This window comes from Shimia abyssi, assembly GCF_003014475.1.
Classification (GTDB): Bacteria; Pseudomonadota; Alphaproteobacteria; order Rhodobacterales; family Rhodobacteraceae; genus Shimia; species Shimia abyssi.
Window position 1 is genome coordinate 1 of record NZ_PYGJ01000007.1, and the last position, 115,343, is coordinate 115,343.

98 protein-coding genes and 1 pseudogene (1 of these 99 running past the window's edge) are annotated in these 115,343 nt (G+C 57.1%); 43 read left to right on the plus strand and 56 right to left on the minus strand.

The genetic code is table 11. The annotated features are described in order from the left end of the window. Nucleotides 1-190 precede the first annotated feature (190 nt). A pseudogene (locus CLV88_RS12155) lies at nucleotides 191-451 on the plus strand (integrase core domain-containing protein); the annotation flags it as partial. 466 nt (nucleotides 452-917) lie between these two features. Here CLV88_RS12155 and CLV88_RS12160 read toward each other — a convergent pair. Next, complete coding sequence (locus CLV88_RS12160) at nucleotides 918-2,957, minus strand: DEAD/DEAH box helicase (RefSeq protein ID WP_106608683.1); 2,040 nt, start codon at nucleotides 2,955-2,957, stop codon at nucleotides 918-920. A gap of 243 nt (nucleotides 2,958-3,200) precedes the next feature. On the opposite strand from CLV88_RS12160, the gene CLV88_RS12165 reads away from it, so the two are divergent. The 6 genes from CLV88_RS12165 (at nucleotide 3,201) to CLV88_RS12190 (ending at nucleotide 7,891) form a co-directional block, all read left to right on the plus strand. After that, nucleotides 3,201-4,349 carry an Acg family FMN-binding oxidoreductase gene (locus CLV88_RS12165; protein WP_106608684.1) on the plus strand — a complete coding sequence of 383 codons (1,149 nt, stop codon included), beginning with the start codon at nucleotides 3,201-3,203 and terminating at the stop codon, nucleotides 4,347-4,349. Beyond that, nucleotides 4,288-4,788: a MarR family winged helix-turn-helix transcriptional regulator gene (locus CLV88_RS23580; protein WP_106608685.1), complete on the plus strand. Its 501-nt coding sequence runs from the start codon at nucleotides 4,288-4,290 to the stop codon at nucleotides 4,786-4,788. Before CLV88_RS12165 ends, CLV88_RS23580 begins: the two co-directional genes overlap by 62 nt. 120 nt (nucleotides 4,789-4,908) lie before the next feature. After that, the gene (gene yghU / locus CLV88_RS12175; protein WP_106608686.1) at nucleotides 4,909-5,778 is read left to right on the plus strand and encodes a glutathione-dependent disulfide-bond oxidoreductase; all 870 of its coding nucleotides are present in this window, start codon (nucleotides 4,909-4,911) and stop codon (nucleotides 5,776-5,778) included. Between the two features lie 276 nt (nucleotides 5,779-6,054). Next, nucleotides 6,055-6,567, plus strand: a complete 513-nt coding sequence (locus tag CLV88_RS12180; RefSeq protein WP_106608687.1) for a YHS domain-containing (seleno)protein — start codon at nucleotides 6,055-6,057, stop codon at nucleotides 6,565-6,567. 15 nt (nucleotides 6,568-6,582) lie between these two features. Beyond that, nucleotides 6,583-7,038 carry a rhodanese-like domain-containing protein gene (locus CLV88_RS12185; RefSeq protein WP_106608688.1) on the plus strand — a complete coding sequence of 152 codons (456 nt, stop codon included), beginning with the start codon at nucleotides 6,583-6,585 and terminating at the stop codon, nucleotides 7,036-7,038. Nucleotides 7,039-7,048: 10 nt separating this feature from the next. After that, a complete protein-coding gene (locus CLV88_RS12190) occupies nucleotides 7,049-7,891 on the plus strand; it encodes a CE1 family esterase (protein WP_165798884.1) in 843 nt (280 codons plus the stop codon). A 134-nt stretch (nucleotides 7,892-8,025) separates the two neighbouring features. Here the strand turns inward: CLV88_RS12190 and mdoH are convergent, their stop codons facing one another. From mdoH to CLV88_RS12225, 7 genes are all read right to left on the minus strand, one after another. Next, complete coding sequence (gene mdoH / locus CLV88_RS12195) at nucleotides 8,026-9,918, minus strand: glucans biosynthesis glucosyltransferase MdoH (protein WP_106608690.1); 1,893 nt, start codon at nucleotides 9,916-9,918, stop codon at nucleotides 8,026-8,028. Then, a complete protein-coding gene (locus CLV88_RS12200) occupies nucleotides 9,915-11,456 on the minus strand; it encodes an OpgD/OpgG family glucan biosynthesis protein (RefSeq protein ID WP_106608691.1) in 1,542 nt (513 codons plus the stop codon). The genes mdoH and CLV88_RS12200 overlap by 4 nt, the downstream gene beginning before the upstream one ends. A gap of 4 nt (nucleotides 11,457-11,460) precedes the next feature. Next, nucleotides 11,461-12,663, minus strand: a complete 1,203-nt coding sequence (locus CLV88_RS12205) for an OpgC family protein (RefSeq protein ID WP_106608692.1) — start codon at nucleotides 12,661-12,663, stop codon at nucleotides 11,461-11,463. Nucleotides 12,664-12,680: 17 nt separating this feature from the next. Continuing rightward, complete coding sequence (locus CLV88_RS12210; protein ID WP_106608693.1) at nucleotides 12,681-14,042, minus strand: tetratricopeptide repeat protein; 1,362 nt, start codon at nucleotides 14,040-14,042, stop codon at nucleotides 12,681-12,683. Between the two features lie 128 nt (nucleotides 14,043-14,170). Continuing rightward, entirely contained in the window at nucleotides 14,171-15,385 is a 1,215-nt protein-coding gene (locus tag CLV88_RS12215; protein WP_106608812.1) for a CaiB/BaiF CoA transferase family protein, read from the minus strand. Beyond that, complete coding sequence (locus tag CLV88_RS12220) at nucleotides 15,372-16,970, minus strand: thiamine pyrophosphate-binding protein (protein WP_106608694.1); 1,599 nt, start codon at nucleotides 16,968-16,970, stop codon at nucleotides 15,372-15,374. Before CLV88_RS12220 ends, CLV88_RS12215 begins: the two co-directional genes overlap by 14 nt. A gap of 99 nt (nucleotides 16,971-17,069) precedes the next feature. Next, nucleotides 17,070-17,528 (minus strand): Lrp/AsnC family transcriptional regulator, encoded by a 459-nt coding sequence (locus CLV88_RS12225; RefSeq protein ID WP_106608695.1) that lies wholly within the window; start codon nucleotides 17,526-17,528, stop codon nucleotides 17,070-17,072. A 138-nt stretch (nucleotides 17,529-17,666) separates the two neighbouring features. Here CLV88_RS12225 and ald point away from each other — a divergent pair, with 138 nt between their 5' ends. Continuing rightward, the gene (gene ald / locus CLV88_RS12230; RefSeq protein WP_106608696.1) at nucleotides 17,667-18,788 is read left to right on the plus strand and encodes an alanine dehydrogenase; all 1,122 of its coding nucleotides are present in this window, start codon (nucleotides 17,667-17,669) and stop codon (nucleotides 18,786-18,788) included. 139 nt (nucleotides 18,789-18,927) lie between these two features. Here ald and CLV88_RS12235 read toward each other — a convergent pair whose 3' ends face one another. Both CLV88_RS12235 and CLV88_RS12240 read right to left on the minus strand, forming a co-directional pair. Beyond that, complete coding sequence (locus CLV88_RS12235) at nucleotides 18,928-19,545, minus strand: sulfotransferase family protein (protein WP_106608697.1); 618 nt, start codon at nucleotides 19,543-19,545, stop codon at nucleotides 18,928-18,930. 212 nt (nucleotides 19,546-19,757) lie between these two features. Further along, entirely contained in the window at nucleotides 19,758-20,564 is an 807-nt protein-coding gene (locus CLV88_RS12240) for a mechanosensitive ion channel family protein (RefSeq protein ID WP_106608698.1), read from the minus strand. 190 nt (nucleotides 20,565-20,754) lie between these two features. Between CLV88_RS12240 and CLV88_RS12245 the strand changes: the two genes are divergently transcribed. Further along, entirely contained in the window at nucleotides 20,755-21,453 is a 699-nt protein-coding gene (locus CLV88_RS12245; protein ID WP_106608699.1) for a glutathione S-transferase family protein, read from the plus strand. 38 nt (nucleotides 21,454-21,491) lie between these two features. Here the strand turns inward: CLV88_RS12245 and CLV88_RS12250 are convergent, their stop codons facing one another. Next, nucleotides 21,492-21,941 carry a YtoQ family protein gene (locus CLV88_RS12250; protein WP_106608700.1) on the minus strand — a complete coding sequence of 150 codons (450 nt, stop codon included), beginning with the start codon at nucleotides 21,939-21,941 and terminating at the stop codon, nucleotides 21,492-21,494. Nucleotides 21,942-22,039: 98 nt separating this feature from the next. After that, complete coding sequence (locus CLV88_RS12255; RefSeq protein ID WP_106608701.1) at nucleotides 22,040-22,672, minus strand: class I SAM-dependent methyltransferase; 633 nt, start codon at nucleotides 22,670-22,672, stop codon at nucleotides 22,040-22,042. A 95-nt stretch (nucleotides 22,673-22,767) separates the two neighbouring features. Between CLV88_RS12255 and CLV88_RS12260 the strand changes: the two genes are divergently transcribed. Next, entirely contained in the window at nucleotides 22,768-23,658 is an 891-nt protein-coding gene (locus CLV88_RS12260; RefSeq protein WP_106608702.1) for a LysR family transcriptional regulator, read from the plus strand. A 10-nt stretch (nucleotides 23,659-23,668) separates the two neighbouring features. On the opposite strand, the gene CLV88_RS12265 is transcribed toward CLV88_RS12260, so the two are convergent. The 3 genes from CLV88_RS12265 to CLV88_RS12275 form a co-directional block, all read right to left on the minus strand. Then, complete coding sequence (locus CLV88_RS12265; protein WP_106608703.1) at nucleotides 23,669-24,094, minus strand: GNAT family N-acetyltransferase; 426 nt, start codon at nucleotides 24,092-24,094, stop codon at nucleotides 23,669-23,671. 3 nt (nucleotides 24,095-24,097) lie between these two features. After that, nucleotides 24,098-26,497 carry a phenylalanine--tRNA ligase subunit beta gene (gene pheT, locus CLV88_RS12270; protein WP_106608704.1) on the minus strand — a complete coding sequence of 800 codons (2,400 nt, stop codon included), beginning with the start codon at nucleotides 26,495-26,497 and terminating at the stop codon, nucleotides 24,098-24,100. 89 nt (nucleotides 26,498-26,586) lie between these two features. After that, a complete protein-coding gene (locus CLV88_RS12275) occupies nucleotides 26,587-27,399 on the minus strand; it encodes a CE1 family esterase (protein ID WP_106608705.1) in 813 nt (270 codons plus the stop codon). A gap of 325 nt (nucleotides 27,400-27,724) precedes the next feature. Between CLV88_RS12275 and CLV88_RS12280 the strand changes: the two genes are divergently transcribed. Continuing rightward, nucleotides 27,725-28,858 (plus strand): DUF2652 domain-containing protein, encoded by a 1,134-nt coding sequence (locus tag CLV88_RS12280; RefSeq protein ID WP_106608706.1) that lies wholly within the window; start codon nucleotides 27,725-27,727, stop codon nucleotides 28,856-28,858. 9 nt (nucleotides 28,859-28,867) lie between these two features. Here the strand turns inward: CLV88_RS12280 and CLV88_RS12285 are convergent, their stop codons facing one another. From CLV88_RS12285 to pyk, 7 genes are all read right to left on the minus strand, one after another. Beyond that, nucleotides 28,868-29,638 carry a type 1 glutamine amidotransferase gene (locus CLV88_RS12285; protein ID WP_165798885.1) on the minus strand — a complete coding sequence of 257 codons (771 nt, stop codon included), beginning with the start codon at nucleotides 29,636-29,638 and terminating at the stop codon, nucleotides 28,868-28,870. A gap of 115 nt (nucleotides 29,639-29,753) precedes the next feature. Beyond that, on the minus strand, nucleotides 29,754-30,824 hold the full coding sequence (pheS, locus tag CLV88_RS12290; protein ID WP_106608708.1) for a phenylalanine--tRNA ligase subunit alpha: 1,071 nt from the start codon (nucleotides 30,822-30,824) through the stop codon (nucleotides 29,754-29,756). A gap of 102 nt (nucleotides 30,825-30,926) precedes the next feature. Continuing rightward, nucleotides 30,927-31,607, minus strand: coding sequence for a gamma-glutamylcyclotransferase (locus CLV88_RS12295; RefSeq protein ID WP_133169957.1), 681 nt, complete (start codon nucleotides 31,605-31,607; stop codon nucleotides 30,927-30,929). A 171-nt stretch (nucleotides 31,608-31,778) separates the two neighbouring features. Then, nucleotides 31,779-32,144 carry a 50S ribosomal protein L20 gene (gene rplT, locus CLV88_RS12300; protein ID WP_106608710.1) on the minus strand — a complete coding sequence of 122 codons (366 nt, stop codon included), beginning with the start codon at nucleotides 32,142-32,144 and terminating at the stop codon, nucleotides 31,779-31,781. Between the two features lie 14 nt (nucleotides 32,145-32,158). Continuing rightward, complete coding sequence (gene rpmI / locus CLV88_RS12305; protein WP_106608711.1) at nucleotides 32,159-32,359, minus strand: 50S ribosomal protein L35; 201 nt, start codon at nucleotides 32,357-32,359, stop codon at nucleotides 32,159-32,161. Nucleotides 32,360-32,468: 109 nt separating this feature from the next. Next, nucleotides 32,469-32,693 carry a hypothetical protein gene (locus CLV88_RS12310; RefSeq protein ID WP_106608712.1) on the minus strand — a complete coding sequence of 75 codons (225 nt, stop codon included), beginning with the start codon at nucleotides 32,691-32,693 and terminating at the stop codon, nucleotides 32,469-32,471. Nucleotides 32,694-32,725: 32 nt separating this feature from the next. After that, a complete protein-coding gene (gene pyk, locus CLV88_RS12315) occupies nucleotides 32,726-34,171 on the minus strand; it encodes a pyruvate kinase (protein WP_106608713.1) in 1,446 nt (481 codons plus the stop codon). 156 nt (nucleotides 34,172-34,327) lie between these two features. Between pyk and CLV88_RS12320 the strand changes: the two genes are divergently transcribed. The 9 genes from CLV88_RS12320 (at nucleotide 34,328) to CLV88_RS12360 (ending at nucleotide 42,260) form a co-directional block, all read left to right on the plus strand. Beyond that, nucleotides 34,328-35,071: an N-formylglutamate amidohydrolase gene (locus CLV88_RS12320; protein ID WP_106608714.1), complete on the plus strand. Its 744-nt coding sequence runs from the start codon at nucleotides 34,328-34,330 to the stop codon at nucleotides 35,069-35,071. Nucleotides 35,072-35,141: 70 nt separating this feature from the next. Next, nucleotides 35,142-35,381, plus strand: coding sequence for a DUF6868 family protein (locus tag CLV88_RS12325; RefSeq protein WP_106608715.1), 240 nt, complete (start codon nucleotides 35,142-35,144; stop codon nucleotides 35,379-35,381). A 29-nt stretch (nucleotides 35,382-35,410) separates the two neighbouring features. After that, nucleotides 35,411-35,722 (plus strand): DUF1244 domain-containing protein, encoded by a 312-nt coding sequence (locus CLV88_RS12330; RefSeq protein WP_106608716.1) that lies wholly within the window; start codon nucleotides 35,411-35,413, stop codon nucleotides 35,720-35,722. Nucleotides 35,723-35,864: 142 nt separating this feature from the next. Continuing rightward, nucleotides 35,865-37,469 (plus strand): calcium-binding protein, encoded by a 1,605-nt coding sequence (locus CLV88_RS12335; RefSeq protein ID WP_106608717.1) that lies wholly within the window; start codon nucleotides 35,865-35,867, stop codon nucleotides 37,467-37,469. Nucleotides 37,470-37,596: 127 nt separating this feature from the next. Next, on the plus strand, nucleotides 37,597-38,394 hold the full coding sequence (locus tag CLV88_RS12340) for a DODA-type extradiol aromatic ring-opening family dioxygenase (RefSeq protein ID WP_106608718.1): 798 nt from the start codon (nucleotides 37,597-37,599) through the stop codon (nucleotides 38,392-38,394). Nucleotides 38,395-38,456: 62 nt separating this feature from the next. Beyond that, entirely contained in the window at nucleotides 38,457-39,560 is a 1,104-nt protein-coding gene (aroC, locus tag CLV88_RS12345) for a chorismate synthase (protein ID WP_106608719.1), read from the plus strand. Beyond that, nucleotides 39,553-40,215, plus strand: coding sequence for an HD domain-containing protein (locus CLV88_RS12350; protein WP_243403653.1), 663 nt, complete (start codon nucleotides 39,553-39,555; stop codon nucleotides 40,213-40,215). Before aroC ends, CLV88_RS12350 begins: the two co-directional genes overlap by 8 nt. 170 nt (nucleotides 40,216-40,385) lie before the next feature. Beyond that, nucleotides 40,386-40,874 (plus strand): CBS domain-containing protein, encoded by a 489-nt coding sequence (locus tag CLV88_RS12355; protein WP_106608720.1) that lies wholly within the window; start codon nucleotides 40,386-40,388, stop codon nucleotides 40,872-40,874. Nucleotides 40,875-40,898: 24 nt separating this feature from the next. Beyond that, a complete protein-coding gene (locus tag CLV88_RS12360; protein WP_106608721.1) occupies nucleotides 40,899-42,260 on the plus strand; it encodes an ArsB/NhaD family transporter in 1,362 nt (453 codons plus the stop codon). Nucleotides 42,261-42,334: 74 nt separating this feature from the next. Here CLV88_RS12360 and CLV88_RS12365 read toward each other — a convergent pair whose 3' ends face one another. Further along, a complete protein-coding gene (locus tag CLV88_RS12365; RefSeq protein WP_106608722.1) occupies nucleotides 42,335-44,329 on the minus strand; it encodes a hypothetical protein in 1,995 nt (664 codons plus the stop codon). A 547-nt stretch (nucleotides 44,330-44,876) separates the two neighbouring features. Between CLV88_RS12365 and CLV88_RS12375 the strand changes: the two genes are divergently transcribed. Continuing rightward, nucleotides 44,877-45,440, plus strand: coding sequence for an AEC family transporter (locus CLV88_RS12375; RefSeq protein ID WP_106608724.1), 564 nt, complete (start codon nucleotides 44,877-44,879; stop codon nucleotides 45,438-45,440). A gap of 20 nt (nucleotides 45,441-45,460) precedes the next feature. Here CLV88_RS12375 and CLV88_RS12380 read toward each other — a convergent pair whose 3' ends face one another. From CLV88_RS12380 to CLV88_RS12395, 4 genes are all read right to left on the minus strand, one after another. Continuing rightward, on the minus strand, nucleotides 45,461-46,618 hold the full coding sequence (locus CLV88_RS12380; RefSeq protein ID WP_106608725.1) for a cytochrome P450: 1,158 nt from the start codon (nucleotides 46,616-46,618) through the stop codon (nucleotides 45,461-45,463). Between the two features lie 104 nt (nucleotides 46,619-46,722). Beyond that, nucleotides 46,723-47,751: an L-threonine 3-dehydrogenase gene (gene tdh / locus CLV88_RS12385; protein ID WP_106608814.1), complete on the minus strand. Its 1,029-nt coding sequence runs from the start codon at nucleotides 47,749-47,751 to the stop codon at nucleotides 46,723-46,725. A gap of 17 nt (nucleotides 47,752-47,768) precedes the next feature. Beyond that, entirely contained in the window at nucleotides 47,769-48,953 is a 1,185-nt protein-coding gene (locus tag CLV88_RS12390; protein WP_106608726.1) for a glycine C-acetyltransferase, read from the minus strand. A 155-nt stretch (nucleotides 48,954-49,108) separates the two neighbouring features. Further along, complete coding sequence (locus tag CLV88_RS12395) at nucleotides 49,109-49,672, minus strand: helix-turn-helix domain-containing protein (protein ID WP_106608727.1); 564 nt, start codon at nucleotides 49,670-49,672, stop codon at nucleotides 49,109-49,111. 131 nt (nucleotides 49,673-49,803) lie between these two features. Between CLV88_RS12395 and CLV88_RS12400 the strand changes: the two genes are divergently transcribed. Then, complete coding sequence (locus tag CLV88_RS12400; RefSeq protein ID WP_106608815.1) at nucleotides 49,804-50,979, plus strand: acetyl-CoA C-acyltransferase family protein; 1,176 nt, start codon at nucleotides 49,804-49,806, stop codon at nucleotides 50,977-50,979. Nucleotides 50,980-51,120: 141 nt separating this feature from the next. Here CLV88_RS12400 and pbpC read toward each other — a convergent pair whose 3' ends face one another. Together pbpC and CLV88_RS12410 are read right to left on the minus strand one after the other, a co-directional pair. Further along, on the minus strand, nucleotides 51,121-53,163 hold the full coding sequence (gene pbpC, locus CLV88_RS12405; RefSeq protein ID WP_106608728.1) for a penicillin-binding protein 1C: 2,043 nt from the start codon (nucleotides 53,161-53,163) through the stop codon (nucleotides 51,121-51,123). After that, the gene (locus CLV88_RS12410; protein WP_106608729.1) at nucleotides 53,163-58,598 is read right to left on the minus strand and encodes an alpha-2-macroglobulin family protein; all 5,436 of its coding nucleotides are present in this window, start codon (nucleotides 58,596-58,598) and stop codon (nucleotides 53,163-53,165) included. Before CLV88_RS12410 ends, pbpC begins: the two co-directional genes overlap by 1 nt. 147 nt (nucleotides 58,599-58,745) lie before the next feature. Between CLV88_RS12410 and CLV88_RS23690 the strand changes: the two genes are divergently transcribed. After that, entirely contained in the window at nucleotides 58,746-59,684 is a 939-nt protein-coding gene (locus CLV88_RS23690) for a histidine kinase dimerization/phospho-acceptor domain-containing protein (RefSeq protein ID WP_341477159.1), read from the plus strand. Next, the gene (locus CLV88_RS23695) at nucleotides 59,624-60,937 is read left to right on the plus strand and encodes a response regulator (protein ID WP_341477160.1); all 1,314 of its coding nucleotides are present in this window, start codon (nucleotides 59,624-59,626) and stop codon (nucleotides 60,935-60,937) included. Before CLV88_RS23690 ends, CLV88_RS23695 begins: the two co-directional genes overlap by 61 nt. Here the strand turns inward: CLV88_RS23695 and yaaA are convergent. The 3 genes from yaaA to CLV88_RS12430 form a co-directional block, all read right to left on the minus strand. Continuing rightward, entirely contained in the window at nucleotides 60,922-61,695 is a 774-nt protein-coding gene (yaaA, locus tag CLV88_RS12420) for a peroxide stress protein YaaA (RefSeq protein ID WP_106608730.1), read from the minus strand. The two genes, CLV88_RS23695 and yaaA, sit on opposite strands and share 16 nt — an antisense overlap. A gap of 30 nt (nucleotides 61,696-61,725) precedes the next feature. Continuing rightward, nucleotides 61,726-63,765, minus strand: a complete 2,040-nt coding sequence (recQ, locus tag CLV88_RS12425) for a DNA helicase RecQ (protein ID WP_106608731.1) — start codon at nucleotides 63,763-63,765, stop codon at nucleotides 61,726-61,728. Nucleotides 63,766-63,849: 84 nt separating this feature from the next. Then, nucleotides 63,850-64,131 carry a YggT family protein gene (locus CLV88_RS12430; RefSeq protein ID WP_106608732.1) on the minus strand — a complete coding sequence of 94 codons (282 nt, stop codon included), beginning with the start codon at nucleotides 64,129-64,131 and terminating at the stop codon, nucleotides 63,850-63,852. 124 nt (nucleotides 64,132-64,255) lie between these two features. Between CLV88_RS12430 and CLV88_RS12435 the strand changes: the two genes are divergently transcribed. The 6 genes from CLV88_RS12435 (at nucleotide 64,256) to arfB (ending at nucleotide 69,551) form a co-directional block, all read left to right on the plus strand. Then, nucleotides 64,256-64,798 (plus strand): acyl-CoA thioesterase, encoded by a 543-nt coding sequence (locus CLV88_RS12435; protein ID WP_106608733.1) that lies wholly within the window; start codon nucleotides 64,256-64,258, stop codon nucleotides 64,796-64,798. A gap of 63 nt (nucleotides 64,799-64,861) precedes the next feature. Further along, entirely contained in the window at nucleotides 64,862-66,247 is a 1,386-nt protein-coding gene (locus CLV88_RS12440) for an MFS transporter (protein WP_106608734.1), read from the plus strand. Between the two features lie 89 nt (nucleotides 66,248-66,336). Next, a complete protein-coding gene (mepA, locus tag CLV88_RS12445) occupies nucleotides 66,337-67,143 on the plus strand; it encodes a penicillin-insensitive murein endopeptidase (protein ID WP_243403662.1) in 807 nt (268 codons plus the stop codon). Beyond that, the gene (locus tag CLV88_RS12450) at nucleotides 67,116-68,018 is read left to right on the plus strand and encodes an esterase-like activity of phytase family protein (RefSeq protein ID WP_106608736.1); all 903 of its coding nucleotides are present in this window, start codon (nucleotides 67,116-67,118) and stop codon (nucleotides 68,016-68,018) included. The genes mepA and CLV88_RS12450 overlap by 28 nt, the downstream gene beginning before the upstream one ends. Nucleotides 68,019-68,104: 86 nt before the next feature. Continuing rightward, a complete protein-coding gene (locus CLV88_RS12455; protein WP_106608816.1) occupies nucleotides 68,105-68,740 on the plus strand; it encodes a queuosine precursor transporter in 636 nt (211 codons plus the stop codon). Nucleotides 68,741-69,128: 388 nt separating this feature from the next. Then, a complete protein-coding gene (arfB, locus tag CLV88_RS12460; RefSeq protein WP_106608737.1) occupies nucleotides 69,129-69,551 on the plus strand; it encodes an alternative ribosome rescue aminoacyl-tRNA hydrolase ArfB in 423 nt (140 codons plus the stop codon). Here arfB and CLV88_RS12465 read toward each other — a convergent pair. Then, a complete protein-coding gene (locus tag CLV88_RS12465) occupies nucleotides 69,520-70,536 on the minus strand; it encodes an ATP-grasp fold amidoligase family protein (protein WP_106608738.1) in 1,017 nt (338 codons plus the stop codon). The two genes, arfB and CLV88_RS12465, sit on opposite strands and share 32 nt — an antisense overlap. 174 nt (nucleotides 70,537-70,710) lie before the next feature. Between CLV88_RS12465 and CLV88_RS12470 the strand changes: the two genes are divergently transcribed. After that, nucleotides 70,711-71,931, plus strand: coding sequence for an aspartate aminotransferase family protein (locus tag CLV88_RS12470; protein WP_243403654.1), 1,221 nt, complete (start codon nucleotides 70,711-70,713; stop codon nucleotides 71,929-71,931). Beyond that, nucleotides 71,928-72,875 (plus strand): phosphotransferase enzyme family protein, encoded by a 948-nt coding sequence (locus CLV88_RS12475; RefSeq protein ID WP_106608740.1) that lies wholly within the window; start codon nucleotides 71,928-71,930, stop codon nucleotides 72,873-72,875. Before CLV88_RS12470 ends, CLV88_RS12475 begins: the two co-directional genes overlap by 4 nt. A gap of 8 nt (nucleotides 72,876-72,883) precedes the next feature. Here CLV88_RS12475 and pncB read toward each other — a convergent pair whose 3' ends face one another. The 8 genes from pncB to petA form a co-directional block, all read right to left on the minus strand. Next, nucleotides 72,884-74,176, minus strand: a complete 1,293-nt coding sequence (gene pncB, locus CLV88_RS12480) for a nicotinate phosphoribosyltransferase (RefSeq protein WP_106608741.1) — start codon at nucleotides 74,174-74,176, stop codon at nucleotides 72,884-72,886. Between the two features lie 49 nt (nucleotides 74,177-74,225). Next, nucleotides 74,226-75,926 (minus strand): ATP-binding protein, encoded by a 1,701-nt coding sequence (locus tag CLV88_RS12485; RefSeq protein WP_133169959.1) that lies wholly within the window; start codon nucleotides 75,924-75,926, stop codon nucleotides 74,226-74,228. 51 nt (nucleotides 75,927-75,977) lie between these two features. Continuing rightward, nucleotides 75,978-76,490 (minus strand): hypothetical protein, encoded by a 513-nt coding sequence (locus CLV88_RS12490; protein ID WP_106608743.1) that lies wholly within the window; start codon nucleotides 76,488-76,490, stop codon nucleotides 75,978-75,980. 74 nt (nucleotides 76,491-76,564) lie between these two features. Continuing rightward, nucleotides 76,565-77,164, minus strand: coding sequence for a bifunctional nicotinamidase/pyrazinamidase (gene pncA, locus CLV88_RS12495; protein WP_106608744.1), 600 nt, complete (start codon nucleotides 77,162-77,164; stop codon nucleotides 76,565-76,567). A 345-nt stretch (nucleotides 77,165-77,509) separates the two neighbouring features. Then, nucleotides 77,510-78,520: a VOC family protein gene (locus CLV88_RS12500; RefSeq protein WP_106608745.1), complete on the minus strand. Its 1,011-nt coding sequence runs from the start codon at nucleotides 78,518-78,520 to the stop codon at nucleotides 77,510-77,512. Between the two features lie 244 nt (nucleotides 78,521-78,764). Next, on the minus strand, nucleotides 78,765-79,559 hold the full coding sequence (locus CLV88_RS12505; protein ID WP_106608746.1) for a cytochrome c1: 795 nt from the start codon (nucleotides 79,557-79,559) through the stop codon (nucleotides 78,765-78,767). A gap of 15 nt (nucleotides 79,560-79,574) precedes the next feature. After that, complete coding sequence (gene petB / locus CLV88_RS12510; RefSeq protein ID WP_106608747.1) at nucleotides 79,575-80,888, minus strand: cytochrome b; 1,314 nt, start codon at nucleotides 80,886-80,888, stop codon at nucleotides 79,575-79,577. A 12-nt stretch (nucleotides 80,889-80,900) separates the two neighbouring features. After that, the gene (gene petA, locus CLV88_RS12515) at nucleotides 80,901-81,461 is read right to left on the minus strand and encodes a ubiquinol-cytochrome c reductase iron-sulfur subunit (protein WP_106608748.1); all 561 of its coding nucleotides are present in this window, start codon (nucleotides 81,459-81,461) and stop codon (nucleotides 80,901-80,903) included. A 385-nt stretch (nucleotides 81,462-81,846) separates the two neighbouring features. Between petA and CLV88_RS12520 the strand changes: the two genes are divergently transcribed. Beyond that, nucleotides 81,847-82,728, plus strand: a complete 882-nt coding sequence (locus CLV88_RS12520; RefSeq protein WP_106608749.1) for a LysR family transcriptional regulator — start codon at nucleotides 81,847-81,849, stop codon at nucleotides 82,726-82,728. Between the two features lie 84 nt (nucleotides 82,729-82,812). Then, a complete protein-coding gene (locus tag CLV88_RS12525) occupies nucleotides 82,813-84,015 on the plus strand; it encodes an MFS transporter (protein WP_106608750.1) in 1,203 nt (400 codons plus the stop codon). A gap of 32 nt (nucleotides 84,016-84,047) precedes the next feature. Here the strand turns inward: CLV88_RS12525 and CLV88_RS12530 are convergent, their stop codons facing one another. From CLV88_RS12530 to CLV88_RS12565, 8 genes are all read right to left on the minus strand, one after another. Next, the gene (locus CLV88_RS12530; RefSeq protein WP_243403655.1) at nucleotides 84,048-84,959 is read right to left on the minus strand and encodes a LysR family transcriptional regulator; all 912 of its coding nucleotides are present in this window, start codon (nucleotides 84,957-84,959) and stop codon (nucleotides 84,048-84,050) included. 129 nt (nucleotides 84,960-85,088) lie between these two features. Beyond that, nucleotides 85,089-85,502 carry a VOC family protein gene (locus CLV88_RS12535; protein ID WP_106608751.1) on the minus strand — a complete coding sequence of 138 codons (414 nt, stop codon included), beginning with the start codon at nucleotides 85,500-85,502 and terminating at the stop codon, nucleotides 85,089-85,091. Between the two features lie 111 nt (nucleotides 85,503-85,613). After that, entirely contained in the window at nucleotides 85,614-87,638 is a 2,025-nt protein-coding gene (locus CLV88_RS12540) for an endonuclease (RefSeq protein WP_165798886.1), read from the minus strand. Between the two features lie 239 nt (nucleotides 87,639-87,877). Beyond that, complete coding sequence (locus CLV88_RS12545) at nucleotides 87,878-88,138, minus strand: hypothetical protein (protein WP_106608753.1); 261 nt, start codon at nucleotides 88,136-88,138, stop codon at nucleotides 87,878-87,880. A 4-nt stretch (nucleotides 88,139-88,142) separates the two neighbouring features. Then, nucleotides 88,143-89,633: a S8 family serine peptidase gene (locus CLV88_RS12550; RefSeq protein WP_106608754.1), complete on the minus strand. Its 1,491-nt coding sequence runs from the start codon at nucleotides 89,631-89,633 to the stop codon at nucleotides 88,143-88,145. A gap of 419 nt (nucleotides 89,634-90,052) precedes the next feature. Continuing rightward, the gene (locus tag CLV88_RS12555) at nucleotides 90,053-92,503 is read right to left on the minus strand and encodes an endonuclease/exonuclease/phosphatase family protein (protein WP_106608755.1); all 2,451 of its coding nucleotides are present in this window, start codon (nucleotides 92,501-92,503) and stop codon (nucleotides 90,053-90,055) included. An 89-nt stretch (nucleotides 92,504-92,592) separates the two neighbouring features. Continuing rightward, a complete protein-coding gene (locus CLV88_RS12560) occupies nucleotides 92,593-93,891 on the minus strand; it encodes a DegT/DnrJ/EryC1/StrS family aminotransferase (protein WP_165798887.1) in 1,299 nt (432 codons plus the stop codon). 105 nt (nucleotides 93,892-93,996) lie between these two features. After that, complete coding sequence (locus CLV88_RS12565; protein ID WP_133169960.1) at nucleotides 93,997-95,538, minus strand: AfsR/SARP family transcriptional regulator; 1,542 nt, start codon at nucleotides 95,536-95,538, stop codon at nucleotides 93,997-93,999. Nucleotides 95,539-96,312: 774 nt separating this feature from the next. Between CLV88_RS12565 and CLV88_RS12570 the strand changes: the two genes are divergently transcribed. From CLV88_RS12570 to CLV88_RS12585, 4 genes are all read left to right on the plus strand, one after another. After that, a complete protein-coding gene (locus tag CLV88_RS12570; protein WP_106608758.1) occupies nucleotides 96,313-97,527 on the plus strand; it encodes an acyl-CoA dehydrogenase in 1,215 nt (404 codons plus the stop codon). Between the two features lie 20 nt (nucleotides 97,528-97,547). Next, nucleotides 97,548-99,731, plus strand: a complete 2,184-nt coding sequence (locus CLV88_RS12575; protein ID WP_106608759.1) for a dehydrogenase E1 component subunit alpha/beta — start codon at nucleotides 97,548-97,550, stop codon at nucleotides 99,729-99,731. After that, nucleotides 99,728-100,765 carry an acyl carrier protein gene (locus CLV88_RS12580; RefSeq protein WP_106608760.1) on the plus strand — a complete coding sequence of 346 codons (1,038 nt, stop codon included), beginning with the start codon at nucleotides 99,728-99,730 and terminating at the stop codon, nucleotides 100,763-100,765. Before CLV88_RS12575 ends, CLV88_RS12580 begins: the two co-directional genes overlap by 4 nt. 167 nt (nucleotides 100,766-100,932) lie before the next feature. Beyond that, on the plus strand, nucleotides 100,933-101,970 hold the full coding sequence (locus CLV88_RS12585) for a LacI family DNA-binding transcriptional regulator (RefSeq protein ID WP_106608761.1): 1,038 nt from the start codon (nucleotides 100,933-100,935) through the stop codon (nucleotides 101,968-101,970). 122 nt (nucleotides 101,971-102,092) lie between these two features. Here CLV88_RS12585 and CLV88_RS12590 read toward each other — a convergent pair whose 3' ends face one another. From CLV88_RS12590 to CLV88_RS12615, 6 genes are all read right to left on the minus strand, one after another. After that, a complete protein-coding gene (locus CLV88_RS12590) occupies nucleotides 102,093-103,013 on the minus strand; it encodes an alpha/beta hydrolase (protein WP_165798888.1) in 921 nt (306 codons plus the stop codon). A 2-nt stretch (nucleotides 103,014-103,015) separates the two neighbouring features. Next, nucleotides 103,016-103,777: a sulfotransferase family 2 domain-containing protein gene (locus CLV88_RS12595; RefSeq protein WP_106608763.1), complete on the minus strand. Its 762-nt coding sequence runs from the start codon at nucleotides 103,775-103,777 to the stop codon at nucleotides 103,016-103,018. 1 nt (nucleotide 103,778) lies between these two features. Then, nucleotides 103,779-104,786 (minus strand): hypothetical protein, encoded by a 1,008-nt coding sequence (locus CLV88_RS12600; RefSeq protein WP_106608764.1) that lies wholly within the window; start codon nucleotides 104,784-104,786, stop codon nucleotides 103,779-103,781. A 99-nt stretch (nucleotides 104,787-104,885) separates the two neighbouring features. Continuing rightward, nucleotides 104,886-107,141 carry a glycosyltransferase family 2 protein gene (locus CLV88_RS12605; RefSeq protein WP_106608765.1) on the minus strand — a complete coding sequence of 752 codons (2,256 nt, stop codon included), beginning with the start codon at nucleotides 107,139-107,141 and terminating at the stop codon, nucleotides 104,886-104,888. A 45-nt stretch (nucleotides 107,142-107,186) separates the two neighbouring features. Next, on the minus strand, nucleotides 107,187-108,344 hold the full coding sequence (locus CLV88_RS12610; RefSeq protein WP_106608766.1) for a glycosyltransferase family 2 protein: 1,158 nt from the start codon (nucleotides 108,342-108,344) through the stop codon (nucleotides 107,187-107,189). A 54-nt stretch (nucleotides 108,345-108,398) separates the two neighbouring features. Further along, nucleotides 108,399-108,788 (minus strand): RidA family protein, encoded by a 390-nt coding sequence (locus tag CLV88_RS12615; protein WP_106608818.1) that lies wholly within the window; start codon nucleotides 108,786-108,788, stop codon nucleotides 108,399-108,401. A 167-nt stretch (nucleotides 108,789-108,955) separates the two neighbouring features. Between CLV88_RS12615 and CLV88_RS12620 the strand changes: the two genes are divergently transcribed. The 5 genes from CLV88_RS12620 to CLV88_RS12640 all read left to right on the plus strand — a co-directional run bounded on the left by CLV88_RS12620 (nucleotide 108,956) and on the right by CLV88_RS12640 (nucleotide 115,157). Further along, on the plus strand, nucleotides 108,956-109,750 hold the full coding sequence (locus CLV88_RS12620) for a creatininase family protein (protein ID WP_243403656.1): 795 nt from the start codon (nucleotides 108,956-108,958) through the stop codon (nucleotides 109,748-109,750). Nucleotides 109,751-109,758: 8 nt separating this feature from the next. Continuing rightward, on the plus strand, nucleotides 109,759-110,973 hold the full coding sequence (locus CLV88_RS12625; protein ID WP_243403657.1) for an amidohydrolase family protein: 1,215 nt from the start codon (nucleotides 109,759-109,761) through the stop codon (nucleotides 110,971-110,973). Further along, nucleotides 110,970-112,379, plus strand: coding sequence for an FAD-binding oxidoreductase (locus tag CLV88_RS12630; protein ID WP_106608768.1), 1,410 nt, complete (start codon nucleotides 110,970-110,972; stop codon nucleotides 112,377-112,379). Before CLV88_RS12625 ends, CLV88_RS12630 begins: the two co-directional genes overlap by 4 nt. A gap of 563 nt (nucleotides 112,380-112,942) precedes the next feature. Next, nucleotides 112,943-114,607: an ABC transporter substrate-binding protein gene (locus CLV88_RS12635; RefSeq protein WP_106608769.1), complete on the plus strand. Its 1,665-nt coding sequence runs from the start codon at nucleotides 112,943-112,945 to the stop codon at nucleotides 114,605-114,607. 67 nt (nucleotides 114,608-114,674) lie between these two features. Next, entirely contained in the window at nucleotides 114,675-115,157 is a 483-nt protein-coding gene (locus tag CLV88_RS12640) for a DUF2165 family protein (RefSeq protein ID WP_106608770.1), read from the plus strand. A 70-nt stretch (nucleotides 115,158-115,227) separates the two neighbouring features. Here CLV88_RS12640 and CLV88_RS12645 read toward each other — a convergent pair whose 3' ends face one another. Continuing rightward, a protein-coding gene (locus tag CLV88_RS12645; protein WP_106608771.1) for a zinc ABC transporter substrate-binding protein crosses the window boundary here: on the minus strand, nucleotides 115,228-115,343 show its 3' portion. It continues 979 nt past the right edge of the window; 116 of the gene's 1,095 nt are visible here — the last part of the coding sequence; the start codon falls outside the window, past its right edge — the gene reads right to left on this strand; the stop codon is at nucleotides 115,228-115,230.

The window sequence follows — 115,343 nt, forward strand, 5'->3', positions numbered from 1 at the left end:
TGTCGCTCGGTGGCGGTATCCAGATCATCTCTGGATCAGACCAAATCATCAGTGACCCGCGTTGCTTCAACGCCGTCATACAGCGGTCAGTTCTTTGTCCTGTACGTCGTGGCTGTGCAACTGTTCAGGCCGTTAAGCTAGCACTTTGGATTCAAACCGTGTCTCACTCACCCGGTTTGTGCAATAAAGACAAGGAAAGATCGAGCGCTGGCACCAGACCCTGAAGAACCGCATGCTGTTGGAAAACTACTTGCTGCCCGGCGATCTCGAGTCCTAGATCGAAGCCTTCGTCGACAACTACAATCATCAGCCGTATCACGAGATCATCAACAACGTCACACCTGCCGACGTCTATTACGGGCGGGACAAATCCATTCTGAAACAACGAGAAAGGATCAAACGAAAGACACTCGAAGGGCGGCGCTTATTTCACCGCCACCACACCGCATAGCCAAACCAACCAGATGAGCCACACTCGCTCTTAGGTTAAGCGGCCATTGCGGCCAAAAACCCTGACGACGGACAACACCAAAACCGCTAACGTCAGACAATCAAGATCTAGGACAGATGAAGTTCGAAATGGATCCCGTTTTTAAGATCGAGAACGCCGGAAACGAGTTAAAGTTGATCATTCCAATCGCGGCGTGAACCGTGTGGTGAATGTGCCTCAACGCGAAAAATTCAATTTAACGGAGCGGAAAACGAGAGGCTGGCAACTTTTGACATGAGACACTAAATCTCAAACCATGGGGCTTGAGGCCTAATCAAATCCGCCTGATGCACTCAAAAATTTCAAGGCCGCCAAAACCGCTTGTGTAATTCGGATCAAGCGACTTCTTGCCTAACGGTCAGCAGAAAAATTGCCCCCTGCAATCGCCCATATGGTGAACGATTGCAGAGATTGCATTTGCCTTATCCTATTTTTTTCCTGAAGACTTAACCCCAGCATTGGCAGCAGCACGTGCTCTGTTCTTCTTGCTGTTTGACTTACCTTTCGGTGGGGGCGGTCCTTTGGGCTTGCTACCGGGTTTTGCGAAAGGCTTGCTTCCCGGCTTCCCGGCCTTTCCTGGGCCTCTGTCACGTGAATCTTCAGTGCGACGGCGCGCGGGACCGTGGCCCCCATCGGCATCGTCGCGACGTGGCTTACCCTCGTAACGCGGCTTACCACCCTTGGGCGCACCCGTGGGCTTGGGCTTTTTTGTCCGCGGTGCGGGTGCGTCGTTCCAATCAACAGGTTTCGTGTCACCCGACCGGTTTTCGCGCGAATCCCGTTTCTCACGTGGCTCACGCCGTGGCCTTCCCTCAGACGACTCATAAGCGCCCTTGCCGCGATGTGGTTTGCCGGGTTTTCCGCCACGCTTGAAACCATCGCGCCCGGATGGCGCCAAATTGGGCCCTTCCGCCAGCTGCGTCAGCGTCGCGCCCTCTTCGACCTTCATGTCTGGGCCAATGGCGGCCAGGAACGCCGGCACGCTGGTTTCCAGAATTTGCACATAGGACTGGTCCTGCTGAATGCGGATCGCACCGATGTCATCTTTGGTCAGATCGCCGACTTTACACAGCATTGGCAACAGCCGACGAGGCTCTGCTCCCCCAGCACGCCCCCCAGAGATTGAAAACCAAACCGACGCGCCAAACTCTTTGCGCGGGGCGGGCTTGGCGTCTACATCCAGCAATTCTTCCGGCGCAGTGTGCGACGCGCGATAAAGACGCAAATAGGCAGCGGCAAGTTGCTCAGGCGAAAAGCTGTCAGACAAGGCCTGAATGGTCACTATATCAGCATCTTCCGGCGCGTCGGTCCAAACCGGATCGGCAAGCATGCGCTCCTGATCCCGCGCCTTTACATCATCCGCAGAAGGCGCGCTGGTCCAATCCGCCTTCACCCTTGCACCACCAAGGATACGCTGCGCCTTTTTAGAGTTCTTACGTGTCACGATCAAAGCCGAGACACCTTTGCGCCCAGCCCGTCCAGTACGGCCAGAACGGTGCAACATGGTCTCATGGTTCGATGGTAACTCGGCGTGAATAACCAGATCCAAATTCGGCAAATCGATCCCACGTGCGGCAACATCCGTCGCAACACACACGTTGGCGCGGCCATCCCGCATCGCCTGCAACGCATGTGTCCGCTCCGCTTGCGAAAGCTCGCCCGAGAGGGCGACAACCTGAAAGCCACGGTTTGACAGACGCGTGGTCAGTCGGTTGACCATGGCACGCGTATTGCCAAAGACGATCGCATTTGGCGCCTCATAAAACCTCAGAGTGTTGATCACTGCATTGTCCACATCGCGGTCGGCCACAGACATTGCGCGATACTCAATATCCGCGTGCTGACTGGTTTCCGACTTAGTAACAACGCGCACCGCGTCACGCTGATAGTTCTTGGCCAGATGCGTGATCGATTTTGGCACTGTGGCCGAGAACAACAAGGTCTGCCGATCTTCCGGCGCTTCGCCCAATATAAATTCCAGATCTTCGCGAAATCCAAGGTCAAGCATCTCGTCCGCTTCATCAAGCACGACGGCGCGCAATCCGGACAGGTCAATGGAGCCTCGCGTGATGTGATCGCGCAGACGCCCCGGTGTCGCGACAACGATATGCGCTCCACGTGCCAGCGCGCGGCGTTCGTCGCGCATGTCCATGCCCCCAACACAAGACGCCAGTTGCGCGCCTGCCTGAGCATAAAGCCATTGAAGTTCGCGTTTGACTTGCAACGCCAATTCACGTGTCGGCGCGATCACCAACCCCAAAGGCGCACCCGCCGCGTCAAAGGTATCTCCTTCGCCTAACAATGTGGGCGCAATCGACAGGCCAAAGCCAACAGTTTTACCCGAACCCGTTTGAGCAGAAACCAAAAGGTCTGCGCCAACGAGGTCAGGGTTAATTACCGCCTCTTGTACGGGGGTAAGCGAATCGTATCCGCGCGCCGAAAGCGCATCTTGAATGGTCTGTTTCACAGTGTTCTCTACTTTTGTCCGAGGGCTGCCCAATGAACACCGCCAACAGGGCCCCTCCCAAAACCGGACCTCAAGAACGCCATTTCCAGAGCATGAAGAGGCGCGTTTAGACCAATACGGCCGAGATGTATAGCGCTGAGTCGGCATCGGTCCCACGTCGGCACGGCCAACCAACTAACGCACCCTTGTATATAGTTCGAAGTCGCACTATATGGTTCGATGTCGAACAAATAGAGGTCACCCATGTCCCTTTCTCGCAGAAAAGCCATTGGACTAATCGGCGGCGGTGTTGTGCTGGCTGCAACATCGGCGACCGCGCTTGCCGTAACCCGCAAACCACGCACTGCTGCTCTGCCGTGGGCCACCGCGGGTCACGAAAACGAAATTCGCCGCCAGGCTCTGTCCTTTGCGCTTTTGGCACCCAATCCACACAACCGTCAGCCGTGGGTCGTCGACCTGTCCGAACCCGACACTGTTGTGCTCTACGCAGACCCAGACAGGCTCTTGCCCGCAACGGACCCGTTCAGCCGCCAGATCGTGATTGGGCTGGGCTGCTTCCTTGAGGTGATGCGCATGGCCGCCGCCGAACAGGGTTACAGCGTTTCGATGGACCCGTTCCCAGAAGGGGAAACCGCCGCAGCGTTAGACAATCGCCCGGTTGCGCGCGCACGCTTTGTCCCTGCCCCAAGCGCAGCGCCCGACCCGCTGTTTGCCCATGTCTTGCGCCGTCGCTCATTGAAAGAACCCTTTGACACGGCCAATGCGATTCCTGACGACACGTTGCCAGTACTTAAAAGCTCAATCCGCGCTGGCACCCGCTTTGGAGGCTCGATCGCACCAGAGGACATCGCTACATTGCGCGAACTCAGCCGCGATGCGCTGCGTATCGAGATCGAAACACCCCACACCTACAAGGAGAGCGTAGATCTGTTCCGCATCGGTCATCGCGAGGTAGACGCAAACCCTGATGGTATCGATTTCTCAGGGCCAATGTTCGAATCCCTTCGGATGGCTGGCCTGTTCACGCGCGATGCCGTCCTTGATACTTCCTCCGTCGCCTACCGGTCAGGTCTCGACGCAGTCTTTGCCAACACCGATACGGCGATGGGGCATGTGTGGCTTACGTCCAAAGGTAATTCCCGCACCGATCAACTGGCCGCAGGTGCGGATTGGGTGCGCCTTAATCTCGCAGCAACCGGGCTGGGACTAGGCATTCAACCACTGAGCCAAGCCTTGCAGGAATACCCTGAAATGAAGTCCCACTACGATGCCATCCACACCCGCCTCGCGCCGAATGGCGGAACGGTTCAAATGTTCGCGCGAATTGGGTATGGTCCCGACGTGGCGCCGAGTCCACGATGGCCGCTGGATACAAGAATTGCCGCAAGCTGATGACCGATCACACCTGTTATTTCCGTTTTTCAACGAGATAGGTATCATTTCCCAGCTGTCAGGCAGGCTTCTCGAAAGTCACCTGCCTGACGGTTTTGTCCTCGCACACTTTACCGTGCTTAATCATCTAACGCGGCTGGGCGACGGACGCACACCTATGTCCATTGCAACCGCCTTACAGGTGCCCAAAACATCGCTAACCCATACTTTGGCTGGGCTGCACAAAGCAGAATTGATCCGGTTTGAGCCTAACCCCAAGGACAACCGTTCAAAATGCGTCATGCTAACCGATGCTGGGCGACAGTTCCGCGAAACCGCAATTGCAAACATCAGTCAGGACTTTGGCGGTTTCCTGAAAGACTTCTCCATGGATGAAATCGAAGCCGCCCTTCCCCTGCTGTCTCGCATTCGCGCCCATCTGGACAAGGCCCGCGACTGAGCACACCAGCCGCCCCAGCAGACTGACCAGGCAAATTTCATCAAAACACCGTGCGCCTCTGCAATTCCAAGAAAAAGACCTTAGGTTATGCCCAATCGAATTCAGACAAGGCACTAGGAAATGACCGATACATATACCCCACCCAAGGTTTGGACATGGGAAACCAAGAGCGGTGGACAGTTTGCCAACATCAACCGCCCCATCGCAGGGGCGACACATGACAAGGAACTGTCAGTCGGCAAGCACCCGATGCAACTATACTCTCTGGCCACCCCAAATGGCGTCAAAGTCACCGTATTGCTGGAAGAGCTGCTGGCCGCGGGACATTCAGGTGCGGAATATGACGCATGGCTAATCAATATCGGCGAAGGCGATCAGTTCGGGTCTGGCTTTGTGGACGTGAACCCCAACTCGAAAATCCCGGCCCTGTCCGATCACAGCAGCGATGCGCCTGTCCGGATTTTTGAATCTGGCGCGATCCTGATGCATCTCGCAGAGAAGTTTGACGCCTTTCTCGGGCCAAAAGAACAGCGCTCTGAAATGCTCAGCTGGCTGTTCTGGCAAATGGGCAGCGCGCCTTACTTGGGCGGTGGCTTTGGCCACTTCTACGCATATGCACCGGAAAAATGGGAATACCCGATCAATCGCTTTGCTATGGAAACCAAACGCCAACTGGATGTTCTGGACCGTCGTCTCGCCAACAACACGTACCTCGTCGGCGACGACTATACGATTGCCGACATGGCTGTCTGGTCCTGGTACGGGCAATTGGTCTTGGGGCGTCTATACAGCGCGGCCGAGTTCCTTGATGTGGAAAGCTACAAAAACGTCATGCGGTGGGCCAAGGCAATCGATGCGCGCCCTGCCGTCCAACGCGGGCGCATGGTGAACCGCGCTTTTGGCGAGCTGCACACCCAATTGCGCGAACGCCACGACGCCAGCGATTTTGACACACGCACCCAAGACAAGCTTGAGCCAGCCGAAAGCTGAGCTGGCGATTATCCCAAAGTTACCCCGATGCGCCCACTTGGCGCGCCGGGGCCCACGCCACTGAAACATTTGGCACCACCCATCCTCGCATTCTCGTCACCAACCCAGGGCATATATCGGGCAAAACAGGGCGATTGTTACAATCGCGCCTAAAATTCCCTGCACAACACACACGCCTCATCACACTGGCGCGAGACCGGATGTTCAGATTTTTTTCAGCCGTTAGATTGAACCTACAAATTCAATACACCGTGCGAACTTCAAGAGGAGCACCCCATGAAACGTTTCATTCTGTCTACTGCATTTACACTTTTGGCTGGCGCCGCCATCGCGGGCCCGCAATATGTTGACGAAACCGGCTTTGCTGCCTCAGGCTACGACGTCGTTGCCTATTTTGATCTGGACCAGTCGGCGGTCGGCTCCGCCCAACCTAAAGGTGTTGCCGGAAAATCCGCGATTACCAGCGAATACAATGGCGCAACCTTCGCCTTCTCTTCCAAAGCGAACAAGAAAAAGTTCGATGCCAACCCTGCAAAATACGCCCCTCAGTTTGACGGGCACTGCGCATATGGCGTTTCCAAAGGCGGCAAAGTTCCCGGCAACCCAAACCTGTGGCGGATCGTTGACGATAAACTGTATTTGAACATCACCAAGAACGTGGTCGGTTTCTGGGAAGAAAACATCCCCGGCAACATTACACTGGCGGACAACAACTGGGTTGGCATTGAGAATAACAAAGCTTCCAAATCCACCATTCCGAACTTCTCTTCCAGCGCACCCAGCAAGTAAGCAGGGCGCTCGTATATGCTTAAAACCCGGCGATGGGTCATCGGCGGGATGGCGGGCGCAGCAGGTGTTGGCGTAGCCTACACCCTACTGGCCCGAATTCCCAAATCAGGGCCTTGGATGGAACTTTCTCCACCCGAGGCCCTTCAGGCTGTTCAGCGTGGCGAGTTGTTGATTATTGATATTCGTCGACCAGATGAATGGCAACGAACGGGATTAGCCCAAGGGGCGGTTCCAATCGACATGCGACGGGGTGACTTCATAAGCGCTCTAAACAAGGCCCGCGCTTCGATCGATCAACCCATTGCGGTGATCTGTGCACGCGGCGTTCGCTCCAACCGCATGGCCAACCAAATGCATGACGCCGGAATCGGCCCAATTTTCGACATCCCCGAAGGTATGCTTGGGTCTGGCGACGGGCCCGGCTGGATACAACGCGGACTTCCACTCACTGAATGGACGGAACAAGGATAGGCAACTCATCATGCTGCGCAGCAGTCTTTCAGCCCTGACGGCTCTCTTGATTGGCACAAGCGCGCCGGCGTCCGCCTGTTCAACAACCACGCCTTGTAATGTCGCAGAAGGTGAGTACTTCATCGCGCTCCCAGACATTTCTGTAGAAGGCAACTGGCCTGCGGTCATGTTCATTCATGGCTTTGGGGCCAGCGGGCCATCAGTCTTTCGCAACACCGGTATGGTGAACCGCTTCCTGGACAAAGGCTATGCGGTGATCGCGCCCCAAGGGTTGCCTCGTTCCAATGGGCGCGGCCGATCTTGGTCAGTTCATCCATGGTTTCCGCGCGAACGCGATGAAATTCAGTTTTTGAAATCTGTGCGGGACGATGCCGTCGATCAACATGGTATCGACGCAAACGCGATCATGCTTGCGGGTTTTTCGATTGGCGGTTCGATGACAGCCTACGTCGCCTGTTCCGCACCTGATGCATTCACGGCATATGGCCCGATCGGAGGCAACTTCTGGCGCCCACACCCCACAGAATGCGCCGGCCCGGTCAAGATGCTACACACCCATGGCTGGACCGACGGCACTGTACCTCTCGAAGGCCGGGTGTTGCGGGGCGGCGATATCACAAACCCGGACGCCTTGGCCCAAGGTGATGTTTTCCACGCCCTCGACATTTGGCGCCAAACCAACGAATGCGTCCACCTAAAGGCCGACAGCTTTGTCACGGATGGCCCATTCTGGCGTCGGAAATGGGAACGATGTCACGACGACTCGGCGCTGGAATTTGCACTATTCCCCGGCGGGCACCGCATCCCGAATGGCTGGGTTGAAATGGCGCTGGACTGGTTCGAAAACCTATAAGGCCACCAGCACCGCGTCAAACTTACTTGGCCCCTTCCGTTCGCCAAAAATATCCTGGGGTGAATGCCCGCTTGCGGGCAGAGGGGCAAAGCCCCTTTTAAAGCTCAGCTCCGCTAAGCCACCAGAAATACCCTTTACTCCGCCGCTATTGCTTTGCGCGCAACCGGCTCCGCCAACACAGCTTTCATCCACGCACGTTCCGCCCGCGCCGCGCGCACAATCTGTGGCTCGTTCAAAGTCTGCGGGCTGTCCAAACGGATCGGCCCCAAGGCCCGGTCACTCACACGCAACGCGCTCATACGCGACAGCGGCACCGCCAGAACAAGACTGACCGCAATCGGCAGCAACCAATAGGATGCGGCACCCAACGCAATCTGGCTGATCATGACCCCGCCAACAGCCGTTTCAATCCAGTGAAACCGCAGCGTCTGACGCCAGGAATATCCCGTCGCATCACGCCGTTGCGGCGTCCATTTTCCAGAACGCCCCAAGACCGCAAAAACCACGGCAATCGTTTGCTGTACCATCATGACCGGCGCATAAAGGATCGAACATACGATCTCGAAAAGGGCCGTCGACAATAACCTCCACCAACCACCGTAAGCGCGACGAGTTCGGCTGCGAAACCCAAGCGCTAACGTTCCGGTCAGCTTCGGCATAAGCAGCATTGTGTAAATAAAACCCAAGTAAATCAGGCCATTGATTTGCGTCGTAGCCGGCCACATAGGTTGCAATGGATTGGCCGGATTGAAATAGGCAACGGCTTCCTCAGGCATGGCGCTGCCCAACATCGACCAAATCACGATCAGCGCAAACCACGCCGGTGACAACAGGAACGCAACTGCCCCCTGCAACAGATGAAAACGCGACACGGGATGAAATCCCCGCGCAGCCAACAGGCGCAGGTGCTGCAAATTGCCCTGACACCAACGTCGGTCTCGCAATGCATAAGCTATCAGCGTTTGCGGCGTTTCCTCGTAACTCCCACCCGTGCGCGGCAAAAATCGTACGGCCCAACCTGCCCGACGCAACATGCCCGCTTCGACAAAGTCGTGGCTCAGGATCAGATCACGCCGCCCGCGACGACCATTCAGATACGGCAGCCGTGCGCTCTGTGCAAAGGCACGCGTACGAATAATGGCATTGTGACCCCAATAATTCCCTTCACGTTGCGCCCATGTTGTCAGCCCCTCGGCCAACAACCAGCCGTACACCGCATTGGAAAATTGCTGCATCCGCCCAAACAAAGTTTCCGAACCGATCAACGAGGGGAAGCTCTGGATCAATCCTGCCTCGGAGTCAGCCGCAAGCTCATCCGCCAAACTGCGAATAGCAGCCCCACTCATCAGGCTATCCGCATCCAGAACAACCATCGCCTCGTAATCGGCACCCCATGTCTCGATCCAGTCGGTCAGGTTACCGACCTTCTTGTCGTTGTTTTTATCGCGACGTCGATAATACGCCTCTATCCCTGCCGGACATGCCGCGCGAAGCGCCCAATAGGCGCGTTCTTCCTGCTCTGCAATTTCCGGGTCTTGGGTGTCAGACAAAATGAACAGGCTAAACCGGTCCGTCTTTGGCCCAGCCGCCAGTTCCTTGATCATTGCTGTCGCATTGCCAAACACTTCCCAGGCCGTCTCATTGTAAACCGGTACAAGCAAGGCAACATTCTGCGCGCCCCCGCGCGGATGTGCATGTCTGGTTGGGCGTGTCCCAATCGATCGTCTCACAAGCCCAAGCGTGACCGTGCTGACCGAGAGTGAAATCCAAACAAAGGTTACACCAACAAGCGCAACAACCATCGCCTCGGCCAAACTCACACCGCCCTTGGCAAACCACTGCGCAATCCCGGCGCTCAGGGCAAAGGCCACCATGATTGCAGGGGCAAACGCAGCAAGCCGCCAAAGCTGATCTGACCGCGACGCGGATTGCGAAGAAACACCTTGCGCCGGTACTTCCCCGAAATCCTGCCGCGCCATAGGCAAGGGCGCGGCCGCAGGCATATATGAGGCGGCGTAACGCGTCATGCAGTCCACCGATAAAGCCAGGTCTCACTCAACGGCTGACCATCAACGCGCAGTTCGGCGCGCAATTCAATCACCTGCGCCTCGCCTGGATGAAACTTGAACGCCAATCGCGGACCACCGGTCTCCGGATTGCGCTGAAGAACACCTTCAGACACGTCAACATTGCTGGCCCAGATCACCTTTTCGATATCGTCCAAATCCTCTGGCACGTCAGCGCCCGGGGCAAAATCAACTGCAACAATGATACCCTTGCCGCGGAATGCATCCCCAATACGGGTATTCAACACGGTCAGCCCCTGACCATAATCGCTCTCTTCAGCCCATGTCAGACGATAAGAAAACTCCGTCTCGCTCCCCTCTGGCAACCCACCTGCGGGCCGCCAATAGCAGACAATGTTGTCATAAATCTCAAGTTCGGTTGGGATCTCTACGAGGGTCACCGCACCTTCGCCCCAATCTTCATGCGGTTCGATCCATACACCGGGGCGGCGATGGTAATGCGCCTGAAGATCTGCAAAATCCCCAAACTGCCGCGCGCGCTGCATCAAACCAAACCCCTTGGGGTTAGTGTCCTGAAACGCGCTCACTTGCAGGTTTCGCGGATTGGCAAGCGGACGCCACAGAGTTTCGCCCGCACCGTTGGTAATCAACAAACCATCGGAGTCATGAACGGCAGGGCGGAAATCCGAAAACCGGTCCCGATTGGTTTCGTCAAAGAAAAACATCGACGTCAATGGAGCAAGCCCGACATGCTGACAGTCCGAACGGGCAAAAACGGTCGCCTTGATCTCCATCACCAATGGATCACCATGCGTGATGTCAAACTGATAGGCACCTGTGCAACTTGGACTATCAAGCAACGCATGCACACGATACGTTTCTGACCCCTGCACCGGTTTCTCGACCCAAAAGGCCCGGAAATCCGGGAACTCTTCCCCCGTTGGCTCTGCCGTATCAATGGCCAACCCGCGCGCGGACAAACCGTAAATCTGCCCCGTCCCAATCGCCCGAAAATAGCTCGCCCCCTGAAAGACGGCAAACTCCTGATAGATGCCTTCCTTTTCCAACTCTGCGCGCAGCCGCAGACCGGAATACCCCAGCGTGTCGTCTATCGGCAGATCCGGAAACTTGTCAGTCTTGTCGAACACGCCAAGGTCAAACATGACCTCTCGCGCCTGCCCGTCTTCAACAACGGCAATCTGGATTGGGTATTTGAAATACAAACCCGGCGCGAACATATCGAGCCGCAACGGAGTGTTCTCCTCACTGTTCCAAACCGCATGTTTTCCGTTGAACCAGATCGAGACATAATCGTCATAACTGATATCCAGCCACTGCTGCGGGACCGACGGTGGCAGCGCATATGACTTACCGGCCAGCTTACGCGCCAAGTCGACGACATTTTGCCGGGAAAACGGTGTTCCCTCACCCAGCGGTGGGCCAAAAACTTCGTCCTTTTTGTCATGCGGCGTCGACGCCATGGCAGTATTGCCACCCGCCAGCGCGATCAGTCCAGTGAGAAATTCTCGCCTCAACATTCCGTCACGCTCTCTTTTTCCATGGTTGCGATTTAAACCACGCCACGCCGTAGGCGACGGCGATAATGATGGCAAATCCCAACAGGTTGACCCACAACATCGAAAAATGCGTGCGTCCCACATTGTCCAGAACCACGCCCATCAGCCGAGCCAGATACATGGAGCTGACAAATACGGCCAATGATTGCTGACCAACCTTCATGATCACCGCCAACAGAACGGTCCACGTCTTGGTCACCCACCCGGTGCCAGTACCGGGTTGAATGCGCGCGCCCTTGGGGCCGACAAGCACCCATGCGACATAGGCCAAGGCAAGGAAATGCACATAGCGCAATATGCCGAAATCCGACTTGTTGATCAGCACCTTATACTCGCTCCGCCATGCGCGAATTTCAGGGAACTGGCCGATTATGCGGAAATAGGCAAAGGGAATGATCGCAACAACAACGGCGACCGCCAACCAAAAAAGGCGCCGATCGACCGGTGGCGCAGGTAACCACCCCGCCATGAATGCAAAGCCCGTGAAAAACACCAGTTGCCAGCCAAAGGGGTTAAAGAACCATTGCCGCTGTGACCACGGCTCAGCAGGTAAATTGGCGTCAAACAGGTTCGCAGTCAGCCAGATGGCAATCACTGCCATCGCGGCAAGGCCAACATGCACGCGCGCCAAACCAATCATGATTGGCATCATCGCCAGAATGACCAAATACATCGGCAGAATGTCAAAGTAGTTCGGTACATATGTCAGCGTCAGCAAACCAACCAAATTGGTCTGCGGATCTTTAAAGAACGGATACAGGTTTAGCTGCCCGATATAGTCTCGCCCGTCCGGAAAGCTGTTGTTCAACACAACCATGGTCGCGGCAATGGCAAAGAACAGACAGATATGCGCCCAATAAACCTGCCATACCCTCTGTGCGACACGGAACGTGCCCATCACCATCCCTCGGTCGCGAAATACACGTCCAAAAGCGATGGCCGAGGCCATACCGGAACAGAACACAAAAATCTCGGTCGCGTCGGAAAAACCAAACCGCGCCGGAATCCACAGCGTCAGCCAATTTGACGGGGTATGTGCAACAAGGATGATAAACATCGCAATGCCCCGGAAAAAATCCAGTCGTGGATCGCGTGTTGTGGCAGGCGCAGCCGCGCGCGCCGCTTGGGCCGGCGGTGTCATTGTCATATTAGGTTCGGCAAGGGCCATTGTTTCAGTCTTATCTATTATTCAGCAGCGACCGTGGCCTGACTAGCCCGCACCTTGGCAATCATATCCATGCGGGTCTGTGCAAACGCATCTGGTTCACCACTGCGCAACGTATTGCGCTGTTTCAGCAAAGTTTCGGTTTCATCCAGTTTACCGGCCCGCATACCGGATTCGATCAGCACACGTTGGAAAACGTCCCGCTGAGCGTGGCTACCCCCAATGGTATTAAACCGTGGTTGCGCGGTTAACAGCTTGGCAAATGCGCCCGAGTAATTGGCCTCACCAAATGCGGCAAGGCCCTCAGCGGCGGCAAGACCGGGGTCTTGCGACGTAATACCCGGCTCGCCAGTGTCCCATGCTGTTGCGGCCACACGCGCTGTCAATCGCTCGGCGGCGTCATGACGTTTGTCGCCCGACAATGCCAACATGTAATGCAGGTCAGCGAAAACCAGACACCCGTCATCTGTGCGGGTTTCCGCCAAATCGGCCAGTTCGGTCCACCGATGCCCCACGTCAACGCCCTCAAGCTCAAGACGCATTAACAAAGAGCTGGCATTGGAAAAATCGCGATAATCATCTGTTTTTTCGTCACGGATCTTGGTGTCATACAGCGACAGAACCTGCGCCACATCACCTTGATCCAGATGAAGCAACGCTTTGTGCCACCACACGTGAAACCGAAAGTTATTGCAATGCGACCACGCCGTGTGGTTGCCATCAATCAGCTCAATGCCCTTTTGCGTGCGATGGGTCATGTCGTAAACATGCGCCACAGCATGCAGACCCCAGGCATCATCTTTAGCATAGTTCAACGCAATCAACCCGGCGCGCTCGGCTTCGCTGTAGGCACCGGTTTCTTCCAGCGCGAACGCGTGGCACCCCATGACATATCCGTGCAACTCGTGATCACTGCCCTGCGCATCAAGAACGGCCTCAACCGACGCTCGCATCCCGACACTGTCGCCAACCATGAACCGAATTCCATGCGAAAGCTTCATGCTTATCGTATCCGCACGGTTCAGCAGCAAAGCCTGCTCAACACGCGCAACCGCCCCGGTCGGATTGCCCGCAATCCACTCATCCAGCGCCGCACACCATAGCCGCTCGCGCGTCGTTGCCCCGCCAAGCGCGAGACAGCGATGTGCCTCTTGCTGCGATTGAATGGCAACCGGCACCATCTCGCGGCGCGCCAGCATGAAACACATCAGCCCTTTGATCGCGTGCGCCATGGCCCAGTCAGGGGCCAGCTCAAGCAGTTTACCCAGATGAACCGGTGCGGCTTGACCATGCGACAATACACCCAGAATGACACCGTTCCATTCGCTCACCGCATTTGAATCGGTCAGGCTCACCTCGCAGGTGCAAATATCGTGGTACATAGGTCATCCTTCACGGGCTAAACAAAAGTCGTCTTGGTAAAGTCTTATCGAGAAATGCGTTCCACCTCTCTTCACGACCTTGGCAACACGCGAGAACGTGAACGGTACTGACGGATTTGTGAGCTTTCTCAGCCTTTTCGCCGCACCGTCAAGCGCGCAAGCAAATCGGATAAGCGGTTTTTGTCCTGATCGAATCGCGGTGGCGCACGGCGATAGGTGACCGGCGTCTTGGAAAACTTTAGCGGATTGCCCAAAAGTCGCACTTTTCCAGCGGTTGTTTCCGGATTCTCTACCGCAACCACGTTTCCTCGGGCAATCGCCTGGTCCGAAGACAACGCCTCGGCAACCGTGTGGATCGGCCCCGATGGCACATTGACCTCCGTCAGCATTGAAACAATCTTTGCCGTTTCATAGGCCTCAAATGTTTCAGTTATGGCCTTGGTAAGCGGAACTCGGTTTGCGATCCGGTCCGGGTTTGTAACAAACCGCGCATCTCCGCCCAAATCCTCGCGCCCAAACGCCTTACAAAACCGCTGAAACTGGCTGTCATTGCCTACCGCAATGATCACATGGCCATCCGACGTGGGAAAAACGTCATACGGCACAATGTTGGGGTGCGCGTTACCCCGTCGAATCGGTGCCTTGTCCGACGCCAGAAAATTGGTGCCCTCATTGATCAGCCACGCCATCTGGGAATCGACCAGCGACAGGTCGATATGCTGTCCTTCTCCGGTGGCATCACGATGGCGCAGCGCCGCCAAAATACCAATTGTCGCGTACATCCCGCACATGACATCAGCGATCCCAACACCCACTTTCATCGGTGGCCCCTCCGCCGCGCCCGTCAGCGACATGATCCCACCATAGCCCTGCGCCATCAGGTCGTACCCCAGCACAGACCGGTTCGGCCCCGTCTGGCCAAATCCCGAAATGGAACAATAAACTAGGTCCGGGCGCTCGGCGCACAGGGTTGCGTGATCCAGCCCGTATTTGTCCAAACCACCGGGTTTGTAATTCTCGATCACAACATCCGCCTGCGCCGCAATTGAACGCACAAGATCGGCCCCTTCTTTGGTCGAGATATCTGCCCCGACCGAATACTTGTTTCGGTTTGCCGCCATGTAATAGGCCGACAAATCGCTTTTTCCATCATGGGTTTCGGCATAGGGCGGCCCCCAGCTGCGGGTATCATCCCCACCCGTTTTGGGGTTTTCGATCTTGATCACCGTCGCGCCCAGATCACCCAAAAGTTGCGTCGCTGTCGGCCCTGCCAGAATGCGCGACAGGTCGAGTACCAAAAGCCCATCAAGCGCCCCTTTGGGCGTGTGCTCAGAATGCGCCATCATAGGCCCCCCGGTCAATTTCTGCGGCAATAACCGTAAATGTATCCGCCTTCAGCGCGTCTTGCAGAGCGGCTTCCAGCTCCGCGCCCGAGCGCACCTGATGCCCCGCACCACCAAAGGCTCGGGCAACGGCAGCAAAATCCGTGTGCCCAAAATCCACCGCGCGATTGGCCATCTGGCGCCCGCGCTGTTTCATCTCGATCAACGCCAACGATGCGTCAACAAACACCACAAAGATGGTCTTCAATCCCAGCTCAGCAGCAGTTGCCAACTCGCCCGCCACCATCAAAAACCCCGCGTCACCGGAAAAGGACACAACAGGCCGATCCGGCTCAACGATCTGTGCGCCCATGGCAAGTGGCACAGCGCACCCCATAGTACAAAGCCCCGACGATTGGGTCAGCGCGCGGGGAAATCCGCATTGCCACATCTGGCTCAGCAAAATGCGATGCGCGCCACTGTCTGCGGTGATCAACGTGTCGTCTGGCAAACTGCCCTGACACGTGGCGATCACCTGATGTGGGCCCCACGCGTCTGGCGCGGCAAAGGCCGCGTCAATCTTGGCCTTGGTATCCGCCAGCGTCTCGCCCGGCCAAACATCCCCCATTGCGTCGGGCAACATGGCCGCTACCGAGGCCGCGCAATCCCCGACAATATTCAATGTGGACTGGTGCATATAATGGTGGTTCGGCTCTGCGGTAATGTCGATCACCATCTGGCGCGCCGGGTCCCACGCATTCTGCCAGCCGGGGCGCATCTCGATCGGGTCATATCCGATACACAGGATCACGTCCGCCTCTGCCACCAACGGTAACAGGATTGCATCCGCCTTTGGCGACAACCCCGCCCCACCTAGCACAAGCGGGTGGTCTTCTGGCACCAGCCCTTTGGCCTTGTAGGTGGTGATTAACGGCGCGCCCAACGCATCGACCGCTGTCTGAACCGCACTTGCCGCATCCTGCGCCATTGCATCGACTCCAGCAATGATCAGCGGCCTTTTCGCGCTCCGCAGCGCCGCGCGTGCCCTCTCCAAATCTGGTCCAGCGGGCGCCATTGGCGTCGCCAACACTCGCAACGCCCCGGTTCCTGATGCTGGCGCGTCGGCCACCGAGATCGGCACATCGATATGCACAGGTCCGGGGCGGCCTTCGGTCGCAATCGCCAGCGCTTTGTCGGCAATAACGTGAGCGGCGTTAGCCACAAGGGTAAAGGTCGCCTTGGTGATCGGGCGAAACACTTGTGGCTGGTCCAATACCTGATGCGTATATGTCTGTGCGGTGTCTGCATCGACACATCCGGTCAACACAATCATCGGCACACGATCCTGACGCGCATTCTCAACCACGTTGATGCCATTAAGCGCACCCGGCCCCAACGTCGCCACCAGAATGCCCGGTGCGCCCGTCCGGTGATACGTGCCCTCGGCCATAAACCCAGCAGCGTTTTCGTGTTTGCAGAGCACAAACGTGATCCCAGCCGCCTCAAGCGCGTCGACCAAAGTCAGAACTTCGCCACCGGGCATTCCAAACGCCCAGCGGCATCCCGCATCATACAGCCGCTTGGCCACGACATCCGCTGCGCGCATCGCACTCTCCGTTTTCAACTCTTGCTTCGTGGTTTTTGGGCTATAACACTTGCCGGTGCAACTCACGACTGGGTGTGAGTTTTGTAACGAAATCAGACGCTACAAAGGCAACGCCGTTGTCTTGAACACAGTGCGCAAGGCAAATGACGATTGCATCTGAGCTACGCCGGGCAACCGGGCAAGGTGCTGCCGGTGCACCCGTGCGAAATCTTCCGTGTCCTCCGCAACCACCTTAAGGATGTAATCCGCCGTGCCCGCCATTAAATGACATTCCAACACATGCGGCACTCGCGAGACAGCCTTCTCAAAAGCTTCAAGCACCTCATCCGCCTGCCCGGAGAGCGTAATCTCCACAAAAACAGTCGTCGGCAGGTTCATCTTGCGCGGGTCCAACAGCGCAACATAATCGCGCACATAGCCTTCTGCCTCCAGCCGGTGCACACGCCGATGACAGGCCGACGCAGACAGGTTCACCCGCTCGGCGAGCTCTGCATTCGAGATTCGGCCCTGCTTTTGCAGCGCTCTGAGGATCCGATGATCCGTTTGGTCTAATGACATATTTCCGCCGATCCTTGCTTTTCATTCAGTGATATTCGAAGAATCCACCAAAGACCAGTTTTCAAATTGCACAAAAAACAAGCACATTCCATTCAATCGCCCGCACACTAAGGCCACATCAGTCAGCAGGAGAGCGACATGAAAATCGGCTGCCCCACCGAAATCAAACCCCAGGAATTCCGCGTCGGAATGACACCCGACGCTGCACGTGAAGCCGTTAACCATGGTCATGACGTTGTCATCCAGAAAGGCGCAGGCGCCGGAGCAGGTTTTACCGACGAAGATTACACATCCGCTGGTGCAGTGATCATCGACACCCCCGAAGAAATCTTTGCCACTGCTGACATGATCGTCAAGGTTAAGGAACCGCAGGCAGGCGAGCGTAAGATGCTGCGCGAAGGTCAACTGCTGTTCACCTATCTTCACCTCGCCCCCGACCCCGAACAAACCAAAGACTTGCTAGAGTCTGGCTGCACCGCAATCGCCTATGAAACTGTCACGGATGATCGCGGTGGCTTGCCTCTGCTCGCACCGATGTCCGAAGTTGCAGGCCGTCTTGCTCCGCAGGTCGGCGCGTGGACCCTGCAAAAGGCTAATGGCGGGCGCGGTGTTCTGATGGGCGGTGTTCCCGGAGTAGCTCCTGCCAAGGTCGTGGTAATCGGAGGCGGTGTCGTGGGCACACACGCAGCCAAGATCGCGGCTGGCATGGGCGCGGACGTTACCGTTCTGGATCGCTCCCTTCCTCGCCTCAAATACCTCGACGATGTGTTTGGTGGCACGTTCAAGAACCAATATTCCACCGCTGGCGCAACGGCAGAACTGGTTCGCGAAGCGGACATGGTGATCGGCGCAGTGTTGATTCCAGGTGCGGCGGCTCCCAAGCTGATCAGCCGAGCGCAACTCTCTGAAATGAAGCCCGGCGCGGCGCTTGTGGACGTCGCAATCGATCAGGGCGGGTGCTTTGAAACGTCGCGTGCAACCACCCATGCTGACCCAATCTACGAAGTAGACGGCGTCATGCATTACTGCGTCGCCAACATGCCCGGCGCAGTTGCACGCACCTCGACACAGGCACTGGGCAACGCGACGCTTCCATTCATGCTGAACCTTGCAGACAAGGGCTGGCGTCAGGCGTGCGAAGACGATCCGCATCTTCTCAACGGTCTCAATGTTCATGCGGGACGGTTAACATACTACGCCGTGGGCAAAGCGCTTGGCCTTGATGTCCTTTCCCCAAATCTGGCACTTAAGGCGGCCTAAACCGACACGCGTATCTCCTGCACAATTCGCAAAGGCCCACTATGTTAGCATCAATGAGACACCCACGCAGATTTCTGTGAGGGTGTTTTGCATCGGCGTCTAAGTCACTGAAAGCCCAATCCAAAGATCGGGAATACGCCTAATTCAAGTCGACGCCGTTTTCAGACATTCGCGAGACAAGCTCTGACGTAGAATTTCTACTCGGGTACTCAACATCTGGCACTGGCACATCCAGCAATTCACACAAAGGGTGCCACCCATCGCCCAACGCATGCACCAAGAGACGATCCGGCGCCACTGTGGCCATTACGTCCGCGATATTTTGCTCGTAAACAGCAATAGCATGTCTTCGGTCATCGTGCCTTCCATCAAAAACCTGATCTGCAATCAGCAACTGAGCCATCCCGTTGGGATCTTCTCTACTTTGGATAAATTTCAGGATTGTTGCTTCAAAACTCGTCCACCAGCTCTCGGCAGACCGCAACGTCAACAAAACCTTGGCTTCTGGATACACGTTGATCAAGTCGCGCCAGTAGTGGGCGGAGGGCCAATCCACACACGCGGAATATCCCTTGAACAGCGCATCCCAATCCGGCTCACTCCCATTGACAAGGTCAAGCCACAAAGGCCGAAGCGGCGTTCCCTCGCCCAGCTCGAACATGTGGTGCGTCGGCCCGACGCCCAGAATATTAAGTGCCATTCGCATTGAATCGGTGCCCGTCCGCCCAAACCCTGTGCCAATAACCTTCAACGTCATAACAGCTCCTACGCGTCTGGCCGTCGTCAGCCTGACTTTGTTGAAGGCTCTAACCAAAGGCCATCGCACAAACAGAGTCAAAAGAATTCAAGCAAAAAGGGTCCGCCAACTGGCAGACCCCTATCCGGTTTTGGCTCGCCAGAGCCAAAACCGCCGGGCTCAACTTCTGGCAGGGGCCTGCAGGACCCCGAAAATGGCGGGAGCTTCCCCCCCTACGCTTCTTTCTTGATTTCCACAGTATGTGGGTAGGGAATAGAAATCCCCTCGGCGTCAAACGCTTCTTTTACCCCTTGGGTCAATGCAAACTTCAACTCCCAGTAATCTGCTGCATTACACCAGATCCGCGCGGTCAGATCGACCGAGCTGTCCCCAAGGTTGGTCACCCGCACCCAGGATTCCGGCTCCTTCAGCACGCGGTCATCTGCTGCCGCAACATTAAGAATGATCTCACGAGCCTTATTGGCATCATCGCCATAATCAATGCCAAAAACCAAATCGACACGCCGCGTATCATGCGCAGAAAAGTTGGTGATGATTGATCCCCACGCCTGCCCGTTCGGAATGATAATCTGCACATTGTCCGGCGTGACCATCTCGGTCACAAACAGATTTAGGTCCACCACGGTCCCCGCGGTGCCACCTAAATCGACATATTGACCAATTTTGTAGGGACGGAACAGGATCAGCATGAAACCCGCCGCAAGGTCGGACAATGTCCCCTGAAGCGCGAGGCCAATCGCCAACGTCGCGGCACCAAGCATCGCCACCAGCGATGTCGCTTCGATCCCAAATATCCCGAGCACCGCAACAAGCACCATCAACAGGATGACCCACCGCACGACGCTGGCGGCAAAATTCCCCAGCGTCTTGTCGATCTCCGGGTTGGCATTCACGCGACGGCGGACAAACCCACTCACGGCTCCTGCTACGATCCACCCCAAAATCAGGACAACCAGCGCCTTGAACGCCGAAATCGCCACTGGGCCAAACTGCCCGACCTGATCCACCATTGTATCCATAATTCACCATCCTTTTGGCGTATCCCTCTTCGCGCGGGAACTTGTTAACCGTGGTCGGTATTTTTCTCATAAACCCCGTGGACACAAGCTTTTGTTGTATTGCCTTTGCAACAACGCCCGTCGTCTCTTTTACACTAGCGGACCTACAAAAACAGCTTATCTTGTCACACCTGAAATCAGGAGACATTCGATGAGTTTCGTAACGCAGCATCCAATAAACAAGCGCTGGCCAGCAGCTAACCCTGACATTTTACAGCTGTATTCCTTCCCCACGGCAAACGGAGTCAAAGCCTCGATCATGCTCGAAGAGACCGGTCTGCCCTACGAAGCGCACAAGGTCACACTGGCAGATGCAGACGTTCAAAGCCCTGAATTTCTTGCGCTGAATCCCAACAACAAAATCCCGGCCATTATCGACCCAAACGGCCCCGACGGAGCGCCTATCACCCTATTCGAGAGCGGCGCCATCCTCATTTACCTCGCCGAGAAGACGGGGCAACTCCTCGGAAACAATGCGACAACCCGTATGCACATAATCCAATGGCTGATGTTTCAAATGGGCGGTGTTGGTCCAATGTTTGGGCAACTGGGCTATTTCAACAAATTCGCCGGAGCCCAGATCGAAGATCCCCGCCCGCGCGAGCGCTACATAAACGAGGCGAAACGATTGTTGAACGTCTTGAACCAGCAGCTAGCTGGACAAGACTGGATTGTCGGGGACTATTCCATCGCCGACATCGCGCTCGCGCCCTGGTTGGGCCAGCTCGATTTTTACGAAGCCTCGGACAAGGTTGGAATAACGGATTTTCCCAACATCACCGCCTATGTCGAACGGTTCATGGCACGCCCTGCTGTGCAAAAGGGACGCATTACGCCGCCGCGCGACTGAACAAAAGCAGGGAGGGATCACCCTCCCTGCAATTCCGATCACTCAGGCAACGTACCCGTCAGCACATAGCGCAGAATCTCAACCACCTGCTTGGGCTCCTCGGCAACAGCCAACGCCGCTGCGTGAACTTCCTTCAGCGCGTGCTGATGCTCCGGCGAGTTCAACACGATAATCGACTTGCCAAGCGCCGCCGCATATCCGGCATCAAACGCAGCATTCCACTGCTTGTATTTCTCGCCAAACCGCACAACGACGACATCCGCATCTTCAATCCCCTTGCGGGTACGGATCGCGTTCACCATCGCGCCCTTGTGGTCGTGCCAATACTTGTTTGGCTCTGTCCCCAATATGGCCACACCACAGTCGTCACTGGCCGCGTGATCCGTGACAGGACTATGAAAGCTCACGTCCAGCCCGTCGGCCCCGGCAATGATTTGTTCCCGCCAATCAGTGTGAATTTCACCGGAAAGATAAATGTTCAGACCCATGAATATGTCTCCCTTGTTTCTCACCCTCATACCGCGCCGGTTGCAGGACACCAATGGCGAAACCCTCAAAAACACTGCTTTGGATTTTCGAACAATACTTAGACCTTGCGCGCCACGACGTAGCGGCTAACAGGATCGACCGGATAGTTACCGGTTTCGATGATTTGAAAACCTGCGCGCACAAGCGCGGCTTCAAGATCGCGAACACTCAGAAACCGCACAAAGGGAGCATTACCGAAAAACTGCATAAGCGGGATGGCAACTTTCATCAACCGAAACTTGAACGACTTGATACCCTCGCCCAAACATGGTGTCTTCGAGACGAACAGACCGCCGTCCTTGGTACGATCAGCCACAGCACCCAACGCCGCGTCCAGATCATCGATCAGGTGCAACAAATTAAGCGCCAGAACCATGTCAAACGGTCCCTCAGGCGCCGTTTCGGGCGCAGCCTGAACAAGCTCCACATTCACGACACCCGCTTCCCCAAGCCGCAGCCGCCCTTGCTCTAACATGCCAGAGGAAAAGTCGCTTGCCACGACCTGCGCGGCACTGCCTGCAAGGCGGATCGCCGTCGCGGCCGTACCACAGCCAAGCTCCAAAATCTGATCCGTCTCTTTGAGATAAGACCGCGTGCGCTCCAGCGTGTATTCGTAGGATTCAGTATCGCGAATTGGCGACAGCGCATATTTTGCGGCCAGCTTGTCCCAAAACGTATGATCAGTTTTCATGGTTTGTCCCTCAATTCCGCCACTGATCAGATATTAATATGTGTAGGCAAAAATGGTAAATTGCCGAAATCCGTGTCTCTGATATACAAATTTGCATGAATCTGACCAACCGACCCTTTGACTGGAACCACCTTCGCGCCTTTCTGACAACCGCGGAACAAGGCTCGCTATCAGGGGCTGCACGGCAATTGCGGCTCACTCAACCCACCTTGGGGCGACAGGTGTCCGCCTTGGAAGAGGATCTGGGCCTGCTGCTCTTTGAACGTGTGGGCCGAACACTGCACTTAACGGGCGCAGGGCGCGAATTGCTGACACATGTCCGCGAGATGGGAACAGCCGCCGACAGGGTGGCATTGGCCGCGGCGGGGCAGTCTCAGGATATCGCGGGCCGGGTCGCCATCACAGCAAGCGATGTGTATTCCGCTTATCTATTGCCCCCTGTTCTACACAGGTTGCGAACCAGCGCACCGCGCCTGACCATTGACGTGGTCGCCGCAAACGACGTGCGCGATCTCATGCGCCGAGAGGCGGACATCGCCGTCCGCCACGTCCGCCCTGAACAGCCCGACCTCGTGGCGCGCCTGTTGCGCGAAGAAACCGCGCATTTCTACGCGACACCAGAGTATCTGGACCGAATGGGCACTCCCGCGAACAAAGAAGATTTGGCCCACCATGCCTTCATCAGCTTTGGCGACACGCGCTTGTTGATCGAACACCTAAAGAGTTGGGGTCTATCCCTTGATGAGACTCATTTCCGCGTCGGTTCCAACAGCGGGCTGATCGCATGGGATATGGTACGTCAGGGTTTCGGGATCGCACCAATGTCAGACCAAGTGGCCGCCCAGACACCCGGCGTCATTCGCATCCTAAAAGATGTGGAACCGATCCGGTTCCCAGTCTGGCTGACAACCCACCGCGAAGTGCACACAAGCAAACGCATACGAATGGTGTTCGACGTTCTGGCGGAACATTTGGGGGCCACTTAAGCCCGCCCGCTCAAATCGCGCGATACATCATCACGCGCGCGCCCTCGCGCCCGGTCTCAGACCACCCAAGATGTTCATAAAGCGCGATATTCTCTGCCAAATCCACATGCGTGGCCAGTGCAATGCCTTTGCATCCCGCCTCGCGCGCCTGATCCATCGCATGTCGGATCAGCTTGCCGCCAACCCCCTGTCCCTGCGCATCCGCCGACACGGCAATATTCATCAGATGCGCGTCGGGCCCCTTTGTGCTCAGCATCAGCACTCCCACCGGCGCAGCTTCGCCAATCACCCAAACCGCACCATCCGCAATCGCGTCCGCCACTCCGCCACTTACGTCAGGCAGGTCAACACCTCGGTCGCGATAGCCCTGATAGGCCCCGTCGATTAACTGTGCCAGCGCGTCGGCATCTTGCAATGTGGCGCGCCGCACGGTCATGTCTTACCCTCTCAACGTGCCGTCAGTGGCCTTGGCCACCTTCTCGACGATCTTGGCTGCCACCGCCTCGATATCCGCCTCTTTCAGCGTCTTGTCGGTTGGTTGCAGGCGTACCGTTACAGCGATGGATTTCTTACCCTCGCCGAGGCTGCCGCCAATGAACTCATCAAACACGCGCACGTTTTCGACCAGCGCCTTATCCGCACCGGCCGCCGCATTGACCAGCGTCAGCGCCTCGACATCGGCGTCCACGACAAATGCAAAGTCACGTTCAACCGCTTGCAGATCCCGCAGCGCCAGCGCTCCGCGTGATGCGGATTTCTTACGTGGCAGCGGGATTTCCTCGGGGAAGAGCGTAAACGCCACCGCAGGCCCCTTAACGCCCAGCGCCTCAAGCACACGCGGATGCACCTCACCAAACACGCCCAACGTTTTCTTTGGACCCAGACAAATGCGACCATGACGGCCCGGATGCCACCAATCGGCCCCACCGCGCTGGATCTGAACCTTCGCTGGCGCACCGATAGCTGCCAAAACCGCTTCGGCATCCGCCTTGGCATCAAACAGGTCGACACCCCGGCTCTCGCCATGCACGTCCTTTTGCACGGTCTTGCCAACCAACAGGCCAGCCACCTGCAAATGCTGTTCCCCCGGCTCGCCACCTTGGAAGGCTGCACCACATTCAAACAGCGCCATATCCATGAACCCACGCGCCTGATTGCGCGCTGCCGCCTGCAACAGCCCTGGCAACAGGTCCGGGCGCATGTGGCTCATCTCGGACGAGATCGGGTTTTCCAACATGGTCACATCGCTTCCACCGCCAAACAGCGTGGCCGCCGCCTTGTCGATGAACGAATAGGTCACGCACTCGTTGTAGCCCAACGCCGCCGTCGTTCGGCGCGCAATCTGTTCGCGTTTCTGCATCGGCGACAGGATCTGTTTGGGCACGCCGGCAGTGGCACGGGTCAGTGGCTTACCCTGCAATTTGGTTAACGAGGCAACCCTTGCCACCTCTTCCACCAGATCGGCCTCGCCGCGTACATCCGGACGCCAACTTGGCACTTGGGCCATATCGCCATTCATGACAAAACCAAGCGCGGTCAGCGTCTTCACCTGCTCTTCAGCCGGAATTTCCATGCCCACCAGCGACTGCACCCGGTCGGTGTCCAGCTTGAAGGCACGCGAAACGTCCGGCACTTCGCCTGCAACAACAACCTCAGATGCCTCTCCGCCACACAGGTCGATTATCATCTGCGTCGCCAGATCAACCGCTTCCATGTTGAACGCCGGGTCAATGCCGCGTTCGTTGCGATAACGCGCATCTGAATTGATCTTCAAGCCACGCCCCGTATAGGCAATCTGGATGTGGTCCCACACAGCCGCCTCAAGAAACACATTTGTGGTCTCTTCAGTACAACCAGTGGCCAGCCCGCCCATGATGCCGCCAATGGATTCAACACCTTCGTCGTCAGAAATCACCACCATACCGGGGGCGAACGTGTATTCCTTTTCGTCCAGACCGACGAGAGTCTCACCGCCCTTTGCCCGATGCACACGCAGGTTGCCCTTCACCTTGTCCGCGTCAAAAACGTGCAGCGGACGGTTGCGATCAAACGTGAAAAAGTTGGTTACATCCACCAGCTTTGAAATCGGGCGCAGTCCGATGGCCTTAAGCCGATCCTGCAACCATTCGGGGCTTGGCCCGTTGTTCACGCCCTTGATCAGACGTCCGGCAAACACTTCGCAGCCATCCGCACGTGCGTCTTCGTCGATCGTCACAGCAATCGGACTTGCAAAGGTGCCTGAAACATCCGCCTTCGCCGCCGCTTTCATTGTCCCCAAACCACGCGCCGCCAGATCCAGCGCAATCCCACGCACGCCCAGCGCATCAGGGCGGTTTGGCGTAATGGCAATCTCGATCACCGGATCGACCTTGGACGGATCGTTTTCTGCCAACCAGTCGATGAACTTGTCACCCACCTCGCCCGAGGGCAGCTCAACAATGCCGTTGTGCTCATCCGAAAGCTCAAGCTCACGTTCCGACGCCATCATTCCGTGGCTCTCAACTCCGCGAATTTTGCCAACCGACAGGGTCAAATCAATACCTGGCACATAGTCACCCGGTTTGCACAGAACCACCGTGATACCTGCCCGCGCATTGGGCGCACCACAAACGATCTGTTTCTCACCCTCGTCCGTTGCCACCGTGCACACGCGCAGACGGTCCGCATCTGGGTGCTGCTCGGCATGTGTCACCTTGGCCAGGGTAAACGCCGCCAAACGGTCCGCCGGGTTGGACACCTCTTCGACCTCAAGCCCAAGGTCAGTCAGGGCGTCAACGATTTCGTCAACGGTTGCGTCTGTGTCGAGGTGATCTTTCAGCCAAGAAAGAGTGAATTTCATCTGTCCGGTGTCCTATGGCAAGCCATGCATGTTGCAGCAGGCAATGACAAAGATTGCTCTCATGTGCAAGCCTTGGCACGGCCCAGGCCCTAAGGATAACTCGGGCTGAGACCCAAAAGCTCGTCCAATTGCCGCCCGATCCAACCATGCGGGATGAAATGCCCACCCGGATGCAGATCAAGCGTCACAGCCCCCCGCTCACACTGCCAATCTGTACGTGTAAGCGTTAAGAAACTGCGCGCCTGCCAATCACCCTTTGCCGTGCCAGTCCCCGCACAACCCAGTTCTCGCCGCCATAGCGCAACCGGGTACGTCACATCGCCGCCCGGACCCATTGGAAAATCCATCACGGTGTCAGCCAAACCATGTACATGACGCACTTCATTCGGGGCCTGATCACAGGTTTCCCCTTGATCAATCGACCCAGAAATTGCCAAAAGTGCGCTAATATCATCGCCACTTTCGCACACATACCGCCACGCCATTGCAGACCCGTATGAATAGCCAGAGACATACACTTGGCCTGTGTCCACTGGATAGCGCTGCGCCACATCCCCAAGCACTGCATCCACAAAAGGCACATCCTGCGAAGCTGCGCTCCAGAACGACCAGCTTTTGCCCAATCCATTTGGCGTCACCAAAAGCACTCCGCGACGGCGTGTAGAGGCCCCAACACGGTCAGACCGCTGCGCGTGTACGCCGGTTCGAGACCAGCCATGAAAATGCAGCAGTACAGGCAAAGAGCTCACCCCATCCCATCCGTCTGGTTCCATGACGTGATACGACCGGTCCCCAACAGTACAAGCGACTTCATCTCGACACTCCACCAAATCTTCCGCGCTCAGCGGAAAAGCAAATGAAACAAAGATGAAAGCTGCGAGGCTCAGAGAAAATTGATACATGACAGCGAAATTACCTACGGAGCGCACAGTGTCACGTCACATATTTGTGGGGAGTGAAAAGATACCCCTGCACATGACTAAAAATATTGCCAAGATGTTGGGCAATCGCCCTCCGCAGCACTTGCCCCAACTTTAACAAGCAACATGCTTGAAACAAAACCCAGAGAACTTGCGACCAACCCGTTGACTGTGGACAACCGAAAAACCCAGCACAATGTCACATCCAGAATTCGCCGTGATCTACTTTGCCAACCGGATAATCACAAAAATTTGATTTACATACTAAATATCGCATAATGGGCCATAAACGCAGGAGAGCGGCCCAATGACTAAATCAGACAATGGCGTACAGACTACCTACTTTGTGATTGCAGATATCTCAGGTTACACAAAATTCATGGCTGAAACGGCCATCGAACATGCGAAGGGCATACTTGAATCGCTGTTCGGTGATCTTGTCCCCGCAATCCGAACTCCCCTAAAAATTTCAGGCCTTCAGGGTGATGCTGTTTTTGCATACGCCTTTGAAAGCGACGTCATGACCAAACAGTTCATCCTCGACTTCGCTGAACAACTTTACTGCGTCTTTGCGCGCAGCAAGGAAAAGATGATCCTGAACACAGGCTGCCCTTGTGACGCATGCTCCACGATCGACGCGCTGGAACTCAAAATCGTCGTTCATCATGGCGAATGCATCATTCAGGACACAGGTGGCCGCCAAGAACTTGCCGGTCAGGACGTGATAACTGCCTTCCGCCTGCTCAAAAATAGCGTCAAACAAAATACTGGTCTGAATGCCTATAGTCTGATCACCTGTGATGCGATCCGCGCGATGGATATGGGCAGCTTCTTCGATGATTCAGAGTTCCACTCAGAAGACATCGAACATATCGGCAACGTAGAGTTTGTTGTGCGCGATCTGCGCGAAGCATGGCAACGCCGTCGCAACACGGAACGTACTTTCGTAGAACCAACAGATACATTGTTGCTCGAAGAATGGATCATTCCACTGCCGGTCGCCCCGGACGTCGCCTTTACCATCTGCACTCGTCCAGATCTTCGTATGGAATGGCTTGGTGCAAATCAGGTTGAACTTTTCCACGACAAGAAAGGCAAAGTCGAACCCGGAACGCTCTATCATTGTTACCACGGCGACGATATTTTTCCGTTCGAGATCATCGATTGGTATCCGGGTGAATATGTCACCGGAAAATATAACCTGCCAATGGGCCTATCATTCCTCGAAACAAATGAAATTATCGAGGCCGGGAACGGGTCGCTGGTCAAGTTGCGATATACAACTCCAAAGTCCCCAAAACTCATGGGCAAGCTAATGGCCGGAACTGTGGGGAAAAAGGTGCGCGGCATCATAGAACCTGACAAGGAAAGCCGCGTTAATCGCATGACTGATATTGCAAAACGATTGGCCGCGGAAACAGCAACCGCGCAAGCCGCCTGAGCGGCTCGCTCAGGTACGTGCCTTGACGTGTTCCAACCAATTTCGCAGCTCGCGGGCCCGCTCGTCCAGCGCCAACTCCTTTGGTGATGTACCAAGGCGCGCGGCAGCGTCGGCATCGGTTTCCGCAGTTGCGAAATTCTGGACAATCTCAGCACATTCAGCTCCGCGTGGGCTCAACCACTGGATCATTTCCGCAGCGCCGCATTCCGGGTGATACTGCACCCCCCAGAAATCTACCCCATCCTGCTCATAGACAAACGCCTGAACCGGAGAGTGGGCATTGCCGGCGATCAACGTCGCCCCTTCGGGCAATGCCTGAACTTCGTCGCGATGTGTACAAGGCGAGGCAAATGAAGCACCCTTGCCCGCCATCAAAGCGTGCGATCGCCCCTCTTTGGTCACGGTGACATCGCGGGCCATGCCGCGCTCTGCACCCTTGGGCGACGCGCCAACACGTCCGCCCAGAACCACTGCTGCAACTTGCATCCCGTTGCACGACCCCCAAACCGGTTTGCCCTGTGCAAATACAGAACGCATCGCAACCCTTTGCGGTTCCGCTTCTGGCGCATCAGCGGCCCATTCCGTTCCCGAGCCAGTAAAAACAACGCCATCTACAGCCGCAATCTCTTCTTCTGAGATTGCATCTGCATAGGGGTTCGCAAGGCTCAACCGGATACTTGGATCAAGCGCCGTGAATGACGACACAAAGGGAATGGCATCCGACATGCCTTTTGAAACAAGTTCCGATGGATTCCCTTCAAGGATAAGAAGTGTGGTCATGGCAAGCCCCTGGTTTTCCATAAGGCTATCCAACCCGCGCGCCGATGATCAATGAATCGCGACATCAAAATCGGGAAACACGTCGTAAGTCGGACATTATTGTCCGACCTACCTGTCAGCGGCTCAGGCCGCCATGCAATGTCGGTTGATCCAGAGAGGCAAAGCCATAGTGGCGCAACCAACGCAGATCGCTGTCAAAAAAGGCCCGAAGATCCGGAATCCCGTATTTCAGCATCGCCAGACGGTCGATCCCGATCCCAAAGGCAAACCCCTGGTACTCATTGGGATCGATGCCGCCAGCTTCAAGCACCTTGGGGTGCACCATACCCGAACCAAGCACTTCCAACCAATCGTCACCTTCGCCCACTTTCACAGTGCCGCCTTCCCAGCTGCACTGAATATCCACCTCAGCGGATGGTTCCGTGAATGGGAAGTGCGACGCACGAAAACGGGTCTCAACATGCGTTCCAAAGAACGCCGAGAAAAATTCTTCCAGCACCCACTTCAGGTTCGCCATCGATATATCCTTGTCGATGGCAAGACCTTCAATCTGGTGGAACATCGGCGTATGCGTCTGATCGTAATCCGCACGATACACCCGCCCCGGACAAATAATGCGGATCGGCGCACCGGTTTTCTCCATCGACCGGATCTGAACCGGCGAAGTATGCGTGCGCAATACATGTGGCGGGCGATTATCGCCTTCGGCACGATGCGTGTAAAACGTGTCCATCTCAGCACGCGCCGGATGGTGGCCGGGAATATTCAGCGCATCAAAATTGTACCAATCGGTCTCGATCTGCGGCCCCTCGGCCACAGCAAACCCCATATCGGCAAAGATCGCGGTCACTTCCTCGGTCACTTGACTGATCGGATGGATCGAACCTATGCGACGTGCGCGGCCCGGCAAGGTCACATCCAGCCATTCGGTTTTCAAACGCTCGTCCAGCGCCGCATCGGCCAGCGCTACCTTCTTGGCAGCCAACGCGCTGTTGATCTCATTCTTGAGAGCATTCAGCGCCGGGCCTGCCACCTGGCGCTCTTCCGGCGTCATTTTGCCCAGCTCGCGCATTTTCAGCGCCACTTCGCCTTTTTTGCCAACAGCCGCAACGCGGATCGCCTCCAGCGCGCCTTCGTCAGCGGCATGTGCAACCTGTTCCAGATATTTTGCCTTAAGATCGTCCATGACGGCCCCTCAAATTCTGTTGGCGCTCTGCTATCACATGGACGGCTGAAAGCAAGGGGATGTCATCCGCCAAGTATCGCACGCTGCTGGCCCAAATGTACGTCACATTGTGATGGAATGGCGGTCCCGGTATGCCCTTGCGTCGCGCAACAAACCAGTCACCCCCTTGTCGACAATCCGCATCGTCTCAAAATGCTCGGCCAGATTGGCGACGTAATCCAGACTGGTGCCAAGCCAACCCTTGCCTGTGGCGCAATATTGGACCTGCTGTTCGTAGGTCAGGTCCGTGTCAATCAAGGTGGCAGCGTGATTTGCCATGAAAGCCAATGCCTCAACCGGCCCTTGATCGGTCTGAACCTCGATAAAGGCAGGGAAGTACGCATGCCCCATCCGTTCGCGCCTCCAGACCAGTTCGGTTTCAACGTCTATTATGTCGCGCGAAATGCGGAACACCAATCCGTTGCACCCGCTACCGTTTTCCAGGGCAGCCATAACACCCGGAGCATCGCGCGTACCCCGCCCCCCAAACCGATCACACAGCGTGAAACGGCGTTCTGCACGGGGCGCAAAACCACGTCGCACCTCGGCAAAATGGAATCCCGGATCCCACATCAACGACCCATATGCAAAGACCCAAACATCCTGATCCCAACGCCCCGCAAGCGCCGCAAACCGGTCCGCGTTGCGCTGTTCGGTCGTCAGTATCCAGTCCTGTGGCGCCCCATTGGATGTCACAATGTCCCGCATCGCCTCAGGCTCAAATGTGCGAAACGATGATTTCACTGGTGGCTTGATCAAAGATTCAAGACGTGGGTGATGGCAAAAAGGATCTGACAAGTTTGGTCTCTAACGTCTGCTCAATTGGTCTGTCTCAGACCAAGCCACGTTCCTGAGCAAAAGAAAAGCCCCGCCTGCTGTCGCAAACGGGGCCTTACAAAAAAAACGTGAGCCTGCTTACGCGGGCAGCGCGGCTTTCGCCTGATCCACGATGGCGTTAAACGCTTCGGGCTCATGCACCGCCAGATCGGCCAGAACCTTACGGTCCACTTCGATACCGGCCAGCGACAGACCATTGATAAAGCGGCTGTATGTCAGCGCCTCGTCGTGGCTGCGTACGGCTGCGTTGATCCGCTGGATCCACAGCGCACGGAAATTACGCTTACGATTCTTGCGGTCGCGGGTTGCGTACTGGTTTGCTTTGTCGACTGCCTGACGCGCAACTTTGAAGGTGTTCTTGCGACGGCCGTAATAGCCTTTTGCGGCGTTGACGACTTTTTTGTGACGGGCGTGGGTGACGGTTCCACCTTTAACGCGGGACATATATCAATCTCCTCTTAGCGATCGTAGGGCATATAGCCCTTGACGGTCTTTGCGTCGGGGGCGGACAGGGTCGTGGTGCCACGGGCGTCACGAATGAATTTACGGGTGCGTTTGATCATGCCATGGCGCTTACCGGCTTGACCGGCCAGCACTTTACCAGTGGCAGTGACCTTAAAGCGCTTCTTGGCGCTCGACTTGGTCTTCATCTTAGGCATTTCCGTCTCCTTTTATTCGGTCGGTGACAAACGCGACTCGGCATGCCTTTCAGGCCGGTCGCGCGAATAGAGGCGCCGTATAGTCCCCAAATGTGTTTACCGCAAGAGCTTAATTCAGGATATCCGCGATCACCCGGACCACCACATTTGGCAGCTCTGCAAATGAATATCCGCCCGGATGCAAAACCCACGCCAACGCGATCGTTGCGGCAGACAGAATAAACGCCGCCATTGGACCGCGCGGAAACCGCAGATCGGCATAGGCGGCCAGCATCGCAGGGATAGAGAACAACCCGACCACCAAACCAATCGTCATCAGGTAATCGGTTGTCATTGCTCGTCTTCCCCGGTTGCCCGGGGCAGACCCTACTCGTTTTCCATATTAAAAATCAAACGTTCATCACACGGTGCAACACGCAAAATGTTGGTGGAACCTGCCACGTTGAACGGCAAACCAGCCGTAACCACGATCTGATCCTCTGCAGTTGCATAGCCAAGCTCGGTCGCCGCGCGCGAAGAGGCTACAACAGCCATTTTAAATCGGTTCACTTCGTTGGTGATGACACAATTGGTTCCCCAGCTCAGAGACAGGCGACGAGCTGTGCCTCGCAGCGATGTCATGGCAATAATCGGAACGCGGGGGCGTTCGCGCGCAATCAACAGCGCCGTTGTACCAGATTGCGAGAAACAGCAAATCGCCGCCACTTCTGTGGTTTCCGCAACTTCGCGTGCGGCCGCTACGATGGCATCTGCCACAGTAGAACGCGGCGCCGAGCGTGACGCTTCGATCACTTGGCGATAAGTGGGGTCGTTTTCCACCTCGACAGCCACCTCATGCATGGTCGAAACTGCTTCAATCGGATAGCTGCCCGCAGCGGACTCTGCCGACAACATGACCGCATCCGCACCCTCGTAAATGGCACCTGATACGTCCGACACTTCGGCACGTGTTGGCATCGGACTGTCGATCATGCTTTCCAGCATTTGAGTTGCGACAATTACAGGCTTGGCCGCGACTCGGCACTTACGCACCAAGCGTTTTTGGATCGGCGGCACTGCTGACACGGGCAGCTCAACACCCAAATCACCTCGGGCAACCATGATCCCGTCGGACACCGCCAGGATTTCGTCAAATGCATCCACGGCCGAGGGTTTCTCGATCTTGGACAGGATCGCAGCTCGTCCCTGCGCTAATTTACGCGCCTCGTTCACATCTTCCGGGCGCTGCACAAAACTCAGCGCAAGCCAATCCACACCCAACCCGCAGGCAAATTCCAGATCATCGCGATCCTTTTCGCTCAGCGCGGCCAAAGGCAGAACCACGTCGGGCACATTAACACCCTTGCGGTTAGAAATCGTGCCGCCGGTCTCAACAATGCAGTTGGCGTGATCATCGCCACAGCTCTCGACCTTGAGACGGATCTTACCATCATTGACCAACAATCGAGCGCCTTCCTTAAGCGCTTGGAAAATTTCCGGATGCGGCAGGCAAACGCGGTTCAAGTCACCTTCCGCCGGGTCAAGATCCAACCGGAAAGGCGCACCTGGAACCAATTCTTCCGAGCCATTGGCAAATACGCCAACCCGAAGCTTGGGCCCCTGCAAATCGGCAAGAATGGCTATCGGGCTTTGCAGTTCTTTTTCCACCTGACGGATAATCCGATGTTTCTCGCGAATTTCCTCGTGGGTACCGTGGCTCATGTTCAGGCGAAAGACGTCTGCACCCGCTTCGTGCAAAGCACGGATCATGTCATATGTTTCGGATGCCGGCCCCAAGGTAGCCACGATTTTTACATTTCTCAAACGTCTCATTGTCCTGCCATCCGTCTTTCTGTCGTAAGCAAAGTTTACGCGTCGTAATCGCGGCAATTGCTATGAGTTAACGCTAACACAGTCAAGTTAAGGTTTTGTGCAGTGGCCTTTTGCCACCGCCTGACCTAAGTCTGTCAAGATAGAAGTGACAGGCACATGACATACCAACCTTATACCATATTTGGGGCTGACAGGCCCGGTCGCTGGCTGATCACCTGTGATCACGCCTCAAACTTTGTACCGCTCGAAATCAATGGCGGCGATCTGGGCATTGGCCCCGCTGATATGAACCGACACATTGCTTACGACATTGGCGCGCGCGGCACGTCGCTCATACTGGGCGAACTGCTGAACTCGCCCGTAATTTGCTCAAACTTCTCGCGCCTGGTGATCGACCCGAACCGTGGCGCAGATGACCCGACATTAGTCATGCGGCTCTATGACGGAACGATCATTCCGGCCAATCGGCATGTCGACGCCCAAGAGGTTCAGCGCCGGATAGATGCTTACTATCGTCCATACCACGACGCCCTTGCTGATTTAGCCGCAGCGCGCGAAGACATCATAATCATCGCCATGCATTCCTTCTCACCAAGGCTTAATGGCCGGGCCCCACGCCCGTGGGAGATTGGCGTTCTGCATGCCGCTCCCGAAGATCGCTTTGCCCCGCCGCTTATTCAACGCTTGCAGGAAGAAACCGATCTCACAGTTGGCGACAACGAACCTTATGCCGGGCACTTGGCCGGGGACAGCATGGATCAACACGCGTTGCATCAGGGCCGACTCAATGCCTTGATCGAGCTACGCCAAGACGTGATTGCCTCCGAAGAAGGACAGGCCCATTGGGCCGAAAGGCTTGCGGCAATCCTGACCGATACAATCAACCGCACCAGCCTCTGATCCCCTTGCCGGACTGACCTTTCATAACCATATAAAGGTTGAAACGCGCTGACCCTGAAAGGAGGGCAACATGACACTCGAAGCCCTAAGCAGTTTCTTTGGTTGGATGTCGGTCATCCACTACGCCATCCTGGTATTCGCAAGCATTATGATGCTCGCCGCGCGCGATTGGGCGACTTCCTTGCACGCCCGCATGTTTGACATTGGTCAAAACGATGTGCGTCGAACCTATTACAACTGGCTTGGCGCGTATAAGCTGCTGATCTTTGTGTTCGCACTGGTGCCGTGGCTCGCGATTCAACTGATGTGACACTTACCCGAAACGACAGGACTCGAAACATGGACGACCAAACCCGCATCGAACTCGAAGCTGCCGCCTTCCGCACCTTGCGTGAACACCTGATGGAAAAGCGCACCGATGTGCAAAATATCGACATGATGAATCTGGCCGGGTTCTGCCGGAACTGCCTGTCGCGCTGGTATCAAGAGGCCGCAAATGAACGCGGCATCGAGATGTCCAAGACCGAAGCCCGCGAAATCTACTACGGCATGACAATGGACGACTGGAAGGCCAACTACCAAACTGATGCCAGCCCGGAAAAGCAGGCAGCGTTCAAGGTCGCTTTCAAAGAGAACGTCGAAGGCGGCTGACATGAAGCCCTGACGAAAAACAGCGGTTTTGCGGCCAATCGCATACCTCAGCGCCCCATTGTTTCCAAATTTGCGCCCAACTAACCCCACCGTTCAGGTGTCTCTAGATCGTTAATGACTTCTTAACGTCTGGAGCGAGAACATGATTGGGGCATTGGCATTAATATCAGTTCTGGGTGGTGGCCTTGCGATGGCCGCCATAGACGATGCTCTGGCCGACACGACTGACAGTTCGCCAGACGACGATACGTTAAACGGCTCGACAGATAATGACACCCTGTTTGGCGGCGCCGGCGATGACACGATCAGTGGTGCCGGCGGAGACGATTGGTTAGTGGGTCAAGGTGGCAACGACAGCGTCAGCGGAGGTGCCGGAAATGACACCATTGCCATGGGCGGCGACAATGATTTCTACGGTTTCGATGGAACCAATATCATTGACGAGGCGGGTGACGATCTTGTGCGCGGCGGTCGCGACAGCGACTGGCTTCAGGACGCCTCCGGTGCAAATACTTTGTATGGCGGGCTTGGCGACGATATCATTATTGGCGCAAGCGACGGCACAGATGCCGAAGCCGATCTTCTCGGAGCTGGGTACGGCGATGACGTGATCATTGGCGACAATGGCGACACTATCAATGGCGGTGCTGGTGACGACACATTTGGCGTATTGTTCACCTTTGGCAACGGCTCCGATCCGGTAACAATCTCGGACTATGACGCCCACAACGAATCGCTCGCCATCGCCGTGTCTGACAACGCGGCATTCGACACGCTCGAATGGCAGGTGAACTTCAATGCCGCATCCGGCACGGCGACGGTTGAGATCTGGGGTATGCGCGGCACTGAGGCAGTGACAGCAGAAACTGCGATTGTCTTGCAGAACATGACAGCCGAAACTGCGGCGGCAGTCTCCCTGACACTGGCGGACAGCCTCGATGACCTTACCCCAGCAGACGATGGCCCCCAACATCTGGGCCGGTCTGATGATACATTTACCGGCACACCAGCCGATGAAGACATCCGGGGCATGGAAGGCAACGACACCCTGAACGGTGGCGCGGGCTCTGACACGCTCGTCGGGGGCGACGGCAATGACAACCTCTCTGGTGATGACGGCGACGACCGCCTCGTCGGCAACTCCGGGAACGACACCGCATCCGGCGGGGCCGGACAGGACACGGTTACACTGGGCGAAGGCAACGATGTCTATGGGCTTGACGTCACCACGCCCACCTCAGAAGGCGGCGACGACATTGTTCGTGGCGGTCGCGGGGATGACTGGCTTCAGGATGCCGACGGCGCTGACACGCTCTATGGCGGCCTTAACGACGATACCGTGATCGGCGCCAGCGAAACCGGGGCCGATGCCATGGCCGACCTTTTGAGTGGCGGTTATGGCGACGACCTCGTGATTGGCGACAATGGCGACACTATGACCGGGGGCGAAGGTGATGACGATTTCGGCGTCGGCTTTACCTTTGGCGCAGGGGTTGACCCGGTGACAATCACCGATCTTGATGCCGCACAGGAAACCATCACAATCGGCGTCACGGATGATATGACCCTGAGTTCCATGGACTGGTCGGTCAATTTCGATCCGCAATCAGGCATCGCCGTGATCGATATATGGGGCGCCGAAGACACGGACGGCACCATGACAATCCTGCCTGCCGAAACCGCCATCATGCTGCAAAATATGACCACTGCCGATGTGGCCAACCTGTCCATAGCGTTCAGCTACTAGAGTCATACTTCGGCAAACCTGCGACTTGGGCTTGCCGGATTACGCACATGACGTGTTCACGGGCTGCGTGTTAAAACTCCACCACTGTCGCTAGGTTAACCGGGAGCCCCCTTCTCGGAGAAATGCCATGTCTGACCGATTGCCCACCTATTTCATCTCTCATGGCGGTGGCCCTTGGCCCTGGGTGCCCGAAATGGCGGCCGAGTTTGCACCTCTGGCCGAGGCGCTCTCACTCATGCCGCATCAGATCAGTCAACGTCCCAAGGCAGTGCTGATGATCTCCGGGCATTGCGAAAAAGACGACTTTGCCGTCATGTCCTCACCCAATCCCCCTATGGTCTATGACTATTATAACTTCCCACCCCACACATACGAGGTGACGTATCCAGCGCCGGGCGACCCGGCCCTTGCTGCGCGCGTATCAAACATGATCACCGCCGCCGGACTGCCCAGCAGCCTCGATCCTGAAATGGGGTATGACCACGGTACTTTTGTGCCAATGGCCGTCATGTACCCAGAGGCTGACATTCCCCTCATTCAAGTTTCCATGCGCCATAACTATAACCCAACCGAACATTTCGCCCTTGGACGCGCGTTGGATCCACTGCGCAACGAGGGTGTGCTCATCGTTGGATCTGGCCTCAGCTATCACAATCTGCGCCTCTTCAGCCCCGAAGCACGCGAACCATCGCACGCTTTCGACACTTGGCTCGCCGCGACACTAGCCCGCCCTGCGCCTGAGCGCACTCAGGCACTACTTGACTGGGAAACCGCCCCCTCTGCGCGGGTCTGCCACGCCAAGGAGGACCACTTCGTGCCAATCTTCGCCGCCCTCGGCGCCGCCGAAGGGGAACCGGCCACACGGGTTTACCACCAGACGGGCATTCGCGGCGGCGTCACTGCCTCCAGCTACCGATTTGGATAAGCTCTTGAGGAAATCGTGACCGCCCGCTAGACCGACGCGGAGTTTTCAGGAGTCCGCCCGTCATGTCGATGAACAGCTTTGGCCACCTTTTCCGCGTCACCACTTGGGGCGAAAGCCACGGCCCCGCGCTTGGCGCGACAGTTGATGGCTGCCCTCCGGGTGTGCCAATTGAGCCGGAAATGCTGCAAATCTGGCTCGACAAACGCCGCCCCGGTCAGAACAAGAACATGACCCAGCGCAACGAACCGGACGCCGTGAAAATCCTGTCCGGGGTGTTCGAAGGCCAGTCGACCGGCACGCCCATTCAACTGATGATCGAAAACACCGACCAGCGCAGCCGCGACTATGGCGACATCTCCGAAACTTTCCGCCCGGGTCACGCCGATATCACCTATTGGCAGAAATACGGCATCCGCGATTATCGCGGCGGCGGGCGCTCATCTGCCCGCGAAACCGCGTCCCGCGTCGCCGCAGGCGGTGTAGCGCGCGAAGCCATCAAAGCGATCGCACCCGGCGTCGAAATCAAGGGCTACATGGTTGCCATGGGCGAAATGGAAATCGATCGCAGCCAGTTTGACTGGGACGCCATCGACCAAAACGATTTCTGGATTCCCCAAGGGTCAGAGATCGCTCAGGACTGGGAAAACTACCTTCAAGACCTGCGTAAATCCCACGATTCCGTCGGCGCGATCGTCGAAGTTGTTGCGCGCGGCGTGCCTGCCGGGATCGGCGCGCCCGTCTATAACAAACTCGACACCGACCTGGCCGCCGCGATGATGTCGATCAACGCTGTAAAGGGCGTGGAAATCGGCGAAGGCATGTCCGCCGCCCGCCTCCGAGGTACCGACAACGCAGACGAAATCTTCATGGGCGCAAACGGCCCTGAATACGGTTCAAACCATGCCGGTGGCATCTTGGGCGGCATCTCCACAGGTCAAGACCTCGTGGTGCGTTTTGCCGTGAAACCCACCTCGTCAATCCTCAGTCCGCGCCGCTCGATCCGCAAGGACGGGACCCCGATCGAAGTGATCACCAAAGGTCGCCATGACCCCTGCGTCGGTATCCGCGCTGTTCCCGTGGGCGAGGCGATGATGGCCTGCGTTGTGCTCGATCACCTGCTCCTGCATCGCGGTCAGGTTGGGGCGAACCGGGGTCATATTGGATAAGCTGCGCACAGAACTACGCGCGCATGTCACCGCGCGCATGTCTCAAGACGCCGCGCATGACCTCGCCCATCTTGACCGGGTCTGGACCAACGCAAGCCGCATTGCGGACACGGAAACCGACGTCAACCTGACCGTTCTGGTCAGCGCGGCCTATCTGCACGACCTGGTCAACCTGCCCAAAGACGCGCCCAACCGCGCAACTGCCTCCCACCTCGCCGCACAAGAGGCCACGCCTATTCTACAGCGCCTTGGCCTGTCCGCCGCCGACATTACCGCCGCTCAACACGCCATCACCGCCCACAGCTTTTCCGCCGGCATCTTGCCTGAAACTATCGAGGCAAAGATCCTGCGTGATGCTGACCGGCTCGACGCGCTCGGGGCCATTGGCATCGCGCGCTGCTTCGCTGTCTCAGCCAAGCTTGACCGCGCCTTCTATGACCCCGACGATCCCTTCGCAATGTCCCGCGCCCCTGACGATGGCCAGTTCGCCATGGATCATTGGCCGATCAAGCTTTTGCGGCTCCCCGAAGACATGCTCACTACGACCGGCCGCGCCATAGCCAAAGAGCGGCTTGCGACTATGGTGCAATTTGCACAGGCTTGGGCCACGGAAATCAACGCTCCTTTCCCGCGAAACTGGTTCTCGCCCGAATAGTTTTCTGCACCTGCAAAAAAAGTCACCCGGAGACTGGCCAAAATGTCCCTGTGGTGAAATGTAAGCCGCGTCAGCCAACGCCGATTCGGTCTCATCCAACATTCGTTGATTCGAACACCGGCGCCGCGACTCAGATCCAATACCTAACGGTGCACCGACAGAGGAAACCCATGAGTCTGACCTGCTTTGATGTGATGGTCCCAAGTGACAAGCAGAAAACCATTCTGCCAGACGAGAGCATCGCCACCGCATTCAACATCATCAAGGACAGCCGCGCGCGCTTTTTGCCCGTCGTTGAACAGGATGGCACCTATGTGGGCGTGTTCACCGCGCCGACCTTGCTAAAGCTCATCTTGCCCAAGGCGGCGACCATTGGCCTGAACGATGAGGCCGGGCGCGTCCCGATAGAATCGCTTGGCTTCATGAACCTGACGCATGGCGATTTCGAGCAACAGCTCGACCGCCTCAAGCACGAGACCGTGCGCGATAATATGTCCAGGCCGGTCAATATTCCGGTGGCCGCGCCCGATACCCCCGTGATGGAAGGCATCTTCCTGATCTACAAATTCAAACGCCACGTGATCCTTGTTGAGCCTGACACAAACCGCTTCGTCGGAACTGTTAGCGCAAACTCCCTTCTTGATCGCGCGCTCGGCTAACCCTCCAAATACCGGACTAAAATCTTGGCAGACCATTCCACGTCGCACGGAGACACGTTCTCCGTCCCCCAGCTATTGGGCATTGATCCGATCTGGATCGCCACTGGCATTCTCATCGCAGTCTACGCGGTCCTGATCACCGAAAAGGTAAACCGCGCCATCCTCGCGATGCTGGGCGCATCACTCATGGTTCTCTTTGGGATCATCACCCAGCAACAGGCGGTCGACGGCGTCGACGCCAACACGCTCGCGCTATTGATCGGTATGATGGTGATTGTTGGCATCACTTCAAAATGCGGGTTGTTCCAATACGTGGCGATTAAGGCCGCCAAGGCGGTCAAGGCTAACCCAACCGGCATTCTGATCATGCTCACGCTGATCACCGCCGTGTTCTCGGCCCTTCTCGACAACGTCACGACTGTGCTGCTGATCGCGCCGATCACCTTGCTGATCACCGAAGCGCTCGAAACCCGCGTGTTTCCCTTTTTCATCGCAGAAATCCTGGCCTCAAATGTGGGCGGCACGGCCACGCTTATTGGTGATCCGCCCAACATCATCATCGGCTCCGCCGCCGACCTCAGTTTCAACCAATTTGTCGTGAACCTCGCCCCGATCTCTGCAATCTGTCTCGTCGTCCTGACCGGCATCATCTACCTGATGAACCGCAAGGAACTGGCCAGCATTCCCAAGTCCGCCAGCGAACGCATCATGGGCTTCAACGAATCCGAGGCGATCACTGACGTGGTCCTGATGATCAAATCCCTTGGTGTTCTCGCACTTGTCCTCGCCGGTTTCATCTTGGGCCACGGCCATGGCATCCAGCCGGGCACCTCAGCGCTGGCAGGTGCGGCGCTGCTAATGCTCTTGGCCTATGGGCATCAGACAGGCGAGGACCAATCTGAATCCGTGCACCACATCTTTGGCGAAGTGGAATGGATCACGATCTTCTTTTTCGGCGGCCTCTTTGTGATCGTCGCTGGGGTTGAACATGTCGGGTTGTTGGCATTCTTTGGCGAAAAGGTGCTCGAACTGACCCAAGGCGACATGATGTGGACCGCGTTCTTCATCTTCTGGGCGTCGGGCATCCTGTCAGCCATCCTCGACAACATCCCCTTCGTGGCCACTATGATCCCGCTGATCGAATCCACCGCCGAAACCTTTGGCGGCAAGGACGCGATAGAGCCGCTGTGGTGGTCGCTCGCGCTAGGCGCGTGTCTTGGCGGGAATGGCACTTTGCTGGGCGCCAGCGCTAACCTTACAGTGGCCGCGTTTGCTGAAAAAGCGAAACAGCCCATCGGCTTTATCGCCTTCGCAAAAATCGCCTTCCCCATCATGATACTCACCCTCATGATCGCAAACGTCTACATCTGGCTGCGCTATTTCTAAAGCAGCTATGCAATCGCTATTTGCGACCCTCTCAGCCAGTGCAAACGCACTGGCTGGGGCATGTGCTTCTTCTGCTAAGGCGCACATATCTTGGGATTGAACAGGTCAAAACCTATCTGATCGCCGCACAGAATTTGCCAGACTTCGTAATCGGTAAAATACCCGGTGTGACCACCCGGATTGACCGGCATGTCTCTTCTCTCATCGATCAGCCCGCCATCAATTCGGGTTCCGACAAAATCGTCCTCACGAAAGATGTTAAACCACGCCGCATTGAGCGCTCCTGAATCCACCGTAAACATCTCGGGAAAGTACCTTTGGTAGATATGTGTCACTGGGCACCCCATCGTGATCAACGTTACCGGTCGCCCTTTTATCCGTCGTTGCACACGCGGATCCGCAAGCATCTGGGTCGCGATCACAGTGCCTTGAGAATGGGAGATAACGGTGATGTGGTCCGCTGAAAAAACCGACAATGCATAATAAAGCGTCCGGTAGAACCGTTCATTGATGGCTGTCCGATCTGGATAATTTGCTTGCCGAGCAGGCAGCTCCTTTGCGAGGTAACAACGCTTGCGAATGGCATAAGTCACGATATCGCGCCCTACGCCCAATCCAGCCGAAACGATGTAGGAAAACCGGTAAAGCATCGCCGCCACGGTCAACGCAATTAATGCGATGGCGCCCTGATGGGACTCAAGGAATTTCAAAAACGCACCAGCAACGCTACAGTTCTCCAACTCTCCTTGGTTCGTTTTTTCTATTGGGCAAAAGGGATTGCCTCCGGAAAAATGATTTCCAACTTGCTGATATACCGCCACGGACATGACAACCGCCCCCAGGAGAAACACAATCTGTGCCCACCTGTTCAATACGGCTCGGTTCGTCAGGCTTGATGCTTCATGCAGTTTCTTACGCCTGATTTTGCGTATCGCGAAAATGCAACCGCCGCACAGGACCAGTGCCGCGATCAAAACGAATGCGGCCCCCAGCGTCCCAATCGATTTACCAAGCTGATTGCCTAAAACAGCCGTCAATGCACCGTCCGACAGCATATTGACCGAACCGACAATCTTCTCCAGACCCAGCCAAAATCCAGACATGAAAAACAGCCAAAAGGCGAGCATTCCCGAACATATACTTGGGTAAATCCGCCGGTGCTCGCTCAACTCGTCGTCAATCCCCAATGGCAGCAATGAGGTCATGTATAAAACCAAAGTCGAAAAAACCAGCAGCGCCCAAGCCGCACCCAGCGCAAGGATCTGAAACGCAACATACTGGCCAAGTGCGGAATACTCAGAAGGCAGCACACCCTCATTCGTGGTCGCAATGCATTTTGCACAATCCCACCACTCCAGCACCAGCGGCCCACTGATCAGCGCAGAAATGGCCGCCGTCCCCACAATCGCCGTCCCGCGCCAAAACACCCGTCGCAGATAGGTCGGGGCGCGGTTCCACTGCCTCACCCCAAATGCGGTAGCCGCGCCATAGACCCCCAGCAGCGCACAAACATATGCCGCCTTGCCCCTAAAGGCGTCGCCGGACAATTGGTCGATCATCATCGCCGCGGCCCCGAGCAACAAAAAAGCGTTTATCGCCGCCACCCCGCCAAAGAAAACCCAAGTAAAGCCATGTACCAGCAGCGCAGCCAACGTCGTTCGCTCCTTGGCCTTACCTCGCTCAATCCCCTTTCTGCGATGCGTTTGTTCGACATTGTCCATCGCCAGATAACCCAGCGCTAAAACCACCCAGATCAGATCCAGAACCGTTTTGAACGCCCCTTTGGGCGCTGGCGAACGGTCTGCCCAGAAAACTTCGGCAAACATTGCCTCATCGGCCTGATTATAAAGCTTGCGAACATTGCGCGTATGTACTTTGAACAATCGGACATTTCGGGTCGTGCCGTCAAAATTGTTCTCGGCCAGCTCGATCATATCGCGTTCGATCTGAACCGGCGGCCTTGGTTTTCCATCAAACCAAGTCGTCGCCGCGCCAACAACCTGATCAACTGTTTCGCCAGGTTTCTGTTCACCGATACCGTGAACCGTCAAAATAAGATGCCGCGCCATCCTGCGCTCCAAACTCACTAAATCAATACGTTGACCCTAGCATAAATTTGCTTCGTTTCCCACGCCCTGAAATGGATCCCATGCAACACTCCACAATCCATGCGCGAATAGGTTTCACTTTTCGGATCAGCCTGCCACGGTCAGGTTTTGGTTAAGTTCGCGCGACATCGGCGCTCCACACCCGTTTCGTAACTCACAGCGCCATGTTCGACATACTCGCCATTGCGTCACCCATTTGGCATCGCCGCCATCGGTTATGTCACCTTGCGGCGTGGATGGTTCTCGCCCGCCGACCTCAAGGGTCTTGGGCGATATGTTATGGATATCGCGTACGGGCGCTTCTGTTCTACGCGGTTGCAAGTTGCGACCGCACCGAAATTTTCCAACCCGACGACACGGGCGATTACCTGTTCGGTACACTGGCCACAATCACACTCAGCTTTGCATGGTTCTCATGGGCAGCCACCGCCCGCCCGCTGCGCCAATGCAGTCATGGGGGTCTGTCTACCAAAATTCCAGCTTTGTCAGCTTTCCCCTGAAGCTGCTTATGTTCCCTGATATCGCAGGTGTTGTGCTGGCGCTCAATGTCACGGTCAAGAACATGATCCTCGTCCCATTCTGCCTGATCCTTATGGGACTGGTCAGGGATCAACCCGGTCTGTCACCCCTTCAACTTATTTGCCACATCATCCGGCGCCCGATGGTCATTGGCCTTTTGCTGGGATTAGCCGTTTCGATCCTGCACATCCCTATTCCCGCGTCTGCGTCCCGAATGCTCCAAATGCTAGCTGCATCCGCTTCTGCCTTGGTTCTCTTCGTGATCGTGGGTCACTCGTCGGTCTGCCTTTGCGCGGCGATTGGCGGGCGGGGCACAGATCGCTGCGTTCAAACTGCTCCTCGCGCCCATGCAGGTCGCTGCCACCGCACTACTTTGCACGTTAATCTTCGGCTCATACCTATCGCCAAAATGCACGTGGTCCTGATCCCTTCCACCGCCACGCCGATGTTTTCGATCTATCCTGTCCTTGCTCAAGAACAAGGTCTCCCGCGGGCAGCTTCAATCGCCATACCAATGGCCACATCAGCCGCGCTTTTCACACTTTCCACTTAGTTGTTTCTTCTAACCTGACATTACCACGCAATAGGCACCGACACAGGCCCTCGAAACGCCCAACCACCAAACCGGGTCTCACCTGCCAAACGCAGCCCCGGCAATCGCTCAAACAACATTGGCAAAGCCACCTCGGCAATCAAACACCGGGACGCCCACGCGCCAGCGCAAAAATGCGGCCCCGCTCCAAAGCTGATCGCTGGCCCGCAATCCTGTGTCACGTCAAACACATCGGGCCGCGCAAACACAGTCTCATCCCGATTGCCCGAACCAAACATGAGAAACACCCGATCCTCTGGCTCAAAGGTCACACCGCCCGTCTCATATCGGCGTGCCACACGACGTGGCGACATGCCTATGGGTGACATCCAGCGCGCATATTCCTCAAACACCTGCAACCAGGTGGCATTTCCATGCCGCACCAAAGCCAATTGCTCAGGATGGGCCAACACAGCCCACACGGCCCCGGCAATCGCATCGCGCGGCTCGTTCTGCCCACCACTAATCGCCAATTTGATATTGGCGCGAATGTCTTTCTTAGGTAACTCGGCCTGCATCATCACAGACAACATGGACAGGTCAGGTACTCGCGCCAGTTCCGGCATCCGCGCATCAATATAGCGGTCAATCGACGCGGTGCAGTCATGGCACTGCGCTGCCACCTTCTTGTCTCCTGCATAGTTGGCACAACCGTCAATCATGCCCTGACTAACACGATCCATTTCCTGCCAATGCATATTGGTCAGCCCGGTAATCGCCTTAAGAGCTTCTCCCGACACAGGGCGCGCAATGTCAGCAACCATGTCTGCGCGACCCAGCGGCGCGACACGTTCCAAAATCCCGCGCATCGCACGCTGAAATTGCACCTTCCAGACATCCCTTACAGTCCTTGGTGATACCGACGGAAAAATGGCTCTGCGCTCCGCCGTATGCGCCGCACCATCCTTTCGCATCATGTTTTGCCCCATCAGCACGGTCATCAATCCATCCGGCTGATCCGAAGAAAACACCTCGACCTTCTTCTCATTGTCAAAAATCGCATCCCGCTGCGTGATCAGTGTCGCGCCCAGCTGAGGCACATAGGCAATCGGCACCTTCGCACGCATCGCCTTCAAATCAGGATAAGGGTCCTCCCAAAAGGCACGCAGATCAATCTCGTAAACAGGTGCGTCAGACATATGGAGACTGTTCCACCCTCAACCTCCTTCGACAAGCCAGCTCCTTCATCTTGCCAAAAATACTTTGGGGTGAATTGGCCAAAGGCCAAGAGGGGCAAAGCCCCTTATGTCCAGTTCAGCACCACCTTGCCCGACGCCCCCGATTTCATCGCGGCAAAGCCCTGCTCGAACGCATCAACATCAAATCGATGCGTGATCACCCGGCTCACGTCCAAACCGTTTTGCAACATGGCAATCATCTTGTACCAGGTCTCAAACATCTCGCGCCCATAGACACCTTTGATCGTGATCGCCTTAAACACAATGCGGCTCCAATCCACCGGAGATTTGCCCGGCGGGATACCAAGCAGCGCGATCTTGCCGCCCATCACCAATGCCTCAACCATCTGATCCAAAGCCGCTTGCGACCCTGACATCTCAAGTCCCACATCAAACCCCTGCGTCAGCCCCAGCTCGCCTATCACGTCATTCAGATCTTCTTTGCTAACATTTGCCGTCCGCACAGTTGGAACCACATGTTCCGCCAGCCTCAACCGGTCCGGATTGATATCCGTGATCACCACATTGCGCGCGCCGGCATGACGCGCCACTGCCGCCGCCATGATCCCAATCGGACCGGCCCCGGTAATCAACACATCCTCCCCCAACAGATCAAAGCTCAGCGCCGTGTGAACCGCATTGCCCAGCGGATCCAGAATGGCGCCTATCTCATCCGGAATATCGTCCGGCAACGGCACAACATTGAACGCAGGCAAACGCAGGTATTCCGCGAACGCCCCCTGTTCGTTCACCCCAATCCCCCGCGTGCCTGGATCAAGGTGAAACTTGCCCGCGCGGCTTTGACGGCTGTCATGTTCAATCAAATGCCCCTCACCAGAGCAGCGCTGCCCCACCTCCAGCCCCGTCACATCCTTGCCGATCTCAACAATCTCTCCGGCAAATTCGTGGCCGGTGATCATCGGCACCGGCACCGTGCCGCTCGCCCATTCATCCCAGTTCCAGATGTGAATATCCGTCCCGCAAATCCCGGTCTTGTTCACCCGGATCAACACATCATCCGGCCCAATCTCGGGCACAGGTGCCTGCGTCGCCCATAAACCCTCTCGCGGAAAACTCTTTTCCAATGCCTTCATCGTGTTTGGCAAAGTCATCAGATCACCCCCAACTCTTTGCCAACACGCCCAAACGCGGACAACGCATGGTCCAGCTCCTCGCGCGAAAGGGCGGCGTTCATCTGGGTGCGGATACGCGCTTGTCCACGCGGAACCACCGGAAAGAAAAACCCGGACACGTAAACGCCTTCGTCAAACAACCGCGCCGCCATGTCCTGCGCCAGCTGCGCCTCGCCCAGCATGACCGGTACAATCGGATGTTCGCCCGGCAATAAATCAAATCCCAGCGCCTCCAATCCAGCCCGCCAATAGCGCGCATTCTCAAACAACCGCGCCCGCAACCCAGCGCCTTCTTCCACCAGCCGGATCGCTTCAATCCCGGCGGCAACGATGCTTGGCGGCAGCGAGTTGGAAAACAGATAGGGCCGCGCGCGCTGCCGCAACAAATCGATCACTGGCTGCGGCCCAGCGATGTAACCGCCAATTGCCCCCCCAAGTGCCTTGCCCAACGTTCCCGTAACAATGTCCACATCCACACCAAAATGATCCGGTGTCCCGGCACCGCTCGGCCCCATAAACCCGGTGGCATGGCAATCATCCACCATCACCAGCGCATCATACTTTTGCGCCAGACGCGTGATCTCAGGCAGATTAGCCAGATATCCATCCATACTGAAAACACCGTCCGTCGCAATCATGATATGGCGCGCACCGTCCTCCCGTGCCAGCTTCAGCCACGCCTCAAGATCGGCCATATCATTGTTGAGATAGCGATAGCGCTTGGCCTTGCACAACCGCACCCCGTCGATGATCGACGCATGGTTCAGACTGTCGGAAATGATCGCATCTTCTGGCCCCAGTAACGGCTCGAACAACCCGCCGTTCGCATCAAAACAGGCCGCAAACAGGATCGAGTCCTCTTTGCCCAGAAACGCCGCCAATCGCTGTTCCAACTCGCGGTGAATATCCTGCGTGCCGCAAATGAAACGCACCGATGCCATACCAAACCCGCGCGGCTCCATCGCGCCCTGCGCCGCCGCGATCAGCGCCGGGTGATCGGCCAACCCCAGATAGTTGTTCGCACACAGGTTGATGACCTCGCGCTCGCCAACCGTGATTTCGCCGCTCTGGGGCGACGTAATCATGCGTTCGCGTTTCATCATACCCTCCGCCTCGATCTGGCTCAGCGTGTCGCGAATGTGGGTCAGGAAAGCTTCAGACATCGTGTCCTCCATGATTCTGGACACATATCTACCATAACGGAGGCGCATCTCAAATAGCAGAAACGCACAATCACGGAAATTTTCCGTAATAACGGATTCAAATATCGGCACGCCGCATTGAACAAATTAGTACAGCGCAAGCAAATGGGCGGGCCTCAGGCGTCCTGCACCACGAGGAACACACGCGCCGCGTCACCTTGGGCGCGGATACAGTGGGGCACGTCAGAGGAATAGCGCGCCGTATCATCCGGACCCAGCAGTTCTCGTGCATCCCCGGACACAACTTCGACCTGACCTTCGACAACCGTCAAATGCTCGCGCGCCCCGCGCGTGTGTGGCTGGCTATCCAAAACACCACCTTTGGCAAACCGAATGTCATACACCTCGTGTTTGCCGGCGTCTTCAGGTGGCGACAGTATGCGAATGCTGCACCCTTCGCCCATATTCTCAATTGTTGGCACCTGTGCATCGCGCAACACTTCAATCCGATGAGCTGCATTACCCTCTTCCAGAAGCCCCGCAAAATCGACCTGCAACGCCCGCGTTAAATTCCAAAGCGTTGCAATGGTTGGGCTACTTTCACCCCGCTCAATCTGACTCACCATCGAACGCGAAACGCCTGACAGCTTGGCGACCGCATCCAGAGACAGCCCCTGATTGCGCCGTGCCTCGCGCAGGCGTGCTGGCAACAGATCGAGAATTTGTTCCGCATCATTCATGGTTCCAGACCTGCCGTGAAAGCACCGGATTTGTCAATCATTGGCAGGTCTCAGGCGTGACAACTCCGCCGGATGACACTGAATGCTGCATGTGCATAATGGCGACACTTGAGAATCTGGAGGACACATCAATGACTGATATCGTAATTCTTGGCGGCGCCCGTACTGCCATCGGCACATTTGGGGGATCGCTGGCCAACACCGCGCCAATTGATCTTGCCACAGTCGCCGCAAAGGCAGCGATGGAGCGCAGCAATGTCGAAGCTGGACAAGTTGGCAACGTTGTATTTGGCCACGTCATCAACACCGAACCTCGCGACATGTACCTGTCCCGTGCGGCTGCCATTCAGGCCGGTATTCCCGACACGACCCCTGCCATGAACGTAAACCGCCTCTGTGGTTCCGGTGCACAAGCTATTGTCTCCGTTGCTCAATCTCTGATGTTGGGTGACGCAGATTTTGGTCTGGCAGGCGGTGCAGAAAACATGAGCCGCTCACCCTACATCATGCAAGCCCAGCGCTGGGGTCAAAAGATGGGCGACGTCAAATCGCTGGACATGATGGTTGGCGCGCTTAGCTGCCCGTTTGGCACCGGCCACATGGGTGTGACCGCTGAAAACGTAGCCGAAGAACATAATGTGTCGCGCGACGACATGGATGCCTTTGCTCTGGAAAGCCAGACCCGCGCCGCTGCCGCCATTGAGGCGGGCTATTTCAAGGATCAGATCGTTCCGGTCGACGTCAAGGTCAAGCGTGACATGGTTCCATTTGACACAGACGAACACCCGACTTCGTCTTCGTTGGAAAAGCTCGCCAAATTACGCGCTGTGTTCAAGAAAGACGGTCGCGTCACGGCTGGTAACGCATCGGGTATCAATGACGGCGCCGCCGCCATCGTGCTGGCACGCGCCGAAGCCGCCGAGAATGCGGGCCTTACACCAAAGTTCCGCGTCCTTGGCTATGCCCACGCGGGCGTGCGCCCGGAGGTGATGGGCATTGGTCCGATCCCTGCGGTGACAAACCTCCTCGAACGCACCGGCCTGTCGATTGGCGATTTCGACGTAATCGAATCCAACGAAGCGTTTGCCGCACAAGCCATTGCTGTCAATCGCGGTCTGGAACTGGATACATCCAAAGTCAACCCGAACGGCGGCGCGATTGCCTTGGGCCACCCCGTTGGCGCCACGGGCTGCATCATCACCGTCAAGGCGATGCACGAACTCGAGCGCACAGGCGGCTCCAAAGGACTGATCACCATGTGCATCGGTGGCGGTCAGGGTATCGCGCTGGCCATCGAGCGCCTCTAACAAACCTGCGAGTGTGGGCCAACCGGCCCGCACTCTCCTTTGGATAACTCTGCTCAAAGGTTAACGCGCCTGTGTTTCGCAAAACGACACCGACGCGATACCGACAGAATACCGACGTAATACCGACGTTGCGTTTTGGCGTTATTCAATCCAGACCCGCACCCTGTCCGAACGCCCCGTCGCATCAATAACAGTGATGGTCGACGCGCCCAGCTCATCCAATGGCAATTGAATTTCCTGTCGCCGTAATCCGGTCATCAGGGGCACGCCATTGGCCATAACCGTAAACGGTTTCCGCCCGTTTCGAACCTTCACAAACACCCCGCCCGCCTGCCGAACCAGTCGCGCGCCATCCGGCGGAAATGCAACACTCATGTCGCCTGATGGCGTCTGAAAAACGGCGTCACGACCCCGAAATTTTCTAAGCGGTTCAGGCAGTTGCGCGTTTGATAACAAGATCGTTTCCGGCGGCGGCGGACCAAGTGGATCAAGGTCTGGTTTCACCCTCTCAAACACATCAAATAGTACCGGCGCCGCCACAGCCGCGCCAAAGGCACCGGGCACGGGTGTGCCATCCGGGCGCCCTATCCACACACCTGCAACATGCCGCCCATCAAACCCAATGGCCCATGTATCACGGTGCCCATAGCTCGTGCCGGTTTTGTATGCCAACCGGTTGGCTGGCGCACCCGGCGGTGGGGTTATCCCAGAAAGGATATGGCCAAGATGCCAGGCCGAAGATCGGCTTATAACACTCTGATTCAGAATGTTTTTCTCACCCACCCTCCAATGCAATTCCGTCGCTGCCCCGCCCCGTGCAATCATCGCATAAAGCTGCACCAGTTCTTCCAATGTCACCCCAACTCCGCCCAGCGCCATAGCCAATCCCGGCGCGCCGCCCGGCAGTTTTAGATCTGCCCCCGCCTTCCGCATTGCCGCCATCAGATTGGCTGGCCCCACCTCTTCGGTCAGCAAAACAACTGGAATATTCAATGAATACTGTAGCGCCTCAGAGACGCGCAACGCACCCCGGAACCCGCCATCAAAATTCTGTGGCGCATAGGTGCCAAAGCGGATCGGCGCATCGTCAATCATGGTTTCGGGATGTGCCAATCCCTGATCAAACGCCAAACCATACACCAATGGTTTTAAGGTTGATCCTGGCGAGCGGCGCGCTTGGGTCATGTCAACAAACCCCTGCCGATGATCCTGTTGCCCATAACCAGCGGACCCAACAGACGCCAATATTTCACTGGTCTGATGGTCTGCAACAACCATCGCAATTGATAAGCGCTCTCCGAGACCAAGCAACGCGCGTTCAGCAATGTTTTCAATGGATTGCTGCAGATCGCGGTCCAATGTCAACGCATGGTCAAGCGCCTCCGGCCGGGAAGCCAAAGCACGATCCGCCAAATGCGCCGCATGTGTCGGAAAGCGCTGCCGGTGATTTGGCACCGGTTCACTCTGAGCCGCTACCACGTCCTCTTCGCGTAACACGCCTGCGGAAAACACACGGTTCAGAACACGCGTGCGCCCTGCGGTGGCCGCGGTTGGAAACCGATCAGGACGGCGCGAGTTCGGGCTTTGGGGCAACGCCACCAACAGTGCCGATTGCGCGGGTGTCAGCCTTGTAGGTTCCTTGGCAAACCACGCCAACGAGGCTGCCCGAATGCCTTCAAGATTGCCGCCAAATGGCGCGTGTGTAAGATAAAGCGAAAGGATCTCAGCCTTGCTCAACCGCCGCTCCAGAGCCAGCGCCACACGGATCTGTCGCAGCTTTCCCGCCCATCGTCCGGTGCCGGAATCCTCCATCAACCGCGCGACCTGCATGGTCAGCGTAGAACCACCAGAAACCACTCTCCCTGAAATCAACGCCTGCCACATGGCCCGGATCATCGCACGGGAGTCGACACCGGAGTGCTCAAAAAACCGCTTGTCTTCATAGGCAACCAGCATTTCCAGATAAGTCAGATCCACCTGATCAGGCCGCGCGCCTAATCGCCAGATCCCACCGTCCACCGTATACGCGCGCAGCAACTGGCCGTTGCGATCACGCACTTCGACCGACGTGTCGACCAAGAGCGGCGGCAACTCAGTCGTCACGATCCAGCGATCAACCACGTCACGCGCACCGGCTCCGATCAGGAGCAGGGCAACCAAAAGGAAAGGCCACAAACGGCGCATTACTGTTGCACGATCAACTGTCCGGCGGCGGTGCGGGCTCGGTATTGTGGGCGGTACATGTCCTCGACCACCGCCGCTGGGTGGTGATACGTGCCGGGCGACACGGCGCGCACAATATAGGCCAACTGGAATGGCTGGTCCGAACGCCAGTCTACCGCTGCCAGAAAGCGATCAGAACGAAACTCGCTATGCTCGGCCCAGGCCGGATCTACCCAATCGAGCGCCCGGATATCGCCACTGGCTAAGAGATTCGGATTGTCGATCTCGAATCCGGCGGGTAGCGGATCGTTCACCATCAGGCGCGCACCGCCATTGTCAAAAGGCTTGACCGTCAACACGACGACAAAACGATCACCAGATCGTATCGCTGTGGGGTTCATCGGGGCACCAACGGTCGTGAAGTACTGGCGGTCGAGATCATACCCATAACCGCCTTTTTCAACTTGATAATTTGGCACACCAATCGAAGTTAGCGTCACGTCGGTCGGCAATTCGCCTTCGTTGCGAAGTTCCAGCGGTCCAACCAGCATGTCGCGCTCCAACGAGCGCAAGAGCGGTCCGTCGAGAGGTGCACCATTCAGGCTAAGCGCACTCAGACTATCATCATCTATCAGGGCATGAGCCGCCATCAAAGACCACACCGATTCCTGCGTCGACAAGCTGCGCCCCGGCGCTGATACACGCTGCGCCAACTGATTGCGGCCAAACGCAGTGCTACCTGCCTCAACCGCCAATGCCAGCACACCAGCCGCGTCACGCAGGCGGGTGCCATAATCAGCACGCCAGACATGGTTTGGCGCTTCGGACCACATTAAATCAACCTTGTTAGCGGCCTGCCGGAACATGCGGTCCGCGCGTGTCTGGTCACCATAAAATGCCAACGCCGCGCCCAACTGCGCTGCTGCCAGTGGCGTTGCAAAGGCTTCGGCTTTAACGTCCGCATAATACCGCAAATCCCCCATGGCCGCCGCGCCTTCGCGTGCCAAAACCATCAGCGCATAGGCGATATCCTCTCCGCCCTCATCGAAATCGGGGGCATAATTGATGCGATTTCGCAAGTTGTCCATCGACTGACGAAATGCAAGATCGGGAACGGCATAGCCTTTGGCCTTGGCGCGGGACAAGAAGTCACTGACGTAAGCATCCAGCCAGAAATCCCCACTTTCGGCACGCCAAAGACCAAAGGCACCGTTGCTGGCCTGACGGGTCAAGATGCGTTCGACCGATTGGTTTACGCGCTCTTCAACCTTGTCCCGCGACGCAAGGCCCAATGTTGCCGAAACAGTATCGAAATACAACAGCGGCATGGCGCGGGATGTGACCTGCTCGGTACAGCCATAAGGATATCGATCCAAAGCCTGAAGCAACCCCGGCGCATCAAACCGCGCCAAAGCACCTGAGGATATCACCGCAGAGCCAGTTCCAGTGCGGTAATTCGCAAACAAGTTGCTGTCCAGTGTGAGCGCATCGCCGCCGGCCAGTTCGATACGCTGTGTAGAGCTAATCTCCGGGTCGTTGGCGCGCACCGGAAGCGTTAGAGTTTTCAACAATTGCCGCCCATCCGGTGTAGTTAAAGCCACGCGAATGCTGTGATCTCCCACGTCCTGAGCCGTGATAGGCACAGAGAGGCGCGCGGTGGCTTTATCCGCCAGCTCGATACCCGATGGCACGTCGCCCGCCGTAAGTGTCACGCCATCTGCCACTACATCCAGCCCCATACGCCCATAGGGCCCTTCGGCATGCACAATTTCCAAAAGCAGGCGGCTTTGGTCCCCCGGTGCAAGGAACCGGGGAAGGCTTGCCGTGACAACTACCGGGTCGCGCACAATAACATCCTGTTCCGCTTGTCCAACAGCCGTGGAGCTCCACGCAATTGCCATCAGGCGCACGGTGCCGTTGAACTCAGGCAGGTCGAATTGCACCTGCGCGTTGCCGTTCGCATCCACCTCAACCGGGCCTTGGAAATAGGCGACCAGTTCCTCAGTTGGCGGAGGTGAGTCAAACTGAGTTGAGGACGTGGCATCCCCCCCTGACCGCACAGCACCCAAGGATCCGTTCATACCGTCAATAAGACGCCCATAGATATCACGGATTTCCATACCCAGCCGCCGCTGGCCGAAATAGTGCCCCGAAGGATCAGGGCTATGGAATCCAGTCAGATTCAGAATGCCCAGATCAACCGCAGCAAGCGTGACGTATGCGGCTTCACCTTCGGTGACGCCATCCACGTTGACACCCACAGTCATCGGACCACGCGGCGCCAGCTGCTCTGGCACTTCGAGAGTAACGGCAAGCTGTTTCGCACCCGGATCAATCTTGGCATAGCTCAACCCCAAGGCACGCGCAGGGTTTTGCCCTGCGGTTTCATCAGATGGACGGATCACCGACGCGGTAACATAGGCCCCCGCCCCCCATTCATCGGTGACGTTCAGCGGAATTAGGTTCTCACCTTCGCTGACCTCGACCGCCTGCATGGCGATCAGACGATTAGACATCACCGTCACAAGCGCCGTGCCGGAATAACGCGGCACGATCCGAACCATCGCGGTTTCACCGCTGCGATATCCGGGCTTGTCCAACGACAACTCAAGAGTATCGGGTGTGTCGGAAGCATCAACCGGCGCGTACCAGCCTGCGTAGAAATCGGTTGAACTGGCAACATAGTCGCCGTCGACTTGCTCCACCACGATCTCATAGCGCCCCCAGTCTACAGGTGCGCTCACCTCAACGGCGCTACCCGCCATCGAAACTTCACCGCCCGCAACACGGGTACGGGTTGTTGTCGGCTCCCATTCCCAGTTTCCGTAAAGCTGATACCATTGATAACTTGTGCGCACCTGGTTGACCGTCCAACGCAACTTCATCGGTTGATGGCTTAGGTCCGGACCGAGTGAGACAATATTGAACCGAGCCGACGTGCCTTCGGCCACAACGTCTTCGCCAAATGCGGGCTTAATGCCGATCATGGGGCCATTCGCCGCAACCGGATGTGAAAGCTGCCGCTCAACCGGGCGCCCTGACCCTTCGCTCACACGCACGGTGATGTCGGCCAAAAGCGGGCGACCGGCGGCGTCGATTTCGGACAGGGGGAGGAACACTTGTGCCATGCCGTCACTATCAGTTTCATCGCCCGCAAAATACTCGGTCACACCGGAAAAGCGCTCATCATGGCGGCCAAACTGGTATCCTTCAAAGCCGTCAACCTCGTCCCGCGAGCGCAGGGCCACGTTGCCCTCGACCCCAAGTCCAGCACCCGGTGCGCCAAACAAGTAGCGAGCGGCAACGCTAAGCGGCGCTGGATCAGCCAAGTCCAGCGGTGCCTCTGGCAATGTCAATTCAAAGTCGATCCGCTCAGGGAGAAAATCCTCGACCAACACCTTGGCCGTGGCTAGCGGTGCAGCCTCCAGATCGGTTTTGAACTCAATGCGCCACGATCCGCGCGGTACCGACGCGCCGGTCGGCATCGCAAATACATGCCCCCCAGAGGTATCCTTGGTCGACACATGGCGCGCGTATTCCACGCCATCCGGACGGGTCAGGATCGCAGTTAGCGGCAGTCCCGGCAACGCCTGAACTTCGTCGCCTCGCGCCAGCGCGGTCACATAGATCGTCTCACCTGCGCGATACGCCCCGCGATCTGTTGCGACAAACAGATCAACCGGCGGGGATGGCTGACGCCCCTCGACGCCCCGATCCGATAGATCAAATGCAGGATCGGTTAAGGACAAGAACGAGAAATCCTCGCCATCCTCAAACAACAACAACGCCGGCGCCGCCCCATCGGTTCCGCGTGTCAGACCCGCGTCAAAACGGGCGTATCCCTTCGCGTCGGTCTGGACCGTTCCCAGCACACGGTTGGCGCGAGAGAGCAGCGACACCTTAGTACCTTGTCGCGCCTCAGCCGTCTTCAACCCGCGCACAAAGACATGCAACCCGTCCGTTCCACTTAAGCTAGTCACACCAATATCAGAGAGCACAAACCACTGGGTCGTCGACGTTTCGTCATAGAAATCCGCGCCGGGAATGTCCGCTGTCAGCGCGTAAACACCGGGCGGCTGGTCGCCAATAACCTCGCCAATCGGCAGTCGGGTTGTCATCGTCTGGTTCAAATTGTTTTGCACTTCGCCCGACCCGGTCCAAACGGTCTCCGCGACATCGCGGCTGAAGTCCTCAAACTGCCAATAGCTCAGCGGTTTTCCGAAATAGCTGTCCTGAAAGGCCCGCAACAAGTTTCGATCGCTAACACGCTGGAGCGTCAGATCGACCCCGTCGAGATTGACCGTTTCAATTGGCAAACCCGCGTCACTGGAGCGAGGTAAAACATAGGCACGCCCCGGAAACGCAACGCTTGGGTTGCGGTCACGCACATATACCGTCAGTTCAATATCGCGGATCAATGCCTCTCCGCTGGCCGCGGGCAGGCCTTCACGGAACGTGATGGCGTAGCGTTGACCGTGCTCAACACCGCCGACACAGATCTGCCTGTCGCTGGCTTCAACCGCAAGACGCTGATCAGGCAGCTTGACGAACGGGGCATAATCTACGCCGGACTTGACCAAAGATTCGTTGAATTCGGCGCAAATTCGCGGCTCTTGCTGATCGCTTTCTACTTTGTGTTCCGTGATACGGAATCCGTATTTACCAATCGCGCTATCCAATCTGCTGACGACATCTTCGCGCGGCTGAATTGCCTCTGCCAAACGCAATGCACGCAACACCGGCTTGCCGCGATTACTTTCTTCCAAAACATCAGCCATCTGAACCAATGCTGTCACCCGTGCCGGATCGGTTTCGGCGCGCAGATAGGCATTGATCGTGGCTGGTAACGCGCGATTACGATACCGGTTTGTCTCAGACTGGTTTGCACCATTCGCCGCCAAATTCAGTCTCGCATAGTCCAGCCACAAATCTCCCGTGTCCAGCTTGCTGACTGCGCCCCCCATCCAACGCATCGCGCTCACAATATTTCCGTCGTTTTCACGTTGCCTTGCGGCATCGATCATCTCTTGAGCCGTCCACGGTCCGGCGGCGTGAATGCGCCCGATATCCGACGCGAGATCGACCCCCTGCGACAACGTGCTGGCGTTCAGAAACCCAAGGTCAGCGGCACGAGACACGGCGCGCTGCTGCACACCTTTTCCCACGGAATACACCTCAGCCGAAAGTGCGCCGTCATAAGGCTGCTTTTCGCTGACGGCGCTTTTGGGGAAACAGGCGTTGGAGCGGGTATTGAATGTAAATGCCTGACACTCTGGATTGGAAAGGCACGCCTGAACACAAGCATCATAATTCGTATCGAACAAGTTTTGCAGGTCGGCCCCATAAAAGTCGACGTCGCGGCTCACTACGATGCGCCGGTCCGGAACATAGCTTTCCTGAGCAATCGTAGATTGGGCGAAAACTAGGCCGATCATGGCCAAAACAAACCATCGCATTTCAAACACTCCGCATAAGAATAGTGACATGGTGCCATGCTCGTTTGCGCAAGCGCAACGATTCAAATGCCAGAGCTAACTTAAGATGATCTTCACTGGTTCTTTCCAATCTGTCGGAAACTGATTGGTGATTCCGGGGAACGGTTAATGTCGCTTGCAAAAAGATTGGCAGACGAACGCAGAGCGCGGTTGGCGGCCGAACGACTATTGGAACTCAAACAGGCTGAACTGTTTTCGGCCAATCGCAAGCTTGGGAAACATGCAGCCGAACTTTCCAATGAAATCGTTGAAACACGCGCAGAGGTTGCCAACGTCAAGAACGAGAATAGCCGCGTGAAGTCTGACCTTCAGGTGGCGAATGAGAAAATCGAAATCGCTGAACGGCGCCTATGGTTGTCGATCGCTTCGATCCGCGATGGTTTCGCGTTCTTTGATGCTCAAAGTCGAATGATTGCTGCCAATCCGTCTTACTTGGCGGTCTTTGATGGATTGGAAAACGTACAACCGGGCATCACGTATTCCGAGATACTGGAATGCATAACGGATGAAGGAATCTTCAACACCGGCGATGCATCTGCTGAGCAATGGCGAGAAGAAATGCTCGCCCGATGGCACCAACCTACTCCGGAACCGGTCGTTCTGCGTCTGTGGAATGGCGAATATATCAAACTAATCGACCAACGCGGACATGGCGGCGACATCGTTAGCCTCGCACTCAACATTACAGAAACTGTGCGCTACGAGGCCAAGCTCAAGAGCGAGCAGCAGCGCGCTGAGGCTGCGAGCCGCGCAAAGTCAGCGTTTCTTGCGAACATGAGCCACGAAATCAGAACACCAATGAACGGTGTTGTCGGCATGTCTGACCTACTTTTGGATACGTCGCTTAGCGAAGAACAACGGCTATTTGTCAATACAATCAAGAATTCCGGCGAAGCACTTCTGGTCATCATCAACGATGTTTTGGATTACTCCAAGATAGAGGCTGACAAGCTGAAACTCCGCCCGGAAACATTTGATCTGGAAAGATGCATTCACGAAGTCACGACATTATTGCAGCTTTCAGCTCGGCAAAAGGTGTCGAGCTGATTGTTGACTACGATCTGTTCCTGCCGACTAAGCTGGTTGGCGATCCAGGCCGCATTCGGCAAGTTTTGACGAATTTGATTGGCAATGCGCTGAAATTCACATCCGAAGGTCATGTTCAGGTGCGTGTTGTTGGCGTTATTCAGAACGACGGAACCGAAGCCGAAATGCACATAACGGTGCAAGATACCGGCATCGGAATTCCAGAAGATATGATTGGCCACATCTTTGGTGAATTCAATCAAGTCGACGAAGCCCGCAACAAAGAGTTTGAGGGAACGGGTTTGGGCTTGGCCATTACGCGTAAGCTGATAGATCTCATGTCTGGCGACATCTGGGTGGAATCAAAAGAGAGTGAAGGTTCCTGCTTTGGGTTCAGCCTGACACTGCCGATCGAAGAAAATTGCGATGGCTTGCCGACGCCCTTACCCAGCTGCATTGGCAACGTCCTAATCGCTGATGAGGCTGAGCTGAACGGGCATCTGTTGAAGCGTCAGATTGAGCAGATGGGTGCAAAGGCCACCCTTTGTGCGGGCGAAGATTGTATTCAGGACCTTGCGGGGCAAATGGACTTGGTATTGATCGACCAATACCTTCCCAAGCTGGATGTGCTTGAACTGGTTGAAAAACTTCGCTCTGATGGGTGTGTCACGCCGATAATACTATTGGGATCCGATACAACGTCGATTGCTTCTGACCCCCGCACAGAACTTGTCCAAGGCGTATTGAATAAACCCATATCTCGCGGCGATTTGTTCGCAACGATCAAAAGAGCGGTAAGCCATGAGGAAGGCTCAGCCGAATCTCCCGCTCAAGAGACACCAACCCGTTCAATGCGAATACTTGCAGCGGAAGACAATAAAACAAACCGGCTGGTACTCAGCAAACTCCTCAAATCGTTAGACATCGAACTGGAATTTGCCACCAACGGGCTGGAAGCCGTAGACTTGTTTCAAAGCTTCAAACCTGATCTTATTTTCATGGATATCTCGATGCCCAAAATGGATGGTAAAGAGGCCACCGCAAAAATTCGGGGACTTGAAGCAGGAAGAATGCACACGCCGATTGTTGCCCTCACGGCTCACGCAGTTAATGGAGACAAAGAGGGCATTTTGGCTGCCGGGTTAGATCACTATTTGACAAAACCGCTGCGCAAAGCCGCGATTTTTGAAAAGATCCAAGACCATTGCCCGACGTCAGCGCGCCCGCCTATTCCAGAAGCAGAACCCCAAGAGCCGCTTCAGGCATCTGGATAATCGCGCAAAAAGACCCAACGGTCCCCTTCAGACATACCCGGATTGAACGTATACCCGCCTGTATCAAAATCCTTCAGGCCCGTAGAATCAGTGAGGCGATGCTGGATAATATACCGCGCCATTGACCCGCGCGCCTTCTTGGCAAAAAACGACACGATTTTGGCTTCGCCTCCGCGTTCCTCCATGAACACAGGAGTGATGATACGCAACCCCAGAGCTTTGGGATCTACAGCACCAAAATATTCTTGGCTTGCACAGTTCACCAAAGTATCCGCCCCCAACGTTTCGGCTTGTGCATTCAAAGCCTTGGCCGGTGCTGCACGCCAATAATCATAGAGATTTGTTCCGCGCCGTGTCTTAAGACGGCTACCCATTTCCAGCCGATATGGCTGGATCGCATCCATGGGACGAAGCACACCATAAAGCCCGGACAGAATGCGCAAGTGATCCTGTGCCCAATCCAGTTCTTCTTGGCTCAAACTGCTGGCCTCAAGCCCGATATACGTATCCCCCGCAAAGGCATGGATGGCTGGGCGGGTATCGTGCGCATCGGGTTCGGCGCTGAACACCTTGAACCGATCCCGGTTCAGGCGTGCCAGATCAACGCTCAGGTCCATTAGCTTTCGTAAGTCCCCAAGTGTCAGATTGCGCGCTGTCTTGACAAGGCGCACCGCGTCGTCCTGAAATTGCGGCGCAGTCTGTTCGCCGGAAACTGCATCCCAATTTAGCCGTTTTGCCGGCGACACAACAACAAGCATCCGTCTCTCCTGTTTTCGCGCACAAACGGGTTAACCCGCTTTGGCGATGACGTCTAAAAATGCCAAGGCAAACCGCTCGGCCCGCTTTTCCCCAAGCAACCGCGCCATATGGGCCTCGTCACAAGGTTTCGTATTCGCGACCTTGGCCAAAAGCGATGCGGAGCAGCTCATGGGTTTATCTATGCCATCCGGCCCGCGCATCAAGGTGGCCTGCGCCTCCAACAATTCATCGTAAAGCGATGCTTCGTTACGACCGGCAATTTTGCGGCGGCTAGGGTGCATATCCGCGGCTTCGCCATTGATCACTTCAAGAAAGGCATCACCGTAATTTGCCAGCTTTTTCGCGCCCACGCCGTTTACATGCGCCAATTCGTCGAGCGAAGACGGCCGTTTTTCAGCCATCTCGATCAGCGTGCGGTCATTGAAAATTATGTAAGCGGGAACCTTTGCAGCCTCGGCCAAGGCGCGACGCTTGGCCTTAAGTGCCGAAAGTAATGGCGCATCCTCTTCACTGACCAGCATCTTGGGCGCAGGACGCCGCGCGGTGCTTTTGATCGTATCACGCCGCAATGAAACTTCAGCCTCGCCGCGCAAAACAGGTAGCGCATCATCCGTCATGCGCAGCGCGCCATGGCGCTCAGGATCAGGCCTGATTAAATCCCGCCCCATCATTTGGCGAAACACGGCTTGCCACTGTCGTTTGTCATACTCGCGCCCAACGCCAAATGTTGGCAAATCATCATGCCCGCGTTGATTGACCTTATCGGTTCGATTGCCTAGCAAAATATCGATCAGATGCCCTGAACCAAACCATTCGCCTGTCCGCAAAATGGCCGACAGCGCTTTGCGCACTGCGACGGTACCATCAAAGACATCTGCAGGCGCGTCGCACAGATCACATTTTCCGCACGCCACTTCGGATTCGCCAAAATAGGACAGCAATGTCTCGCGGCGGCATTTTAACGCCTCTGCCAGTCCCAAAAGCGCATTCAGCCGGGCATGATCAGCTGACCGACGTTCTGGTGGTGCCAACCCCTCGTCGATTTGAGAGCGCCGCAAGCGGATATCGTCTGGGCCAAACAACGTGAGTGTTTCAGCCGGAGCGCCATCCCGACCAGCGCGGCCAATTTCCTGATAATAGGCTTCAATTGACTTGGGCAAATCGGCATGAGCCACCCAACGAATATCCGGTTTGTCGATGCCCATGCCAAAGGCCACGGTCGCCACGACAATCAAACCATCCTCGCGCTGAAATCGAACCTCGGTATCGCGGCGTTGTTCCGGGTCCATTCCGCCATGATAATGCAGCGCAAGATGTCCATCTTCGCGAAGCCCTGCAGCAAGGGATTCAGTTTTTGCTCTTGTGCCGCAATAAACGATGCCGGATTGACCTTTGCGAGCGGCCGCGAATTGCAAGATCTGACGGCGTGGATTGTCTTTCGCGCCAAATGCCAAATGAATATTGGGTCGATCGAATCCGTGTAAAAATGTCTGTGGCTTTTGGTCGTCGAACAGTCGTGCGACAATCTCGTCTCGCGTTTCGGCGTCTGCTGTTGCTGTGAATGCCGCAAGCGGGACGTTCAGCGCGCTGCGCAATTCACCAATGCGCAGATAGTCCGGGCGAAAATCGTGACCCCACTGGCTGACGCAATGTGCTTCGTCCACGGCAATCAAGCTAACACCAATCCGACGCAACATACCTAGCGCCGCGCCCGAGGCCAGCCGTTCAGGCGCAATATAAAGCAGTTTGAGCCGCCCTGCGTCCAATGCACCCCAAACTTGTTCGGTCTCTTCTTCCGTATTGCCCGACGTCAGCGCACCCGCCTCGACTCCGGCCTCCCGCAGTGCGCGCACCTGATCCCGCATAAGCGCAATCAAAGGAGAAATAACAACGGTTACGCCATCACGCATCAACGCAGGAAGCTGAAAACAAAGGGACTTGCCACCACCAGTCGGCATGATGGCCAACACGTTTTCACCACGTGTTACCGCGTCTATGATATCCTGTTGTCCGGGGCGAAAATGGTCAAACCCAAAGACGTCACGCAAAACCGTGGCAGCGGCGCACATGTATGTTCCTGTATTTTGGTTCAGTCTGCTCTTTTGAGAGACTGTCCCACACGAAGCGCACCGGGACAAGCCCGGCGTCGGCGATTAGAACAGGATCGAAGGCAGAATGTAGTCGCGCAAACTGATGATCACGATAAATGCAACCAACGGTGCCAGATCCAATGGGTGTGTATCCGGCAAAACGCGGCGGATCGGCGTATAGATCGGCTCCAGCAAACGGTTCAAGCCTGTCCAGATCTGTGCAACCATCGGTTGGTGCAAGTTGAGCACCTGGAAGTTGATCAGCCAGCTCATGATGATGTGAGCCAACATGATGAAAAAGGCCACGTTCAAAATAAGCTGTAGCGGGCCGTAAATCGCCATCATAAATGCGTTCCTTTCGATTGCTCGCACACAAGTAAGCGTCCTTGGGAAAAAGCACAAGACTGCCGCGAGGTCGTGGTTGACCATGATCCAGACAATCTCAAGAACTGGCTCAAAGGAGAGCCATATGTATCCGTTTCTGCGCATGGTCAAAGAACTGATCAAATTTCGCAACGCTCCGGCGATGCGGGTGGGTGACATTCATATTTCCGAGCACCGGTGCTGGCCCTGGGACATCGACCTGTGGGCAGAATTGAACAATGGGCGCACGCTAACGCTCTACGATTTAGGGCGGATCCCGCTGGCGCAACGCGCCGGGCTGGTGTCAGTAATGCGAAAGAACGGATGGGGCATGACCATGGCCGGCGTGTCTGTCCGATACCGCCGACGCATTCGAACATTCGAAAAGATCGAGATGCACAGCCGCGCGGTGTGCTGGGATGACAAGTTTCTTTACCTTGAACAGTCTATGTGGAAGAAAAACGGCGAATGCGCAAATCATGCGCTGTATCGATCCGCCATTACCGATGCATCGGGGATTGTTGCCCCTGAACGCGTACTGAGCGCGATGGGACATTCGGCGCAGTCACCCGAGCCAGCGGATTGGATCAAACGTTGGATTGAAGCAGATGCAGCCCGCCCCTGGCCGCCAATGCAGGACAAAAGGTAAGGAATATCTTGCCTTTGCTCTCGTCGGCTTGTCTAAATGGTAAAAAAACCCAGAGGGACAGGCATGACCGACATTTCGGCGCGCAAGCGCATTTGGGGCTGGTGGTTTTTTGACTGGGCAAGTCAGCCGTACAACACCCTTTTGCTCACCTTCATTTTTGGACCTTACTTCGCGTCTGTTGTCACCGATCTGCTGATCGATCAGGGCATGGACACAGGCGCGGCCAAGGCGCAAGCACAAGCTTATTGGGGTTACGGCCTGACGGTTTCCGGCATTCTGATCGCTGTTCTTGCTCCGGTTTTGGGCGCTTTCGCTGACAGCACAGGCAAACGAATGCCATGGGTAAGGCTGTTTTCCGTTATGTACGTTCTGGGCGCGTGGATGCTCTGGTACACAGAGCCTCAGAGCTTTGATGTGGTAAGAACGCTGATGTTCTTTGGCATCGGTCTGATTGGCATGGAATTCGCTACCATTTTCACCAACGCAATGCTGCCCAGTTTAGGCAACCGGCAAGATCTTGGTCAAATCTCGGGCACAGGATGGGCTTGGGGATATGTAGGAGGCGTGCTGGCGCTCGCGATCATGCTTGCGCTTTTTCAAGCAGGCGCAAGCGGCAAAACGATGATCGGCATCACACCAGTCTTAGGGCTGGATACTATGACCAAGGCAGACACACGTATTGTCGGGCCATTGACGGCAATCTGGTACGTAGTCTTTATGATCCCGTTTTTCCTTTGGGTCCGCGAACGGCCAGACCCCAATCACCAGCCACAAAAAATGAGGGCTGCTTTAGGCGATTTGTGGACCACAATCGCGCGCCTGCCCAGCCATCCAAGCCTATTAGCCTATCTTGGCGGCTCGATGTTTTATCGTGATGCGTTGAACGGCATGTACACATTTGGAGGCATTTACGCTTTTGGCGTACTCGGTTGGTCCATCATGGAAGTCGGCATTTTTGGCATTGTCGCGGCACTTACCGGGGCCCTGTTCGCGTGGATCGGCGGGAAGGCGGACAAGCGTTACGGACCTAAACCCGTTATCGTGATATGCATTCTAACTCTCCTATTCACTGCGATTTTGGTGGTTGGTCTCTCGCGTCAATCAGTCTTTGGCATTGCAGTGCCAGAAGGGTCCGCCCTTCCTGACATTCTGTTCTACGTGGCGGGAGGGCTGATCGGCGCGGCTGGTGGGGCGCTCCAATCGGCCAGTCGTACCATGGTCGTTTTGCAGTCCAATCCCGACCGCATGACCGAGGCCTTTGGCCTCTATGCACTGTCGGGCAAGGCGACGACGTTTCTGGCACCCGCCTTGATCGCTCTGACCTCAGAGGTGAGCGGAAGTCAGCGGATGGGGATCACACCGTTGATTGCGCTCTTTCTTATCGGATTGATCCTGTTAATCTGGGTAAAACCGGCAGGAGAACAGAGCAAATGGTCCGCCTCTTCCTGATCCTTGGCTTCGCCGTTGTTCTCGGCGGTTGCAAGTCAGAGCAACAAGACCTTGTACAGGTGTCGACGCAAGCGTCGGTTCCTGCATCTATGCAGGGCGTCCAAGCGAAACAGCTGTTTGGGGCTAAAGACGCCGGGTCTCGACAATCTCCATTACCCTATGGAAGCTACGCCAAGGGCTGCGCAGCGGGCTCTGTCGCCTTACCTGAAACCGGCCCCACATGGCAGGCCATGAGGCTGTCACGAAATCGCAATTGGGGACATCCCGAGACGATTGACTATATCCGCAGCTTGTCTGCAAAGGCTGCTCAGCAGCCCGGCTGGGCAGGGCTCTATATCGGAGACATCAGCCAACCGCGCGGTGGGCCGATGCTGACGGGGCACCGCAGTCACCAAATTGGATTGGACATTGATATCTGGATGCTTCCACCCAAGAGGCTCGACCTGTCACGGCAGGATCGCGAGAATATCTCTTCGATTTCGATGCGGCGCTCTAACGGGGCCTATGTCAACGATAGCTGGACCCGCGCGCATCACGAGGTACTCAAAGCTGCCGCCAGTGACCCGCGCACTGCGCGCATCTTTGTGTTTCCCGGCGCCAAAGTGCAGATGTGCAATGACGAAAAGGGCGACCGTAGTTGGCTGCGCAAAATCCGACCGTGGTGGGGGCATCATTATCATTTCCATGTCCGGCTCAGCTGTCCGCGCGGGGCAAGCGGTTGTGTCAACCAAGACCCACCACCAGCAGGAGATGGTTGCGCTGACGCAGAGCAATGGGTACGCAACATCCTGAATCCACCACCACCAGATCCAAATGCGCCCAAGCCCAAACCTCGTCGTGAACTCCAAATGGCAGACCTGCCCCGTCAATGTATAAACGTCTTGCAATCGCCCTGATCGCCGGGGCGGCCGTTGTAGGGTTGCAGATGGGCCGGGCCTCGGGGCCGCAGGAACATGCGCAACTGTTATCGGTCTATTGCTGGCACATACCCTCGGGCTGGTTTGGCGGCTATTCGGGGCTTTTGCTGTCAGACGACGGCGTGCAGATGACGACCTTGTCTGATCGCGGCCATTTCATTCAGGCGCGGCTGGTGCGAGAGCAGGGCGTTATCGTCGATATTGACAATATTGAAACACACAAGGTTCTAAATACAAAAGGCAATTTTGAATCGCGAACCGGGCGTCGGGACTCTGAGGGATTAGCGCAACGGCAAAATGGCGAGATATTGGTTTCGTTCGAGGGCAAACATCGGATCGAAGCGTTTCGCCACCCCGGCAGTGCGGCAACTACGCTGCCAAAACCCCAAGACTTACAGGAAATCCGTGACAACGGTGGCTTTGAAGCAATCGCCATGGACAAAACTGGCACGATTTATGCTTTTCCAGAAACACCCAGCGCAACCGAGAACGAAATTCGGGTGTTTCAACTGTCCAATGGGCGCTGGGACCAGCGATTTACCTTGCCGCGCAAGAAACAGTTTCAGCCCGTCGGTGCAGATTTCGGCCCTGATGGGCGGCTTTATTTGCTTGAGCGTGGGTTTAACGGGATTGGATTTCGGTCACGTGTGCGTAGTTTTGACGTTTCGGCCAAAGGGTTCACAGACGAAAAGCTGTTGTTTCGCAAAGGCATAGGGTTTCACGATAATCTCGAAGGGTTATCCGTATGGCGCGATGAACAGGGCCGCCTTCGACTAACGATGATCTCGGACGATAATTTCCGTTTCCTTCAGCGCACGGAAATCGTCGAATATGTGGTGGTCAAAAAGCCTTGATTTGTTGAAGACCGGGCGGTAAATGCCGTCCGTCTCGCATGGTGCGGGGCCAAGTCGCCGCTACCTTGTCAAAACGGGCTCAAAAAATGCAGCGTATTCATATTCCTGGCATCATTGCCATGGCCGCGATTGTTGTCGCGTCCAACATCCTTGTTCAGTTTCTGTTTGGCCAATGGCTGACATGGGGTGCCTTCACCTATCCACTGGCCTTTCTCGTCACTGACGTCATGAACCGCGTTTATGGCGCACACGCCGCGCGCCGGGTTGTTTTTGCCGGTTTTGTTGTCGGCGTTATCTGCTCTGTTATCGGCACCCAAATCATGTTGCAGGGCGACGGATTTACCTATCCTGCCGTGACCTTGCGTATCGCAATCGGGTCAGGCCTTGCGTTTTTGACGGCTCAACTCATGGATGTGGCCATATTTGATCGTTTGCGTGACAGGTCATGGTGGCGCGCGCCGCTGGCCTCAACATTGATCGGGTCTTCGCTTGATACCGCGATTTTCTTTACGATCGCTTTTTCCAGCGTTCTGACCTTTGTCGAGCCTGCAAATGATGTCAGCTGGGCTGGCGAAATGCTTCCACTTCTGGGCACCGGTCCTGTCGTGCCGCTTTGGGTCAGCCTTGGGTTTGCGGACTGGATGGTCAAGCTTTCGCTCGCTTTGCTCGCTCTTGTGCCATTCCGCATCATCGTGGGTTATTTGATGCCGCGCACCACATGATTTTGTTTGACATATCTTCAGGCTGTGGCAGGCTGAGGGTACGCGAAACAAATTGAAAGGAGGTGCCCATTGTCTAGAGAAGCTATGGAGAGCAGTGTCGGAACAGTTCGGAAGGAGACCAGCTGAGGCAGCCCTTGGCTGATTTTACAACCGGATTGGTGCTTTCCTAACCGATGCACCTCCAATCATCTCGAAGGGCCGCCCAACGCGAGGAGCGGCCCTTTTCGATTCTGGGGACATGACGTGAAATTTGCCGGATTTGCGCTATCGGCATCACGTCGGTATTACGTCGGTATTGCGTCGGTGTCGTTTTCGCAATTTCGACCTCGAACCGGTCGAACGCCCCATTGCCGACCAGAAGATTTAGAAACTGGAAAGGCACAGACCGGTGCTGGTGATCAACGATCAGGTACAATTGCAGGACTGGGAACTGACCGAGCAATTCATGCGGGCCAGCGGCCCCGGCGGTCAGAACGTAAACAAGGTGGCCACCGCTGTCGAACTACGCTTTGAGGCGGAACGTTCCCCTTCGCTCAGCGCCCCAGTGAAAACACGGTTGCGCCGGTTAGCGGGGCGGCGGTGGACTCGCGATGGCGCGATTGTCATTCAATGCGACGAAACCCGCAGCCAGGCGCGCAATCGCGATATTGCACGTGACCGGCTGGCAGAACTCATCCAAAAGGCGCTGGTGGCCCCAAAGAAACGTGTCAAAACGAAACCAACGTGGGGCAGCCAGCAACGCCGGTTGAAAGCCAAGAAAGTGCGTGGCGATGTCAAGGCTATGCGCGGACGCGTATCGGATCAGGAATAATTTCGTCAAAGATACCGCCCTGCCAGCGCTCCCCCATCCAATGATCCAACGTTTCCGATCGCGGTAGACGCTGGCCACCTATGGGCGCCATGGTGATTTCACCTAAGTATACTTGATCGCCGACCAGATAGAGGTCAATCCGCGCATATTCAAAGGGTCGCGAGATCGCCTCGGCCACCTCGCGCATTTTCATGCGATGCTCAGGCCACTCAACACCCGGTTTTGTAAAGAAAAACAGCTCTTCGGGGACATAATTGAAATCCCGGTCATAGATGAGCTGGTGATGGTTTGTAGACCGCTCAACGTCGATTTGCCCGGCAAAGACCTTGCCACGGCAGCAATGGAATTTCCAATCTGTCAGATCTTCGCCCACGGCCGGCGACATATCTGGTTCAATCAGATTCTGCGCACGGATTTTGCTGTAATACCACTCGCCCGACCGTTCGCCGTGCAGCCGCTTGAGCCAACCCGTCGAGTAACGCTCGAGCAGTTGCATCTGTTCCGGCGAAATCGGCACGTCAAAGGCGTAGTTCGTCGTGCAGCCATTGTTGGATTTCGCGTAATACCGCCCCGGTGGTAGATCAAGGCTATCCAATAGCACTTTTGTGATGGGCTCGGCCCCTGTCCAGACTGTTGGAATGGTTTTGACCTTATCCCGAACATCCACGGGAATATGCGCGCTGCACCCGATTTTGTCGGCGGGTGACGGCATCGGCAGCGGTGCAAAGAATTTGGACAGAACCAGCTTTTCGTAATACGTGCGGGGCTGGACAAAATCCAGTTTTCGCCCGCGCTGACCATGTGCCATCTGGATCGCGCGTGTCAGTTTTTGCACAACCACATGATGCGGATAGACATCTATGCCACGCAAAAACCCGACCGGAGCGGGATCAGCCGCACCAAACAGGTTTTCGCCATAAATTGTTTCAATGCTTTCCTTCGCCTGACGTCGGGTCTGGCGGTTGTGGTAACGCTGAACTGTCATTGGCCTGCTCGCCTTATGTTTTTCTAATAAATACAAAATTTTCGGAATCCCGCCAACGTGTAATTTTGGCTAGAGGCCGAGCAGTTTGTCTGGCACAAGATTTTTGCAACACTCTTGGTAGGATTTTGGATGCGAACAGCGTTGGAACGACGCGCCCGACTGTTGGGGCCGCACATGACAACCTTTTATGATACGCCTGTGCATGTGGCCCGAGGCGAAGGCGTATGGCTATGGGATACGGATGGGCGCAAGTATTTGGATTGCTACAACAATGTCCCGCATGTTGGTCACTGTAACCCACGTGTGGTGGAAGCCATCGCGACACAGGCCGCACAGCTGAACACCCATACGCGTTATGTGCATGACCTGATCCTCGACTATGGCGAGGCGCTGACTTCTAAATTCGATCACGATCTCGAAAGCCTGTTGATGGTATGTTCCGGATCAGAAGCCAATGACGTTGCCTTGCGGATGGCGCAGGCGATGACCGGCAACACTGGAATTATCGGCACGGACGATACGTATCACGGAAACACGTCCGCTGTATCCCAGCTCAATTCGTCCAAGACACCGGTAGGAGGGTATTTGCCCCATGTTCGACAGGTCCCGGCGCCGGACAATATGGCCCCGCTTGGCGGTGATCGTACCAAACAGGCAGAGGCCTTTGCTCAAGACGTGGAACAGGCCGTGGCCAAGCTACAGGCCAGCGGGCATGGCATTTCAGCGCTGATCCTGTGCCCATATTTTGCGAATGAGGGGTTTCCGACGCTCGAGCGCGGCTTTTTAGACCGCGCTATCGGGGCTGTGCGTAATGCCGGCGGGCTGATCATTGCGGATGAGGTCCAGCCAGGGTTTGGACGGATCGGTTCGCATTGGTGGGGACACGAGCGGCTAGGCTTTGCGCCGGACATCGTGACTTTGGGCAAACCGATGGGCAACGGGCACCCGGTGGCGGCCGTGGTAACGCGGCATGACATCCTGACCTGTTTTCAAGAGGCATTTCGCTACTTCAACACGTTCGGGGGCAACCCGGTGAGCGCGGCAGCGGCGATGGCTGTTTTTCAGGTCATCGAAGACGACAATCTGGTCGGCAACGCCGCCGATGTGGGCGAGTATACTCTGAACCTCCTGCGTCAGGTTCAGTCACATCGCGACGTCATTGCCGATGTACGGGGCGCCGGTTTGTTTATGGGGGTAGAGCTATGGCGCGATGGCGCTCCGGCGACCGCTCTATGTGCGCGCATGGTAAACGAGATGCGCGAACGAGGTGTTTTGCTGCATTCCGTGGGCCGCCATGACAACACCCTCAAACTGCGCCCGCCTTGTGTTTTCAGTCGTGAAAATGCGGATCAATTGGCCGACGTCATGGATCAAGCTTTGAGTGTGGTGACATGAGCGACGCTGATTTTTTTGACCAAGCGCGACGCGCCCTATCGGCTTGGGGTGTGCAAAAGACCCCTCGTTTGATCAAGAACCGCGAAAACGTTGTGTTCGAGGCGGTTGGGCCGGAAGGCCAGCGTACTGCCCTACGGCTTCATCGACCCGGATACCAAAGCAAAATGGCCATCCGGTCAGAACTTTGGTGGTCCGAAGCCTTGGCGGACGGTGGAATGCTTGTGCCGCGCGCCATCCGAACGCGTGCTGGGGACGTTTTGGTTGAATTACCTGAAAGAGTCGCGTCGATGGTCTCTTGGGTTGATGGATCCCCAATGGGAGAGGGAGGCGCTCTATTGGCAATGCCGGAACACCGACAGGAAGCGCTGCATGTGGCGTTAGGCCGAGAGTTGGCACGGCTGCACAATTTGAGCGACGCCGCCACATTGCCTGAAGCGTTTGAGAGACCGGTTATGGATGCAGAGGCTTTGTTAGGAGATGCGCCAGCTTGGGGTCGTTTTTGGGAGAATCCGAGCCTGATGGCGGATGAGGTTGCGTTACTTCAAAAGGCACGACACCGTTTAAGCGATATTTTGTCGAGCGCGACAGATTTTGGTTTGATCCACGCCGATGCATTGCGTGAAAACGTGATGGTCGACGGCGATTCCGTTCACTTGATCGACTTTGACGACGGTGTTTTTGGGTATCGCCTGTACGAGCTTGGCGTGGCCATGTCGCAGAACTGGGATCAGCCGAACCGTGATGCCTTGGGCGCCGCGCTCTTGGACGGGTATCAACAATTGCGCCCTTTGCCCACGGACGCGCACGCGCTTTTGCAGGCGTTTACCGTCTTGCGCGGACTGGCGTCATGCGGCTGGGTAATTGGGCGATATCCGGCGGACCACCCGGCCACCCACGACTATGCCCATCGCGCGGTGGAAATGACTAGGGCTTGGGTCGTCTAGACGCATTCTCAGACAATGACGTCCATTTTGTCCTGTTGCCCCACGCCAAACACGCGCTTGTAGCGATCTATCTGATCCTGTGGACCCATTGCCTTGTTTGGGTTGTCTGACAACTTCACCGTGGGTGTTCCGTTTGCCTTGACCGCCTTGCACACAAGCGAGAACGGCTCTAGCGCGTTGTCTTTGGTCAAGCCGCGGAAATCATTGGTCAATAGCGTGCCCCAGCCAAACGAGATCTTGGCCCGGCCGTCAAATTGACTGTGTAGCTCAGTAATTTTGTCAACATCCAGACCGTCGGAAAAGATGATGAGTTTCTGTGTCGGATCCTCGCCTCGTTCTTTCCACCACTGGATGGCGTTTTCAGCCCCCGTAGCGGGATCACCCGAGTCGATCCGAACGCCTGTCCACCCGGCCAGCCAATCAGGCGCGCCTCTTAGAAAGCCCTTTGTACCGTATGTATCGGGCAAGATAATGCGCAGGTTGCCCTCATGCTCTTCGTGCCAATCGGCCAAAACCTTGTACGGTGCCTGACGGAGTTCGTCGTCTGACTCTGCCAAGGCAGAGAACACCATTGGCAACTCGTGAGCGTTGGTACCAATCGCTTCAAGGTCGCGCTTCATCGCGATCAGGCAGTTGGACGTTCCGACAAATTTGTCACCCAATCCTTCGACCATGGCCTGCACGCACCAGTCCTGCCACAGGTAAGAGTGGCGCCGGCGGGTGCCAAAATCAGCGATGCGCAGATTTGGCACATCACGCAAGCGCTCAATCTTTTCCCACAATTTGGTCATGGCCCGCGCGTACAACACTTGCAGCTCGAACTTGCGCATATCGTCCAGCACGGCCCTGCCCCGTAGTTCCATAAGAACCGCAAGCGCGGGGATTTCCCACAGCATCACCTCATGCCATTTGCCTTCAAACGTCAGCTCGTATTGACCATCACGCTTTTCGAGGTGGTAGTCGGGTAGGCGCAGGTTTTCGAACCACTCCATGAAGTCATGGCGAAACATCTGGCGCTTGCCGTAAAACGTGTTCCCACGAAGGAACGTGCCTTCGCCACGAGACAACGAAAGAGACCGGATATGATCCAGCTGCTCGCGCAGCTCTCCTTCGTCAATCAAATTCGCCAGCCGGATATCCTTGGACCGGTTGATCAGACTGAAAGTGACCGTAGCATCGGGGCGATTCCTGTAAATTGACTGACACATCAATAACTTGTAGAAATCATTATCGATCAGGGACCGCACAATTGGATCAATCTTCCACTTGTGGTTCCAGACGCGGGTGGCAATGTCGACCATACGCTGCAGGTCTCCGGTATCGTGACGTTCCGCTGTTGATAGCGGGAATTCAGGGCAGGTCCAAGGCTTTTCCAATGTCCGGGGATGCGGCAGCTGCGCGCGTCACTGCCCTTTCGATTTGGTCAATCAAATCAGATTTGCGAACAGGCTTGGTCAGGAATGCATCCATTCCAGCCTCAAGACAAATTTCTTTGTCGCTTTGGTATGCATTGGCGGTCAACGCTATTATTTGCGGATGCAGTTCAGGTACCTTGCGTATAGCACGGGTCGCATCAACCCCGTCCATCTCTGGCATACTCATATCCATCAGGATGACGTCAGGCCGAAGTTCGATTGCCATTTCGACCGCTTGACGCCCATCATGCGCGGTGACCAATGTTATGTCCGCATCGCGCAAGAATTTCGAGATGACCAACCTATTGGTTTTATTGTCTTCTGCCAGCAAAATTGTGAGCCCGTCCAGACATACCGAGTTGGGCGCAAGCGCGCTGGGTAGAATATCCTGATCGAACTGAGCGGTTTCCTCCAGCAGAATTTCGATCGAGAAACAGGACCCTTTCCCGTCTGAGGAGGTTACAGAGATGTCACCGCCCATATTGCGCGCAAGCCGTCGGGAGATCGAAAGCCCAAGCCCGGTACCGCCAAAACGGCGCGTGGTGGCTGCGTCAGCTTGTGCGAATTGTTCAAAGACATGCTCAAGTCGGTTTTCTGGAATGCCGATACCAGTATCGGACACGTCGATGCACAAACACCATCCTCGCCCATTCTTTTCACAACTGGTGCGGATCGTGACACCACCGGTTTCGGTGAATTTGATCGCATTTCCAACCACGTTCATCAGGATTTGACGAAGGCGCACATCGTCTCCCTTTGCGTTCATAGGTAAGTCTGTGTCAAAAAGGCACTGCAGTTTCAAACTCTTACCTGCCGCTTGCGGAGCCAAGAGGTTGGCCACGCCATTAATACAGTCGATCAAGTTGAAGCTTACCGGATTCAGCGGCATTTTGCCGGCTCGGAGCTTGGAAAAGTCGAGAATGTCATTGATGATGACAAGTAAGGACTCCGCCGAATTGCGAATGGTATCGACAAACAATTCCGCCTCGGCATTAAGCCGCGTTTCAGACAGCAAATCAGCCATCCCGATGATGCCATTCATAGGTGTGCGAATCTCGTGGCTCATGCTCGCCAGGAACTCAGCCTTGGCGCGTTCACCATCTTCGGCGGCAAGTTTTGCCTTGGCCAGCTCATCCTGATGCGCTTTGGCCTGTGTGATGTCGCGCTCAATCGCGATGACCATTTCCACCTGGCCTGTTTCGGAGAAAACAGGGGTAAGGTTGGTTTCGACCCAAATCTTGCGACCATCCTTAGTGTAATTGACGATTTCCGCACGATGTGTGCGGCCTTCGGAAATAGCTAATGCAATCTCTTCGCTGGACTTTTTTTGCGTCTCGGGACCGTTCAGGATCTCCCCCGGACTCTTGCCAACCGCCTCCGCCGCGGTGAAGCCGGTAATCCGGGTAAAGGCGTCATTGACCCAAAGAATTCGGCCATAAATGTCACTGACAATCACACTGTCCAGCGCCCGTTCCGCCACCAAGGCCAACCGGCGTAGCTCGGTCTGTTGGGCGGCATTTGAGGCGCTGGTCTTGGCGAGTTCGAGGCCCTGAACCAACAAACTTCGACTGTTAACAATCTCTCTCTTGTGGCCAGACGTGACGTAGGAAATGAAGACGTAAACCATGAAAGACATGATCAGAACGCCCAGTGCATTGTAAGACAACGTTGCGGAATCATGATGTGCCTAAAGGGATTCGAGCAAGAAAAACATCAAAATAACAATCACATAAACAGTCAAACGGGCTGCAGCGGCACCACGGTGGAACGGGAGGACAATGCCCCCGTTGATAACCGCGGCTGTCAGGTAGGCGAAACAGAAGAACAATGCGGCATCGCCGGGCGCAGTGGCCCAAGCCATGACGACGCAGGCTGAGATCGTAATGGCTTGAATAGCCGCCGTCAGCGAGGACAGGACATAGATTCGTCGGAAGCTTTCTCCGCGGTCGAGCATTGCCCCGACGCGACGCAGGTAAAGGCAGTCGACAGCCTCGCCGATGAGAGCAATCAAAACAGCCAGCAATCCGACTTCGACAGAAGCGAGGAAGAACAAGGACACCGCGCCTGTCAGGGTTTGAAACTGGCGCGCCGCGAAGTGGCGGACACGCCCGTTGGCGTAGCGCAGGAGCAAGCCCTGCGGTGTGTGACGCCTGTCAAACCGTTGTAAACGGCGGTCAATTTCAAGGATCTCGGCGCCCATAAACCACAGATCATCCCTAGTTCAGATGAACTAGTTTTGGGGCCAAATCATTAAGAAATAGGCAAAAACTCAGATCATTCCGCTAAGGTGATACCTGCGTTGAGCATGGCGGTTTTGGCGGCTGCAAGGGAGTTGTCAAAGTCGATGGCACGGCAGTTATCCATCTGAACTGTAACGGAAAAACCGAGCTTTGTCGCATCCTGAGCTGAGAAGTTGACGCAGAAGTCTGTTGCCAGCCCAACCATCGTGAGATCAGTGATCGAACGCGTGCGCAGATACCCCTCAAGACCGGTGGGCGTATTCTGGTCATTCTCAAAGAACGCAGAGTAACTATCGATCGCGGGATTGTAGCCCTTGCGAATAATCAAGTCGGCCTGAGTGGTGTTTAGCGCGTCGTGAAACGCGGCACCCTGGGAGCCCTGAATGCAGTGATCGGGCCAAAGCACCTGTGGGCCATAGTCCATATTTATAAGGCTCATCGGGGCTTGACCGGGGTGAGACGAAGCAAAAGAAGAGTGGCCCTTTGGGTGCCAATCCTGCGTCAGGATCACGGCGTCAAAGTCACCCATCATGGCATTGATGGCGGGCACGATCTGGTCCCCTTCAGGCACGGCAAGTGCGCCACCTGGACAGAAGTCATTTTGCACGTCGATCACGATCAGGGCTTTGGACATTTTAGCCTCCTTTGCTGCCTGTTTAGGGATAACAGCCACACACGTTAGGTCAATGGCGGGCGAATCGGGTTAACGGGCTTATTTTGCGGGGTTTGGGACATCGGCAGCACGTCGGTATTACATCGGTATTACGTCGGTGCGGAGAACCGAATGAGCCACGTTAAGCGCGCGCGCGATGTTGCGGCGGAGCCATGTTAAAGTGATACGTGAGCTGCCGCGCGTAACCCATTCGTTTTCTGCGATTCTCGCTTGAAAACCTAGCGTTGCGCGCCGAGGGCGTGGAAAAACCCGCATTGTGTCGGGCAAGCGACAGTTCGGTTGGCGAGGCAAATCGCAGCGGCTGAACTAGACCAGGCTATCCATGATCAACCACACACTTAGTACCAGCCACGTGCCAATGGTGAGCCAGTACAGCATCGGTCGCGCGCGGCGATCTATCGGTTCGAGGAAATCCGCGCGTCCGGATCTGAGTGCTGGCCATGTCCAGATCAGGAATAAAACGCCCCAGAACGCCTGTAGGTCAAAGAACACTGCAAGCCAAATACACAAGAGGCCGAGAAGCGCCTTCCAAGCGAAAGGTGTTTCGGTCGGAGACGGAGCGGCTGGAGGTGTTTCGGCGCGTTCGTGTTCAGCTGCACGAACCATAAAGTGGGCGCCCTGCCGGTCGCGCAGCATTGCGCGCGTTTCGGAGAGGTCATGGAGATGATCGCCGCCTTGTTGGCTGTTCAAGCCGCGCGTTTCTTCAAGCGAGCGCACCGAAAAGCACGGCATCCAGTAGCGGAATTTGCCGCGAATTTTTTCGGGCACTTCTTCGACCTGCGCCACTCGTGTTCCGTCGGGGTGGAGAACATCATAGGTAGGCCACGGGTTGTCCGAGACTTTGGCAAAGGTCCAACCAAAGAGATCGGCGTAAAAATCGGATATCAGGCTAAGGTCAGGCACGTGGTGAAAGCGCGCGCCAACCACCCCCTGCCCGGCAATCTTAGGTGTAATGTCAGGCCCTTCGTAAACGGTAAAGCCCGCGCCGGATGGGTCACGGATCAGGGCAATGCGCGCCGAATGGTCGAACGCCTGTGGTTCGACCTCGATAATGACGCCCTCATGTGCACGTGCCTGTGCGACGGTCTGGTCGACATCGGCCACATGCACGTAGGACATCCAGAAAGACGGCATGTCCATTTTGGCCAATCGCGACGGCATAGGGAATACAGCGGCCACCTGTGCGCGACGTAGCTGGGCGAAATCATAAGAAGGATCGCCATCAAAAGACCAGCCAAACAGCGCGCTGTAGTCAGCGCGCGCCGCCGCAATGTCGTAGGTCGACAGGTCGCCCCACAGGAAATGGCCCAGTGTCATCAAACACCTCTGAAACAGTTGATCGCTTGCAGAACATGGTGGCCATAAAATTAATCCGCAACCGGAGGCACAACTCAATTCTTGCTATACTTTTGAACGTTGTCGTTGGCGACCAAGGGCGACACAGTGCTTGGCGCGAGTGTTCGCGAGCTGTGATTGGCCCGAGTAGAAATTGGCGAGCTGGCACAAAAAAGCCCGCCGGATGTCACCGGCGGGCTTTTGGGATTTCACGTTGTCAACCTGATCAGACTTCGAACTTTTTGCCCTTGATCGGGGCCCAGAGTTTCTTGTTAGTCAGGTAGAGCAGAACCGTCAGGATGGTGAGGAACAACACGCCGATGAAACCAGCCTGTTTGCGCGCCATCATCTTGGGCTCGGCAGCCCACATCAGGAAGGCCGAAACATCTTCGGCAACGTGATGCGGATCGTTGGAGTGACCGTCTGCAAACTCCAGCTGATCTTCGAACAGTGGCGGTGCCATGGCGATCCAGCCACCGGGGAAGGCAGTGTTCTCATAAAAGGTTGTGCCCGCTTCCTCTTTCTCCTTGCCGGTGTAACCGGTCAGGATCGAAGCGATGTATTCCGGGCCACCCATGCCTTTGAGGAACTGGTTGATCCCCAGACCCATTGGGCCGTGGAAGCCAGCGCGCGCCTTGGCCATCATCGAGAGGTCAGGAGCGCCCTCAAGACCGCTTTCTGGGAAGAAATCGGTTGGGGTGGCTGGGCGGAAATCATCCAGTTCTGCGTCGAACACTTCGAAGTTCTGAGCCGCATAGGCGCGGACCTGATCTTCGGGCAAGTGTGGGCCGCCCTCGTCTGCGAGTGTCCGAATGGGGACATAACGCAGGCCGTGGCAGGCGGCACAAACCTCGGTGTAGACCTGAAGGCCGCGTTGCAGCTGGTTCTGGTCAAATTTGCCGAACGGACCTTCGAACGAGAAGTCCACATCGTGCACGTGGCTTTCGCCACCGGCTGCCATCGCGCCACCTGCTGTCAGAGACAGGGCAGCAACTGCGGCGATGCTAAGTTTCTTAAGCATTATCCTGTTTCCTTCTTATTCAGCAGGCTTGCCGTAATGGGCTTCGAAGTCTTCTTCGATGGTGGCTGGCGGTGTTGTCGGCTTCTCGATCACACCCAGAATTGGCAGGATCACGAGGAAGTAGGCAAACCAGTAGGCCGATCCGATCAGCGAGATCGTCGAGAAGGGAGGCTCGGCAGGCATAGCACCACACCACATCAGCACGATGAAGTCGATGACCAGCAGGTAGAACCACCACTTGAACATCGGACGGAAGCGACCCGAACGCACACGGGACGTATCCAGCCAAGGCACCAGTGCCATAACGATGATCGCGCCGAACATGGCCAGAACACCAAAGAACTTGGCGTCGATGATGCCGCCGGTGATCCAGCTGGTGAACATAACGACCCAAACGTCAGCGGTGAAGGCCCGCAGGATCGCGTAAAATGGCAGGAAGTACCATTCAGGCACGATGTGTGCAGGTGTCGCCAGCGCGTTTGCTTCGATGTAGTTGTCGGGGTGACCGAGGTAGTTTGGCATGAAGCCGACAACCGCGAAGAACACCACGAGGATCAGGGACAGTGCAAACAGATCCTTGATCACGAAGTAAGGCCAGAATGGCAGGGTGTCTTTCTCGGCTTCTTCTTTGGAGCCTTTGCGTACGTCCACACCAGTTGGGTTGTTGTTCCCGGTCGTGTGGAAGGCCCAGATGTGCACGATCACAAGACCGGCAATCACGAAGGGCAGCAGGTAGTGCAGCGAGAAGAAGCGGTTCAGCGTGGCGTTATCCACGGCAGGGCCGCCCAATAGGAAGGTCTGAAGGCTTTCACCCACAAACGGGATCGCACCAAACAGGCCGGTGATCACGGTTGCACCCCAGAAGGACATCTGACCCCAAGGCAAAACATAGCCCATAAAGCCGGTGGCCATCATCAGCAGGTAGATGATCATACCGATGATCCACGTCACTTCGCGCGGGGCTTTGTAAGAGCCGTAGAACAGGCCGCGGAAGATGTGGATGTAAACAGCGAGGAAGAACAGCGAAGCACCGTTCATGTGCAGGTAGCGCAGCATATGGCCACCGTTCACGTCGCGCATGATATGTTCGATGCTGGCAAAGGCCAGATCAACATGCGGCGTATAGTGCATCACCAGAACGATACCGGTGACAATCTGCATCACCAGACAGAACGCGAGGACGATGCCCCAGATCCACCACCAGTTCAGGTTTTTTGGCGTGGGGATCATGATGGTGTCATAGACGAGGCCAATCACCGGCAAGCGGGATTCGACCCATTTCGCGCCCTTTGACTTGGGTTCGTAATGATCGTGAGGAATTCCGGACATGATTCGCGCTCCTTATCCGAGGACCAGTTCGCTGCCTTCAAAACGGGCAAGCGGAACGGGAAGGTTTTCGGGAGCCGGACCTTTACGGATACGGCCGGAGGTGTCGTAGTGAGACCCGTGGCAAGGGCAGAACCAGCCGCCAAACTCGCCAGCGCCGTCACCCAGAGGCACACAGCCCAGGTGCGTACACACGCCGACCATCACCAGCCATTCGCCGGTTTCGTCCATCGCGCGGTTTTCGTCAGCCGCGTCGGTGCCAGGTTTGTTGGCGTTGCGCGATTCGTCGTCGATCGCCAGATCTTCGAGCGGAACGGCACGTGCCGCTTCGATCTCATCGGGGCGACGGCGGCGAATAAACACGGGTTTGCCGAGCCATTTGACGGTCAGCTGCGTGCCGGGCTCAATTCCCGAGGTATCGACGCGAATCGACGACAGTGCCTTGACGTCCGCCGAGGGGTTCATCTGATTTACCAGAGGCCATACTGCTGCGCCTGCGGTAACGGCACCTGCGCCGGCAGTGGCGTAGTAGAGGAAGTCTCTGCGGGTGCCTTCGTGGTCTTCTGCGTGGGACACGAGTTCTCTCCATTATACGGCCGCAAGCGACCAATATCGTGTTCTCTCCATTGAACGGCCGAGAATCGGCCAATAACGGTCTGGCCGCAGTGTCCCGCAGCCTCTAATGGCGGGGTTTTAACGAAGGTGTGACAACCCGTCCAGCGAACATTCGCCTGATATGCAAACTCGCGTCCCTCTGTCGCGGGGAAAGGGGTGGAAAAAGGGGGCGCTGCCCCCATCGCTGCGTGCAGCGATTCCCCCGGGGTATTGAGGAACATTGAGAAATGGGGGGTAAATGGGCGGTTGGTATTGGGAAAATCAGAGGTTAAGCGGGGGTGTGTCGGGCGAAAGGCTGGTCGGATGGGCGCTGTTGCGCTAGGCCAGACCTAAAGGGGGGCGCGTTTTGATCACCTTGAAAGACCTCGAATTCCTGTCTGCACTGGCACGTCACAAGCATTTTGCGCGGGCGGCGGAGGAATGTGGCGTGTCGCAACCTGCATTTTCCATGCGGATTCGCGGGCTGGAGGAACGGCTGGACGTGGCCATTGTACGGCGAGGCAACCGGTTTCAGGGGTTTACCAGCGAGGGCGACGCGCTAATCCGGCACGCCCGCAAGATCCTTGGGGATGTGCAATTGCTGGAACAGGAGCTGCGCGCGGCACGGGGGGAAGTGACCGGTCAGTTGGCGTTGGGCGTGGTGCCCACAGCGATTACCCATGCGGCGGCCATGGCCGGGCGGCTGCGAGAACGGCATCCGGGGCTAACCTTGCGCATACAGGCGGCAACGTCGCTTAAGATCCAGCAGGGGCTGGAAAACGGGCTATATGATGCAGGCATCACCTATACCGAGGGCATTTCCCGCGATGTGATGCGCGTGGACCGGCTTTATGACGAGCATTACCTGCTATTGGCCCCGATCGACATGGCACCGCGCCAAAATGGGACGGCGACATGGGTTGAAGCGTCAGAGTTGCCGCTGTGCCTGTTGGAGCCGGGCATGTTGAACCGGCGCATTCTGGACAATGTTTTTGGCGAACTGGGGCTGAACCCAACGGTGATTGCCGAAGCCAGCGGGTTTAGCGCGTTGATGGCGATGACTGCGAACGGGGTGGCGGCGACGGTGATTCCAGAGGTGCTGGTCGAATCGCTGGGCGGTGTTGGCGGGGCTGTGGCGCTGCCGTTGGTGGAACCTGTTCTGGAAAAGGAGTTGAGCCTGGTATCGCTGAACCGTGATCCGGAGCTGTTGGTTGTCGACGCGCTCAGGGACGCTTGTCTGACAGATTAGGGTTTGCGCATGTTCCGGGTCGCTCAGGGTTCTGAGCGTTGCTAGCCATGACCTCTGACATCTATCGTGTTCGGAGGTTTTTTCATGTCGTCTGTCCCTACCCTGCGCAATGCGGCTTATGGCATTCATTTTGCGGATCAGATCGCGCTGGTGGCTGTGCCGCTGGTGGCGGCGTTGGCGTTTGAGGCGCCCGCTGATGTGATTGGTCTGCTGGTGGCCTGTCAGTCGCTGGCGCATCTGGTCGGGTCTGTGCCGTTTGGGGTGATGGTGGATCAAAGACCGCTGAGGGCGCTGGCCATCGTGGCGGCGGTGGTATCGATGGTGGGCTTTGCCGGGGCGGCGCTGGCGGTGCAGGCGCAATCATTGGTCGGGTTTGCGATCTGTGTGACCGGGGCCGGTTTTGGCGCGGTGTTGTTCGGGCTGACCGCCCTGTCAATATTGCCGCGCGAGGTGGCGGCCAGCGCCATGGCACGCGCCAATGCACAGATCGAGATCCCCCGTGCCGTCAGTTCCTTTGCGGTTCCGTTGGCGGTGGGGCTGGTGATCAGCGACGTCCCCGGAGCGGTTTTATTCGCTGCGGCAAGTCTTGGGGGTGGATTTGCCCTGATCCAGTGTTTGCGATTGCGCCGGTTCGCCAGCGGTGATGTGAAGCGAGTGTCGGTGCTGCGTCAGATCGTGCATGGGGGGCAATTTGTGCGGCGGCATTCCATCCTGCGGCCCATCGCCTTTTGCGCGGTGTTCTGGAATTTTGCGTTTGCGGTGCTGTTGGTGGCGCTGGTACCTGCCATTCAAGAAGTGTTCCGGTTTGATCCCGGCAGTTTTGGCATTGCGCTGGCGGCATTTGGGCTGGCGGCTATCCTTGGGGCTTGGCTGGCGGGGGCGATTTCCGAACGGGTGGCACCGTCGGTGATCCTGTTGTTTGGGCCGGGCAGCTCATTTGTAGCGGCGGCGGGGCTGTTGCTGATTGCGCCCGATGGCGGCGCGGCTGTTTTGTATCTGTGCTTTTTCGGGTTGGGGTTTGGCCCGTCCATGTGGCTGATAGCGCAAAATTCCGTGCGCCAGCTGGTGACACCGCCGGACATGCTGGGCCGGGTGAATGCTGTTATTCAAATGGCAATATACGGAGTGCGTCCGCTTGGGGCCTTGGCTGGTGGCGCGGTCAGTGCCAGCTTTGGCGCCGAGCGCGGATTGGCGTTGGCGGCGGTGGCGTTTGCGGTGTCATTTGGCGTGTCTGTGTTCAGCGATCTGCGGCGGGTGGCGAGCTATGGCGGACTGCGTGTGAGCTAGGGTCTGGCCAGCGACAAAGAGTTGATACGACGTCAGATCACGTCCTGGGCGGCGCGGATGCCTTCTATCCAGCTGCGAAATGCGACAACGGGTGGATATTGGCCGTGCCGGTCGGGCCAGACGAGGTAATAGTTGCCAACTGTGACCGGGGATTGGCTGCCGAGTTTGACAAGGTGTCCCGCCTCAAGGTCGCTGTCGACAAGGTAGCGCGGCACAACGGCGGCACCGAGACCCGAGCGCACCGCCTGAATCATGGCGCCAAACTGATCAAAGCGGAAACCGCCCTGAGGTTGGCCGGTCAGGTTTTCAGAGGTGAGCCAGATGTCCCAAGCATTGGGGCGGGTTTCCAGATGCAACAGAGGCAGGCCGGTCAGATCGCCTGAGTGGCCCGCTGGCAGCAGATCGGGTGAGGCAATGGCCACCGCCTCTTCGCGCATCAGCAGCAGGCTGTCGGTTTCTGGCCAGTCATCTTCGCCGAAATGAATGGCGGCGTGCAGATCCTCATTAGAGAAATCAAAGGGTTTGATCCGGGTGGTGATGTTGACGGTCACGCCGGGGTGGGCGGTTACAAACCCCGGCAGGCGCGGGGCGAGCCAGTGCGTGGCGAACGCGGGCGGCACCGCGAGGTTCAGCGCGCCGCCATCCGGGTTGACGTGCAGGCGGATGCCCGCGTTTGCGATCAAGTTGATGCCGGTGCGGATGTCTTCGAAATAGGATTTGCCGGACTCGGTCAGGATCAGGCGCTGACCGCTTCGTTCAAAGAGTTGCACACCGATCTGGGCTTCGAGTTTCTGGATCTGGCGACTGACCGCACCTTGGGTGAGGTTGAGTTCCCGCGCGGCGCGGGTGACGCCGCCACAACGCACGACCGCTTCAAACGCGGCGAGCCATGACAAGGACGGCAGGAACCGGCGCGGCGTCGCCATTTCATTCCGGTTTGTCATGGGTTGACCTTGCGCAGCGAGAATACTGCGCTGAATTTACGGGGTTTTTGCCACAAAAGCCAAGGGCATGTCGGGCATATCCCCGCCAAATGGCATAAACATCGCGTGTTTCAGAGCGGCGCCACCGTGTCAGACCGCCTGATGTACCTCGATAATGTTGCCCTCGGGATCGTGAAAGAACAGCTGGTGCCATTCCTTGGCAAAGGCGGTGCCATAGTCGGAATAAGCAATGTCATTTGCTTCGAGCAGCGCCTTGAATGCGACGATATCGTCGGTGCGAAAGGCGATGTGGCCACGTTCGACCGGATTGATGACCTGATCATGTTTGAAGGCTACGTCGAGGTTGCGCTCGGCCAGATGCATCTGCATCGCGCCATCGGTGGCAAAACGGATTTTACCGCTATAGCCGCTGTCATCAGTTTCTTTCGGGCGGGGAAAGTTTTCGATGGGGACATCAGCCAGCCCAAGAACGTTGGTGTAGAAATCATGCAGCCGGTCGACGTTTTCGGACACGTAGTTGATGTGGTGAAATTCGAGTTTCATGGCGATTGGTCCCGGCGTGTGGGGCGCAAAGGGTGCGCGTTGGAGGTTACGCGCACCCTGCCAAAGCTGCGCGGCGGAATGCAACCGCCCGCGCAGAATTTCCGCGGTTGATCAGGCCCAGCCGCGGGTAAAGTCGACCTTGTCGACCAGATCGGGGAAATCGATCAGCGGGTTGCGGTTACCCTGAACCTTGAAGATTTCCGCGTTGCGGTGCAGCTCCCAGCGGTCGATCTTATCGCCCTTGGCCCAGTCGATCAGCGTGGACAGGCGATCGATCGGCATTTCCTTAGTGCTGTCGGCGATGTCACCGGGGTAGCGCAGCAGGAAATAGAGCGTCGCGCGGGCAACGGCACCTTTGCCGTGTTTGGGCTCAAACTTTCCACTACCGGATTCGCCGCAATTGTCGCGGAAGGCCTCGGTCGAAAAGTCGAAATAGGCGTGGTTGCTGCGGAAACTGTTGCAACCCCATTCACAGGTGAAGAGGTGGTGCATATCAGTCTTTGGCTGTTTGCGTTTGTTGAACCACGATTGCGGCACGACATGTTCACAGTTGAAGGGGTGCGAGGATTCCAGCTCTTCCAGAAACGCTTCGTCGATTGGCTCAAGGCTTTCCATACGTTTGGACGTCAGCGCCTCGCGGGCGCGCTCCATCGCGATTTCGTTGCGGATCACTTCGAGCGTATCGAACACCTTGTTGGAGTAGATGCCTTTGAGGTCGCGCTTGGGGCCCTCGCGGCGGTCGATCCACGGATAGAGGTGCTGGTGGCGCGCGGCCTTGTAGCTGAGCGTGGTGGTGTGGGTACGCGAAAGCAGGTCGGACAGGGTGTCGTACAGCTGGGCCGCGTTCAGCGCATCGAGATCGGGGTAATAGGCGCTGCGGTCTTTGTCGTCGGTGACTTGACTGTAATAGACCTGGCCTTCGGTGGCCTCAAACGCCGCAAGGGCGGCTTGCAAATCGGGATCGTCGACCGGGCCTGTATCAACAATCGCAGGAGGCGTGGCTGGGGCGGCAGGTGACGGGGCCACGCTGGGAGTGTGCGCTGCGCCAAGCCCGCCAATGCCCAGCGTGATATTGAGCGGGATGGTCCAACTGGCGGTGCCATCAGGGTTCATGACCGGTTGCGCGTCATCTCGGGCGTTGGCGTGATGCGTTGGAGCGCCGCCAACATCGGAGCCTCCGGCCGCAGCCACGGGAGCGGGCGACGAAGACAGCACCTCTTGCAACAATTGCGTCGGGTCTGCGGCTTCTTGCGCGAAATGTTCGCGCAAGAAGGCGACGGTGGCGCTGATGCGGATGCCTTCGTTGGCGGTGCCCACGGCGGCATGGTGCAGCGCAGCCAGATCCCAGTTGATGCTGAACACCGGCGAGCCAGAAGAGCCGCCCATCGTGTCGGCCCGGTAGTGCAGGAAAGGTCCGTTCACGTCGGTGACCTTGTTGTCGTGCAGTACCACTTTTTGCGGTTCACCATTGGGGTGCTGAAGGATCGAGACACGTTCGCCCACCACTGCCTTGCCCGAGGGGCCAATCAGCGGCACCCAACCCCGGTTGCCGACCTGTGTGCCGTCGGCATTGACCGGCTCGACCGCGACGAGGGTGAAATCGAGCGCCACATTGGTAATGAACAGCGCGGCGGGTTCGAACCGATAGCGTTCGACCGGGCCGGTGGTGCCGTCTTCGGCCTTGAGGAAATCAAACTCGATGGTCGCATTGCCCGCCTGTAATTCGCTTTGCAGAACGTGGTTATTGGTCATCAGGATACGGGGTGAGACCATGAAACCGGTGCCAAGCCGGTTGCCACCGGTGACCGGCAGCACCACACGACCAATGGCACGCGACATCCGCGCGCCTTCGGAGAGGTAGTGAGTATCAAGCAGGTTGTTGGCGTCGATGATCTTTTCAAAGATCCGGTTGCCGACGGCCTTGTTTTGGGGGTCGTGCAGGAGCGCGGTTGCCTCGCGGTCGAGGCCAAGACGGCGGGCGCGGGTGGCGAGGCGCTGGACATCTTCAAGATCGCTCCAGTCAAAGGCTTTGCCCGCGTGCATCGCCTCGATCTGGGTTTCATGCCTGGCGCGCTCTTTGCTGCGTGCGCTGAGCCGGGTTTCGGCTTCGCGGTTGATTTCGCTTTGATCCATCATATTCATATTCCTTTTGTCAAAGTACCAATGAAATGGGTCCTGCCGGGCGACTGTCGGCCTTTGGGGAGGCCCTGGGGAGTAGACGTGTCAGCCCGGCAGGTTTCGTAGCGCGCGACAGGGTAGGCAGGGCGCTACAATGGTGGTGTTAGTCTAGCACCGGTTCGCACGGCTTCGGCGGATCGGCGCTTGATCGGGTCGTAGGTTCGGCCCGCTCTAAGGAGGGTTTGGGGCTGTCGGGTTCACAAACCTCCGGTTGTGGCCCCTCGAAAGCCAAGGATTTTTTCGTGCAGGCGGGTGGCGCCGGGCACCATTTTGGCGAGGTCGATGCTCCAGTCTGGCAAGGCTTGCTTGATTTCAAGGAGTGCGTCGCGGCTGGTTTCGATCATCAGGCGGGTACGCATGTCGCCATCCACGACTGAAATGCGCGGATTGGTGACAAGGGAGGCCAGTTCTTCTGGGGTGGCGTCTGCGCCGGGTTTGCGGAGGAGATATCTGTTCATGAGTTTACACCAGAGTTGGATCGGGGAGGCCGAACCCCTCGAACGGAAGGCCGAAACCGCGCTGAACACAGCTGGTTTGGAGCAGACGCGCGATGGCATTCGCGCGCGACCGGTCGCGGGGCATGTTGAAGATGAAATTGTCCTGAGACAGAAGTGACGCGGCCGCACCAGCCACGGCCGGGGCGGCCATGGATGTGCCGCTTTTGGGGCCGTAACGGTTGCCCGGCAGGGTTGAAAGTGTGCCGACACCCGGACCTGTGATCGAGATTTCCGGACCAACGTTGGAGAAGGCGGCGAGAAATTCAGCCGGGTCGTTGGGGCTTGCTGGTGGACGCAGGATATCCGCCTCTTCCAGCGCGCCGTGCGGAAAGGTGCCCTCGCGACCCATGGCCGAGACGGCAATGGCACCTTCGTAGGCGGCGGGGAATTCGACGCGGCGGCGGCCGTTATTGCCGGCAGCGACCACCACGAGCATGCCCTGTTCGCGCGCGTCCTGAACCGCCTCGAAGACGATATTGTCGGCTGGCCCGCCACCAAGGCTGAGGTTGATGATGTCGCAGCCATCAAGCCCGGCGATGATCATCGCCTTGAGGATCGCATAGTTGCTGGCTCCGCGTGCATTGGCACCGAACACGCGATAGGCGTGCATACCAATGCCGGGCGCGACACCAAAAAGGCCCGCGGGCGCATCGCCATTGGCCCCGATCAGCCCGGCAACATGGGTGCCGTGCGTGCCGCCATCCTGCCATTCATCCGCCGGTTCACCGGTGACGGTATTCCGCCCGCCAATGATATTGAGGTGGTCATGTGGACCGACACCTGTGTCGATCACGCCCGCTGTGACCCCGGCCAGACGGTTGAACCGGCTGTTGCCATAATAGTGGCGCACAACATCGGGCACCGAGAGGTCAATCGGGTGTACGGTCAGGTGATGATCGGACCCGGTGGAGAGCGCACGGCGAAATGCACCCCAGTATCCGTCAGGTGGAAAGATGTAGAGCCGTTCAATGCCAATATCGGGCAGATTGAGCCGCACGGTGCCGTCGGCACCTGTTGTGCCCGAGGCCCCGGTGCGGGCTTCAAAATCGGTGAAGGCCACGACACGCGCGCCGGACACCCCTGCCCCAGTGCTGGCATCGCTGCATTTGATCTCGATCGAGACCAAAGCGTGTGCTTCGGTGATGCTGGATGTGTCAAGGAACAACGGCTGGGGATCGGGGTTGTCGTAATACACCACCGGCACGGCACGCACAGGTGCGGGCGAGGCATTGGTGAGTTCGGCGGCCTCGTTGCTCATATCGACCAGCTTGGCGCCGTCGTCCGAGATGGAATCGATGACCGCGACGCTGGCGCCGCCAGCGGGGGCGTAAGTGGTTTCAAGAATGGCCCCGGTGCTGGAGGCGGCGGGCAGTTCGGTCAGAGCAGCACGGGTGGCGGCATCCATGGCGCGAATGCCCTGCTGGGGCAGAAGAATGTATCGTTGAGTCTCAGACATCTTAGATCCTTTCTTTGGTCGCGGTCACAATTGGACGAGTGCGGGCGGGCCGGTCGGGGCCGCGTGCGGCGGTTGGTGCAAAGGGAGGCTGGATTGGCGAATGCATCTGTCATTTCCCCCCACTTGGTTGCCAGACCAGTTGATTGGTCCGATCAACAGACTGCATGAGCGGCGTGATCCCACCGTGAAACCGGGATCTGCAAAATTTATTAACGCTTTTTCAATAATTTAGCGCGCCGAAAAGTGACGCCGGGGAACCTTAGGGCGCAGAATTCACGCTGATTTCTGACCAAATGATTCGGCGTGGGCTGGTGGTTTTGACAGGCTTGAGATGGCAAAAGCGGGCGACGCCGCAAGGGCGCGCCCGCTTTCACGGTCATGCCCACAGAGCCACGCGCAGTGTGGGCATGATTTGGGTGTTAGTTGCCGCCCAATGTGAGGATGACCGGGCAATGATCGCTGAGGCGGTACCGACCGCGACCGGCGTATTCGGGGAACTGGGTCGGGTCGTCATACGCGTCATAGCCGATTTTGCGCGCAGTGCTCATCTGTGCTTCGGACACCAGACGGTCATTGGCGATGATCATGTCGATATGGCTGACATGGCGACCGTCATGGTTGGGCCAGCAGACATCGTCAGGATCCGAAGGCCCTTTGACCAGCGGGGCACCTTTGCCGTCGTTAAGATCGCGCCAGACGTCATCCGCACTCGCGCCGGTGCCGTCGGTGGCGTTGAGTTGGCGGTTGAAGTCGCCAAGGATGACCACGTTGCGGCCCCGGTCGCCTTGCATGTCGATCCAGTTTTCAAGGATCTCGACCTGTGCGGCGAGGGTGCGGCAGGGGTAGCGCTGCCAAGCCTGATCGTGACTTTCGTCGATATTGCCGTCGATTTTTCCGGTGTGACAGATCGATTTCATATGCACGTTGAGCAGTGAAATGGGTTTGTCGTTCAGGGTCAGCTCGACGCTCATGGCGGATCGGGTTGCGCGATCCTGTCCCAGCCCGGTGCGTTTGTCGAATTCGAAATGCGTGAGTGAGAGCGCATCGACGGTGGACACTTTGGGCCGGTGTGGGAAGCGCTGTTTAGAGATCGCCAACGCGTTATAGATGCCGCGCCGGTCCGGGGCGTTATGCTCGGTGCCGGGTTGGTAACGGTCGGACAGGATCAGGTGATATTTGTCCGCCGGGAAGATGCGCGAGAGTGCCAGTGGTGAGCCGATTTCCTGAAGCGCTATGATGTCGGCAGCACCAAGTGAGGTTGCGGCAAAGTCGCGGAGCCGTGTAAAATCCACGTCTTCGCGAGCCGCAGCACGCATCCGCAAGGGTTCGCCCGATTGGTGATGCAGGTTGGCGATATTCCATGTGGCAATGGTAAGTTCGCCGTCTATCGCATCATAGGGTGCATAGGCCGGGGTCACATCGCTGGTTTTGTCTTTGAGGTCGTTGCGGATTTGTGTCGTGTTGACCCAAGCGCGGTATTTGGCGACGCCCAGCGCGGCTTGTAGTGAGTAATCAAGGCTTTGGGTGCCTGCCACAAAGGGTTCGTCAGAGTTGAGGTTGCGGAAGAAGGGGCGAAGTGCCTCGTTCGAGGCGCCCTCGTCCACGACAAACGGGATGTAGCGCAGCCAATCGGGTTCGGCACGGCCAAAGTCGACCGCGCGGCCATGACAGGCAAGGCAAGTTGAGCGGTGATTGTCGACCGGGCCATTCATGCGCCCGTCACGCCCCAGATGCGGGGGATGGCCGCTCATGGTGCGGATATTGGCGAACATGGTGGTGACATCGTCATTCAGCCAATGTTGGACCGGGGCCGGGTTTGAGGTGCCCTGCGGCGGGGTGGGACCAGCAAAGGATTGCGGGTCGTTGCCCCATTGGATGCCGATGGGCACCATGCGGTCGCGCCAGCGGGATTGTTCACAAGTGGCGACATCGCTGGAGACCTGATCACAGCGGGGGCTGGTTTCGATGGCCCCGTTATAGAGGTAGCTGCCCATGGCCCAGCCGACGAGGTCGTCGTTGGGGGCGGGGTATTGGCCGTCGGTCAGGCGGGCGTCTTTGACCAGCACGTCGATCTGCATCAGGCGCGCCTTGACGATTTTTTTGCCATCGTGGATATCCCATGTTTTGGCATAACGCAGATAGGGCACCTGTTCGGGCGCGGCGAGCGAGAACAGGAGCTTGACCGCGACGGTGCCGTCATCAAAGGCAAAGTCCTTGGTTTTTGGATAGGCGCGGTCCTCGCCCCAGATGCGGTGAAAGCCATGACCGCCGACATCGTTATACATGCTAACCGCCCAGTTGGCGGTGCGTGTGGTCTGGCTGGGGTGCAGTTCGCCCAGACGCGAGCTGCGTTCACGGGTAAGGCCATGCATGGGTTCGCGCAGGTCGTGCATCCAAGGAGCGTGGAACCAGCCGCATTGCGTGCCGTCCCAGTCGACATAGTCGCTGCCGCAGGACTGCATGGCATAGTTCAGCACGCTGTCGAGATAGGCTTGGGGCTGGGTGATGGGGTCAAGGGCGAGCCACGGGTAATTCTGTGGTTCGGGTTTGGTTTTGGGGAAATTCACGTTAGGCCGGAATTTCGACGGGGTGCTTTCCTGTGGGGATATGGCGCGGTGGCATTTGTTGAACTCGACCTGCGCGGAGTTTTCGAACCACGTTTGGATCAGTTGCCCCACCTCGTGACCTGGCGTGCCCTGTGGCCATGCCGGAAAGGCGGGCGCGTTGGCCTGGCTGCATTCCAGTTTTTGTGGATCCTGCGCCCAAGCTGCGGAAGGCGCCAAAATTGCGCCCGCAAACAGCGTGGTGAGGCCAAGTAAGAGAGCGCCAGACAGGCGCGGGCGGCTGAATGAACGGAGTGAAAGTGTCACGAACGTATCCCTTCATGGCGTGGCGCGGGTGTGCGCCGCTGCTGAATGATTTTATTGTCGGTTTGCCGGTCGGCGGAAAACGGCCCTGCTCAGGTGATGTTGTGTTTGTTGAACACATCGATGATCGCGTCCGCCACGCGCGTTGCGTGCGCGGGTTGATGACGTTCGTCAAAATAGAGCGAGAATGAGCGTTTGAGATAACTCTCGGCATTGGGGCAGCTGACTTGGGTATAGTCATAGAACCCATTTGTGACATCGTTGGGATAAAGCGTCTGTGCCACGAGTTCGGCGGGCCAGATGCCTTGGGTGTTGTGAGAAAAATTGCGGTTGGTGAAGACGTCGTATTTGTACATCGGTTGATCCTTGTACGAATAAGAGGTCGAAAAGCGCACACCCAGATCGCTGGCGACAATTTGGTTGATCGCCCTGACGGCGGCGACGCGGGTGGCGCGGTCATATTCGTTCTTGGTTGCGAACATGTGAAAGAAGAAGGTGGGATACGCGCCGGGCAGATGGGTTTGAGGGGTGAGACCGGCCTGTGCCAGACGGCGGTCAAGCTCGACACCAAAGGCATTGCGGCTGGCGGCGAAATCTTCGAGTTTGGGCAGCTGGGCCAGCAGCATTGCACCTTGGATTTCGCTCATTCTAAGGCTGAGACCGACGCCCTTGTATTTGCCGTGTTCCGTATCGCTGCCTTGACCCAAACGGTCGCGGTGTTTGTCCGAAAAGCTGTGGCAGCGCAGGCGGTTCACTTCGGTTTGCAAAAGCACAAAGCCGCCTTCGCCCACTGAGATGTGTTTCTGGCTGTTGAGGCTGAAACAACCCGCATCGCCCAATGTGCCAAGCGGCTGGCCGTTTAGTGTAGCACCGAGACCCTGCGCGACATCTTCGATGATCATGATGTCCGTGCGGCCAATGTCTGTGAGCATGGTACGAATGCCGGGAATATCGACCGGTGTGCCGGTCAGATGCACCGCGATCACGGCACCGGTGCGCGGCGTGATGACATCGCGCACGGTTTGTGGCGTGATCAGGCCTGATGCTGGGTCAACATCGGCAAAAACCGGGATGTTGTTGTTCACGATCACGGGCGAGATGGTGCCCATATCGGTCATGGGCGGGACAATCACCTCGCTTCCGGCGGCGACTTGCAGGCCGCCAAGGGCAACATGAATGCTGGCCGTGCCAGAGGAAGTGGGAACGATAAACGGGGCGGTATCGGGGCTGGTGGAACCGAAATATTCTTCCACCGCGCGGTTGGCTTCGATCATGAAGCTGCGCGGACGGGTGGTTGACGGGTAGCTGTAGGGCCACAGATCCTGGCTGTTGAGTGCCTGTGTGACAAGATCGGCCTCTTCGGATCCGAAACGACTTCTGCCTTTGATCATGAGTTGTCTCCCTGTTTTGGTTGTCTTGCAGCTGGGCTGTCTGGGCATTATTCGATTTGGTTCAATTCGCGGTTTGGCGCGGTGGCGCGTTATGAGCCAACGCCGTTACTGAATGGCTTCGATGATGGGTAATCGGCGCAATGTGTTGACCGGGTAGCTGGGTTCGAGCATCGTTTTCACCCGGAAATCGGGTTCGACGCGGCGCATGGCAGACACGGCGATATCAACGCCGGACTGATCGCCAAGTTGATGGGCTAACACCACTTCGTAGCGGCGCGGCGAGACAAATTCCGGCACAAACGCCACGCTGGAGCGGGCATGGCGCAATGCGGTGTCGTAATTGCGCAGCGCGGTTGCGGCCATGGCGGCAAAATGGTGGAAATAGAATTCATACGCGCCGCCCTTGGCCAGATCGATGGCCTGTTGCGCGACGGCGTATCCTTCGGTCAGGTGGCCGTTGAACGTAAGTGAATTGGACAGAAGGGCGCGGGCGAGCGGATCGGAGGGATCGATTTCCACGGCGCGCTGCGCCTTGATCATGGGTTCGACGGTGCTACCCTGGTTGACATAGTCGAGCTGTGACGAAAACGCCTGAACAATGCCGTTTTCGGGGGCCTGTCGCAGAGCTTCGAGAGAGAGTTCCTCTGAGCTGACCGGATCAGCAAATATGTCGTCATTTCGGTGCTGAAAGAACGCTGTATTGCGTAGAAACCCGCGCCACGCCAGAAATTCGCCGCGCGGCTCAAGTTCGTAGGCGCGGGTCAGGTACTGATCCGCCTTGGAGAGGCTTTCCCTGTCCAACCTGAAGGTGAGTTTCTTGGCCTCGTTAGCGAGGATCAGCGCCTCGGCAGTGCTGCCCACGGGCAACCCGCCAAACGCGAGTCCGTCAAGCAGGTTTTCAACAACCTGTCCCACCATGCGGCCAATTTCGGGGGCCACATGAATGCGGGTGATATCAGCGGGTACAACCGCGCTTTTGAGCCAGAACCGCCGCCCCAACACACCGCTGTCCATTTGCACACCAAGATAGATGTCGTCGCTTTGGGCGATGCTGACAATGCGCACGACAACCGTGTTTTCGCTGGGCGTGATTGGCCCGTTGGACCCAATCGCAGGTGCTTCATCGACGCCCAAACAGCGGAAGATCCCGTATTGATCGAGTTTCTGATGCAGTCGTTCCGAGAGGATGAGCGAGGCCACAGAAGCGACCGGGTTGCCCTTGTCCTGACGGTCAAATACCACCGTGCAGTGGGTGGCCTGAACCGGGTTCGCGGCGGGCGCGAGCAACAGGCCCGGCTGCGGTGGACGGGTCGGTGGCGCGAAGTCTGCTGTGGCCTCGGGGCGGTTGGCAAAGTATTGACGTTGCTCGCGCAACCAGTCGTCAAAAGCGTCGTCGGCAATGTCGAGACCTTGCAGAAGATCCTCGTGCGGTGGCTGGGCGAGACCGGAAAGGTGATCAAATTCGAACCTGTTACCCTCCAGCCAGATATCGATCTTGTCCGATTGGATTGCGGTTCCCAGAATGCGTTTCAGACGCGCCAATTCCTGACGCAGGCTACTGGCTCCCTGAGGGCCTTCGCTTTCAGACCAGAGCTGAGCCTGAAGCCACTTGCGAGACTGACGGTGACCATCGCTGAGGGCCAGCATGGCGAGGAGCGCGCATGACTTTCGTACTGTCGGTCTGATCGACCGACCGCCAGGTTCCAGAAGATCGAAAGGTCCCCATACCTTTATGCGATACCGCAAAACGAACACATCTTTTCCATGCCCAGCGCAAATTTCGTGCCTCGTTTCGGAACGCGCGCTGTAACCTGTTTCACAACCAAAGCGATTAGAGGTCAGATCAACCGACGTGTCAATTTTTTGAGGTAGTCGCCGTTGATTTTGCCCAATCACAACCAGAGGATGCCGAGCGGGACCCATGGAACGCACCATAGCAGCGTCGCCGGAAGATGGCACATATGTCATTGCGGATCGGATTAGCGGCATTCCGGGCACCTTGGACATTTGAAGCGTTCGGGATCGAATCAGTGAAAACAAGATGAGTGTGGACCGCCCAGCGTGATCGCAGCGTTAAATGTATCTTAAGAAATTGGCGGCGGATGCGTTGGATGTGCTTAAGCCGACTCGGGCAGTCCTTGTCCCTATTGATGGCTTGGCAGGGATGGTCGTTTGGAATGGCACTCGACCTATTCCGTTTTGACATGTTTGCATTCCACAATTTCCTTACTTTCCCTCTCTGTTTGCGAGTGGGTTTCGATTAACGTGCGCATCAACACCGCGCACCATTGCGAAATGGCAAGTTTGGACAATGAACCGCTGAACGGCGCGACACACCCACTCGGGCCAGAAGATTTAATCGGGCACAGCCCAAATTCCGGGTTCTCAAAGGGGGTTCACCGGAAACCGATGAGAAAAGGAATGAACATGACGCTGAGCGCAAAAGATCAACCTGACCTGTCGACCTTTGACTGGGAAGATCCGTTTCGGCTGGAACGCCAGCTGAACGAAGACGAGCGTATGGTGCGTGACAGCGCGCGGGCCTTTGCGCAAGAGGCGCTGCAACCGCGTGTGGCGGACGCCTATCGCAACGAAACCGCCGATCCGGGTATCTTTTCAGAGATGGGTGCCATGGGATTGCTGGGCACGACCATCCCAGAGGAATATGGCGGGCTGGGCGCGGGCTATGTGACCTATGGTCTGGTCGCGCGCGAGATTGAGCGGGTGGATTCCGGGTATCGGTCAATGATGTCGGTGCAGTCGTCATTGGTGATGTATCCGATCTATGCCTATGGCAGCGAGGAGCAGCGGCAGAAATATCTGCCCAAGCTGGCGAGCGGCGAGTGGATCGGCTGTTTTGGCCTGACCGAACCGGATGCAGGGTCTGATCCGGGCGGCATGAAGACACGGGCCAAAAAGGTGCAAGGCGGCTATGTGCTTAACGGGTCCAAGATGTGGATTTCCAATTCGCCGTTTGCGGATGTGTTTGTGGTCTGGGCCAAGTCAGACGCGCATGACGGCAAAATCCGGGGCTTTGTGCTTGATAAGGGCACCAAGGGGCTGAGCGCGCCAAAAATCGGTGGCAAGCTGAGCCTGCGAGCGTCGACCACGGGTGAGATTGTGCTGGACAATGTCGAGGTGGGCGAAGATGCGCTGCTGCCGAATGTGCAAGGGTTGAAGGGGCCGTTTGGCTGTTTGAACCGCGCGCGCTATGGCATTGCGTGGGGCGTTATGGGCGCGGCGGAATTCTGTTGGCACGGTGCGCGGCAATACGGGCTGGATCGCAAACAGTTTGGCAAACCGCTGGCGCAGACGCAGCTGTTCCAGAAAAAGCTGGCCGATATGCAGACCGAGATTGCGCTGGGCCTTCAGGCGGCGCTAGCGGTGGGGCGCCTGATGGATGACGCGAATGCGGCACCTGAGATGATCAGCCTGATCAAGCGCAACAATTGCGGTAAAGCGCTGGAGATTGCGCGCCACGCACGAGATATGCATGGCGGCAACGGTATTTCCGAGGAGTTCCAGGTTATTCGGCACATGATGAACCTGGAGACCGTGAACACCTATGAGGGCACGCATGACATTCATGCGCTGATCCTTGGGCGTGCGCAAACCGGGTTACAGGCCTTTTTCTGAGTGAGCATTGAGTAGGTACTATGGATCGCGCTGACGTTATTGACGCAGCCTTTCGCGATGGGGTCGCGACGGGGAATTTGCCGAGCGGCGCCGCTGCGGCGGGGCCGCTGAGCCGCGAGGGGGCGATTGCCATCTTTCGCGCGCAGTGCCTGAGCCGCAATCTGGATCGACGTTCGCGCAAGATGCAGGCGGCGGGCCAAGGGTACTATACCATTGGCTCGTCCGGGCATGAGGGCATGGCAGGGGTTGCCGCCGCACTGCGCCCGGATGACATGGCGTTTCTGCATTATCGGGACGGTGCGTTTCAGACCATGCGATCCAGTCAGGTGCCCGGTGTGACGCCGACATGGGATATGCTGCTGAGCTTTGCCACGTCGGTCGAAGACCCGATGTCGGGCGGGCGGCACAAGGTGCTGGGCTCTCGTGCGCTGAATATCCCGCCGCAGACCTCGACCATTGCCAGTCACTTGCCCAAGGCGGTTGGGACGGCCTATTCCATCGGCTTGGCCAAGCGGCACCGCCCGGAACATGCGGTGCTGGCCGATGACGGGATTGTCATGTGCTCCTTTGGCGATGCGTCGTCGAACCATTCGACCGCGCAGGGCGCGATTAATGCGGCGTGCTGGACATCGTATCAGTCGGTACCATTGCCGTTGTTGTTCGTGTGCGAAGACAATGGAATTGGTATTTCGGTACGCACTCCGCGTGGATGGGTTGCGGCGAATTACGCGCAAAAGCCGGGGTTGAAGTATTTTCGCGCCAATGGGCTGGACCTGTTTGACACGTATCGGGCGGCGCAGGCGGCGGCGGACTATGTGCGCACACAGCGCAAGCCGGCGTTTCTGCATCTGTCGCTGGTGCGTTTGTATGGTCATGCCGGTTCGGACATGCAGCAGACCTATCTGGACAAGGACATTTTTGAGGGCTGGGAAGCGGATGATCCGTTGCTGCATTCCGCGCGGTTGCTCATCGACAGCGGGGCGTTGAGTGCGGAGGAGGTGCTGGGAATTTATGACGCGGCAGAGGCGCAATGCGCGCGGGTGGCCGAAGAGGTGGTCACACGTCCACGGCTGAAAACGGCAAACGATGTCATGGCATCCATTGTGCCGCCGAAACGCGCCTGTGCCCCTACAAACGGCCCGTCAGAGGCGGCCCGCGCCGAGGTGTTTGGCGGCGATCTAAAGGCGATGACAAGTCCGCAGCCCATGTCGCGATTGCTGAATTGGGCGATGAATGATTTGATGCTGGCCCACCCCGAGATCGCCTGTATGGGCGAGGATGTGGGCCGCAAGGGCGGTGTTTACGGTGTCACACAGAAATTGCAGGCGCGGTTTGGCGAAGACCGGGTGATCGACACACTGTTGGATGAGCAGTCGATTTTGGGGCTGGCGATGGGCATGGCGCACAATGGGTTTGTGCCAATCCCCGAGGTTCAGTTTTTGGCCTATCTGCACAATGCCGAAGACCAGATCCGGGGCGAGGCGGCGACGTTGTCGTTCTTTTCCAATGGGCAGTTCACCAATCCGATGGTGCTGCGCATTGCCGGGCTGGGTTATCAAAAAGGGTTTGGCGGGCATTTCCACAATGACAATTCACTGGGTGTGTTACGCGATATTCCCGGTGTGATCGTGGCGGTGCCGTCGGACGGTGCGGACGGCGCGAGGATGCTGCGGGAATGCGTGCGGCTGGCGCGCGAGGAGCAGCGGGTTGTCGTGTTTGTCGAGCCGATTGCGCTGTATCCGATGCGGGATTTGCATGGCGACAAGGATGGCGGCTGGATGCGGACCTATCCCGCCCCGGACGAGCGGATTGGCTTGGGTGAAGTTGGTGTGAGCGGCGACGGGCCGCTGGCGATTGTGACTTATGGCAACGGGCGTTACCTGTCGGAGCAGGCGGCGCCAATCCTGCGCGAACGGGGCATTGAGACGCGGATTATCGACATCCGCTGGCTGGCACCGTTGCCTGCGGAGGGGATCGTCGCAGCGCTGGACGGGGCCGAAAAAGTGCTGGTGGTAGACGAGTGTCGCCGGTCGGGGAATGTGTCCGAAGGGCTGGTCACTCTGCTGAACGAGCGCTGTGATCTACCGGTGGCGCGATTGGCCGCAGAAGACAGCTTTATTGCCACCGGTCCGGCCTATGCCGCGACCATGCCGTCGCGCGACAGCATCGTGGACGCTGTGCACAGCTTTTGGATGGGCGAATGACCAAAGAACGTATCGTTGTCGTTGCGCCGGGTCGCGGCACCTATAACAAGGCCGAGCTGGGCGTGATTGCTCGCCAACATGGCGATAAGGTCGGGTTGTTGGCACAGTTTGATGCGTATCGCGCAGCACTTGGTCAGGAGACGGTGAGCGCGCTGGACGGGGCCGCGCGCTATGTCGGCTCAAAACACACACGCGGAGACAATGCCTCTGCCTTGATCTACGCCGCGTCGCTGTTTGATTTTTTATCAATCGATCGGGATCGTTACGAGATTTTGGCGGTTACTGGCAATTCGATGGGCTGGTACACGGCGCTGGCCTGTGGTGGGGCGCTGGATGCGATGGGCGGGCTGGAGGTGGTGAACACCATGGGCACGCTGATGCAGGAGCGGCTGATTGGTGGGCAGCTGATCTATCCGTTTGTGGATGAGGATTGGCGCGCGATCCCCGGTGAACGCGCGCGGATCGAGGCCAAGATGGTCGATATTGACGGGCGCGCGGGGCATGATCTGGCGTTGTCGATCGATCTGGGCGGGATGCTGGTTTTGGCGGGCAATGCCGAGGGGCTGGCCGCGTATGAACGCGAGATGCCTGTGCGCCAAGAGCGGTTTCCAATGCGATTGCAGAACCACGCGGCGTTTCACACGACCTTGCAGGCACCGGTTGCACAGGATGGGCGCGCGCGGCTGCCTGCATCACTGTTTTCGCAGCCAAACGTGGCGTTGATCGACGGGCGCGGCGCGTTATGGCAACCGGGAGCCTGCGATCTGGAAGCACTGTGGGCTTATACGTTGGGTCATCAGGTGGTGGCGCCGTATGACCTGTCTGCCGCGCTGCGCACGGCGGCGCGCGAGCTGATGCCGGATGCGTTTGTGGTGCTGGGGCCGGGCACGACGCTGGGCGGGTCTGTGGCGCAGTCACTGATCCGGTGGGGATGGCGTGGCTGGGACGGTAAGCGCGATTTCCAAGTTGCGCAGTCCGAGGCGGTGCGGCTGCGGTCTATGGGGATTGCTGAACAGCGGGCATTGGTGGTGTGAACCCGGCCATTTTAGTGCGTTGCGCACACTCTGTCGTGCCGGGACAATCCCGCGTATTTTGAGACTTTTGCTTTTTGGCTGCGTTTGCCCCTGTCCGGTGATGCGGGCGCTTGAACCCCGGTGGACAATCGCGATACCATCGGGTCGAGCAATAAGGAAAATCACTAGTGTCCAACGATAATCGCTCTCTGACCCTGCGCGACGTTTCCGAAGCTTCTGGGGTATCCGAAATGACTGTCAGCCGAGTTCTCCGCAATCGTGGGGACGTTTCGGAGGCGACGCGCGAACGGGTGTTGGCGGCGGCCAAGGAGCTGGGTTACGTGCCCAACAAGATCGCCGGGGCATTGGCAAGCCAGCGGGTGAACCTGGTGGCAGTGATCATTCCATCGCTGTCCAACATGGTGTTTCCCGAGGTGCTGACCGGGATTAGCCAAATTTTGGAAGACACGGAGCTGCAACCGGTGGTTGGTGTCACCGATTACCTGCCTGAGAAGGAGGAAAAAGTGCTCTATGAGATGCTGTCATGGCGTCCGTCAGGCGTGATCATCGCCGGGCTGGAGCATACCGATGCAGCACGTGCGATGCTGAATGCGAGCGGCATTCCGGTGGTGGAGATCATGGATACGGATGGCGAACCGGTGGATGCGATGGTGGGCATTTCGCACCGCCGCGCCGGGCACGAGATGGCGGCGGCCATTCTGGAAGCGGGTTATCGCAATATCGCGTTTCTGGGCACCAAGATGCCGCTGGATCACCGCGCACGCAAACGGTTTGAGGGTTTTACCGAAACACTGGCCAAGGGTGGCGTTGAGGTGGTGGAGCGCGAGTTTTATTCCGGCGGGTCGGCGCTGGCCAAAGGGCGCGAGATGACCAAGGCGGTTCTGGATCGCAACCCGGATGTTGATTTCATGTATTTCTCTAACGACATGATCGGGGCCGGTGGCATGTTGTATCTGCTGGAGCAAGGCATTGATGTGCCTGGAAAAATCGGGCTGGCCGGATTCAACGGGGTCGAGCTGTTGCAGGGGTTGCCGCGAAAGTTGGCGACGATGGATGCCTGTCGGTTGGAGATTGGCAAGATTGCCGCCGAGATCATCGCCAAACGTGTGACTGGCGACGATAGCAACGCGGCGGTGACGCTGACGCCGAAGATCACCTTTGGGGATACGCTGCTGCGGGATCCGAGCACGTCCGGCGAGGGTTGACGCCCTGTTGGAGGGGGCCAGCCCCCTCTTTTGCCAATTCGGCAAAATTCACCCCCGAAGTATTTCTGGCAAGATGAAGGGGTTTGGTGCGCGCGTGGACAGGTTTGCGGTGTTAGCCGTGATTATTTGTTTTGGTATTTGGCGATACGCGCCTCGGCCGCGCGCAGGGCTTTGCGGAAGTTTGGGCCACCGCGGCGGGCCAGCACCGCGCGGCAATAGCGCGCCAGCATTTTGGGGCGGCGCATTTTTTCCAGCGTGGCCAGCATTTCTTTTTGGTAACGTGGATTTTCGCGGCGGCGACGCAGCAATGTGTAGAATTCATGTGGCGTGAGAGTGCCAGCAACGCAGCCTTCTATCACCGGTTTCAGCACCCCGATTTGCAGCCAGAGTGACGCAATACGGTGGCCCATGAAACGGCAGCGGTATTTCTGGACATTGTCGCCGTGGAACAGGGCCGCGTGCATGGCATCAAGCGGCGCGCGCGGGTCGTAAAAGACATGCACCGCCTGAGCGGAGGCGACCATATCGGGCGCGTAGCCGTAGCGGTCATGGAAATTGCGACGCCATGCCTTGCGATAGCGGGTTTCCCAGCTGGCAACCTCGCGATCCAGCGTAGCCTGAGGTGAGATGCAGATCACGGTGGCGCCAGGGGCCGCAGAAGAGAACACCGCCGATGCATAGGCCCCCATCGAGGCGCCGTAGAAGATGACGTTCTGGAAGCGGTCAAAGAAACCTTCGTCGCGCAAACGGTCAAAGAAATCATGCACATCTGTGTCGCGATACCAGCTCCAGTTATGGGCCATCATGCCCAGCATGGACCAGCCGCGCGAGGTGACAAAATCATAACCCCACGGCATTCGGTCTTCGGCGCGTTCATAAACGTGGTCGAGGTTTTCAAACGTCACGATCAGCGTATCGCCGCGTTCGACGTAGAGCGCGGTGTGCTCTTTGCCCAGCGCTTCGTAAAACCCTTCGGCGGCGCCGATTTTTTGCAGGTTGGCCTGCCATTCGGTTTGGGTTTGCGCCTCTGCGTGGTCCTTCATGGTCATGCGGCCTGTGAGAGTTTCTGGCGGACGTCGTGGTACATTTCGAAGTCCGGGCCAAAGGCGGTTTCGATATTACGTCGGTCTGAGGGGGTCATGCCCTCAATCAGCTCGGCGCTTTTGGATTTATGGCCCAGCGAGGTGCGGGTGTCTTGCACCTGTGGGCGATCGACCTTGAAGATATGGCGCACGATACGGTTCAGCGCGCCGTCAAGATCGGCCATGTCGCCGACAAAATCGTAGTTGATGAAATCATAGGACACCTCAAGCCGTTGGCTGCGCCAGTGGCGGTCAACATCGCGCGCGCCGGGATCCTGGGCCATGATGTCGAGGAATTGGGACAGGGACATGTCGCTGTTTACCGGTCGTTTAAGATAGCGCATCAGTTTGGTTTTTTGTTTGTCGCCCTTGACGATCTTGTCGGCAAAGGACGAGACGGTGCGCGCGACGGGTTCGCGGATGATGGTAAAGCGATAGACCCGGCGGTCGGCCAGCGCCTCGAGCACCTGCGCCATTTTAAGGCCGCGCGGACCGGTCAGAAGCAGCGTGTTGGGCGGGGTGTGCACGGTGTTCATGTCGATACTACCCGTGCCCTCGCCCTTTTGATCCAGAAGGTTGGCCATCAACGTGGCGAGTACAGTTGTGCAGGCGGCCTTGTGGTTTTTCATGTAGAGAAACGGGGCACCAAAGACGGGTATGTTGACCAGTTGCAGAAAGTGGCGCTGGTTTGGGTAATTGTCGAGAATGCGCGGGCGATAGTCCATTTCAACCCTCGTGAAACAGGGTTGGGGCCGATTGGATCAGGCGGTCACGGCATTCCTTGATAAAACTTTTGTCGACAAGGTAATCGCGGGAGATTTTGGTGATCGAAGATTCGCCTTTAAGGGATTCAATCGCGATTTTGGCGCGAAAGTCGGGATCATTGACCGGCGCCTTGTTCTTGACGATCCGGGCCGGGATTGGGGCCGCGTCCGGGTCGATGTCGTGTTTGAGCATGACGTTATGCATGTAAGAGCCGCGTCGGGGGCGGTTGTTTTCCTTTTCCTCAAGGCGTGGTTTCATGCGCCGCGCCCAGAAATGCACTCCGCGCGTGTCCTCGGTGAACCAGTCTTTTTCAAGGTAAAACCGGCTTTGGAACATCTTATTGCGATCCTTGAACGACACCGGATAGAAGGCCGGGATTGGCTCGGCGTATTTGATTTCGCCGGATTCCTTGAGGAAATGCGTCACAGCCGCCGGGCCAGTGAAGCCCCAGTTCTGGGCGGTCATGTGCACGGGTTTTCCGGCGTCTTTCTCGGCCTGAAGCTCGGCCTTTTGCCACGGGCGCAGCCATGGGCCGATGGCGTATTCATCCTTGAAAAACTCCAGCATGGCGTTCAACGCCCTTGAGGTTTTGGGCAAGCCGAGGACGGCGTTACAGACCAGCCCCTCTTTCTCCCAGCCGAACACGGATTTGCGACTATAGTTAAAAGGTTTGTGGCAGTAGATATCGGCGTCGACCCAGATCTTGTCGGTCTTTTTGAGCATATTGAGCCGCCACAGATCGGCATGGATTGCCGGGCTGCCGGTGCGGACATGGCGATACATTGGGTCAGCAGGAAAAATCTCGGCGGCGTCTGCGGTATGAACACCGTCGGGGACGTTTGGGATTTCGTCGTAGCTGTAAAGGGTGGTGTGGTGACCCGCGTCGGCAAAGCTTTTGAGGCAGAGCTGTTCCAGCCAGCTTAACTGGCCACCGATCCAGAGCGATGCAATCTCGGGGAGTTTGGCCATGTCACCTGCCCTTTTGTTCTGGATTTGCAAACAGTTTACCCATTTTTGTGGCGTTTGTCTCTGAATTTTCAGTTAATCGCAATGTCAGTTTCGCGCGGGTCAATGGGCCGTCTCCTGCTTGTCGACGGTAAAGAAGAAGTCATCCGGTAATTCGCGTTCTGTGAGCCAATCGGGGATCACCTCGGGGCCGGCAAGGAACACGTTTGCGCCGAAATGCGGGTGCAACCGCGCGAGGCGTTGCATGCGGTGGCCGGTCAGTTCTTTGTAAAAGCTGGCGTAATTGTCGGTCTCTTTCAGTGCGTCAATTTTGGCGCGGTGCCGATCAACCGAAAAGGCGTGCGCCTCGGCAATTTCGGGATCGGAAAGGAGCCGGTCTTTCTCGGCCTGCATGGCGGGGATCATGCGCTGGATCGAGGTGTCCTGATCCACATTGTTGTTCATGCGGAACCAGTAGGCCAACCCCTGATCGCGGTCGACGTGGTTAACGCGGCCCCGGTCGCGTTTTACCAGAAAACTTTCGGCGGAGCGCACGGCGTAGTGGTTGAGCTGGACCATGTCATAGCCAACTGTCGAAGAGGTCGAGCGCCACGCGTTGCGGTACATATCCTTGGGCAGTGGCGCACCAGAGCCATTGACCCAGTTGATTTCGTTCCACAGTTGCGGGTTCAGCCCTTTGGGGCGGTGCACGCCCAGTTTCTTGAACAGGCCGACATTGCGGAACAGGGTTTTAAAGCCCCAGGCCTGATGCGGTTTGCGGGTGATTTCCGGGGCGCAGCGGGTGAATTGGGCCATGAGCGGATCGTCGGTGTATTCGTGCACGTCCGAGTTGCCAAACAGCCGCCACGTGCAGGAGATCAGGTTGGCATCAGGCACTGCATCGAACAATGCCGTGACGGTGCCGTCGCCCACCTTGATATTGATGAATTCGTCTACGTCCATCGAGATCACCCAATCGGCGTATTTGATCACCTCTTCCTTTTCCCCGGCTTGCAGCGCGGCGTGTTGCGGTTTGAGGCCGGTGCCCTCGAACGGGTTTTCACGGTGCTGGACGTAGCCCTTTTTCTGGAGCAATTGCAGGAAGATGTCGGTGCCGTCGTTGCAATCGTTGGTATAAACCAGCACGTCCTTGACCCCGATGGCGCGGTGATAGGCGAGCCATTCGAGGATAAATGGCCCCTCGTTTTTCATGCAGGTAATGATGGCGACATCATTGCTGTCTGAGGACATTTCCGGCGCGGCGATTTCGGGCATGCGCAGCGCTTTGTGATCAAAAACGTTTGTGGCCATGTCGAGCAGAGTTGCATCTTCGATCAGCGAGGTTTTGGGCACGATCTTGGACACGGAGTCGGCGGGGTGGCGCAGGCCCATGCAGCGGTAGAATTGCACCCATTCGTCCGGTTCTGGAGAGGCCGAGACAATACGCACCATGCGCCAGACGGTGTTAGGGCCGGTGCGGGACGGCGCGACACACCAGCGTTTGCGCAGTTTGGTGGCATCAAACTGGACGCAGATATGGTCGCCATGGGCGGCGGCGTCGCCTTTTCGCACGCGCCACGGGTAACAATTGCGCCCTGCCAGCACGACAGAGCCGGTGGCGGATTTGACCGCGGCGTCGAATACAGTGCGCCCTTTGACGCCCGCGCCGGTGATGTCGGTCAACAGATCGGACACCTCTAACAGGGCAACAGCGCGTGCCGTGTCGAGAAAGCGGCGGCGCATGAGTTCGAAGAGCTGTAATTCGCCCAAGGGGGCGTCCCATGGTGCGGGTTCGGGGATGTCCATCCGATCTTTGCCTGGCGCGTCGGGGGCGTTGAAAGGGTGCGCTTCGGCGGGGAGGTCGGCCTGGCCCAGCGGCATGTCGGAATGGACATGCACCAGTTGTTTCAGCCCGTTGATTTCCTTGGCCCCTTTTTTCAGTTTGCGAGCAAATTTGGCGGCCTCGTCCGGACGGGCGCGATCAACGATCAGCGCGGCTTGCAACGCATGGTGACGCACGTGGTAGCGCAGCCAGTCAAGTACGGCGGACACAGGTTCGCCATTGCGAAAGGCCAGCGCGGTGTTCAACCTGTCAAACAGGTCGGTCTGGGCCGGGGTTGGGACCAGCTGACAGGGCGTGCCGCCCAAAGTCAGTTCGGGCGCGGCGCTGGTATAGTGCAAATCAGCGATCAGGCCATTACCCACGCTGCGCAGATTTTCGAGCCGCGTGTCATTTGCGGCCTCAACACTTTCAGGCGGGGTGTCCGTGGCGAGATACGCGTAGGCGTGGCCCGGCGCGACCGCGACCGTGTCGATCACGCAGATATCGGCGATCTCCTGATGCGTCAAAAGGATCGTCTGAAAGCCGGGTTTGCCCATCCGTTATTGTGTCCTGCTATTGCCTGCTCTTGGCCCCGGCCTTGGTCAGCCGGTGGGTTTGTTAGCCTGTTGATACCATCGAACCAGTTGTCGCTGCAAATGGTCCGGCAAAACTGCCCCACCTCCGGCGACAAGGATCTGGGTCATAAGGGTTTGATACGCGGGTTGGCTGATCAAGTGGTTAAAACGGGCGCGGTGCCATGCGACCGATTGCGTGTGAAGATCAGCAAGGCCGTCGATGGCCATAAGCCGGTCAAGCGCGGCCGTGGTGGCGGGGCGCATTCGGGCAATGCTCGTGTCTATGACATTGTTAAAGTTGCGTTCGACCCAATAGGCGAGATCAACGGGTTTGTGGGCCCGATTGGGCAGACCACGGTCGCATTTATTCACAAAACCCGCAGCCGAGCGCACAGCGTAGTGGTTCAGCTCAACAAGGTCGCGCGCAACGCCGAGGTCGAACAACGACAGCCGGTGCGGTGTGCGTGCCAGAAAGCCGGACATTGCGTTGCCAGAGCCGTCGACAAAATTTGGCAAGGCGGCCTTGGTCGGGTCTTTTTGGCGGGGGCGGTGCACACCGAGCTGATTGAACGGCCCTTTGGCGCGGAACAGGGTTTTGAACAGGCTGGCGGCGATTGGGAACTGGGTGTCAGGTGGAATGGCGCGGGTGAATTGTTCGGTGACGGGGGCGTCTTGGATCATGGTCACGTTATTATGCCCAAAGAGCCGCCACGGCAGGGCAATGGCGTCTGTGTCATTCGGCACCTTGGCGATCAGGTCAGTGATCGTGTGGTTGCCGGTGTGGATGTTGAGAAATTCGTCAACATCCGAGACCAGTATCCAATCTGCCGTTTTGCGTAGCGGATGGCGCCATGCGGTACGCAGGGCCTGCCATTGGATGCTTTTATTGGGCAGCGGGACTTGGGGGATGTGGGTGACGATGCCCGCGCGATCCAGCGCTTGCAGGATTTCATGGGTGCCGTCATCGCAATCGTTTGACACAACAATGAAATCCGTCACCCCCGCGCCAATGTGATGGGCGATCCATTCCAACAGGTAGGGACCTTCGTTTCGAACCGATGTGACGCTGAGTACCCGCACGATTGCCTGCTTCTTTTGAGCCTTGGCGACAAGGCTAGCACGATGGCTGCGTATCGCCCACTGCAACCTGTCAGCATTGTGCAGGTTGAGTCCTGAAGGTGACACAGGTTTGCCCGCACCCTGCCCGAAGACGCCCGCAAGGGCGGAGGAGGTGCACGCCTAAGGCGCGGCGGCCCATACCTCGACCTCCACCAAAAACTCCGGACGGGTAAAACCAGACACAATCAACAGCGTAGAACTGGGCAATAGGTCGACATCTTCCAGAAACGCATCCCGGGCGGCCATATAGTCGGGAAAATAGTCGCGGTCTGTGACATAGCCCGAAACATGCACAACGTCCTGCGGTGTCATGCCCGCCTCTGCGATGATGTGGCGGATATTGTCAAAACACAGGTCCGCCTGCGCGCGTGCCCCATTAGGCACGCTGCCGTCCTGCGCCAATGCCAGCTGACCAGAGGTGCGCACCACGCGCTGGCCGGGGGCGATTTCCACCCCATGGGAATAGCGTCCAAAGGGCGGCGCGATGGCATCAGGGTTTAGCGGGCGCATGGATTTGTCCTCGTCAACAGGTGCAACAATTTGCGCCGGACCTTGCAATCTGGCGCGCACATTGTAAATTGGTTGCATACTCTGGCACAGACGTAGGGCCACGCAACCACCATTCCGGTGGCGCGTGGCTTTTGTAATTTTAGGCCCCGTTGCCCCGGATTTAACGGATGAAAGGCCGACATATGCAGGGATACTGGACCGATTTTAAAGCGCCGGATTTTCTCGGGCTGCCCGAGAGAACCATTGCCATTTTGCCGCTGGGGGCGACCGAGCAGCACGGACCACATTTGCCTGTGTCGGTGGACAGTGATCTGGCAAGCGCCGTTGCGGATCGCAGCCGTGCGCATTGGCATCCAGAGACAAGCGCGCTGATTCTGCCCACATTGACGATCACCAAAAGCAATGAGCATAGCGCTCATCCTGGTACGCTGTGCCTGTCGGCGGACACGCTGCTGGCCGTGCTGCGCGATCTGGGGGACAGCCTTGCCCGCACGGGCATTTCCCGGCTGGCAATGCTGAACGGGCATGGCGGCAACACGGCGGTGCTTGAAATTGCCTGCCGCGAGATGCGGTTGGCACATAGCATGATCACGGCCCATGGCAGCTGGTTCGGGTTTGCTGAATGGGATGGCGTGGTGGACCCGGAAGATGCGGCGCATGATCTGCATGGAGGAGATACAGAGACCAGCCCGATGCTGGCGGTATCGCCAGACCGGGTGGACATGAGCAAGGCGCAAAATTTCCGCTCTAAGGGCCGAGGTTGGCAAGAAAGCGGGCGCTGGATTGGCCTGAACGGGCAAGCCATGCGTCCCGGCTGGGTGATTGATGATTTGAACGCGTTTGGTGCCTGCGGTGATGCATCTGTGGCGACGGCGGAGAAGGGCGAGGTGCTACTGGGCAGCGCGGCGCGGAATTTTGCCGGGTTCCTGCGGGAGTTTGCACAGTTTGACCCAGCAACGTGAGACCACAGATGACGACGCACCACATGATCGAGAACATTACTGTTCCGCTTGATCTGCTCGGCGGCGACGACGGGTATGTCGGCGCGATCAAAGGCGATTGCCTGCGTGGTGATCTTTTGCTGCGCGACAATTGTGTTGTGGGAATGCAGCCGAGCCAAGCGATCGAGCCAAGCCGCCGCATGTTGTTTCCCGGCCTGATCGAAGCGCATTGTCATCTGGACAAGTGCCACACGATCGACCGGATGGATTTTCGGGGCGGTGATCTGGGAGACGCGATCCGCGCACAACACGCGGACAAGGCGCTGTGGAGCGACGAAGATATCCGCCGACGCGCCCTACTCGGGATCGATGAGGCGATTGCCGCCGGGTGCGTCGCGATACGCAGCCATGTGGACTGGGGCGACGAAGCCCTGCCTCCGCGCAGCTTTGAGGTGCTGTTGGAGGTGGTGCAGGATGTGCCGGTTCATCTGCAACTCGCGACGCTGACGGGCGTTGATCAGATGGCTGATCCGGCGTTTGCCCGAAAGGCCGCCAACGCCATCCCCGAGGGCCATGCGCTGGGCGCGTTTGTGCTGGGACAGGCTGGATTGCGCGACGGGATCGCCAACACATTCCGCGAGGCGGATCGCCGGGGGCTGGCGCTGGATTTCCATGTGGACGAGACGCTGGACACCGCCATGAATGGGCTGGAAGTGATTGCGGATGTGGCCTTGGAAACCGGATTTGACGGGTCGATATTGTGCGGTCATGCGGTGTCACTGGGCCTGAGGGCGCAAACAGATTTTGACCGCATTGCGAGCAAGTTGGCCAACGCCGGGATCGCGATTGTGGCACTTCCGCAGACCAATCTTTACCTACAGGGGCGCGCAGCGCACTTGCCGCAGGGACGCGGATTGACCCCGTTGGATGCATTGGCGCGGGCCGGGGTAAAGGTGGTTCTGGGCACAGATAACGTGCGGGATGCGTTTTGCCCGGTAGGGCGGCACGACCCGCTGCGCGCGCTGGAGCTTGGCATATTGTCAGCCCATCTGGACCCACCGCTTGGGCGATGGATGCGCAGCATCACAACCGACGCCCGCACGGCATTGGGCCTTGGCCCCGCGCCCATCAACGGTGCGCATTTGAACACCCTTCGGATCGCAGATGCGAGCGATCTTTCAGACCTCATCAGCGGCGCAGCGCACAGGCCCGCATCAGAGCTTTTGAAGGAGCCACTTTCATGAACACTTCTATCTCCGGCAAATCCGACCTTGACTGGACCGCCTTTGCCGAGGCGCTTGCCCCGGTTGAGACCATTGCAGAACCTGTGCTGGTCAAGAAACGGTCGCGCGATTTCTTTTGGTATTCGCCGATCCTGAACACCCAGCTGCGGCGCAGTTTTGGCGATCTGGTGGCGGTGCCAAAAACGCCCGCTGAAATGGCGCATTGTCTGGCCATCGCCTATGCCCATGATGCGCCGGTCACGCTGCGCGGTGGGGGGACCGGGAACTATGGGCAGGCGGTACCGTTGAATGGCGGACTGATCATTGAGACCACGTCGATGAACCGCATTCTGGAGATTGGCGAGGGCTATGTCACCGCCGAGGCCGGAGCCAATATCGAAGAGATCAACAATGCCCTGCACGAAAAGGGCTGGGAGCTGGCGATTTTCCCGTCGACACAGGATATCGCCACCATTGGCGGATTTATTGCCGGGGGATCATCCGGCATTGGGTCGGTGGCCCAAGGCATGTTGCGCGACCCCGGCAATATCATTTCGCTTAAGGCGTTATCCGCGACCGAAACCCCCGAAGAGCACCTGTTTGAAGGCGCAGCCGTCAACCATATCCACCATGCATGGGGATTAAACGGGGTAATCACCGAAGTTACGTTACGCACGGTGCCGCATCGCAACTGGATCGGGTGCATGGCCACGTTTGACAGCTATGAAGAGACCTATGCCGCGGGCTATGCGTTGGCCTGTGCGCCGGACATTGCGCGCAAGCTGGTGTCGACTGTGGACGCGCGAATCTGTGCCTATTTCCCACGTCTGGCCGAATATCTGCGCCCGGAAAAACACCTGATGGTGTCGCTGGTGCCAGCTGAGGACATGGACGCCTATCGTGCGTTGATGGCCCAACAAGGCGGGGTTGTTGACCTGGCGATGTCCGAAGCCGAGCTGAAGGCCGCCAAGCTGCCGCACGTGTTTGAGTTCGCCTATAACCACACGACATTGCAGGTGCTGAAGGCGGATCGCTCGGCGACGTATTTGCAGGTGGGATGCCCAACGCCACCCGACGCAAAGGACATCGCAGCGCTGCGTCCGCAACTGGGTGATGACGTCTGGCAACACCATGAATTTGCCCTGTTGGACGGCAATATCGTGACCTTTGATCTGCCGATTATCTGGTACTCGACCCGAGAGCGGTTGACCGAAATCGAAGCCACTTATGAGGCGAATGGCTATCCGATCTATGACGCGCATATTTGCATGGTCGAAGGCGGTGGGCTGAAGAATGCGGATTACAAGCATCTGGCCTGGAAAAAGCGGATGGACCCCAAAGGGTTGCTGAACTCGGCCAAGTCACGGGAGTGGGAAAACGTGCGCGAAAAATCCCCCGAAGAAATCGAAGCGATGGCGGCGTCCTGAAGGCACGTTTCGTAGGGAAAACAGATGGCAAGGTGTCGCCTTTTGATTGAGGAAATTAGCGACACCTTCGCGTAAAGGATAAAGAATTGCATGAATGCGACCCCTTTTTGTCGAATTAGGATCGTTATGGGTCGGAAACGGACCAGAGGAATCGGTGGTTGATGTCGGTTAATCTGCAAATGTATTGGCGTTCCGACGTAACAAAATTACCGTACCCGGTTTCTACTCGATCCTCACTTTCACTCGGTGGCGGATTTTTGAGGGGTTTGGCGGGGCGTTTTGCCGATCCAGTTTCCCGCGCTTCACGATTGGTCAAAAAAGAACAGTTACCTGTTGCAACTGTTCCCGTCGGTGTGGATGATTGTGTTTAGGGGAACTGCTTGGAAGACGTTGATATGCCATGCAAAGCGACGGCACCGACCCAATGGGAACGTGCCGCACGATTGGGGAGACTTACCTGACCGCAGACCTGAAGTGGATGGTTGAACCGTCGCCGCCACACTGTGGGACAGTCCAAAAACACGGGGGCAACCCCTAACAAACGACCAACAGAGAGGAAGACCATGACTTTTTTCAAACGTAACGGCCAGCCTATGCCAGACGTTATTGTCCAAAACGCCAAGAAGGTCGGCAATGACGATGTCAGCCGCCGCGAATTCTTGGCGCTGGCAAGCGCATTTGGGGCAACGGCTGCGACCGCGTACAGCATGATCGGCATGGCCGCCCCGGCGCAGGCCGCGGGTCACGCAAAAGACGGCGGCACCGTTCGCATCCAGATGGAAGTGCGCGCGCTGAAAGATCCACGCACCTATGACTGGTCGCAGATCGCCAACTTCTCGCGCGGGTGGCTTGAATATCTGGTGACATATGAGAACGACGGTACGTTCGTTCCATCGCTGCTGGAAGGCTGGGACATTTCCGAAGACGCAAAAACCTATACGCTCAACGTGCGTAAAGGCGTTAAGTGGAACAACGGCGACGATCTGACAGCCGAGCACGTGGCGGCAAACATCACTGGCTGGTGTGACAAGGACGTCGAAGGCAACTCGATGGCCGGTCGTTTCGCGACGCTGATCGATGCGAACACCAACAAAGCCATTGATGGCGCCATCGAAGTGGTGGACAGCCACACCATCCGTCTCAACCTGCCATCTGCTGACATCACGCTGATCGCCGGCATGGCGGATTATCCAGCGGCGATCATGCACCCAGAGCACAACAACCCGGACAATATGCTGACCGATCCGGTTGGTACTGGTCCGTATCTGCCCGAAGATCTGGAAGTGGGTGTCAAATCTGTTCTGGTGCGCAACGACAACCACACATGGTGGAACGCAGGCAACGGCGCATGGATGGAACGTATCGAATATATCGATTACGGCACAGATCCGGCATCGTTTGTTGCAGCGGCAGAAGCCGAGGAAATCGACGCGCTGTATACCATTGAAGGTGAATTCATCGACCTGGTCAGCTCTCTGGATGGCTGGGTAGAGAACGAAGTGGTGACAATGGCCACCATCGTGATCCGTCCGAACCAGTTGGCCGAAGTCAACGGCATTCAGCCTTATGCTGACAAACGTGTACGTCAAGCCATCTCGATGGCTGTGGACAATAACGTTCTGCTGGAGCTGGGCTATGACGGCCGCGGCGAAGTTGCCGCAAACCACCATGTTGGCCCGGCCCACCCCGACTATGCTGATATCGGCATGCCGAAATACGATCCCGCAGCCGCCAAGGCGCTGTTGGATGAAGCTGGCATGACTGACTTTGAGATGGAAATCATGTCGATCGATGACGCATGGCGCAAAAACACCACCGATGCGGTAGCGGCACAGCTGCGTGATGCGGGCTTTAACGTCAAACGGACCGTTCTGCCAGGTTCAACCTTCTGGAACGACTGGGCGAAATATCCGTTCAGCTCGACCAACTGGAACCACCGTCCTCTGGGCGTTCAGATCTGGGCGCTGGCCTATCGCTCGGGCGAAGCTTGGAACGAGTTTGGCTATGCCAACCCGGAGTTCGACGCCAACCTCGAACAAGCATTGGCGACCGCCGATCTCGAGAAGCGTCGTGCGCTGGTCGCGGCGGGCGAGAAAATGTTGCAGGAAGATGGTGTGACAATCCAGCCTTACTGGCGCTCGCTCTATAACCACACCAAAGAAGGTCTGGGGGGCGTTGCCCACCACATCTCGTTCGAGTTCCGCCCTGCGGAAATGCACTGGACCTGATTTTTTTACAGGTCGGAGACGGGCCGCCCATTGGGCGGCCCGTTTTCATGAAAAGGAGCCATTTTTTATGGATATGACATTGTTGGCGCAGACGGTCTCACTTGCCCTGCCTGCGGCTTGGCTGACGACTGGTGTACGGGATAATATTCTGTACCCGCCGGTCAACGAAGTGTTTACCGCGCAAGTGTTAACCATGGAGCGGATGCGCGAGGAATACCCGGACGAATACGCCCGCGTTGCCCACCGCAGCATCAACAGCCGCGCGTGGCAAAAGGGGCTGTTCCGGTTGATCGTTGTTTCCGAGGCGGCAACGACCGTTGTTTTGTGGGCCGGAGTTGTGATGCTAGCGTTGTCGGTGCTTGGATTTGCGCTCCCCAGTGTCGCGCGGGACGTGGCCATGCTGGGTGCGCTGATGTTCACGTGCATCTGGGCCATGTTCACCATTGTGGGCAATCATTTCAGCTATTGGTTCAGTCATGAGGGCGCCCAGAACACCCATTTCCAGCTTATGCTGTGGGGCATTGGAAATATGATTTTTCTAAGCCTCTGAAATAAACCCTGAGCGACGTTCGTTAGCGTCGCTCAGAGAGTGCTGTTCAGGCACTAATCGAAGCCTTGTGTCAGTTTTCGTTTGCGAGGCACTCAGCAAAAGCTTCAGCTACACCAGAGATCAGCCCGCTATAAAGCGTTGCACCCAGCGGCTGTTCAGAACCAAGCGGATCGATCATCGCTGTAG

What these genes read in the sequence shown, in the direction of transcription:
- CLV88_RS12165 (WP_106608684.1), top strand. Translation starts at nt 3,201, where the DNA reads ATGTCCCTTTCTCGCAGAAAAGCCATTGGACTAATCGGCGGCGGTGTT.
- CLV88_RS23580 (WP_106608685.1), top strand. Translation starts at nt 4,288, where the DNA reads ATGGTCCCGACGTGGCGCCGAGTCCACGATGGCCGCTGGATACAAGAA.
- yghU (WP_106608686.1), top strand. Translation starts at nt 4,909, where the DNA reads ATGACCGATACATATACCCCACCCAAGGTTTGGACATGGGAAACCAAG.
- CLV88_RS12180 (WP_106608687.1), top strand. Translation starts at nt 6,055, where the DNA reads ATGAAACGTTTCATTCTGTCTACTGCATTTACACTTTTGGCTGGCGCC.
- CLV88_RS12185 (WP_106608688.1), top strand. Translation starts at nt 6,583, where the DNA reads ATGCTTAAAACCCGGCGATGGGTCATCGGCGGGATGGCGGGCGCAGCA.
- CLV88_RS12190 (WP_165798884.1), top strand. Translation starts at nt 7,049, where the DNA reads ATGCTGCGCAGCAGTCTTTCAGCCCTGACGGCTCTCTTGATTGGCACA.
- mdoH (WP_106608690.1), bottom strand. Translation starts at nt 9,918, where the DNA reads ATGACGCGTTACGCCGCCTCATATATGCCTGCGGCCGCGCCCTTGCCT.
- CLV88_RS12200 (WP_106608691.1), bottom strand. Translation starts at nt 11,456, where the DNA reads ATGTTGAGGCGAGAATTTCTCACTGGACTGATCGCGCTGGCGGGTGGC.
- CLV88_RS12205 (WP_106608692.1), bottom strand. Translation starts at nt 12,663, where the DNA reads ATGGCCCTTGCCGAACCTAATATGACAATGACACCGCCGGCCCAAGCG.
- CLV88_RS12210 (WP_106608693.1), bottom strand. Translation starts at nt 14,042, where the DNA reads ATGTACCACGATATTTGCACCTGCGAGGTGAGCCTGACCGATTCAAAT.
- CLV88_RS12215 (WP_106608812.1), bottom strand. Translation starts at nt 15,385, where the DNA reads ATGGCGCATTCTGAGCACACGCCCAAAGGGGCGCTTGATGGGCTTTTG.
- CLV88_RS12220 (WP_106608694.1), bottom strand. Translation starts at nt 16,970, where the DNA reads ATGCGCGCAGCGGATGTCGTGGCCAAGCGGCTGTATGATGCGGGATGC.
- CLV88_RS12225 (WP_106608695.1), bottom strand. Translation starts at nt 17,528, where the DNA reads ATGTCATTAGACCAAACGGATCATCGGATCCTCAGAGCGCTGCAAAAG.
- ald (WP_106608696.1), top strand. Translation starts at nt 17,667, where the DNA reads ATGAAAATCGGCTGCCCCACCGAAATCAAACCCCAGGAATTCCGCGTC.
- CLV88_RS12235 (WP_106608697.1), bottom strand. Translation starts at nt 19,545, where the DNA reads ATGACGTTGAAGGTTATTGGCACAGGGTTTGGGCGGACGGGCACCGAT.
- CLV88_RS12240 (WP_106608698.1), bottom strand. Translation starts at nt 20,564, where the DNA reads ATGGATACAATGGTGGATCAGGTCGGGCAGTTTGGCCCAGTGGCGATT.
- CLV88_RS12245 (WP_106608699.1), top strand. Translation starts at nt 20,755, where the DNA reads ATGAGTTTCGTAACGCAGCATCCAATAAACAAGCGCTGGCCAGCAGCT.
- CLV88_RS12250 (WP_106608700.1), bottom strand. Translation starts at nt 21,941, where the DNA reads ATGGGTCTGAACATTTATCTTTCCGGTGAAATTCACACTGATTGGCGG.
- CLV88_RS12255 (WP_106608701.1), bottom strand. Translation starts at nt 22,672, where the DNA reads ATGAAAACTGATCATACGTTTTGGGACAAGCTGGCCGCAAAATATGCG.
- CLV88_RS12260 (WP_106608702.1), top strand. Translation starts at nt 22,768, where the DNA reads ATGAATCTGACCAACCGACCCTTTGACTGGAACCACCTTCGCGCCTTT.
- CLV88_RS12265 (WP_106608703.1), bottom strand. Translation starts at nt 24,094, where the DNA reads ATGACCGTGCGGCGCGCCACATTGCAAGATGCCGACGCGCTGGCACAG.
- pheT (WP_106608704.1), bottom strand. Translation starts at nt 26,497, where the DNA reads ATGAAATTCACTCTTTCTTGGCTGAAAGATCACCTCGACACAGACGCA.
- CLV88_RS12275 (WP_106608705.1), bottom strand. Translation starts at nt 27,399, where the DNA reads ATGTATCAATTTTCTCTGAGCCTCGCAGCTTTCATCTTTGTTTCATTT.
- CLV88_RS12280 (WP_106608706.1), top strand. Translation starts at nt 27,725, where the DNA reads ATGACTAAATCAGACAATGGCGTACAGACTACCTACTTTGTGATTGCA.
- CLV88_RS12285 (WP_165798885.1), bottom strand. Translation starts at nt 29,638, where the DNA reads ATGACCACACTTCTTATCCTTGAAGGGAATCCATCGGAACTTGTTTCA.
- pheS (WP_106608708.1), bottom strand. Translation starts at nt 30,824, where the DNA reads ATGGACGATCTTAAGGCAAAATATCTGGAACAGGTTGCACATGCCGCT.
- rplT (WP_106608710.1), bottom strand. Translation starts at nt 32,144, where the DNA reads ATGTCCCGCGTTAAAGGTGGAACCGTCACCCACGCCCGTCACAAAAAA.
- rpmI (WP_106608711.1), bottom strand. Translation starts at nt 32,359, where the DNA reads ATGCCTAAGATGAAGACCAAGTCGAGCGCCAAGAAGCGCTTTAAGGTC.
- CLV88_RS12310 (WP_106608712.1), bottom strand. Translation starts at nt 32,693, where the DNA reads ATGACAACCGATTACCTGATGACGATTGGTTTGGTGGTCGGGTTGTTC.
- pyk (WP_106608713.1), bottom strand. Translation starts at nt 34,171, where the DNA reads ATGAGACGTTTGAGAAATGTAAAAATCGTGGCTACCTTGGGGCCGGCA.
- CLV88_RS12320 (WP_106608714.1), top strand. Translation starts at nt 34,328, where the DNA reads ATGACATACCAACCTTATACCATATTTGGGGCTGACAGGCCCGGTCGC.
- CLV88_RS12325 (WP_106608715.1), top strand. Translation starts at nt 35,142, where the DNA reads ATGACACTCGAAGCCCTAAGCAGTTTCTTTGGTTGGATGTCGGTCATC.
- CLV88_RS12330 (WP_106608716.1), top strand. Translation starts at nt 35,411, where the DNA reads ATGGACGACCAAACCCGCATCGAACTCGAAGCTGCCGCCTTCCGCACC.
- CLV88_RS12335 (WP_106608717.1), top strand. Translation starts at nt 35,865, where the DNA reads ATGATTGGGGCATTGGCATTAATATCAGTTCTGGGTGGTGGCCTTGCG.
- CLV88_RS12340 (WP_106608718.1), top strand. Translation starts at nt 37,597, where the DNA reads ATGTCTGACCGATTGCCCACCTATTTCATCTCTCATGGCGGTGGCCCT.
- aroC (WP_106608719.1), top strand. Translation starts at nt 38,457, where the DNA reads ATGTCGATGAACAGCTTTGGCCACCTTTTCCGCGTCACCACTTGGGGC.
- CLV88_RS12355 (WP_106608720.1), top strand. Translation starts at nt 40,386, where the DNA reads ATGAGTCTGACCTGCTTTGATGTGATGGTCCCAAGTGACAAGCAGAAA.
- CLV88_RS12365 (WP_106608722.1), bottom strand. Translation starts at nt 44,329, where the DNA reads ATGGCGCGGCATCTTATTTTGACGGTTCACGGTATCGGTGAACAGAAA.
- CLV88_RS12375 (WP_106608724.1), top strand. Translation starts at nt 44,877, where the DNA reads ATGTTCCCTGATATCGCAGGTGTTGTGCTGGCGCTCAATGTCACGGTC.
- CLV88_RS12380 (WP_106608725.1), bottom strand. Translation starts at nt 46,618, where the DNA reads ATGTCTGACGCACCTGTTTACGAGATTGATCTGCGTGCCTTTTGGGAG.
- tdh (WP_106608814.1), bottom strand. Translation starts at nt 47,751, where the DNA reads ATGAAGGCATTGGAAAAGAGTTTTCCGCGAGAGGGTTTATGGGCGACG.
- CLV88_RS12390 (WP_106608726.1), bottom strand. Translation starts at nt 48,953, where the DNA reads ATGTCTGAAGCTTTCCTGACCCACATTCGCGACACGCTGAGCCAGATC.
- CLV88_RS12395 (WP_106608727.1), bottom strand. Translation starts at nt 49,672, where the DNA reads ATGAATGATGCGGAACAAATTCTCGATCTGTTGCCAGCACGCCTGCGC.
- CLV88_RS12400 (WP_106608815.1), top strand. Translation starts at nt 49,804, where the DNA reads ATGACTGATATCGTAATTCTTGGCGGCGCCCGTACTGCCATCGGCACA.
- pbpC (WP_106608728.1), bottom strand. Translation starts at nt 53,163, where the DNA reads ATGCGCCGTTTGTGGCCTTTCCTTTTGGTTGCCCTGCTCCTGATCGGA.
- CLV88_RS12410 (WP_106608729.1), bottom strand. Translation starts at nt 58,598, where the DNA reads ATGCGATGGTTTGTTTTGGCCATGATCGGCCTAGTTTTCGCCCAATCT.
- CLV88_RS23690 (WP_341477159.1), top strand. Translation starts at nt 58,746, where the DNA reads ATGTCGCTTGCAAAAAGATTGGCAGACGAACGCAGAGCGCGGTTGGCG.
- CLV88_RS23695 (WP_341477160.1), top strand. Translation starts at nt 59,624, where the DNA reads ATGCATTCACGAAGTCACGACATTATTGCAGCTTTCAGCTCGGCAAAA.
- yaaA (WP_106608730.1), bottom strand. Translation starts at nt 61,695, where the DNA reads ATGCTTGTTGTTGTGTCGCCGGCAAAACGGCTAAATTGGGATGCAGTT.
- recQ (WP_106608731.1), bottom strand. Translation starts at nt 63,765, where the DNA reads ATGTGCGCCGCTGCCACGGTTTTGCGTGACGTCTTTGGGTTTGACCAT.
- CLV88_RS12430 (WP_106608732.1), bottom strand. Translation starts at nt 64,131, where the DNA reads ATGATGGCGATTTACGGCCCGCTACAGCTTATTTTGAACGTGGCCTTT.
- CLV88_RS12435 (WP_106608733.1), top strand. Translation starts at nt 64,256, where the DNA reads ATGTATCCGTTTCTGCGCATGGTCAAAGAACTGATCAAATTTCGCAAC.
- CLV88_RS12440 (WP_106608734.1), top strand. Translation starts at nt 64,862, where the DNA reads ATGACCGACATTTCGGCGCGCAAGCGCATTTGGGGCTGGTGGTTTTTT.
- mepA (WP_243403662.1), top strand. Translation starts at nt 66,337, where the DNA reads ATGCAGGGCGTCCAAGCGAAACAGCTGTTTGGGGCTAAAGACGCCGGG.
- CLV88_RS12450 (WP_106608736.1), top strand. Translation starts at nt 67,116, where the DNA reads ATGTATAAACGTCTTGCAATCGCCCTGATCGCCGGGGCGGCCGTTGTA.
- CLV88_RS12455 (WP_106608816.1), top strand. Translation starts at nt 68,105, where the DNA reads ATGCAGCGTATTCATATTCCTGGCATCATTGCCATGGCCGCGATTGTT.
- CLV88_RS12465 (WP_106608738.1), bottom strand. Translation starts at nt 70,536, where the DNA reads ATGACAGTTCAGCGTTACCACAACCGCCAGACCCGACGTCAGGCGAAG.
- CLV88_RS12470 (WP_243403654.1), top strand. Translation starts at nt 70,711, where the DNA reads ATGACAACCTTTTATGATACGCCTGTGCATGTGGCCCGAGGCGAAGGC.
- CLV88_RS12475 (WP_106608740.1), top strand. Translation starts at nt 71,928, where the DNA reads ATGAGCGACGCTGATTTTTTTGACCAAGCGCGACGCGCCCTATCGGCT.
- pncB (WP_106608741.1), bottom strand. Translation starts at nt 74,176, where the DNA reads ATGGTCGACATTGCCACCCGCGTCTGGAACCACAAGTGGAAGATTGAT.
- CLV88_RS12485 (WP_133169959.1), bottom strand. Translation starts at nt 75,926, where the DNA reads ATGTCTTTCATGGTTTACGTCTTCATTTCCTACGTCACGTCTGGCCAC.
- CLV88_RS12490 (WP_106608743.1), bottom strand. Translation starts at nt 76,490, where the DNA reads ATGGGCGCCGAGATCCTTGAAATTGACCGCCGTTTACAACGGTTTGAC.
- pncA (WP_106608744.1), bottom strand. Translation starts at nt 77,164, where the DNA reads ATGTCCAAAGCCCTGATCGTGATCGACGTGCAAAATGACTTCTGTCCA.
- CLV88_RS12500 (WP_106608745.1), bottom strand. Translation starts at nt 78,520, where the DNA reads ATGACACTGGGCCATTTCCTGTGGGGCGACCTGTCGACCTACGACATT.
- CLV88_RS12505 (WP_106608746.1), bottom strand. Translation starts at nt 79,559, where the DNA reads ATGCTTAAGAAACTTAGCATCGCCGCAGTTGCTGCCCTGTCTCTGACA.
- petB (WP_106608747.1), bottom strand. Translation starts at nt 80,888, where the DNA reads ATGTCCGGAATTCCTCACGATCATTACGAACCCAAGTCAAAGGGCGCG.
- CLV88_RS12525 (WP_106608750.1), top strand. Translation starts at nt 82,813, where the DNA reads ATGTCGTCTGTCCCTACCCTGCGCAATGCGGCTTATGGCATTCATTTT.
- CLV88_RS12530 (WP_243403655.1), bottom strand. Translation starts at nt 84,959, where the DNA reads ATGACAAACCGGAATGAAATGGCGACGCCGCGCCGGTTCCTGCCGTCC.
- CLV88_RS12535 (WP_106608751.1), bottom strand. Translation starts at nt 85,502, where the DNA reads ATGAAACTCGAATTTCACCACATCAACTACGTGTCCGAAAACGTCGAC.
- CLV88_RS12540 (WP_165798886.1), bottom strand. Translation starts at nt 87,638, where the DNA reads ATGATGGATCAAAGCGAAATCAACCGCGAAGCCGAAACCCGGCTCAGC.
- CLV88_RS12545 (WP_106608753.1), bottom strand. Translation starts at nt 88,138, where the DNA reads ATGAACAGATATCTCCTCCGCAAACCCGGCGCAGACGCCACCCCAGAA.
- CLV88_RS12550 (WP_106608754.1), bottom strand. Translation starts at nt 89,633, where the DNA reads ATGTCTGAGACTCAACGATACATTCTTCTGCCCCAGCAGGGCATTCGC.
- CLV88_RS12560 (WP_165798887.1), bottom strand. Translation starts at nt 93,891, where the DNA reads ATGATCAAAGGCAGAAGTCGTTTCGGATCCGAAGAGGCCGATCTTGTC.
- CLV88_RS12565 (WP_133169960.1), bottom strand. Translation starts at nt 95,538, where the DNA reads ATGCTGGCCCTCAGCGATGGTCACCGTCAGTCTCGCAAGTGGCTTCAG.
- CLV88_RS12570 (WP_106608758.1), top strand. Translation starts at nt 96,313, where the DNA reads ATGAACATGACGCTGAGCGCAAAAGATCAACCTGACCTGTCGACCTTT.
- CLV88_RS12575 (WP_106608759.1), top strand. Translation starts at nt 97,548, where the DNA reads ATGGATCGCGCTGACGTTATTGACGCAGCCTTTCGCGATGGGGTCGCG.
- CLV88_RS12580 (WP_106608760.1), top strand. Translation starts at nt 99,728, where the DNA reads ATGACCAAAGAACGTATCGTTGTCGTTGCGCCGGGTCGCGGCACCTAT.
- CLV88_RS12590 (WP_165798888.1), bottom strand. Translation starts at nt 103,013, where the DNA reads ATGAAGGACCACGCAGAGGCGCAAACCCAAACCGAATGGCAGGCCAAC.
- CLV88_RS12595 (WP_106608763.1), bottom strand. Translation starts at nt 103,777, where the DNA reads ATGGACTATCGCCCGCGCATTCTCGACAATTACCCAAACCAGCGCCAC.
- CLV88_RS12600 (WP_106608764.1), bottom strand. Translation starts at nt 104,786, where the DNA reads ATGGCCAAACTCCCCGAGATTGCATCGCTCTGGATCGGTGGCCAGTTA.
- CLV88_RS12605 (WP_106608765.1), bottom strand. Translation starts at nt 107,141, where the DNA reads ATGGGCAAACCCGGCTTTCAGACGATCCTTTTGACGCATCAGGAGATC.
- CLV88_RS12615 (WP_106608818.1), bottom strand. Translation starts at nt 108,788, where the DNA reads ATGCGCCCGCTAAACCCTGATGCCATCGCGCCGCCCTTTGGACGCTAT.
- CLV88_RS12620 (WP_243403656.1), top strand. Translation starts at nt 108,956, where the DNA reads ATGAAAGGCCGACATATGCAGGGATACTGGACCGATTTTAAAGCGCCG.
- CLV88_RS12625 (WP_243403657.1), top strand. Translation starts at nt 109,759, where the DNA reads ATGACGACGCACCACATGATCGAGAACATTACTGTTCCGCTTGATCTG.
- CLV88_RS12630 (WP_106608768.1), top strand. Translation starts at nt 110,970, where the DNA reads ATGAACACTTCTATCTCCGGCAAATCCGACCTTGACTGGACCGCCTTT.
- CLV88_RS12635 (WP_106608769.1), top strand. Translation starts at nt 112,943, where the DNA reads ATGACTTTTTTCAAACGTAACGGCCAGCCTATGCCAGACGTTATTGTC.
- CLV88_RS12640 (WP_106608770.1), top strand. Translation starts at nt 114,675, where the DNA reads ATGGATATGACATTGTTGGCGCAGACGGTCTCACTTGCCCTGCCTGCG.